Genomic DNA, 114,911 nt, shown 5'->3' with positions numbered 1-114,911 from the left:
GGAGGCGCTGGCCAACGCCCAGGTGCACGGTCAGGCCGGCGGCGGTCTGGTGCAGGTCACCATGAGGGGCAGCGGCGAGGTGGTGGCCGTGTCGATCGACCCGAAGGTCGTCGATCCCGAGGACATCGAGACCCTGCAGGATCTCGTGGTCGGCGCCATCTCCGACGCCGCCAAACAGGTCACCATCCTCGCCCACGACCGGCTCGGGCCGCTCGCGGGCGGCATGGGCAATCTCGGTATCCCGGGAATGTAATTGTTCGAGGGACCCGTCCAGGATCTGATCGACGAGCTCGGCAAGCTGCCCGGCATCGGGCCGAAGAGCGCGCAGCGGATCGCCTTTCACCTGTTGTCGGTGGAGCCGCCCGACATCGACCGGTTGACCGCCGTGCTGAACAAGGTGCGCGACGGGGTGAAGTTCTGCGCGGTGTGCGGCAACGTCTCCGACGACGACCGCTGCCGCATCTGCAGCGATCCCCGGCGCGACGCCGCACTGGTCTGCGTGGTCGAGGAGCCGAAAGACGTGCAGGCCGTCGAGCGCACGCGCGAGTTCCGCGGGCGCTACCACGTGCTGGGCGGGGCCCTGGATCCGCTCTCCGGGGTGGGCCCCGAACAGCTGCGAATCCGCGAGCTGCTCAACAGGATCGGCGAGCGGGTGGACGGGGTGGACGTCACCGAGGTGATCATCGCGACCGACCCCAACACCGAAGGCGAGGCGACGGCGACCTACCTCGTGCGCATGCTGCGCGACATCCCGGGCCTGACGGTCACGCGGATCGCGTCCGGTCTGCCGATGGGTGGTGACCTGGAGTTCGCCGATGAGCTGACGCTCGGCCGCGCACTGGCCGGCCGACGCGCGATGGCATAGCCGAGAAAGGACATCCATGCCCGACGAGTTCAAGGTCGAGGTCGAGCTCGGCAGCGAGCAGCATCTCTCGTTCTGGGAGAAGCTGCGCACCCTTGACCTGGACAACGACGCGCGCGAGCGGCTCGGATCGCGGGTGACGGTGACCCGCGACGGCGACCGCATCCAGCTGTACACGGCCACCTTGGCCGACGCGCAGGAGGCCGAGCGCACGGTGCGCACGTTGGTGGCCGACGACGGCGTCGACGCGCAGTACACGGTCAGCCGGTGGGACGCCGCGAGCCAGGAGTGGGTGGACCCGGTCAGCGGTGTAGAGGTAGCCGACGATGCGCCGGAGGTGCCGACTCCGGATCCGCGCTACGTGATCCTCGAGGCGTACAAGCCGGAGTTCCTGCGCGACCTCGGCCTGTAACTTTCGCGGAAGTTGTCTCAGACCCGTCGGGGCGCGGCCAGGCGTTCGCGTCGCAACTGCTCCACCTCGTCGAGGTGCAGTGGCGGCAGGTCACCGACCACCCGGCTCAACAGGTGGTCGGCCAGCTCCGGATTGCGGGCCAGGCACGGTCCGTGCAGATAGGTGGCGATGACGCCGCCCTGCACCGCCCCGTCGAAACCGTCGCCGTCGCGATTCCCCGCACCCTTGATCACCTTGGCGAGGGGCCGCGCGTCTGCGCCGAGAACGGTCCCGCCGCGGTGGTTTTCGAATCCCGTCAGCCGCTGCGATAGGCCGGTCAGCAGCGGCTGGGACACCACCTCGCCGATCGTGCGCTTGTCCTGCGGTGAGGTCGTGACATCGAGTAGGCCCACGCCGTCCACGCGTTCGCCCGACGAGGTTTCATACCAGTGCCCCAGCACCTGGATGGCCGCGCAGATCGCCAGCACGGGCGCTCCCCGCGCCGCCGCCTGCTGCAAGCCGGGATACCGCAGCAGGTGCTTGGTGGCCAGGCGCTGGGCATAGTCCTCGGCGCCCCCGAGCGTGTACAGGTCCAGCTCGGAAGGCACCGGGTCGTCCAACGTGATCTCCACGATCTCGGCGTCGAAACCCCGCAGCCGCAGGCGTTGTCGCAGCACGACGGAATTGCCGCCGTCACCGTAGGTTCCCATCACGTCGGGCAGCACCAACCCGATGCGTACCGCCGACTCAGGCATCGGGAAGCCGCCTGTTCAGCTGCAGGAACGCGGTGTAGTTGGCGATCACCTCGACGTGCCCGGGCGGACACGACGCGATCGCGGCGAGCGTGTCGTGCACGAGCGTGTGCTCCACGCCCGCGTAACCCAACCGCACCGCGAGATCGGTGCCGCGCTCACCGGCGGCCACGACGTGGGTGTCCTCGAAGTGCTCGAACCGGACGTCCCACAACCAGGACAGGTCTTCACCGTCGGGTACCTGGCCGTTGACCGAGATCACCACGCCCGCACCGTGTTTGTCGACCATCGACAACGCTTCCTGCCAGCCCGCCGGGTTCTTCGCCAGCAGCACCCGCGCGGTGTGCTCGCCGAGGCGCACGGTGCGGTAGCGCCCGGCGACCTCGTCGACACCCGACACCGCGGCCACCGCCGCCGCCGGGTCGGCGCCCATCGCGACCGCCGCCGCCACGGCCTGCGCGGCGTTGCCGCGGTTGACGGCACCGGGCAGCGACAGTGTCATCGGCAGCGAAAACCCGTCCGGCCCATAGATATTGGTGTCGTCGAACCACCAGTGCGGGCTGGGCCGCTTGAAATCGGTTCCGGTGGAACGCCAGTCGCGGCTGTTACCGCCGTCACGCAGGATGATCTCCCCGGATCGCGGACAGCTCACCGAGTCGTTGGCCCAACTGCCGCCCGCGGCCACCCACACCACATTGGGGCTGTCGTATGCGGCCGAGGTCATCAGCACGTCGTCACAGTTGGCGACCACGACGGCCGACGGGTGACGAGCCAGTCCGGCGCGCAGGGTGCGCTCGATGTGGTTGATCTCGCCGACGCGGTCCAGTTGATCGCGGGACAGGTTCAGCAGCACGATCACCGTCGGTTCTACCGCTTCGGCCACATGTGGGACGTGCATCTCGTCGACCTCGAGGGCGGCCAGGGGCGCCTGCCGCGCACCGGCCAGCGCGGCCACCAGCCCGGCGTCCATGTTCGCGCCGGTGTCGTTGGTGGCGACCGGTCCGATCGTGCGCAGCGCCGCCGCGATCATCCTGGTCGTCGTCGACTTGCCGTTGGTCCCGGTGACCACCACGGTGTCACGGCCCGCGCCGAGCTGGCGCAGCAGGGACTTGTCGAGCGCCAGCGCGACCAGCCCGCCGATCATCGCCCCCGCACCGCGCCCGGTGACCCGCGACGCCCATCGGGCGCCCGCACCGGCCGCGAGGGCGAGCCGTCCACGTGTCGTGACCACCCCGGCAGTTTAGGTAGCCGACACGCTGGCAGGCGATTCGGCGAGGTCCCGGCTTTGTCACAGCACCGTGCGATCCTGACGAAGTGGGCCCAATGGACGCCGGAGGTCACCGGCCGAGCGGCTCTGACGCCGAGAATCGGCCCCGCTGGGGCCGGCCTGCAGAGCATGCCGGAGAAGGCTGGGCGGTCGTCGACGTGGAGACCTCGGGCTTCCGGCCGGGTCAGGCCCGCATCGTCAGCATCGCCGCGCTTGCCCTCGGCGACGACGGCAACGTCGAACAGAGCCTGTACACGCTGCTGAACCCCGGTGTCGATCCCGGCCCGACGCATGTGCACGGTCTGACCGCCGACATGTTGGAGGGCCAACCCACCTTCGGCGACATCGTCGACCACCTCGTCGAGTTGCTCGACGGCCGCACGCTGGTCGCGCACAACGTCGGCTTCGATTACTCGTTTTTGGCCGCCGAAACCGAATTGGTCAACCGCGAGCTGCCCACCGACACCGTGATGTGCACCGTCGAACTGGCGCGCAGGCTGGACCTGGGCACCGAAAACCTGCGGCTCGAAACGCTCGCCGCGAACTGGGGCATCAGCCAGATCCGGCCGCACGACGCCCTCGACGACGCGCTGGTGCTCGCCCAGATCCTCAAGCCGGCGCTCGTACGCGCGCGGGAGCGCCGGGTCTGGCTACCGGTGCACCCGGTATCGCGAAGACGCTGGCCCAACGGTGTCGTCACCCACGACGAGCTGCGTCCGCTCAAAGCCGTCGCGTCCCGTCTGCCGTGTCCTTACCTCAATCCCGGCCGATACATCAGCGGGCGACCGCTGGTGCAGGGCATGCGGATCGCGCTGTCCGCCGAGGTCGAATGCACCCACGAAGAGCTCATCGAGCGGATCCTGCACGCCGGGCTGGCCTACACCGACACCGTCGACGCCGAGACCTCGCTGGTGCTCTGCAACGACGCCCAGCCGGCCCAGGGCAAGGGCTATCACGCCGGGGAGCTGGGTGTCCCGCTGGTCAGCGACGCGGAGTTCATGCGCGCGATCGACAGCGTCGTCGGCGGTACCGGCGTCGAAGAGTTCACCGACACCACGCTCGCCGGCGACCAGTTCGCACTGTTCTGAATGGCAGACCATCGCATTGTCCTGGTGGACGTCGCCACTGCGTCGGCGCTCGCGCAGGTGCTGCCGGTGCTGCTGCTCACGCTCACCGTCGAGCTGAGGCGGACCCAGCTGCACCGGACCCAGCCGCGACTGCTGCTCGGCGGCTTGTTCGTGATATTCGGTGTCGTCGAGACGGTCCTTGTGATTTCGATCGACGGTTCGCTGATCCCGTTCCAGTGGTTCGATCTGGTGTCCGCGCTGGCGATCCTGGGTCTTCTCGCGGTCATCTTCTGGATGTCGCTCGTCGACTCACCCCGACGCGAGTGAGGGTCAGCGCGACGCCCGGTTGACCGCCGAGACCACCGCGCGCAGTGATGCGGTGGTGATCGACGGTGCGATGCCGACACCCCACACGGTGTTGCCGCCGACCGAGGCCTCGACGTAGGCCGCGGCTTGCGCCTCCTCACCGGCCGACAGCGCGTGCTCGGAGTAGTCGAGAACCGATACGTCAATCCCTATGGCGCCCAACGCATCGACGAACGCGGCGAGCGGGCCGTTGCCGGCGCCGACGATCTCGCGCTCGACACCGTCGACCATCACCACGGCCTCGATGGTGTCGGTGCCGCCGTCCACCTCCGCGGCCGTCACCTTCTGGCGGATGCGTTCAAGGGGACGGATCGGCGCCAGATACTCCTCGGCGAAGACGTCCCACATCTCCTTCGGGGACACCTCGCCGCCCTCGCCGTCGGTGATCTTCTGAATCGCCTGGCTGAACTCGATCTGCAGCCGTCGCGGAAGTGCCAGACCGTGATCGGCCTTCATGATGTAGGCGACGCCGCCCTTGCCGGACTGCGAGTTCACCCGGATGACGGCCTCGTAGGTGCGACCGACATCCTTCGGGTCGATCGGCAGATACGGCACCTGCCAGAGGATGTCGTCGACATCTTGGTCGGCGGCGTCCGCATCGACCTTCATCTGGTCCAGGCCCTTGTTGATGGCGTCCTGGTGGCTGCCCGAGAAGGCGGTGTAGACCAGATCGCCGCCGTACGGGTGTCGTTCGTGCACCGGCAGCTGATTGCAGTACTCGACGGTGCGACGGATCTCGTCGATGTTCGAGAAGTCGATCTGCGGGTCGACGCCGCGCGAGAACAGGTTCAGTCCCAGCGTCACCAGGCAGACGTTCCCGGTGCGCTCACCATTGCCGAACAGGCAGCCCTCGATCCGGTCGGCACCGGCCTGATAGCCCAATTCGGCTGCGGCGACGGCGGTTCCGCGATCGTTGTGCGGATGCAGGCTCAAGATGATGCTGTCGCGAGGGCTCAGATGCCGATGCATCCACTCGATCGAGTCGGCGTAGACGTTCGGGGTCGCCATCTCGACGGTCGCGGGCAGGTTGACGATCAGCGGCGCGTCGGGCGTCGGCGCGATGATCTCGGCGACGGCGTTGCACACGTCGACCGCGTACTCAAGTTCGGTGCCCGTGTAGGACTCCGGCGAGTACTCGAACCGCCACTGGGTGCCGGGATACTTCTTGGCCTCCTCCACGCACATCCGCGCGCCGTCGGTGGCGATCGCCTTGACCGCGTCGCGGTCGGCGCGGAACACCACCCGCCGCTGCAGGATCGACGTGGAGTTGTAGAAGTGCACGATCGCGCGCGGCGCGCCTTCACAGGCCTCAAACGTCCGCTCGATCAGTTCCGGGCGGCACTGCGTCAGCACCTGGATGGTGACGTCGTCCGGGATGACGCCTTCGGTGATGATCTCGCGGACGAAGTCGAAGTCGGTCTGGCTGGCCGACGGGAAGCCGACCTCGATCTCCTTGTAGCCCATCCGCACCAGCAGGTCGAACATGCGGCGCTTGCGCTGCGGGCTCATCGGGTCGATCAGCGCCTGGTTGCCGTCGCGCAGGTCGACCGCGCACCACATCGGCGCGGATTCGATGACCCTGTCCGGCCAGGTGCGGTCGGCCAACGTGATGTTCTCGACCTCGTCGGCGAAGCTGCGGTACCGATTGACCGGCATCGTCGAACCGCGCTGGGTGTTCCACGCCGGCTGGCCGGGATGGGGCGGACCCGACGGCTTGGTGATCTGACGGACCGACGAGAACGCGTCGGGGGAATCGGGTGATGGTTTCGAGAACGTGGTCACGGTATTGCTCCGGGAGTTTGAAGGGGGACTCGACCGGCGCATCGCGAACACCCGCGACGGGAAGCCGGTCTGATCAGACCCCGTCGCGGCTGCCGAGAAGGAGCACCCGCTGCACGTCGCACACTGTACTCCCGGCCCGGGCACCTCACAAAATGCAGCTCGCGGGCGCTAGACCTGCGAGTCGGGGAACGCGATCACCGACAGGAACCGGATCGGCAACTCGATCAGGTCCACCGGCCCGTGTGCGCCCTCCCCGTCGAACTGCAGCGAGTCACCGGGATGGAGCCGGTACACCGACCGGCTGTGGCTGTAGTCCATGACCCCTTCGAGGACGTAGATGAACTCGGTGCCGGGGTGCTGGAACAGGGGGTAGGTCTGGCTCTTCTCCGACAGCGTGACCTGCAGGCATTCCAGTCGCTTGTGTTCGCCGCGCAGCGAGCCGAGCAGCTGGTACTCGTGACCCTCGCGGGTGCCCTCGCGCACGATGCGCGCACCGGTGCCCGCCTTGACGAAGGCGGCGGGCCGCTCGACGTCGGCGCCGCGGAACAGGCTGGTGACCGGGACGTCGAAGCCCGTCGCCAGCAGCGCGAGGGTGCTCAGGCTGCAGGACGTCTGGGCGTTCTCGATCTTGCTCATCATCGCCTTGGAGATGCCGACCCGCGCGGCCATCTCGGCGACCGTCAAACCCTGCTGCAGGCGGAGCCGCCGGACGTTGCGCCCGATGGCCGCCTCGATCTCGAGCTCGGAGACAGGCGCCTGCGGATCGCGGTCGCGGGCGGTGCCGGATCTGTTGCGGAGCAGCGGTACGTCAGACATGTCTACTGGCAGGAATCATCGCATCTGGCCCGCGCCCACATACGGATGCGGGCTCGTCAGCAGGTCGCCGTCGACAAAGCGCGACAGCCGGAAGTCGGTCTCGGGGATGCGCGGGTCGCTGCTGCGCCCGTCGATGACCAGGTCGGCGATGAGCCGGCCGACGGCGGGCGCGATCTTGAAGCCGTGTCCGCTGAAGCCCGCCGCCACCAGCACGCCGTCGATTGCGGTGGTGCTGATCACCGGGTTCCAGTCCGGGGTGGCGTCATAACAACCTGCGTAGCTGCCCGTGATCGCCGCATCGGTGAACCCGGGGAACCGGGTGCCGACCCGTTCGACGGTCAGGTCGACGAACGACTCGGTTGCGCGGTTGGAGTACGCGTCGGGGTCGGCGTTCTCGGGTTCGGACAGGTCGCTGTTGCCGAACAGGATCTCGCCGCCCAGTTCCGGGCGTACGTACTGCAGCGAGACCAGGTCGGAGAACACGGGCACCGGTCCGACATCCACGCCGGGGGAGATCAGCACGATCTGCTCGCGCACCACCCTGATGGGTACGTCGATGCCGTACGGCGCGAGGAACGGTTGCGTCCACACGCCGGTGGCGACGACGACGGTGCGCGCCCAGACCGTGTCGCCGTCGGCGGTGCGGACACCGGTGACGCGGCGGCCGTCGAGCACGAGTTCGGTTGCGGCCGTGCCCTGCCGGATGCGCACACCCGCGGCGCGCGCCGAAAACGCGAACGCCTGTGCGGTCTGGTACGCGTCGCCGTAGCCGCCGCGCGGCTCCCATCCGAAGGCGGCGAACGGTGACAGGTCGGCCCACGGCCACATCCGCGCGACCTCGTCGACGTCGATCTCCTCGGTCTGCACGCCGACGGACCGTTGTGCGGCAAGGCTTTTACGCAGTGCGTCGACGTCCTGTGGGCCGACGCCGACGACGTAGCCGGTCTGGCGGAAGCCGATGTCGAGCGCCTGGTCCCCCAGAAACTGCTGAGGCTTCTCGAACACCTCCAGCCCGACGGCGGCCATCGCCGCCAGCGAGCTCACCCCGTAATGGCAGCGGACGATGCCGCTCGACTTGCCGGTCATGCCGGATGCGACGGTGTTACGTTCCAGCACAACGACATCGGTGACTCCGCGTTGACTCAGCGCCCATGCCGCGGCGGCGCCCTCGATGCCGCCGCCGATGATCACGACGTCCGCAGTGGTCACGTGCCGGGGATCCAATTCGTGCCGGCGAGTGGGACGCGCGCCATCGCGGCCGCCTCGATCGTGACCGCAACCAGGTCTTCCGGCTCGAGATGACACACGTGGGACTTGCCGCAGGCCCGGGCGATGGTCTGGGCCTCCATCGTCAGCACCCGCAGGTAATTGGCCAATCGGCGACCGCCTTCGACCGGATCGAATCGCGCCGCCAACTCCGGGTCCTGCGTGCTGATGCCCGCGGGATCGGTACCGTCCTGGAAGTCGTCGAAGAAACCCGCTGCGCTACCGAGCTTCTCGTACTCGGCGGCGTAACGAGGATGGTTGTCGCCCAACGCGATCAGCGCCGCCGTGCCGACGGCGACGGCGTCGGCGCCCAGCGCCAGGGCCTTGGCGACGTCGGCGCCCGTGCGGATGCCGCCCGAGACGATCAGCTGCACCCGCCGATGCACGCCGAGTTCCTGCAGCGCGTGCACCGCCTCCGGTACGGCGGCCAGCGTCGGGATGCCGACGTGTTCGATGAACACCTCCTGGGTGGCGGCCGTGCCGCCCTGCATACCGTCGACGACGACCACGTCGGCGCCGGCGTGCACCGCGAGTTTGACGTCGTAGTAGGTGCGAGTGGCGCCGATCTTGACGTAGATCGGCTTCTCCCAGTCGGTGATCTCGCGCAACTCGTTGATCTTGATGGTCAGGTCGTCCGGGCCGGTCCAGTCCGGGTGCCTGCACGCCGAACGCTGGTCGATACCCTCGGGCAGCGTGCGCATCGCCGCGACGCGCGGCGAGATCTTCTGCCCCAACAACATTCCGCCACCGCCGGGTTTGGCCCCCTGGCCGAGCACCACCTCGATCGCGTCGGCCTTACGCAGGTCGTCGGGATTCATCCCGTATCGCGACGGAAGATACTGATAGACCAGGTACTTGCTCTGGCCGCGTTCCTCGGGGGTCATGCCGCCGTCACCGGTGGTCGTCGAGGTGCCGACCTCGCTGGCGCCACGTCCGAGGGCCTCCTTGGCCGGCCCGCTCAACGCACCGAACGACATTCCTGCGATCGTGACCGGAATATCGAGGTGCAACGGATGTTTGGCGTGACGGTCGCCGAGAACCACGTCGGTGGCGCACCTCTCGCGATATCCCTCCAGTGGATAACGCGACATCGACGCCCCGAGGAAGAGGAGGTCGTCGAAGTGCGGCAGCGGCCGCTTGGCGCCCCAGCCGCGGATGTCGTAGATGCCGGTTTCGGCCGCGCGTTGGATGGCGGCGATGGTGGTGCGGTCGAAGGTTGCGGATTCGCGGAGGGCCCAGGGGTTCATCAGTAGCTCGATGCGTTGTCGATGTGGAAGTGGTAAAGGGACCGCGCCGACCCGTAGCGGGTGTACGCATGCGTGTCATCGTCGAATCCCGCGGCCGCCAACAGCTCCCGCAGCTCCCGATGGTGTTCGGGCTGCATCGGTTCGGCGATGCAGTCGGCACCCAGCGACGCGACCTCGCCGCGCACGTAGATCCGGGCCTCGTAGATCGAGTCCCCGAGCGCTTCGCCGGTGTTCCCGCGCACGACGAGGCGACCCGCCTGCGCCATGAACGCGCTCATGTGGCCGATGTCCCCGCCCACGACGATGTCCACTCCTTTCATCGAGATGCCGCACCGTGCCGCGGCGTTGCCGTCGATGACCAGCAGGCCGCCGTGGGCCGTCGCACCCGCCGACTGTGAGGCGCTGCCCTTGACGCGGACGAGACCGCTCATCATGTTCTCGGCGACGCCCGTGCCCGCATTGCCGTTGATGGTCACTTCGGCCCGCTGGTTCATGCCCGCGGCGTAGTAGCCGACGTGGCCGTCGACGGTCACCCGTACGGGTGCGTCGAGGCCGACCGCGACGTTGTGTGCGCCCGCGGGATTGGCGATCACGAAGTCACCGGACAGCCCCGGCGCATGCAAAGCCGCGTTGACCTCGCGGAGGGGAGTGGTGGCCAGGTCGTACGCGATGGCCGATGAGGGCTTGCCCGAAGAGCATGTCAGCGTGTCCATGCGTAGACCACTTCCGGTTCGGGTTCGAAGATCTTGGCGGCGCCGACACCGGGAAGGCCGGCCAGTGCGCGGTATTCGCTCGCCATCGCCACCCAGTCGGCGGTCTCGGCGATCACGGCGGGCTTGCACGCGATCGCATCGCGCACCACCGCAAACGAATCGCGGTTGGACACCAGCAGCGTGTAGAAGCCGTCGAATTTCGCGCACAGTTCCTTCAGCGCGGTCTTCACGTCGCAACCCGCCGCGAGTCGGTGCGCGACGAACCGGGCTCCGACCTCGGTGTCGTTCTCGCTGTCGAAACGCACTCCGGCAGCGCGCAGTTCGCGGCGGATGGTGGCGTAGTTGGCGAACGACCCGTTGTGTACCAGGCACTGCTCGGGCCCGACCGCGTACGGGTGGCATCCAGCGGGTGTCACGGCCGATTCGGTCGCCATCCGGGTGTGGCCGACGCCCTGCCAGCCCTGCGCCTTGGCCAGGTTCCAGTTCTCGGTCAGCGTTCGTGGGTGACCCACCCCCTTGAGCACCGCGAGGTCGGTGCCGAACCCGGCGACCAACGCATCGGGGTAGGCGGTCCGTACGGCGTCGTGCAGCGTCTCGGTCGGCGCCTTCGCAGTGACCAGGTACGTCGCGTCATACCGCGTCACCGTGACATCGAAACCGATGGCCTCCGCGGTCGGTTCGGTCCCCAGAACGGAGACACAACTCGTGTCGGGCGGCGCCAACGCCGGATCGCCGTAGACCGCGATTCCCGCGGAGTCCGAACCGCGGTCGCCCATTTCGCACAGCATGTCGGTGAGCAGTTCCCCCAGGCGGGGATACAGGTCGGGGTTTCGCAGATGCAGGCCCACGATTCCGCACATCGTCAGGCTCCTCCTCAGAAGGCGGTCAGGTAGTTGTCGATCTCCCATGTGGTGACCGCGCTGTGGTAGGCGAAGAACTCGTCGCGCTTGAGCTTCGCGAAGTAGGAGGCCACGCCGTCACCGGTGGCGTCCAGCACACCGGCGATGACGGGATCGCTTTCGAGCTCGTCGACCGCGTGCAGAAGCGTGGCGGGCAGCGGCGAGCGATGCTGAGCGCCAACGGGTCCGGGGTCGGTGCTGCGCTTGATCCCGTCCAGCCCGGCGCCCAGAGCGGCCGCGATCGCCAGGTACGGGTTGGCCGAGCCGTCGCTGCCCCGCAACTCGATGCGCTGGGCGTCGGGCACCCGGATGTAGTGCGTGCGGTCGTTGCCGCCGTAGCTCGGGGTGTTCGGCGACCAGGAAGCACCCGACGCCGTCGTGGTGGCCCTGGTTCGCTTGTAGGAGTTGACGGTTGGCGCGACAACCGCCTGAAGCGCGCACGCGTGCTCGAGTATCCCGCCGAGGAACGCGTAGGCCGTTTCGGACAGGCCGAGGCCGTGTTCATCGGGTTCGTCGGGTCCGGCCGGAAACACCGGCCGGCCCGCGCTGGTCAGCGACACATGCAGATGCAGGCCGCTGCCCGTGCGGTCGGCGAACGGTTTGGGCATGAAGGTGGCCACCATTCCGCGCTCGGCGGCGATCGTCGAGAGCAGATAGCGCAGCGTCACCACCCGGTCGGCGGTGGTGAGCGCGTCGGCGAACTCGAAGTTCTGCTCGAATTGACCGTTGCCGTCCTCGTGGTCGTTGGCGTAGTTGGACCAGCCCAGCTGGTTCATCGCCCGGGAGATGGTGGTGAGGTGGTCGTACATCCGGGTGACGCCGCGCGCGTCGTAACAGGGCTGGGCGGCCGTGTCGGCGGCGTCGGCGGTGCACAGCCCGCCGTCGGCGGTGCGGCGCAACAGGAAGTACTCGACTTCGGCGCCCACCCACGGCTCGAAGCCGGCGTCGGCGGCCTGCTCGATCAGCGCCTTGAGGATGACGCGCGGCGCGTACGGCCACGGCGCGCCCTCGACGTGCGGGTCGCAGTGCACGATCGCCAGCCCGTCCTTGATGAACGGGATCGGGGTGAACGACTCGACGTCCGGGATCGCCATCATGTCAGGGTCTTTGGGCTCCTGGCCCATCGCTCCGACGGCGTATCCGGCGAACCCGACGCCGTCGGTCGCGAGCAGCTCGACCGCCTCGACGGGAACCAACTTGGCGCACGGCTTGCCGCGCAGGTCGACGAACAGGGCGAGGATGAACGTCGTCCCGGACTCCTCGGCCAGGGTGGCCAGATCTTTGGACATTGCTTTCGAACCTGTCTTCTGTAATGAATCTCTGTGTCGTGGAAGGAAACTCGAAAGGGCCGAAATGGCCGGCGCGGCAACGTACGCCGCGCCGGCCGGGTCCGGGTCAGGCGGGTTGCAGTGCGTACGCCGAGTCGCGGTGGAACTTGGCGTCGATGCCGGTCGCTTCCTCATCGGGCGAGATGCGGATGCCCATCGTCTTCTTGATCGCGAAGGCGATGATGAACGCCACGACGAACGAGTACGCCATGACCGCACCCGCGGCAACCGCCTGCTTCCACAGCTGCTCGATGCCGCCGCCGTAGAACAGGCCATTGGTGGCGCCGGGCATCGCCTCGCTGGCGAAGAAGCCGATCAGCAGCGTTCCGATCAGGCCACCGACGAGGTGCACCCCGACGACGTCGAGGCTGTCGTCGTAGCCGAACCGGTCCTTGAGGCCGACGGCATACACGCAGATCGCGCCCGCGATCGCGCCGACGCAGATGGCCCCGACCGGTGTCACCGAACCGCAGGCGGGGGTGATCGCCACAAGCCCGGTGATCGCACCCGAGGCCGCGCCGACACCGGTGACGTGGCCGGTCTTGATCTTCTCGAACGTCAGCCAGGCCAGCGTCGCCGCGCACGTCGCGACGAACGTGGTCACCATGACGATCGCCGCCGACGTGCCCGCCGACAGGGCCGAACCGCCGTTGAAGGCATACCAGCCCGCCCACAGCAGGCCCGCGCCGAGCAGGGTCAGCGGCACGTTGTGCGGCTTGCGGCTGCCGAACAGCGCCGACCGGCCGAGCACGATCGCGATGGCCAGCGCCGCAGCGCCGGCGTTGATGTGCACCGCGGTGCCACCGGCGAAGTCCAGCGCACCGAGCTTGTTGGCGATCCAGCCGCCGACCGAACCCTCGGTCACCACGCCGTCGAACGCGAACACCCAGTGCGCGGCGGGGAAGTACACGAGCACGGCCCACAGGCCGGCGAAGACCATCCAGGCGCTGAACTTCATCCGATCCGCGGCCGCGCCGGAGATGAGCGCGACGGTGATCGCGGCGAACAGGGCCTGGAACAACGCGAACAAACTGATCGGCAGGCCGTCGACGGTCGTCATCGCCTCGGTCAGGTCGGTCAACCCGTCGAATTCGGTGAAGCTGCCGATGAATCCGCCGTAGGACGTGCCGAACACCATCGAGAAGCCGAACAGTACCCAGAGGACGCCGACGAGCGCCGCGGCGCCGAAGGTCATCATCATCATGTTGGTCGAGCTCTTCACCGACACCATGCCGCCGTAGAAGAGCGCGAGACCCGGGATCATCAGCGTGAGCGCGATGATGCAACACAGCATGAACGCCGTGGTTCCTGTATCCATTAACCATCTCCTGAAAGTGATGCGGCCCGATTCGGGGCCGTTCACTGTCAGTAATCAACGTTTCTGTTACGTGGACCGGCTCGCGAGGTTGCGCGTACGTTACGAATCCGGCGCCTGGCTAGAGTTGCGGCGGTGATGAGTCTTGACCGGCGATGGTGGGTGGCGATCGCCGTCGTGGTGATCGCGATCGTGGCACTGGTCTACAGCCAACTGCAGCAACCGCCCGAAGAATGCCGCCCGGTCCTCGACTTCCTCGAATACAACCAGCAGCAGAACGACTTGATCAGCTCGAAGAGCGAGGGCGCCGAGGGCCCGCCGACCGCGGCCGAGGAGATCGCGTACCGGGAATGGGCCGACGGCCTCTCCGAGCGCGCGCGCAAGATCGACACCCCCGAGCTGCGGTTCACCGCGGTCGAGGTCGCCGACCTCGCCGGGCTGTTCGTCCAGAAGTTGCCCCAGGCGCGCGCGGAGACGCAGAACAGGGCTCCGGGCGCCCCGGCGCCGGAGATCTACTACGAGATGTCGGCGCTCGACAACCAACTACGGCGCAAGCTCGCCGAGCTGTCCGAGGCCTGCACGAACTGAGCGCCTCATACGATGCGTGTCGTGTGCACCCGCGTCGTCTACCTCGGAACCGATAACCGCAACATCACCGGCCGCTCCATGGACTGGAAGTCGGAGATCCAAACGAATCTGTGGGCGCTGCCGCGCGGCGTCCACCGAACCGGTCAGGCCGGCACCGGCTCCGCGGAGTGGACGTCGAAGTACGGCAGCGTGGTCGCGACCGGCTACGACATCAGCACAACCGATGGCGTGAACGAGGCCGGACTCGTTGTCAACCTGCTGTGGCTGGCCGAATCGGTGTATCCCGCCGAAACCGCCGGGGGTCCCGCGGTTTCGCTGGCGCTGTGGGGCCAGTACGTGCTCGACAACTTCGCGACGGTTGGCGAGGCGGTGGCGGCGCTGACTGCCACCCCGCTGCGGGTGGCCACCGCCCAGGTCCCCGGCGAGGAGCGGATGGCGACGCTGCACCTGGCGATGTCGGATGCCGGCGGCGACAGCGCGATCGTCGAGTACATCGACGGTGAGCAGGTCGTTCACCACGGCAGCCAGTACCGGGTGATGACGAACTCGCCGACCTTCGACAAGCAGCTGGCGATCAGCGAGTACTGGAAGCAGATCGGTGGCACCGTGATGCTGCCGGGGACCAATCGTGCCGCGGACCGGTTCGTGCGGGCGTCGTTCTACATCGACGCGGTCCCCAAGACCGACGACCCGCTGCTGGCCGCCGCGACGGTGTTCAGCGTCGTGCGCAACGCGTCGGTGCCGTACGGGATCTCCACGCCCGACGAGCCGAACATCTCGACCACTCGCTGGCGCACGGTCGTCGACCACAAGGCGTTGCGCTACTTCTTCGAGTCGGCGCTGTCGCCGAACACGTTCTGGGTCGAGCTGAGCAACCTCGACTTCTCGCCGGGCGCCCCGACGCTGCGGCTGCCGCTCGGCGAGGGCGAGAAGACGATCTACGCCGGTGATGCCAGCGCAAGCTTCGAGGAAGCCGACCCGTTCCCGTTCCTCGGAGTTGCCTGATCGTCGCGGGTTCCCGCCGGCCCACCACGGGGGAAAGAAATCGGATGCGCGCAGCCCTTATCCTTGTTGGGATCCTTCCCAGCACTTGAAAGGCTTGATCAGTGGCGCTCGTCGTGCAGAAGTACGGCGGATCCTCGGTTGCCGACGCCGAGCGGATCCGACGCGTGGCCGAGCGGATCGTCGAGACGCGCAAGCAGGGCAACGACGTGGTCGTGGTCGTCTCGGCGATGGGCGACACCACCGACGAGCTCCTCGACCTGGCCAACCAGGTGTGCCCGGCGCCGCCGCCGCGCGAGATGGACATGCTGCTGACCGCCGGTGAGCGCATCTCCAACGCGCTGGTCGCGATGGCCATCCACTCGCTCGGCGCGCAGGCCCGCTCGTTCACCGGTTCGCAGGCCGGCGTGATCACCACCGGCATCCACGGCAACGCGAAGATCATCGACGTCACCCCCGGCCGGTTGCGGGACGCGCTCGACGAGGGCGTCATCGTCCTGGTCGCCGGGTTCCAGGGGGTCAGCCAGGACAGCAAGGACGTCACCACGCTGGGGCGCGGCGGGTCGGACACCACGGCCGTGGCGTTGGCCGCGGCGCTGAAAGCTGACGTCTGCGAGATCTACACCGACGTCGACGGCATCTTCACCGCGGACCCGCGGATCGTGCCCAACGCGCACCACCTCGACCAGGTCAGCTTCGAGGAGATGCTGGAGATGGCCGCCTGCGGCGCCAAGGTGCTGATGCTGCGCTGCGTGGAGTACGCCCGGCGCTACAACGTGCCGATACGCGTCCGCTCGTCATACTCGGACAACCCGGGCACCCTGGTGACCGGATCGATGGAGGACATTCCCGTGGAAGACGCCATTCTGACCGGAGTCGCACACGACCGCAGTGAGGCCAAGGTCACCGTGGTCGGTATCCCGGACGTGCCGGGCTATGCCGCCAAGGTGTTCCGCGCCGTCGCGGACGCCGACATCAACATCGACATGGTGTTGCAGAACATCTCCAAGGTCGAGGACGGCAAGACCGACATCACGTTCACCTGTCCGCGGGACAACGGCCCGGCCGCGGTGCAGAAGCTGAGCTCGCTACAGAGCGAGATCGGTTTCACCGGTGTGCTCTACGACGACCTCATCGGCAAGGTCTCGCTGGTGGGCGCAGGCATGAAGAGCCATCCCGGGGTGACCGCCAAGTTCTGCGAGACGTTGGCCGAGGTCGGGGTCAACATCGACCTGATCTCCACGTCGGAGATCCGGATCTCGGTGCTGGTCAAGGACACCGATCTGGACAAGGCGGTCGCCGCGCTGCACGAAGCGTTCGGCCTGGGCGGCGACGAGCAGGCCATGGTGTACGCGGGGACGGGCCGTTAAATGGTCAACATCGGTGTGGTTGGCGCGACCGGTCAGGTCGGCCAGGTGATGCGAACGCTGTTGGAGGAACGCGACTTTCCGGCCACCAGTGTGCGGTTCTTCGCCTCGGCGCGGTCGCAGGGCAAGAAGCTCCCCTTCCGGGGGCAGGAGATCGAGGTCGAGGACGCCGCGACCGCCGATCCCTCGGGCCTGGACATCGCGTTGTTCTCCGCGGGGGCGACGATGTCGCGTGTGCAGGCGCCGCGGTTCGCCGAAGCCGGCGCCATCGTGGTCGACAACTCCTCGGCCTGGCGCAAGGACCCCGACGTGCCGCTGGTGGTCAGCGAGGTGAACTTCGCGCGTGACGTGCGGGGCGTCACCCTCAAGAAGGGCATCATCGCGAACCCGAACTGCACGACGATGGCCGCGATGCCGGTGCTCAAGCCGCTGCACGACGAAGCGGGCCTGGTGCGCATGATCGCCTCGACCTATCAGGCGGTGTCGGGCAGCGGTGTCGCCGGGGTGGAGGAGTTGTTCGGCCAGGCCAGCGCGGTCGTGAACAACAGCCGTGATCTGGTGGCCGACGGTTCGGCGGTCGACTTCCCGGCGCCCTCGAAGTACGTCGCGCCGATCGCGTTCAACGTCGTCCCGCTGGCCGGGTCCTACGTCGACGACGACTCCGGTGAAACCGACGAGGATCAGAAGCTGCGCAACGAGACCCGAAAGATCCTGGACATCCCGGACCTGGCGGTGAGCGGTACGTGCGTGCGGGTGCCGGTGTACACGGGGCATTCGCTGTCGCTGAACGTCGAATTCTCCCAACCGCTTTCGGTGCAGCGGGCTACGGAGTTGTTGGGTGCGGCGCCGGGCGTGACGCTCGTCGATGTGCCGACACCGTTGGCCGCGGCGGGGGTGGACGATTCGCTGGTCGGCCGGATCCGGCAGGATCCCGGCGTGCCCGACGGGCGCGGGCTGGCGCTGTTCGTGTCCGGCGACAACCTTCGCAAGGGCGCGGCACTCAACACGATTCAGATCGCCGAGCTGCTGGCCCGGGGCTGATTTGCGTCGGGACCGACGTTTCGGCGGGAAATCGCGACTGCTTTCAGCCATTTCGTCGGTCTCGGCGCTGGGTCTCGTCGCGGCGCCATGGGCTTTCGCCCAGCCCGCGCCGATCCCCGATCCCGTGTTGCCGCCGCTGGCGCCCGGGCAGGTGATCAGGATCGGTCCGACGGCCGGAACCGGAACTCCGACACGTGATTACGGTATCGGGGCCACGGATCTGTGCGAGTTCATGGAGTTTCCCAGCGGCATCCTGCAGGTGTGCGGCGACAGTTTCGCCGGGCAGGGGGTCGGCTACGGGGGATGGTTCTCGCCGATCGCATTGCACGTCGAGACGGAGTCGATCGGCGACCCGGGCGGCGTGCGCTACGACGGTGTGACCGGAACCGACCGCCCGCTGTTGGCCGATCCGACGCCACCGGGCATGTCGCAACTGCCGGCGGGCGTCGTCCAGATCAACCGGCAGAACTACCTGATGGTCACCACCGTGCGGGAGCTTGATCCGCAAAGCTCACGGCTGGTGAAAGCCGACCCGGCGCAAGGTAATTGGCCCACGCTGCCGGACTCTGAGCGTCCCGCCTCCTATGCCGACGGCAGGCAGTCGCAGATCAGCGGCTACTACGACCCGATCCCGCGCGCCGACTCCGAAACCGGGTGGGTCTACATCGTGGCCAACAATTTCGACCGCAGCGCGCCGCTGGAGCTGTACCGGGCCACGCCGCAGGAGTTCGAGGACCGGTCGAGTTGGCAAGGCTGGTCGGCAGATTCCGGGTGGGGCAGTCCGCCGACACCGCTGTGGCCGGACGCGGTCGGCGAGATGAGCATCCGCCAGATCGACGGGAAAACCGTGCTGTCGTATTTCAACGCCACCACCGGGAACATGGAGATGCGGGTGGCCAACGACCCCACCGGGCTGGGCACCGCGCCGGTGACGACCGTCGTCGTGGCCTCCGAATGGCCCGACCCGGCAGACCATCTCGGGCCACCGGAGAGCAACCGCCTGGCCCAACCGTACGGCGGCTACATCTCACCGGGATCGACGCTCGACGAGGTGCGGGTGTTCGTCAGTCAGTGGAACACCGGACCGCGCGGCGGGTCGCCGTACCGGGTGATCCAGTTCGCGGTCAACCCGTTCAAGCCGTAGTCATAACACCGGGTCAGGCGACGGTGCTGCCGTGCTCGGCTGACTCGCCGATGGTGGCGCCGTCGTCGCCGATGATCGTGCGCATCAACACCTGGTGCTCGCGGTCGCCGCGCGCGGTTGCCCTCGCGATACCGCCGGGCAGGGCGACCGCGGCCACACTGCGGGTCAGGTTCACCGGTAGCCGCAGCACCGGATACCACGGCAGATGGGGGCGCAGGCCCAGTGCGCGCATCGTCCGCGGCCCCAGAAAGCCGCTGGTGACCGAAAGATGTTGGGCCCGTGCGATACGACGCCGGATCGCGGGCATCGTGTCGTAGTGCCAGATCATCGGGTCGTCGGCCATCGGAACCGCCAGCTGCCTCGACGACTCGTCGGGTTCGGCGAGCGCGCCCAGGGTGTGATAGAGCACCCGGATGCTGTCGCGGAACCCGCGCGGCAGCCACTCGTCCTCCACGCCCATCAACCATCCGACATAGCGGGTCAAGTGTGCGACGGCGTCATAGTCCTTCGGCCGCAACACGATTCCCATCCCCACGACGCCGACGGCAGGTGCGACCAGCGCGCCGATCAGCGTCGCCGCCATATCGGTCTGGTTGATCGGGACGCCCCAGTCGTCGGCGCGCCAGTCGGGCATCGCGGACACATGGCGGCGCACCAGTCCGTGGATGAGCCGAACCCGAAGGGTGGACCGGTAACCGGCGCCCAGGTGCTCGAGACCACCGTCGGAGATGACGTCCATCGCCCACTGCATCGTCTCGGCGAAGCGCTTGTTCGAACCCTTCTCCAGGGCGCCGGTGCGCAACAGCGTCTTGTTGAAACCCGAGAACTGGTAGCCGCCGAGCAGTGACACGTCACGTGCGACGTACATGCCGTCGGCGCCGCCACGACGCAGCGCCTGCGCACCGCGGCGCAGTTTCACCGGGTCGACCCAGTCGGGCAGCTTCTCCACGGCCGTGAAGAATTCGCGCAACGGTTCCGGGGCGTCGGGAACCGCGTCGATTCCGTAGGTGAGCGCCCGGTCGAACAACGGGCGGGTCTGCTTCACGCCGACGCCTGACATCCACTCGACGAGGCGGTCCATCGGTTCGTCCCCGACGGTCAGCCGCTCACCCAGCCTGCGCCACTGCGCCGGTGTGGGCTCGCCGATGGCCAGCGCCTTGGCGATGACGCGGATGCCGGCCGGGACGGGGCGAGGCCGCTCCGGGTGACGCGTCGGGATCGGGCGCTGCATGGTCTCTGGCTTCCCTTCCGGCAACTGACAACGCGTGTAGTCGAAGCTATTCCGCGGCCTGAGCGGTGTCAATCGGCGGACCGGCGACCGCTTTCACAGCCGACTCATAGGTGCCACATGACGGGCTCATCGAAACGGCTCGCATGATGGCAGCCATGACCGAAACACCATCCGAACCGGCCACCACCCCCGTGGTCGCGGGACCCCACCCTGATCACCTGACCCCGCGCCGCTCCAAGCTCGGCGCCGCTGCCGCATGGGTCGGCATTGCCGCCGGTGTCGTGTTCATCGTCGCGGTGATCTTCTTCTCCGGTTTCATCCTCGGTGCGCACTCGGGAGGCGGCCACCACCGCGGCGGCCATCACGGCGGCCACGATCGCGACGTCGCGATCTTCCATCGTGGACCGCCGCCGGGAGGCCCGATGATGCCGGGCGGACCGGGTCAGCGACCGCCGTTCGGGCCGGGCGCCGACGGCCCGCGGTTCCAGCCGCCGCAGTCCCCCGAGGCTCCGACCACGACGGCGCCGTCGCGTCCGTAAAGCCATCCCCCCTTCTGGTGTGCACTCAGATCGACAATGGGCCGTGAATCGGCCGAACCGGCGATCTGAGTGCACACCAGCGCCGATACCCGGTGCGGGACGGGCGTCTTGCCGTCTACGCGTGGGCTGGCATGATCGAGCCCATGAGCATTGAGGTCAAGTACACCGCAGAGTCCACCGCGTCCGGAGGCGGCCGTGACGGCCACGTCCGTTCCTCCGACGGCAAGATCGATCTCGACACCCGCCCGCCCAAGGAGCTCGGCGGCAGCGGCGAGGGCGTCAACCCCGAACTGCTGTTCTCGTCGGGTTACGCGGCATGCTTCCTCGGCGCACTGCGGCTGCAGGCCCGCAACAACAAGATCGACATCGACGAAGCCACCTCGATCACCGCGCAGGTCGGCTTCGGACCGGACTCCGAGGGCGGGTTCGGGCTCACGGCTCACCTGATCGGCTACCTGCCCGGCCTCGAGCAGAGCGTGGCCGACGACCTGATGGCCAAAGCGCACGACTTCTGCCCGTACTCGAAGGCCACCCGCGGCAACATCGAAGTCAAGTTGTCCGCGAAGGTCTGACCGGTGCGGACGGTCGCCGCGGCGGGCGTCGGCGTGGCCATCGGGCTGTCGGTCATGGCACCCGCCGGCCCCGCCGCAGCGCGCCCATCCGATCCGGGCGTGGTCAACTACGCCGTGCTCCCGAAGGGCTCGGTGGGCAATATCGTCGGCGCGACAATGCGATTCGAGTCGTTGTTCGCAGAGCCGGTGCAGACCTTCTCGGTCGACCTTCCTGCGTGCAACAACTGGGCGGACATCGGCCTGCCCGACGTCTACGCCGACCCCGATCTCGCATCGTTCAACGGCGCGGTGACCCAGGAGTCGCCGACGGATGCGACGCATCTGGTCAAACAAGCGGTCGGGGTGTTCGCGACGACCGACGCCGCCGATCGGGCCTTCCGTCGTGTCGTCGACCGCACGGCCGGCTGCAACGGGCAGACCACCGCGATGCACCTGGACAACTTCACGACCCAGGTGTGGACCTTCACCGGCGGGCCCACCACGGCCACCGATGCCGACTGGGTCAAACAGGAGGCGGGCACCGACCGGCGCTGCTTCACCACCACTCGCAAGCGCGAGAACGTCCTGCTGCAGGCGAAGGTCTGTCAGTCCGGCAACGGTGGCCCGGCGGTGAATGCGCTGGCCGGGGCGATGCAGAACACCCTCGGCCAGTAACCCGGGGCGGGGTTGGAGATCCTCGTAACGAAGGCGTCATCCAAAAAACGCTGGATTTGTCGGTCCCGTCTGGATGATGGTTGAAGGGGCAGCGGTCCACTCCCGGAAGGGGATGGTTGGGATGACCTTCACCATCGCGTCCGAGGTGGCGGACGCGCACCCGCCGCGGAGTCCTTGCGCCGAGCTGACCAGCGCTGATGCCGCCGCTCGCCAGGTCGGCGCCGGGTGCCTGCGGGACGGCCCGGTGGGCCGGGTGGGCCTCGAGATCGAGGCGCACTGCTTCGATCTGACCGATCCCGCGCGCAGGCCCCGCTGGGATGAGCTCACCGCCGCCATCGCCGGCCTGCCACCCCTACCGGGCGGCAGCAGGGTCACCGTCGAACCGGGCGGCGCCGTCGAACTGTCCGGTCCGCCGCTCGCGGGCCCGCTCTCAGCGATCGAGGCGATGGTCGCTGACCGCGCCGTGCTCTGCGCTGCGTTCGCGGGCGCCGGGTTCGGGTTGGTGTTATTGGGCGCAGATCCGCTGCGGCCGGCGCAGCGCGTCAACCCGGGCGCGCGCTATCGCGCGATGGAGGCCTTCTTCGCGGCCAGCGGCACTCCCGCCGCGGGTGCGGCGATGATGACCTCGACGGCTTCGGTGCAGGTCAACCTCGATGCGGGCCCACACGAGGGGTGGGCGGACCGCGTCCGGCTCGCGCATGCGCTCGGCCCCACGATGATCGCGATCACCGCGAATTCGCCGGTGCTGAGCGGCGACGACCCCGGCTGGCAGTCGACGCGGCAACGCGTGTGGAGCCAGCTGGATTCGGCCCGCTGCGGCCCGATCCTCGGCGAGAACGGCGAGGACCCGGCCAGTGATTGGGCCCGGTACGCGCTCAACGCTCCGGTGATGCTCGTCAACCACGCCGACGCCGACGCCGAACCGGTCACCGACTGGGTGCCGTTCGCCGACTGGGCCGACGGGCGGGTCGCGCTGGGCGGCCGCCGTCCCACCGCTGCCGACCTCGACTACCACCTGACCACGCTGTTTCCTCCGGTCCGCCCGCGGCAGTGGCTGGAGATCCGCTATCTCGACAGCGTGCCGGACGCGGTGTGGCCGGCGGTCGCGTTCACGTTGGTCACCCTCCTGGATGACCCGACGGCGGCCGAAATCGCCGCCGAAGCCACCGAACCCGTTGCCACCGCCTGGGATCAGGCCGCTCACGTCGGCCTGGCCGACCCCCGGTTGCGCGCCGCCGCGCAACGATGTGTGCGGGCGGCCGCGGAACGCGCGCCCGCAGAGCTCGCGGAATCGATGCAACGGCTCGTGCGTTCGGTCGAACAGGGACGCTGTCCGGCCGACGATTTCCGGGACCGCGCCGCACAACACGGGATCGCGCCCGCGGTCACGCAACTGGCACGAGGGGAACTGTGACACCTCGCGAAACCATCGCGCGCGAACTCACCCGGGCACGCCGGCGCACGCTGCGCCTCGTCGACTTCGACGACGCGGAGCTGGGCCGCCAGTACAGCCCGCTGATGAGCCCGTTGGTGTGGGACCTCGCGCACATCGGGCAGCAGGAGGAGCTGTGGCTGCTGCGCGAGGGAAACCCGGACCGGCCCGGCATGCTGCGCCCCGACGTCGAACGTCTCTACGACGCGTTCGTCAACTCCCGCGCCAGCCGCGTGAACTTGCCGCTGCTCCCGCCGTCGGATGCCAGGGCGTATTGCGCGACGGTGCGGGACAAGGTGCTCGACACGCTGGACGTCCTACCCGACGATGAGCCCGGTTTCGCGTTCGGCCTGGTGATCAGCCACGAGAACCAGCACGACGAGACCATGCTGCAGGCGCTGAACCTGCGAAGCGGGCCTCCGTTGCTCGACACCGGAACTGCGCTTCCCGAAGGCCGCCCCGACGTCGCGGGCACATCGGTGTTGGTGCCCGGCGGCGAGTTCGTCCTCGGCGTCGACGCGGCCACCGAACCGTACTCGCTGGACAACGAACGGCCCGCACACGTCGTCGACGTGCCCGCCTTCCGTATCGGACGCGTCCCGGTCACCAATGGCGAATGGCGCCAGTTCATCGAGGACGGTGGCTACGACGAGCCCCGGTGGTGGTCGGAGCGCGGTTGGGCACACCGAACCGAAGCAGGTCTGACCGCGCCACAGTTCTGGAATCCGGACGCCACCCGCACCCGGTTCGGCCACGTCGAGGAGATCCCCGACGACGAGCCGGTCCAGCACGTCACGTTCTTCGAAGCCGAGGCATACGCCGCGTGGTCGGGCGCCCGGCTGCCCACCGAGGTGGAATGGGAGAAGGCTTGTGCGTGGGACCCGGCGGTCGGAGCACGTCGCCGATACCCCTGGGGCGCAACCGAACCCACGGCTGCCCTGGCCAATCTCGGCGGCGACGCGCTGCGTCCCGCGCCCGTCGGCGCCTACCCGGGCGGGGCCTCCGCCTACGGCGCCGAGCAGATGCTGGGCGACGTGTGGGAGTGGACGACGTCGCCGCTGCGCCCGTGGCCGGGATTCACGCCGATGATCTACGAACGCTACTCACAGCCCTTCTTCGAGGGTGCTTACAAGGTGCTCCGCGGCGGATCGTGGGCGGTCGCGGCCAGTATCCTGCGGCCCAGTTTCCGCAATTGGGACCACCCGATCCGGCGCCAGATCTTCTCCGGCGTGCGACTGGCCTGGGATGCCGGCGATGAGCCGCTTGCGCGAAGAGAGAATGCCGGCGATGAGCCGCTTGCGCGAAGAGAGAACCGTTGATGTGCCGGCATCTCGGGTGGCTCGGTGAACCGGCCTCGGCGGCGTCGCTGATCCTCGAGCCCGCCAACGGTCTTCTCGTGCAATCGTATTCACCCCGCAGGCAGAAGCACGGGTTGATGAACGCCGACGGGTGGGGTGTGGGCTTCTTCGACGGTCAGACGCCGCGGCGCTGGCGCAGTGCGACGCCGATGTGGGGGGATGCCTCGCTCGCCTCGGTCGCACCCGCGTTGCGCAGCGGTTGTATCGTCGCCGCGGTGCGGTCTGCGAGCGTCGGCATGCCGATCGAGGCGAGCGCGGTGGCGCCGTTCACCGACGGGCGCTGGCTGCTCTCCCACAACGGGCTGGTCGACCGCCGGGCGCTGCCGCTGTCGCCCGCCGCCGAGTCGACCAACGACAGCGCCCTGCTCGCCGCGCTCATCTTCGACCGGGGACTGGACTCGCTGGGCGAGACCATCGTCGACGTCGCCGCGGCAGATCCGAACGCCCGGCTGAACATCCTGGCGGGCAACGGGTCACGACTGATCGCCACGACATGGGGCGACACACTGTCGGTGCTGCGACGCCGCGACGGCGTCGTGTTGGCCAGTGAACCCTACGACGACGATCCCGCCTGGGAGGAGATCCCTGACCGGCACCTCGTCGAGGTCACGTCGTCAGGAGTGCAACTGGCCGCATTGAAGGGAGCCTGATGGCGCGGGGATCCGATCACGCGGGCACGCTGTCGTTGTCGAACCACCTTTCGCCCGACTCGGCAGCGAACGCGCTGCGCCGGGACGTGTTCGACGGTTTGACATCGAGCCCGAAGTCGTTGCCGCCCAAATGGTTCTACGATTCGGTCGGCAGCGACCTGTTCGACCAGATCACGCGGCTGCCGGAGTACTACCCGACGCGCGCGGAGGCCGAGATCCTCAGAAACCGATCGGCCGACATCGCGGCGGCTTGCCGCGCCGACACCCTGGTGGAATTGGGCAGCGGCACATCGGAGAAGACCCGCATGCTGCTCGACGCGCTACGTGACCGCGGCTCGTTGCGCCGGTTCATCCCGTTCGACGTGGACGCGGGTGTGCTGGTCGCCGCGGGCGCGGCGCTTGCAGACGAGTATCCCGGCCTCGAGATCGAGGCCGTCTGCGGGGATTTCGAGAAGCACCTGGACAAGATCCCCCGCGTCGGGCGCCGCCTGGTCGCATTCCTCGGCTCGACGATCGGCAACCTCACCGCAGGCCCGCGCGCCGAATTCCTCTCCGCCCTCTCCGACACCCTGCAACCCGGTGACAGCCTGCTGCTCGGCACCGATCTGGTGAAGGACGCCGACCGTCTGCTGCGCGCCTACGACGACAGCGCGGGCGTGACCGCGCGCTTCAACCGCAACGTGCTCGCCGTCGTCAACCGTGAACTGGACGCCGATTTCGACCTCGAGAAGTTCGAACACGTCGCGGTGTGGAACGCCGCCGATGAACGCATCGAGATGTGGCTGCGCGCCACCGAAGCGCAGCGGGTGCACGTGCGCGATCTCGGGCTGACCGTCGAGTTCGCCGCCGGTGAGGCGATGCTCACCGAGGTGTCCTGCAAGTTCCGGCGCGCGGGCGTCGAAGCCGAGCTCGCCGCCGCCGGGCTTCGGATGACCCACTGGTGGACCGACGCCGCCGGTGACTTCGGCCTGTCGCTGGCCACGAAATGAGCCTTGCAGATCGGTGGCGGGCGGCCCGCCCGGCGGTGGCCGGAGTGCACCTTGACAGCGGCGCCTGTTCGCGTCAGAGCGTCGCAGCGATCGACGCCGCCGGCCAGCACGCGCGCCACGAAGCCGAAGTCGGCGGTTACGTCGCGGCCGAGGCCGCCGCACCGGTGCTCGACGCCGGGCGCGCCGCACTCGCCGCGCTGACCGGTTTGGCCAGCACCGACTTTGTGTTCACCACCGGCGCGAACAATGCGCTCGACCTGCTGCTCGGCGCGTGGCCCGGAGACCGGACCGCGGCGTGTCTGCCCGGCGAATACGGGCCGAACCTGGCGATCATGGCCGCCAACGGTTTTGCCGTCCGCGCCCTGCCCGCCGACGGCTACGGGCGGCTCGACGTCGCGGCGGCCGCGCGCCAGTTGGCCGCCGACCCGCCGGCGCTGGTGCATTTGACGGCGCTTGCCAGCCACCGCGGTCTGGCGCAGCCGCTGTCGGCGCTGGCCGCCACATGCGCAGAACTCGGTGTGCCGCTGGTCGTCGACGCCGCCCAGGCGCTGGGACACCTGGACTGCGCGGTCACGCCCGCGGCGATCTACGGTTCCTCCCGTAAGTGGATCGCCGGGCCGCGCGGCGTGGGATTCCTCGGTATCCACCGGGAGCTCGCTCAGCGGCTGCAACCACGGCTACCGCCCCCGGAGTGGAACCTGCCTTCGTCCGTTTTGCAGCGCTTGGAGCACGGGGAGGCCAATGTCGCTGCCCGCGTGGGCTTTTCGGTAGCACTCGGCGAACATCTGGCCGACGGGCCCGCCGCGGTGCGGACCCGGCTGGCGGAGGTGGGCCGGATGACCCGCGACGCGGTGGCCGGCCTCGACCGATGGCGGGTCGTCGAGCCGCACGATGAACCGACCGCGATCACCACGTTGGCCCCCACCGATGGCGCCGACCCGCAGAAGATCCGCAACTGGCTGATCGCCGAACACCGCATCGTCACCACGTTTGCCGATGTGCAGCGCGCTCCGTTCGAGATGACGGCGCCGGTGCTGCGGGCCTCCCCGCACGTCGACGTCACCGACGAGGAACTCGCCCGGTTCGCCGAGGCCCTGGCCGCCGCCGGGTGAGCCGTCAGCCGGTCCGGTGCACCAGCAGCGTCGCCCGGTACTCCGAAAGCGGCGGAACGTCCTCGGGTGTACGGGGATACGGGTCGAGCGCCTGCAACGTGAGCGCGTAATCGCCGGTCTGCACCGTCTGACGGTTCTGCCCGGGCGCCGGGTTGGTGTTGAACTCGACGGTCTGCTCGCCGGACCGCTCGTCGTCGACCACGACGACGACTCGCGCCTGGCCGGTCCAGAAGCACTCGACCTCGGTGGGGCACCGCGAATCCTCCGGTATCTCGGTGAACCGCAGCCGCAGCGGCTCACCGGTGATCTCGGCTTGCTGCCCGCCGGCGAGCACGAACGGGCGATCCAGCCCGGCCTCGACCGTGTCCGCGCGCGCCTGCTGACCGCCGTGGCACCCGGCCGCCAACGCGACAAGCACCAGCAATGGCAGCCAGACCGCTCTCACTCGTCGAATCCCTCGTCCCAGGTGTGTACCGGTTCGTTGCTGTGCATCCGTTCGCAGTATCGGCGCAGCATCTCCGCGAGCGCGGCGGGCCGCGCCATACCGCGCTCCTGCAGCGCGCGCACCGTCGCGACCTGCCAGGTGGCGCCGTTGCGGCCGGTCTTGGCGCGTCCCTCGATGACCCCGAGATACCGGTCGCGCACCTCGGCTGCGACCTCCCAACGGCGCAGGCCCTCGTCGGCCATGGGTAGCAGTTCGCGCAGTACCAACTCGTCGGCCGTCACCTCGCCGAAGCCGGTCCAGTACAACCGGGAATCCATGCCGTGCTGGGCGGCCTCGACGAAATTGTGTTGTGCGGCAGCAAAACTCATCTTCGTCCACAGCGGCCGGTCGTCCTCGGACAGGGTGCGCAGCGTGCCGTAGTAGAAGGCGGCGTTGGCCATCATGTCGACGACGGTCGGGCCGGCCGGCAGCACGCGGTTCTCCACGCGCAGATGCGGACGGCCGTTGACGACGTCGTACACCGGCCGGTTCCACCGGTAGATGGTGCCGTTGTGCAGCCGGAGCTCAGACAGCCTGGGGGTGCGACCCTCGGCGAGCTCACGAACCGGGTCCTCCTCGGACAGCTCGGGCAGCAGCGACGGGAAGTAGCGCACGTTCTCCTCGAACAAATCGAAGATCGACGTGATCCAGCGTTCGCCGAACCACACCCGCGGGCGGACGCCCTGCGCCTTGAGTTCGTCCGGTCGGGTGTCGGTGGCCTGGGCGAACAGCTCGATGCGAGTCTCGGCCCACAGTTCGTGGCCGAAGAAGTACGGCGAGTTGGCGCCCAGCGCCACCTGCGGACCGGCCAGTACCTGAGCGGCATTCCAGTTCTGCGCGAAGTCGGCCGGCGACACCTGAAGGTGCAGCTGCATGCTCGTACACGCCGACTCCGGCGCGATGGAGGCGGTTTGCAGGCTCAGCCGCTCCGGTCCGACGATGTCGATCAGGATGTCCTCGCCGCGGGCGGTGAAGATCGAGTCGTTGAGCGCCTGATACCGCGTCGACTCGCTCATCCAGCGTCCCGCGAGGTGTTCGGGCAGCAGCGTGGGCAGGATGCCGATCATCACGATGTGCGCGTCGTGGCGGCCGGCCTTCGTCTCGGCCGCGTTGAGGCTCGCCCGGACATCGTTCTCCAGGTCGAGCGCGGCACGCCCGGGTAATCGGCGCGGCGGCACGTTGAATTCGATGTTGTAGGCGCCCAGTTCGGTCTGGTACGCCGGATCGGCGATCGCGCGCAGGACCTCGGCGTTGCTCATCGCGGGCTGGTAGGCCGAGTCGACGAGATTGCACTCGATCTCCATGCCGGTCAGCGGCCGCTCGAAGTCGAAGCTCGACTGGGTGAGCATGGTCTCGAAGACGTCGAGGCACTGCTGCACCTTGCGGCGGTACTCCCGGCGGTGCGCGCCGCTGTAGCCGGTGCCCTTCACTTCCTCGCCCACCCCGCCATTGTCCATCGTCGGCGAGCGTCCGCGTCTGCACCTGGACACGCCGCGATTCGCGAACATTGAGCGGTCGCTCGCCGGAGACGAGCGCGCATAAACGCGGTCGCGACGGGTAGCCAGGGGCGATGGACGTCACCGTCACCTTCATCGGCAACGCCACCACGCTGATCTCGGGCGGTGGCATAACCCTCTTGACCGACCCGAACTTCCTGCACCGGGGCCAGCACGCGTACCTCGGATACGGGCTCCTGTCCAAGCGGCTCAAAGGACCGGCACTCGACATCGACCAGTTGCCCGCCCTTGACGCGGTGGTGCTGTCACATATGCACGGCGATCACTGGGACCGGGTGACACAGAGCCGCCTCGACCACGGTCTTCCGATTCTGACCACACCGCACGCCGCCAAACGGCTGGCCCACCGGGGCTTCGGCAGGTCGTTGGCGCTCGAGACCTGGCAGCACCACACGATCACCAAGGGAACGGTGAGCGTCACCGTCACGAGCCTGCCCGGCCGTCACGCGCCCACGCCGGTCGACCGCTTCCTGCCGCCGGTGATGGGCAGCATGATCGAATTCTCCGACGGCACTGCCCGCCGCAGCCTCTACGTCTCCGGCGACACCCTGTTTGTCGACGAATTGCGGGAAATACCAGTGCGATTCGAATCGATCGACGTCGGCGTGCTGCATCTGGGCGGTACCCGGCTGCCGTTCGGCAGGCACCTTCCGTTCGGGCTGACCGTGACGATGGACGGCCAACAGGGCGCCGACGTCGTCGAACTGCTGACCCTTCCCAGGATGATCCCGGTGCATTTCGACGACTACGGGGTGTTCGCGTCCCCGCTGTCCGACTTCGTCGACGAGATGAAGCGCCGTGGCCTGTCCGACCGGATCGTCGAATTGGAACGCGGTTCCTCGGTCACCGTTTAATCGCGGCACCGGTGGGTAGGCGGCCAGGCTAGCGACAAACCGGAAGGACCTCTGATGACCGACGTCTCCTCGATGCCCCCTGACCCCGACGACACCCGCGAGATCCTCACCGACCGCCAAGGTCACCCGATCTACGACAACCAGAACCAGCGCACCATCGGCGCCCGCGGGCCGGCGACGCTGGAGAACTACCACTTCCTGGAGAAGATGAGCCACTTCGACCGGGAACGCATCCCCGAACGGGTGGTCCACGCCCGCGGCGCGGTGGCATTCGGGTACTTCGAGGCGACCGGCAAGTGGGGTGACGAGCCGATCGAGCGCTACACCCGAGCCAAGCTGTTCAACACCGCCGGCAAGCGCACCGACCTCGCGATCCGGTTCTCGACCGTCATCGGTGGCCGGGACTCCTCGGAGGTGGCCCGCGATCCGCGCGGCTTCGCGGTGAAGTTCTACACCGAGGACGGCAACTGGGACCTGGTCGGCAACAACCTTGCCGTCTTCTTCATCCGCGACGCGATCAAGTTTCCCGACGTCATTCACGCACTCAAGCCGGATCCTGTCACCCACCATCAGGAGCCGGCGCGCATCTTCGACTTCATGTCGCAGACCCCCGAGTGCATGCACATGATCGTGAACCTGTTCTCACCCCGCGGTATCCCCGCCAACTACCGGAGCATGCAGGGTTTCGGGGTCAACACGTACCGCTGGGTCAACGCCGAGGGGCAAAGTCACCTCGTCAAGTACCACTGGATGCCCAAGCAGGGGGTCAAGAGCCTGACCGAGGCGGACGCGGCCGCCGTGCAAGCCACCGAACTGGGCAGCGCCACCAAGGATCTCTACGAGTCGATCGAACGCGGCGACTACCCAGAGTGGGAACTGCTGGTCCAGATCATGAGCGACGACGACCATCCCGAGCTCGACTGGGATCCGCTCGACGACACCAAGGTGTGGCCGGAGAACGACTTCCCGCCGCAGCTCGTCGGCCGCATGGTCCTGAATCGCAACGTGGACAACTTCTTCAACGACAACGAGCAGTTGGCGCTCGGCACCGGTGTGCTGGTGGACGGGCTGGAATTCTCCGATGACAAGATGCTGGTCGGTCGAACCTTCTCCTACTCGGACACCCAGCGTTACCGCGTCGGACCCAACTACCTGCAGTTGCCCGTCAACCGGCCGAAGAACGCGAAGGTCGCAACCAACCAGCAGGGCGGCCCGATGCAGTACGGCGTCGACAACGTCGGGACCAATCCCCATGTGAACTACGAGCCGTCGATCACCGGGGGCCTGCGTGAAGCCTCCGCACCCATTCCCGACGACGTGGGCCCGGAGATCTCGGGACGTCTGACGCGTAAACGCATACCGCGCACCAACGACTACGAGCAGGCCGGGCAGCGCTATCAGTTGATGGACCAATGGGAAAAGGACGACCTGGTCAACAATTTCGTCACCAACATCTCCGAGGCCACCCGCGAGGTGCAGGAGCGGATGGTGTGGCACTTCTTCATGTGCGACGACGAACTCGGCTTGCGGGTCGGCGAAGGCCTCGGCATTTCGGTCGACGATGTGCGCGACCTGGAACCGCTGAAATCTCAGACGCTTTCAGAGGACGAGGAACGGCGTCGCCAGCACCTCGGCAAGAACGGCCCGCGTGACGTCGAGGGGTTGCAGATGACGCATTGTGTCCCGAACGAACGCGTGGTGATGGCCACGTAACGGGGCTTTGTACCGGCATACTGGCCGGGTGAGTTCGTCACCGGGCGACCTCGACCAGGGTGGTCTGGAACAGGTCTCGAGGGTCGACCGCGTCGCGTCGCTGACGGGCATCCGGGCCGTCGCAGCGCTGTTGGTGATGGCCACCCACGCCGCATACGGCACCGGCGCCTACAACCGGGGATACGTCGGACTGGTGTTCGCGCGTATGGAGATCGGCGTGGCGATCTTCTTCGTGCTGTCGGGCTTCCTGCTGTTCAATGGATGGGTGCGGGCCGCGGCGAGCGGCGCCGCCCCGCCACGGACGCGTCGGTATGCGCGAAACCGCTTGCGGCGCATCATGCCGGCCTACGTGGTGACGGTGCTGCTGGCGTTTGCGCTGTACGAGTTCCGCACCATCGAACCCAATCCCGGCCACACCTGGCACGGCCTGGTGCGCAACCTCACGCTCACCCAGATCTACAGTCCCAACTACATCACGGCCTACATGCATCAAGGGCTGACCCAGATGTGGAGTCTCGCGGTCGAAGTGGCGTTCTACGCCGTGCTGCCGGTGCTGGCCTACCTGCTGCTGGTCGTGCTGTGCCGGCGCCGGTGGCGCCCCGGTGTGCTGTTGGCCGCACTGGCGGTGCTCGGTGCGCTGAGCCCCCTGTGGCTCATCATCATCCACACGACGGATTGGCTGCCCAACGGCGCAGGGTTGTGGCTGCCGCACTATTTGGTGTGGTTCGTCGGCGGGATGACCCTCAGTGTGCTGGCGCGCACGGGCTTTCGGTGTTACGCACTGATCGCGCTGCCGCTCGCGGTGGCGATGTATCTGGTGGTGTCGACGCCGATCGCCGGACGCGTCGACGCGCCCGCGCTCGACCTCGGACAGGACGTCGCCAAGGTGATGTTCTATGCGGCGATCGCGACGCTGGTTGTCGCGCCGTTGGCCCTCGGTGACAAAGGCTGGTACGCAGGGCTACTCAGCAGCAGACCGATGGTGTGGCTCGGCGAGATCTCCTACGAGATCTTCCTGTTGCACGTGATCGTGATGGAGATCGCGATGGTGTCGGTGCTGCAGTGGCGCGTGTACACCGGTTCGGTGGCGGTGCTGTTCGTCGTGACCCTGGCCTTGACGATTCCGGTTGCGTGGCTTCTACATCGGCTCACCCGCCCGCGGAGCTGACCCGCAGCGACCGACGTTTGGCATACGAGAAGTGGGGTATCACCCTCCGCGTGAGGATGATTGGGTCTCTGTTGGCGCGGCATCCGGGTCTGTACGACGTGCTCGACGCCTTCATCGAGCTCGGCTATCAGCGTTGGCCGTTCGGTCGCAACGGATCCGGGGTGCGGCGCTGAGCCACCACGACCTGAGGGCTCAACAGTCCGCCACGTAGTTCGACCTCGATCGTGGGGTCGGCGTACGCGGCCAGTGCGCGCAGCGCCGACGGACTGTAGGAGCGCAGCGAGCTGATGAAGCCGTCGTGTACGAACGGCAGCAACGGCACGAGCGGCAGCAGCGTCGCCAGGCGCACGAGATGCAGCGGCGACGGTGGGCGGGGGAGATCGATGATGACCAGCTTGCCGGCGACCCGGGTGCCTTCCGACATCGCCTGCGCGGCCGCGGCCGGCGGCAGGTGGTGAAACGACAGAGCGAAGACCGCGAGGTCGAACGAGGCGTCGGGGGCGTCGATCGCCGTGGCGTCCATTGCGCGAACCGTTGCGCGTGGATGCGCACCGAGGTCGCCGGCGGCCATCGCCGCAACGGCCGCCGGATCCACATCGGTGACGGTCGCCTCCGCAGAGGGGTGCCAGTCGAGCAGCGTGCGGGACAACCCGCCTTGGCCCGCGCCGAGCTCGAGAATCCTCGGGTCCGCGACCTCTTCGACCTCGGCGAGCGCGATTTCTGCGAACCGCTCGGTGTTGCCGAACCATCCGCCGGTCATCTCGAGCGCGCGGATCACGCTGCGCTTGCGCTCGGCATCGGAGGGCGAGTCGGAGTCGCGGTCCAGGTACTCGAGCCGATCGGTCTGCAACAGGCGGTCCAGGCATGACGCGTCGGGCCCGCCGCGCGGCATGCGGTCGATCGCGGATGCGCTCGGCGTTCCGGATTCAATCCCGGCGGGCTTTTCGGCCATGTAGTCCATGATGGACGACGGACCGCAGCAAAGAGGGGAGTGCGCGTTGGCTCAGAATGCCGAGTTCGTCGCCGCGATCGACCAGGGCACCACGAGCACCAGATGCATCATCTTCGACCACGGCGGCGCCGAGATCGGCCGCCATCAGCTCGAGCACGAGCAGATCCTGCCCAAGGCGGGGTGGGTCGAGCACAATCCCGTCGAGATCTGGGAGCGCACCGCGGCGGTCATCATGTCCGCGCTCAACAAGACGAACCTGTCGGCAACCGACCTCGCCGCGCTCGGCATCACGAACCAGCGCGAGACGGCGCTGGTGTGGAACAAGCGGACCGGCAGACCGTATTACAACGCGATCGTCTGGCAGGACACCCGCACCGACCGCATCGCCTCGGCCCTGGACCGCGACGGTCGCGGCGACGTCATCCGCCGCAAGGCCGGCCTGCCGCCCGCGACTTACTTCTCCGGTGGCAAGGTGCAATGGATCCTGGAGAACGTCGACGGGGTACGCCGCGACGCCGAGAACGGTGACGCGCTGTTCGGTACGCCGGACTCCTGGGTGCTGTGGAACCTGACCGGGGGAACCCGCGGCGGGATGCACGTCACCGACGTCACCAACGCCAGCCGCACCATGCTGATGAACCTGGAAACGCTCGACTGGGACGACGAGCTGTTGTCGTTCTTCGGCATTCCGCGTCAGATGCTGCCCGAGATCAAGCCGTCGTCATGCCCCGAGTCCTACGGCATCACCCGCGACGACGGGCCCGTTGCCGGTCAGGTGCCGCTGACCGGTGCGCTCGGTGACCAGCAGGCGGCGATGGTCGGGCAGGTGTGTCTGAGCGCCGGGGAGGCCAAGAACACCTACGGCACAGGCAATTTCCTGCTTCTCAACACCGGCGAGAAGATCGTCCGGTCGGAGAACGGCCTGTTGACCACGGTCTGTTACCAGTTCGGTGACGCGAAACCCGTTTACGCTCTGGAGGGTTCGATCGCGGTCACCGGTTCAGCGGTGCAATGGCTGCGTGATCAGCTGGGCATCATCAGCGGCGCGTCGCAGAGCGAGGCCCTTGCGCGTCAGGTCGAGGACAACGGTGGGGTCTACTTCGTGCCCGCGTTCTCGGGACTCTTTGCACCGTACTGGCGTTCGGATGCGCGCGGGGCGATCGTCGGGCTGTCGCGGTACAACACGAACGCGCACCTGGCCCGCGCGACGTTGGAGGCGATCTGCTACCAGAGCCGCGACGTCGTCGACGCGATGGAGGCCGACTCCGGTGTGCACATGGAGGTACTCAAGGTCGACGGCGGCATCACCGCCAACAATCTGTGCATGCAGATCCAGGCCGACGTGCTCGGTGTCGACGTGGTCAAGCCGGTCGTCGCCGAGACCACGGCCCTGGGTGCGGCGTATGCCGCCGGCCTGGCGGTCGGGTTCTGGGAGGATGCGGACGACCTGCGCTCCAACTGGCAGGAAGGTCAACGCTGGACGCCGGCGTGGAGCGAGGAGCAGCGCGAATCAGGTTATGCCGGTTGGCAGAAGGCGGTGCAGCGGACGCTGGACTGGGTCGACGTCGAATAGCTATTTGTGTGAGTTCAGGAGCGGCGAGCGCACCTCGAGGTGCACAAACCGCTCAGGATGCGGCGGCGTCGAGGTCGCATATGGTTTCGTCGTCGAGTTCGATGTCGGCGACGGCCGTGTTCTCCTCGAGATGGGCCACCGACGACGTGCCCGGGATCAGCAGCACGTTCGGTGCGACGTTCAGCGTCCACGCGAGCACGATCTGCGCCGGTGTGCGGCCGAGCTTCTCGGCCTCCCGCCTGACCGCCGGATGCCCGAGCACCGGGTTGTCCGGTGAGAACGCCGAGCCCAGCGGGAAGAACGGCACGAACGCGATGCCGTGCTCGATGCACGCGTCGAGGACCGGCTGCGAACTGCGGTCGATGAGGTTGTAGGCGTTCTGTACGCAGACGATCCCGGTGCGGTCCAGCGCGACCTGCAGATGCTCGGCACTGATGCTGCTCAGCCCGATGCCGCCGATCAACCCCTCGTCGCGAGCCTTCATCATCGCCGTGAGTTGACGATCGAACAGTTCCCGGTTCTCCACGCGGGTGGGCGTGCTGATGCCGTCGTCGGCGAAGACGCGCAGGTTCACCGCGGCCAGGCGGTCGGTGCCGAGCGTGGCGAGGTTCTCGTCGAGTTGCCTGCGCAGATCGTCGGGGTCCTGGGCGGGCAGCCACTCGCCGTTGGGTCCGCGTACGCCGCCGACCTTGCTGACCAGTGCCAGGTCCGCGGGGTACAGATGCAGCGCCTCGCGTATCAGTTCGTTCGCGACATTCGGACCGTAGATCTGCGCGGTGTCGATGTGGTTGATGCCGAGTTCGACCACCCGCCGAAGCACGGCCAGCGCCTGCTCACGATCGCGCGGAGGGCCGAACACACCCGGACCCGGCAATTGCATGGCGCCGAAGCCGACGCGGCCGACACGGAACGGGCCCAGCGGGAAGGTTTGCATACTCAATCTGTACACCCTCAGCCCGGTGGCGCGAAGCCGCCGGGATCAGATGGGGTCGAACGTTGCTGCGGCGGTGCGGGATACCCGCTCGCGGACGGCGGGGGACTGGGCCATGGCGGCGGTGCGGGCGCCACCTGCAGCCGCGCGAGTTCACGGCGGTGGCGCTCGGCCAGCACCGCTGCGAGCACCAGATGCGGCGGTGTCCCGGGAGGCGGGGGCGGTGAGATCTGCGCGACGACGTCGGCGGTGATGCGATACGCCATCTGATCTCGCACCGCCGGATTCAATTGGGCTGCGCGGCCGAGGAACTGGCGTGCCAGCTCGGCCTGCTCCGGGTGCAGCCCGGAGAGCTGTAACGATGACGCCCACCAGGCCAGCTGCGGCGGCATCGGCGGTGGAGGCGACATCCGCGGTGTGCGCTCGCTGATCACGATGGTCCCCGCGAAGATGTCCCCGAGCCGCTTTCCTTTGGCCGACAACAGGCTGCTGATCACCGCAGGACCGCCGGCCAGCATCCAGATTTCGATCACACCGGACAACGCGCGGAAGAACGCTTGCCGAAACCGTTCTGGGCCACCGTCTTCGGATACCACCCGAAGGCCCATCGCCATCTTGCCCAGGGAACGCCCCCGGGTCGCGGTCTCGAACACGAGCGGATATCCCAGCAGGGCGAGCACGGTGAAGATGATCAGCACGGCCGCCGACAACGCCGGGTCCAACTGGGTCAGCGTCAGGCTGAAGAGCAGGATGCCGATCAGGTAGAGCAGGAACACGACCGTGATGTCGATCAGAGCGGCGACGGCGCGCACCGGAAGCTGCGCGATCTGGACGTCGAGGACCACCGCGTCACCGGTTACGACGGGTTCCTGCTGCCAGACCATAACCGTCAACGCTACTAGGATTGCGCGCGTGGATGTCGACGCGTTCGTGCTCGCGCACCGTGCGACGTGGGACCGGCTCGAGCACCTGATCAAGCGGCGTCGACAGCTCACCGGCCCCGAAGTCGACGAGCTGGTGGACCTCTACCAGCGTGTGTCGACGCATCTGTCGATCGTGCGCACCGCGAACGCGGACCCGGTGGTCATCGGCCGGCTTTCGGGGCTGGTCGCGCAGGCGCGAGCCGCGGTGACGGGCGCCCACGCCCCGCTGTGGCGTGAGTTTCTGCGGTTCTGGACGGTGTCGTTCCCGGTCGTCGCCTACCGGTCGCGGTGGTGGTGGCTGAGCACCGCCTTTGCGTTCTTCGTGCTGGCCGCCCTGATCGCGGTGTGGGTTTCGGGCAGCCCGGAAGTGCGAGCGATGATCGGAACGGCCGACGAGATCGACCAGATGGTCAACAACGACTTCGCGGCGTACTACAGCGAGCACCCGGCAGGCTCGTTCGCATTGCAGGTTTGGGTGAACAATGCCTGGATTGCGTTGCAGTGTCTCGGTTTTGCGATTCTGCTCGGCATCCCGATTCCCTACGTGATTCTCCAGAACGCCGCCAACCTCGGGGTGGCGGCGGGTTTGATGTTCGGTGCGGGCAAAGGCGACATCTTCCTCGGCCTGATCACGCCGCACGGGCTGCTCGAACTGACCGCGGTGTTCCTGGCGGCCGGGGCGGGGATGCGGCTGGGCTGGAACGTGATCTCACCGGGTGACCGGCCCCGCGGACAGGTGCTCGCCGAGCAGGGCCGTGCGATCGGCGCGGTGGCCGGCGGGCTGGTGGCGATCCTGTTGATCTCCGGTCTCATCGAGGCGCTCGTGACGCCCTCGCCGTTACCGACGGCGGCGCGCATCGCCATCGGTGTGGCCGCCGAGATCGCGTTCCTCGGCTACATCTTCTACTACGGGCGTAAGGCCGAACGGGCCGGTGAGACCGGAGACGTCGAGGACGCGCCCGACGTCGTACCGATCGGCTAGAGCCGGCCGGTGGCCTTCAACGCCAGGTAATGGTCGGCCAAGGCGGGTGCCAACTCCTCGGGTGCGGCGTCGACCACGTCGACGCCGCGGCGCCGCAGCCGAGACCCGATGGCACGCCGCTCGTTGCGCGCCCGTTCGGCTGCCGCCGCGTCATAGACCTGCGCGGCGTCGGCGCGGCCGGTGGCAAGCGCCTCGACCCGGGGGTCGGCCACCGCGGCCACGAGCACCGCGTGCTTGGCCGTCAGCTGCGCAAGCACGGTCATCAGGCCCTCGTCCAGCGCCGACGCGTTCAGGTCGGTGAGCAACACCACCAGCGCGTGCCTGCGGACGCGGCGCAGCACCGCGGCAACCATCGCGCCCGCGTCCGATTCGATCAGCGCCGGCTCGATCGGCGCCATCGCCGCGACCAGCTGAGCCAGAAGGTCGGTACGCGAGGCGTTGAACACCGCGGCCCTGGTGACGCGGTCGTGAGCCAGGAAGTCGACGTGGTCACCCGCGCGCGAGGCCAGCGCGGCCAGCAGCAGCGCGGCGTCCATCGACCAGTCCAGCCGCGGCCACCCCGACGGGTCGTTGGAGGTGGGATCGACACCGACGCGGCCCGCCGAGGTGCGACCGGTGTCGAGCACGATCACCACACGCTGGTCCCGTTCCGGGCGCCACGTCCTGACCACCACGTCGGCGCGGCGGGCAGAGGCGCGCCAGTCGATCGACCTGACGTCGTCGCCGATCACGTATTCACGCAGCGAGTCGAACTCCGTGCCCTGTCCCCGAATCAGGACCGGTGTATTGCCTTCCAGTTCGCGGAGTTTGGCCAGCCGCGAGGGAAGGTGCTTGCGCGACAGGAACGGCGGCAGAATCCGGACCCGCCACGGCACCCGGTGCGAGCTCTGCCGTCCGGCCAACCCGAGCGGCCCGGTCGCACGAACCGTCACCAACGATGATTCCTGGTCGCCGCGTCGCACCGGCCGCAATGTCGTCTCGACTCGACGTCGTTGACCCGCAGCCAGGTTCACCGGATGAACACGCGGATGGGCCCGCGTGCTCGGCGGCCACGCGTCGCGCACGACGCCCTTGACCCGGCGTCTGCCGGCGTTCTCGATCAGCAGCGCCACTGTGACGTCCTGGCCCAGCCGGGCGGTGGTGTCACCGGACCGGGTGAACCGCACGCTTCGGGTGTTGCCGGCCAGCGCGGCGTCGAGCGCGATCAGGACGACGAGCGCAGCGAGCAGGACGGCGAACGTGGACGCCGGTCGTTCAGAGACCGCGATCGGCAGGACGCAGACCAGTGCGACCAGCGCGGAGCGTCCGGTGAGGATCACTAGCGCGGCACCGGTACTGCCGCGAGGATCCCGTCGAGCACGCCGTCGGGTGTGACGCCTTCCAACTCGGCCTCCGGCCGCAGTTGGATGCGGTGACGCAGCGTCGAACGGGCCATCGCCTTCACGTCGTCGGGGGTGACATAGTTGCGCCCCGACAGCCACGCCCACGACCTGGCCGTCGCCAACAGAGCGGTCGCCCCGCGCGGTGAAACTCCCAGCTGCAGCGACGGCGAATGCCTTGTCGCGGCGCAGATGTCGACGATGTAGCCGAGCACCTCGTCGGCGACCAGGACCTGGCGCACGGCGGCCCGGCCAGCGGCCAACTCCGCCGCTCCCGCGACGGGCCGCACGTCGGACAGATCTCTGGGGTCGAAGCCGTGCGCATGCCGATTCAGGATCGCGACCTCCTGCTCGCGTGTCGGCAGCGGCACGGTGAGTTTGAGCAGGAAACGGTCCAGCTGCGCCTCCGGCAGTTGGTAGGTGCCCTCGTACTCGATCGGGTTCTGGGTGGCCGCAACGATGAACGGATCCGGAAGGGGACGCGCTTGGCCCTCCACGCTGACCTGACGTTCTTCCATGGCCTCCAGCAGGGCGGCCTGCGTCTTGGGTGGCGTGCGGTTGATCTCGTCTGCGAGCAGCAGGTTGGTGAAGACGGGTCCGGACCGGAACTCGAATTCGGCGGTGCGTGCGTCGTAGATCAGTGAGCCGGTGACATCACCGGGCATCAGATCGGGCGTGAACTGCAGGCGTTTGAAGTCCAGCTGCAGCGCCGAGGCCAGCGTGCGCACCAGCAGCGTCTTGGCGACGCCGGGAACTCCCTCGAGGAGAACATGACCGCGGCACAGCAGCGCGATCACCAGTCCGCTGACGACGGCGTCCTGTCCGACGACCGCCTTGGCTATCTCGGCGCGAAGCGCCAGCAATGCGGTTCGCGCGGAATCGTTTCCGCCTGCCTGAGTCACGAGTGTGCGACCTGCCTTTCGATGTTGTCGAGTGCGCGTCCGAGATTGACCAGTTCGGCGTCGTCGCCGGGCGGCGGACCGAACAAGATGTGCGCGACCGTCTGGGGATGGACACCGCTGTGCGCGGCGACGGCCTGGACCAGCGCGGCCGGGTCGGGGTTGACGCCCAGACCGAGGCGGGGCTGCATGCGCTGCAGCGCCGCGGTGCGCAGCGCGTCTGCCGCACTGTCGCGGGCACGACGCGAGCGGTAGAGCCGGCCGCGTCCCTCCACGGTTTCGGAGGCTCGCACGACGACGGGCAGGCGTTCGGCGACCAGTGGACCGATGCGGCGGCCCTTCCAGAGCGCCAGCAGCACGACCACCGCGACCAGCTGCCACATCACCCAGCTCACGTGGTCGGGTGCGAGGTCGAACAGGCTTGCCGCACCGTCGGATTCGCCCTCGGTGAACTGCGGCGCGTACCAGATCATTCGCGGGTTCGTGCCTGCGAGGTTCATCGCGAGTGCCGCGTTACCCGCCTTGGGCAATCCGCGGTTCGTCATGAACCCGGAATCGCCGACCAGCGTGATATTCCGGCCATCGGCGGCGTAGCGGACCAATGCGCCCTCGTAGCAGCGGGTCAGGTCGATGTCCTCACCGGAGGCCTCGTAGGCGTCGCTCACGCTGAACTGCACGGCCCCGGCGCGGGTGGCCTCCCGAAGATCACAGTCCGGGCGCTCGCCACCGCCGAACGTGGTGGCCCCAATCAGCTTCACCTCAGGCGCCAGGGCCTCGCGGGTGCGTGAGTTGGGTTGTACCAGCAGGCGATCACCCGGTACACGTGCGAGGCGCTGGAGCACGGCGTCGTCGACGAGGTGGTAGGTCTGCACCACGACCAGCAGGGTGTCGGGACGGGCGGCCGCCTCCACCGCGGCCACGTCAGGTGCTTCGACGACATCGACACCGTTCTCCCGCAGCAACGTCATCAAGGCGCGTGCCCCGTCCGGTCCGGTGGAGTTCGGGTCCATCCACCCCCCGGGACGTGGCGCGGTCAGATAGGCGCTGAGCACGGCGATCGCGACGATGACGGTCAGTGCCAACACGATCCAGCGCGCCCCCCGCCATCGTGTGCGCAGCGTGGGCTCCACGGCGGTGTCGGTTGTCATCGGACCTCGGCCCACCCGTCCGTCGCGGCAGGCGCAGCAGCGGTGGCGGCGGCCACCGGAGTGCGTGACCTCACGTGGTCGTCGAGATCGGCGACCAGCCGGTAGGCCTGCTCGGTACCCGGCATCTCGCCATAAGTGACGTCGTTGAATGCGGTTGCCGCAGAGGACAGTTCATCTATCAGATGGGGGAGTTCGCGGCCGGCGTCACGCGCGAGCTCGGTTGCGGTGCGGCCGGGGACCGGGTCGAGCACACCGCTCTCCTCCAGCTGTCGGGCGACGGCGCGCAGTCGGTGCCGGATGGCCGCGGCCCAATCCGCGGTCGTCGCGCACTGTTCGGCCGCCGCGCGATGCTGCGCGGCGGTCATATCGTGCTCGCCGAACAACGCCTCGGCGTGGCCGCGGGCCGTTCGCATGGTCCGGCGCCCGATGCGGATCGCCGCGACCACTCCGATGGCCACGAGGATCAGCAGGACCGTGATCGTCACCCAGCCGCCCGGTATCGACGCGCCCTCCGCGGCCAGCCGGTAGATCAGATCGTCGATCCATTCGCTGAAGCGGTCGGTCAGGGAAGGCTTGGGGTATATCGGCTTTGCGAGCTCGCGCTGCGCAGCGTCGTGCGCGGCATCCCTGTCGATATCTATTGTCGGCACGTCAGTTCTGGCGGGTCAGCCACAGATGATCGGTGGAGTCGGAGGGAGCGGTGGGACCATAGCCGGCGCCGGTCTGCAGCACCAGGTCGAAGGCCTCCCTGCGGATGCGGGCGTCGGTGTACTGCAGCGCGACCACACCCGCGCTGAAGGGGGCGGTGATGATCTGGCCGATCGCGCCCCCGACGGACAGCAGGACCAAGGCGAACAGTGCGGCCGTCGTGGTCGTGGCCGCCATCAGGATGATCTGCCCGCCGAGACTGAACGGGAACGCGACGGCACCGGCGACGAGTTGCGCGACGATCACCGCGAGCAGGCGAATGCCCAGCACCCGCCAGAAGTCTCGCTTGATCAAGGCGAAGGACCGCTTGACCGCCTCGACGATGCCGAGTCGCTCGAGGACGATGATGACCGGGGTGAACGTCAGCATCGTCCCCAGGTACACCAGCGCGGCAATCAGCGCCAGTACCAAGGGGATACCGATGAGAACAGCGGCCGCGCCGCCCGCGGCGGCCCCGACCGCGAAGATGAAGCCGACGACCGCGGCGATCAGCAGCATCGCGCCGAGGACCTCCAAAGCGGAGAATCCGACCAGCGCCCAGAGCCGGCCCCGAAGCCGTTGCCACGCTTGGCCGATGGTGATTCCGGAGCCGAACACGGCCCTGCCTACGACGACTGTGAGCAGACCGCTCAGCAGGATCGCGGACAGCCCGGTCGCGACCGATCCGGCGAGGCTCGACAGCATGGTGCTCGCCAGCACGCCCGCCGACACCTCCTCCTCACCGCTGAGCGTGGGGATCAACTGCCCGCCGACGGCCAGCGGGCCGACGGACAGGATCAGCGCGATCAGCTGAGTGGCGACCACCACGATGGTCGTCAACCCGAGCGTCGCTTTGGGATTCGCCCGGATGTATCCGACCGCACCGTTGAAGATGTCCGACAGGGTCAGTGGGCGCAGAGGAATGACACCGGGCTTGAGTGCAGGCGGCCCGTAACCCGGTGGGCCGTACCCCGGTGGAGGTCCGTAACCCGGTGGGCCGTAGCCCGGAGGCGGGCCGTAGCCCGGAGGCGGCGCGTAGCCCGGCGGCGGCGCGTAGCCCGGCGGCGGATACCCCGGGGAGTAGCCCGGCGGATACCCCGGCGGCGGATATCCAGGAGACGGTGCGTAGCCCGGCGGCGGTGGGCCTGCAAAACCGGACCCGCCGGCGTCGGTGCTCATGGCCACCATCCTGTCGATGACAGTGCGAATTGACAACGCCGTCGGACGGTTGTGACGGTCGAGCGCGGGTAGCTTTGGCTCATGGGCGAACTCAAGGAACGGTTGCGGGCCGACCTCACGACGGCCATGAAATCGCAGGACAAGCTGCGCACCGCGACACTGCGGATGCTGCTCGCCGCGATCACCACCGAGGAGGTGGCCGGTAAAGAGTCGCGTGAACTGTCCGACGCCGAGGTGCTCAAGGTACTGGCCAAGGAATCCAAGAAGCGCGGCGAATCCGCGGTGATCTACACGCAGAACGGTCGCGGCGACCTGGCCGCCAATGAGCACGCCGAAGCCCAGGTCATCGACGAGTACCTGCCGACGCCACTGACCGAAGCCGAACTGGCCGACGTCGCCGACACCGCGATCGCACAGGTCGCCGAGGAGATCGGTGAGCGGCCCGGCACAAAGCAGATGGGGCTGGTGATGAAGGCCGCGACCGCCATTGCGGCCGGCAAGGCCGACGGCGCGCGGCTCTCCGCGGCGGTGAAGGCCAGGCTGTAGCGAGCGCGGCAATCGTTTTCGCCGGCTGAGGCTCGGGTACCCGGGACCCATGACGCGGTTCGGATACACCCTGATGACAGAGCAGAGCGGGCCAAAAGAACTTGTCCGCTATGCGGTTTCGGCCGAACAGGCCGGATTCGACTTCGAGGTGTCCTCCGACCACTACTTCCCGTGGCTGTCGGCACAGGGACATGCGCCATACGCGTGGTCGGTGCTGGGCGCGGTCGCCCATGCCACCGAGCGTGTCGAGTTGTTCACCTACGTCACCTGCCCCACGATGCGATACCACCCCGCGGTCGTCGCGCAGAAGGCCGCGACACTGCAGATCCTCGCCGACGGCCGTTTCACGCTCGGCCTGGGCAGCGGGGAGAACCTCAACGAGCACGTCGTCGGCAAGCGCTGGCCGACGGTGGCGCGCCGCCAGGAGATGCTGCGCGAAGCGATACAGATCATCCGCGAGCTGTTCACCGGCGACCTCGTCGACTGGAAGGGCGAGTACTTCGAGGTCGACTCGGCGCGGCTGTGGGACCTGCCGGAAACGCCGGTCGCCATCGCCACCGCGGTCTCGGGTGAGCGGTCGGTCGAGACGTTCGCGCCGCTGTCCGACCACCTGATCGCGGTCGAGCCGAACAAGGATCTCGTCGATGCGTGGCACGATGCCAGGCGCGCCACCGGCCTGCCCGGTGACGTGCGCGTCGTCGGGCAGATCCCGATCTGCTGGGACACCGACAAGGACGCCGCGGTGCGCCGCGCGCACGACCAGTTCAGGTGGTTCAGCGGCGGGTGGGCCGTCAACTCCGACCTTCCGACGACCGCCGGCTTCGACGGCGCGACGCAATACGTGCGCCCGGAGGACGTCGCCGAGTCCATCCCCTGCGGACCCGATCTCGATGCGATCGTCGAAGCGGTCAGCAAGTACTGGGAAGCCGGCTTCACCGACATCGCGCTCGTGCAGATCGGCGACGAGGGTCAAGAGCAGTTCCTCAAGGAAGCGGCAACGCCGCTGCTGGACAAGCTGCGGACCGCAGCCAACTAGAAGGGACCGATATGCCGACCGGAAAAGGCATCTACGACGACGACGATGCCGACGAGCGCGACAAGCGCAAGGCGCAACGCACGGGACCGAAGGACGAGGGCGGCGACGGCGGCATGGCGACCCGGGAGAACGCCCCGGACGTCGCGGAGTCCGGCGGGGAGCCTACGGCCTGATCACTCGGCGTCGCGGCCCTGCCTGCTGCGTTTGTAGGCCGAGCGCCGGAAGTCGCCGAGCCAGCGCGGCGCCAACTCGACCTCGGGGTCGCTGTGCAGGGCCGGGTCGAACGCGATGTCGTCACAGCTCGGGTCGACGTGGCGAAGCGTCAACCGGGCCAGCGGGCGGAATCCTCCCCTGACCGGCGCCTGGTCGATGTTGAATGTCAGCCCGGTCGCGTCGATCTGCTTTTCTACGGCGTCGAGCGACAGCCCCGGCGCCTCGACCCGGGTGGCCAACCGGGCCCGCACCCACCACAGGGCGTCGTGATACCGCAGCGGCATCAAGCTGGAGAAGGTCGCTCCGGACCACGACATGACGGGGGCGAGCCCGACGCGCGTCCCCGAGATCGTCGACGCCAACAACACGTCCCACGGGCTGCAGGCCCGAAGATCCGGCGGCGGCGGGATCCGAAACGCCAGGCCGGCGACATCCGGAGCGGTGCCGGGCAGGCCGACACCCTTGGAGACGCGCGCGATGACGTCGCAGGAGTTCATCGGCAGACCTTCACCCTCGGGGGCGATCCGTTCGAGGACCCCCTCGGCCATCACCCCTGAGGGATGAAACAGCCGCCGCTCACGAATGGCGGCGCCCAAGCGGATGGGAAGCGAGGCGATATCGGAGGCTTGCACGGTAGACGAGTGCCCACGCGGGGCCGCAGCAAAACGAGTGCTCACGTTTCAACAGCCCCGATACCGGGCATTAATTTCGCGCAGTGCTGCAATGCGCAGCAGAAGAACCTGTCGAAAGGCCGTCGTGACAACCGCATACACCGATGTCCGTGGACCGCTGGTCGCGGATGAGGGCGTCTACGCGCCGCAGGAAGACTCGCAGCTGCTCATCGAGGTCATGGACAAGATGGCGCTCGCACGCGGCCGGCATGTGGTCGACTTGTGCACCGGCAGCGGCGTCGTCGCCATCGGGGCCGCCGAGCAGGGCGCCGCATCGGTGACCGCCTTCGACATCTGCCAGCGTGCGGTGCGGTGTGCGAGGGCAAACGCGATGGCGTCTGGAGTCGATGTCGATGTGCACCTCGGATCATGGGCGCGCGCAGTCGAATTCGGCCCGTTCGATCTGATCGTCTGCAACCCGCCGTATGTGCCGCACGATCCGAGCGCCGAATGCGAGCCGCTCCCGGAATATGTGGGGCCGCCGCGGGCGTGGGATGCCGGATGTGACGGCAGGCTCGTACTCGACCCGTTGTGCGCCACAGTGCCCGACCTTCTCGACCACGGAGGCAGCCTGCTGCTGGTGCAGTCGGAGTTCGCCGATCCGCGACAGACGCTCGGTGCGCTCGCCAGCGCCGGTCTCGACACTGAAATCGTTGCACGGCAATGGATTCCGTTCGGTCCCGTGCTGTCGTCGAGGGCGGTGTGGCTCGAGGAATGCGGCCGCCTCGAACCGGGCCGCCGCGAAGAGGAGCTGCTCGTGATCCGGGCGGACAAGCCATGAGCGATGCCGAACCGCGCACCGTGCGGGTGGTGCCCAACGGCCCGCTGATGGTGCAGGGGCCGGTGCGCATCGAGATGCCCGACGGCCAGGTCGTCGAGTCGGACCGGTTCATGGTCGCGGTGTGCACATGCCGGCGCAGCAAGGACTATCCGTTGTGCGACACCAGTCACCGGTGCCGCAAGCGTGTCGACGCGCCCGCTAAGCGCGACGCGCCGGCCGACAAAGTCGCATCAGCTGAGCGGCCGGCGTAGCGACGAGCGGTTCTCGGTCCAGCAGTTCATCAGGTGTGTGGCCAGGCGTCCCTCGACCACGTCCAGCGCCCGCATACCGAATACCACGTCGCGGTCCAGATGCGGTTCCCTGGCGACGAGGTCACCGACGACGTCGGTCCGGACCACCTGCTCGTGGACGGCGTCGGCCACCACATGCTCGTGGTAGAACGCCACGCAGGCGTCGGGTGCGCCCATGCGGCGCAACGCCTCAACCAACCGCCGCGATCCGGGCGAGGAGGTGATCTCCGTCGACGCGAAATGTCCGATCGACGCGCCGCGCAGGTCGCGGTGCAACCCGAACAGCGACATCAGGTTCACCGACGCCAATGCGTCGGCGGAGACGTTGTCGAGGTAGCCGAGGTAGGACGAGTCGAGCCCCGCCGCGTCCATCAACCGCGCGTACAGGTGCTGGTGTACGTGTTCGCCACGGCCACCGCCGAATTCGTCGAACTCGACCGCGACGAACGCCGCCTTCGAGTGTCCGGCGAGTCGGGGGATGGTCCACGCATGTGGGTCGCCCTCTTTGAGGTGATACACCGAGCGGTGCACGAAGTATTCGAGCATCTGCTCCCAGGTGCCCTTGTCGCGCAGGAAGTATGACGGACCTTCGCCGTCGACCGGTTCGATCGACAGCTTCTCCATCTCGGCCTCGGCGGTCTCACCCTCGGCGATCTCGCCGACGTCCTGGCGCACCGCGTCCAGGAAGGCCTCCTCGAACCGGCCGCGAAGGTGCAGCAGGGCGGGGTTCCACTCCCAGCGCGGGCTCACCCCGGCGAAGCCGCGGTAGTGCAGCTCGTAGCAGATGTAGAGCGCGAGCTGAAGGTCGAGGCCGTAGGGGTCCGCGTCGAACATCGGAACGTCGATGGGACGCAGAGGCAACGACGGACGGCCGCGCTGCAGCAGTTCGATGACGGCGGCCGACAGCGGTCCCACGGCTTTCGGGAGGGCAGGTTCGACTAGCGTCGACGGTAAAGTCACGCCCTCTTCAATACCCGCATACGCACCGGTCAAACGCATGTTCGGCCGTAAGTCGTTCGGCTCACAGTGAATCTGGAGCCGATGCCTTCTTGTCGGGGTGGCGGGATTCGAACCCACGACCTCTTCGTCCCGAACGAAGCGCGCTACCAAGCTGCGCCACACCCCGCGTGAAGCCACGACAGCGTATCGCACCGGCGGGTCGCTAAGCCAAACGCCTACGGGCGACGGCGCTCTGCACGGTCACTCGCTTTCGCCGTTCGCGAGACGTACACCAGGGCGGTATCTCACGCACTACCGCGACCGTGTTGTACGCCTCGCGAACGCGACAAGAAAGCGGCAGCGATGAGGAACCGAGCCGACGCCGGCGAGCCGTGATCTGCGACACGCCGCGGGAAGCAACCGGATGTCGGTGGCGTTCTCCATCATGTAAGCAATCGACGAAGCGAGGACGAGATGACTGGTCTTGGCGCATCCATCTACCTGGGTTTCTTCGTGCTCGCCGCGGTGTGGCTGTTCCTCACCTCCGACGGTCCGCTGATCGGCGGAGACGACGATCAGGGCCAGCGCCCCGAGCGTTCGAACTCGGCCAACACCGACGCGAACTCCGAGGGCTCGAGCCCCTGGCTGGTCAGCCACTCGTCGCAGAAGTAGGTGTCCGCATAGCGGTCGCCGCTGTCGGCGAGCAGTGTCACCACCGATCCGCTGCGACCTTCGTCCCTCATCTCGGCCAGCAGGCCGAACGCCCCCCACAGGTTCGTCCCGGTCGATGGGCCCACCCGCCGGCCCAGCACCGTGCTGGCATGCCGGGCCGCGGCAACCGAAGCGGCGTCCGGCACGACGACCATCCGATCGACCACACCGGGCAGAAACGACGGCTCCACGCGAGGCCGGCCGATTCCCTCGATCCGCGACGACATACCGGTCACCACATCGCCGCGACCCTGCGCGTAGGACGGGAAGAAAGCCGAGTTCTCCGGGTCGACCACACACAGTCGGGTGGCGTAGCGGCGGTAGCGGATGTAGCGGCCGATCGTGGCGCTCGTCCCGCCGGTACCCGCACCCACCACGATCCAGTCGGGCACCGGGTGCGACTCGTCTCGCATCTGCTCGAAGATCGACTCGGCGATGTTGTTGTTACCGCGCCAGTCGGTGGCCCGCTCGGCGTTGGTGAACTGATCGATGTAGTGCCCGCCGGTCGCTTCGGCCAGCCGCTCGGCCTCGGCGTACACCTGACTGGATTCGGCAACGAAATGGCAACGGCCGCCCTGAGATTCGATCAGCGCGATCTTGCTGGCACTCGTCGATGACGGCATCACCGCGATGAACGGCAGGCCGAGCAGCGCCGCGAAGTACGCCTCGGACACCGCCGTCGACCCCGACGACGCCTCGATGATCGTGGTGCCCTCGGCGATCCACCCGTTGCACAGCGCGTAGAGGAACAGCGACCGCGCCAGCCGATGCTTGAGGCTGCCCGTGATATGCGTCGTCTCGTCCTTGAGGTACAGCTGCAGATCGCACCCGTCGCACCAGGCCGACGGCAACGGATAGCGCAACAGGTGGGTGTCTGCGCTGCGGCGTGCGTCGGCCTCGATCAACCGGACGGCGTCGTCTACCCACCCGCGTGGGCTGCTACGGCTTGCGGTGAGGGCCCTGTCGTTCACCGCACCGTCGGTCACCGCACCGCGACGCTCGGATGGGACGTGCCCGCCCGAGCGTCCGCGTCCTGACCGCCGGTCGGCGCCGCGACCAGTGTCAGCAGCGTGGCCTCGGGACGGCAGCAGAACCGCAGCGGCGCGTAGGGCGAGGTGCCGATGCCCGCCGAGACGTGCAGCTGGGTGTGCGCACCCCAGCGCGACGGACCCTTGGCCCGCGAACGGTCCAGGCCGCAGTTGGTGACGACGGCGCCGTAGAACGGCAGGCACAACTGGCCGCCGTGGGTGTGGCCGGCCATCACCAGCTGATAGCCGTCGGCCGCGAACCGGTCGAGGACCCGCGGCTCCGGCGAATGGGTCAGCCCCAGCGTGAGGTTCGCGGCGGGACTGGCCGCACCGGCGACGGTCTCATAGCGGTCCCGCGACAGATGCGGGTCGTCCACACCTGCGGCGGCGATGAGCTGACCCCGCACCTCCACCTCGCGGCGGGTGTGGGTCATGTCCAGCCAGCCGCGCTCGGTGAACGCCGCCCGTAGGTCCTGCCACGGCAGCGGTTCGCCGTGGATGCGATGGCCGGGCCGGGTGATGTAGTTGAGCGGGTTCTTCGGCGTCGGACCGAAATAGTCGTTGCTGCCGAACACGAACAATCCCGGCACCGAGAGCAGATCCGACAGCGACTGCACCGGGGCGGGCACGGCCCGGGGGTGAGCGAGGTTGTCGCCGGTGTTGACCACCAGATCGGGTTCCAGGGCGATCAGCTCGCGCAGCCAGGCCTGCTTGCGCCGCTGTCCGGGCCGCATGTGGATGTCGCTGATGTGCAGCACCTTCAGCGGTGACGACCCGGGCGCCAGCACCGGCATCGTCACTTCTCGCACCACGAAGGCGTTGCGCTCGATCACCGCTGCGTAGCCGATGCCGGCGACCAGCGCACCGGCGGACGCCGCGGCGGAGTTCTTCAGGATCGTCGTCGAACGGGCGGACATGCTGCAGAGCCTACTGCCAGAGGTCCCGACGCAGCGCTCTCGACCGCTCGGTCGTAACCAACTGCACATCGATCACGGTGGGGGTGGCGGCGCAGGCGGAGGGGGTCCGAGCACGGGCACGGTGATCGGCGGCAGGCCGGGAATCTCGACCACCGTCTGGCCGACCGGGGCGGGAAGGCCCGGTATTGCGCCCGGCGGAGGCGGCGGAGGCGCCGGCGGAATGCCGTTGGAGACCTGGATCGTGATGATCGACCCCGGCACCGTCTGGCCCCCGGGCGACGTGCCGACCACGGACCCGCGCGGCGCATTGCTGTTCACCGACGATGCCTGGTCGGCGACCTGGAAGCCCGAGTCGCGCAACCGCTGGCGGGCGGCGCTCTCGGTCAGGCCCGACACGCTGGGCACCCGCGAGCCGGGGCCGCCCTCGACATAGCGCGGATCCGTCGGGGGCAGCCGGACCTCGCCGAAGTTGTTGGCGATCGGCTTCATCGCGGCGAACCACGTCCTGGCCGGTTCGTTACCGCCGTACAGATCGCCGTACCCGCACTTGCGGAGCGGGAACGAGCACAGTTCGCCGGGTGCGGTGGAGTCGTCGTAGATGTAGTTCCCGGCGGCGAGCGTGTTGGTGAAGCCCAGGAAGGCCGACGAGCGGTGGGCCTCGGTGGTGCCGGTCTTGCCCGACATCGGCAGGTCCCAGCCGACCGAACCGGCCGCCCCCGCCGCGGTGCCCGCCCCTTCGTCGTCCTTGCTCATGGCGTTGGCCAGGGTGTTCGCCAGGCCCTCGGGCACTGCCTGCTCGCAGGTCTCCGTGGTGACCGAGACCTCCTCGCCGTGTCGGTCGATGACCTGGGCGATCGGGTTCGGCGGGCACCACACGCCGCCGGAGGCCAGCGTCGCTCCGACGTTGGAGAACTCGAGCGCGTTGACCTCGATCGGCCCCAGCACGAACGAGCCGAGGTTCTGCCGTTTGATGAAGTCGGCCAGGCTCTCGTTGCTGCCCGGGTCGTAGTCGCGGGCGGTGCCCGGCAGCGCGTAGGAGCGCAGCCCCAACCGGACCGCCATGTCGACGCTGCGCTGCACACCGACCTGCGAGATCAGCTTGGCGAACGCCGTGTTGGGTGACGTGGCCAATGCGTCGGTGATGTTCATGGCGCCGCGGTAACCGCCTGCGTTCTTCACACACCACGTCGCGGCCGGACAACCGGGGGTGTCGCTGCTGCCCAGTCCCTTGGCCTGGAACTGTGCGGGCACGTCGAGCTGGGCGTTGATGCCCATCCCCATCTCCATGGCCGCCGCGGTGGTGAACAGCTTGAACGTCGAACCAGCACCGTCGCCGACCAGGGAGAACGGCTGGGGCTGCATGGTCTCGCCCGCGTCGAGGTTCAGCCCGTAGGTCCGGCTGCTGGCCATCGCCAGCACCGGATGGGATTCCTTACCGGGCTTGATGACGCTCATGACGCTGGCGACGCCGTTGAGGTCCGGCGGGGCGAACTGGTTGACCGCCGCCTTCACCGGACCCTGGACATCGGGGTCGAGGGTGGTTCTGATCAGGTACCCGCCCCTGGCGACCTGCTCCTTGCTGATGCCCGCGCGCGCCAGGTACTCCAGCGCGTAGTCGCAGAAGAATGCGCGGTCGCCGGCGGCGATGCAGCCGCGCGGCAGCTCTTTGGGCTGCGGAAGGACGCCCAGCGGCTCCTCCTTGGCGGCGCGCAACGCGGCCGCTTCCTCGGGGATGTTCTGGATCATGGTGTCCAGCACCAGGTTTCGACGTGCCAGCGCACCCTCGGGGTTGGTGTAGGGGTTCAGCGTGCTGGTCGACTGCACCATGCCCGCCAGCAGAGCGGCCTGCTGCCAGTTCAACTCCGAGGCGTTGATCCCGAAGTACGTCTGCGCGGCGTCCTGCACGCCGAAGGCGCCGTTGCCGAAAGACACCAGGTTCAGATAGCGGGTCAGGATCTCGGGTTTGGTGAACGTCTTGTCCAGCGTCAGCGCCATCCGGATCTCGCGCAGCTTGCGAGCCGGGGTGGTCTCGATGGCGGCCCGCTTCTCGGCGTCGGTCTGGGCGATCACCAGCAGCTGATAGTTCTTGACGTACTGCTGCTCGATCGTCGAACCGCCGCGGGTGTCGAGATTTCCGGACAGGTAACCGGACAGACCGGTCAGCGTGCCCTGCCAGTCCACGCCGTTGTGTTCGGCGAAACGCTTGTCCTCGATCGAGACGATCGCCAGCTTCATCGTGTTGGCGATCTGGTCGGTGGGCACCTCGAAGCGGCGCTGGTTGTACAGCCAGGCGATGACGTTGCCCTTGGCGTCGACCATTGTCGACACCTGCGGCACCTCACCTTCGACCAGTTGCGCCGAACCGTTGGCCACCACGTCGGAGGCCCGGTTGGACACCAGGCCGAAGCCGCCGACGACCGGAAACAGCAACGCCGCGGTGATCACGCTGGCCAGCAGAACGCACCAGGCGAGTTTGATCACCGTCACCGCCCGCGGAGGCGGCGTCGGCGGTGCACTCGGTGGGCTGTCCGGCATGACGTACAGACTAACGACGTCGCAAAATGTCGGCTCCTCACGGGCGATCGCCGGACCGCAAAAACGCGTCGAGCGGCGCGGACGTCAATTTTGCCGACTGACGGCACGGTCGTCCCAAAAAAGTGGAGGCGTACGTATTGCGCAAGACGGCTTTGACCATCTAATTTGGTCGGACAGTGCGATACAGGTCACACTGACCCCTCGCAATGTGACGTAGATCGCATGAGCGCTCTACTACCAGGGATCGCGCCGTACCGGTGTTGACCGGGGGGCGGTTGGAACGGAGGGAACTCTGGTGTCAGCTACGAGGCCCGCGGCGCGCAGGACCGCGATGACATCGTCGGCTCACAGCGTCGTCCACGGTGCCGAGGCCGAAGCCCGAATCGCCTGGGTGTCGCAAGCTCGATGCCGCCAGACCGATCCTGATGAGCTGTTCGTCCGGGGGGCCGCACAGCGCAAAGCCGCAGTCATCTGCCGGCATTGTCCGGTGATTCTCGAGTGCGGCGCCGACGCGCTCGACAACCGGGTGGAGTTCGGGGTCTGGGGTGGAATGACCGAACGGCAACGCCGCGCCCTGCTCAAGCAGCATCCCGAGGTCGTCTCCTGGGCGGAGTTCTTCAGCGCCCAGCGCAAACACCGCAACGCGGTCTGATCCGCGTCGGAGTCTTCGTCGCCTACGCGGCGCTCTCGCCGGTGATCTGATCGGCGATCGCCCGCAGCGCCTCCAGGTCTGAGACGTCGAACGGCAGCGAAGGCACACCCACGATCGACACGTGCGGGTTGGCCCCGGTGAAACGCGACAGCAGTCGGATCTCGCGTTTGGCGGTCATGGCCCGGTCGGCGTGAATCCGCAGCACCGCCGCCGGCACCGACTCCGGATCGCTCTTCTCGAGGGTCTCGGCGGCCTCCTCGGCCTTCTCGGCGTGCAGATCGCACAGCATCGGGTGGGTGCGGTTGAGGATCAAACCGGCCAGCGGCATGTGCTCCTCGGAGAGTCGGTCGACGAAGAACGACGCCTCGCGGAGCGCATCGGGTTCGGCCGCCGAGACCACCACGAACTGCGTCCCGCGCCGCTTGAGCAATTCATAAGTGCGGTCGGCCTTCTCACGGAAGCCGCCGAACGTCGAGTCCAGGGACTGCACGAAAGACGCTGCGTCCGAGAGCATCTGCGAACCGAGGACCGTGGACAGCGCTTTCATCGCCAGCCCCATCGCGCCCGTGACCAACCGGCCGATACCCCGTCCGGGGCCCAGCAGCAGCTTCCAGAGTCTGCTGTCCATGAAGCCGCCCAACCGTTTTGGCGCGTCCAGGAAATCCAACGCGTTGCGTGACGGCGGTGTGTCGACGACCACCAGATCCCACCGGTCCTCGGCCAGGAGCTGGCCGAGCTTCTCCATGGCCATGTACTCCTGAGTGCCGGCCAGCGAGGTGGCCACCGTCTGATAGAACTGGTTGTCCAGGATCTCTTGCGCCCGTTGGGTTCCCGAGTACTGGATGACCATCTCGTCGAACGTGCGGCGCATGTCGAGCATCATCGCGTGCAGTTCGCCCGACACCTCGGGGGCCAGCGGAACCCGCTGCGGGGTGTTGCCGAGCGTCTTGATGCCCAGCGCCTGGGCGAGCCGCTTGGCCGGGTCGATGGTCAGCACCACGACGGTCCTGCCGTACTCCGCCGCGCGCAGTGCCATCGCCGCCGCGGTGGTGGTCTTGCCGACGCCTCCCGCCCCGCAGCACACCACGACGCGGTTCGACGTGTCCTTGAGAATCGAGCCCATGTCGAGGGCCGGTGGAGTCGCACTCATCATCGCACCCCCTGGCGTTCGAGTTCTTCTGCGAGTTCGTACAGGCTGCCGAGGTCGACACCGTCGACGATCTGCGGCAACTGCAGGCGCGCCACGTCCAGCGCGTCGAGCTGCTCCGCGCTTTCGGCGCGCGCCTTGATCCGGGTCGCGTGCTGGATCGTCTCGGTCAACAGGCCGGCGAAATCGGAGTCCGACAACGTGATTCCAGCCTCGGCCAGCCCGGCACGCACGGTGTCGGCGTCGATGTCTCCTTCGGCCGCCTTGGTCAACGCATCGGCAGGCAGGTAAGCGGGGATGTTGCGGTTGACGATGACGCTGCCGATGGGCAGGCCGAGTTCCTTGAGCTCGTCGATGGCCTCCAGTGTCTCCTGGATGGGCAGCGCCTCGAGCAGCGTGACGAGGTGGATGGCGGTCATATCGGAGTGCAGCACCTTGACCACGCTTTCGGCCTGGCCGTGCACCGGGCCGCCCTTGGCCAGATCCGACACCGCCTTGGTGACATCGAGGAACCGAGCGATGCGACCCGTCGGCGGGGAATCGACCACGACGGCGTCGTAGACGGGCTGTTTGCCTTTCTCCGCGCGGGTCACGATCTCGCGGATCTTGCCGGTCAACAGCACGTCGCGCAGACCCGGCGCGATCGTGGTCGCGAACTCGACGGCCCCGATCCGGCGCATCGCGCGTCCGGCCAGACCCAGGTTGTAGAACATCTCGAGGTACTCCAGGAACGCGGCCTCGGTGTCGATGGCCAGCGCGTTGACCTGACCGCCGCCCTCGGCGGTCGCGATCTTGACCTCCTGGTAGGGCAGTGGCGGCACGTCGAACAACTGCGCAATGCCTTGGCGCCCTTCGACTTCCACCAACAGCACCTTGCGACCGCCGGCGGCCAGCGCCAACGCCAGCGATGCAGCGATCGTCGATTTGCCGGTGCCACCCTTGCCGGTGACGAAGTGCAGGCGAGCCTTGCTCAGCCGGGAGGGCCAGCCGACGGATCTACCGCCATTGGTAGTGGGAGCCACCCGTGCATGCTAGCCAACGAACTTTCGCGCTCCGCAGGTCCGCGGCTCGTAGCCCTCCGGAGATAAGCTCGGGCGCATGACCGAATCGACCCGGTGGGAGTACTCCACCGTTCCGCTGCTGACCCACGCCACCAAGCAGATCCTCGATCAGTGGGGCGAGGACGGTTGGGAGTTGGTGTCTGTGCTGCCGGGGCCCACGGGTGAACAGCACGTCGCCTACCTCAAGCGTCCCAAGTGACACCGTCCGCGCGGCTGGCGGAGTTGGGCATCGAACTGCCTCCACTGGTCGCGCCGTTGGCGGCCTACGTGCCCGCGGTACGCACCGGCAACCTCGTCTACACCGCGGGCCAGCTGCCTATCCGAGACGGCGAGCTGGTGCTCACCGGGAAGGTCGGCGGCGCGGTGGCACCCGAGCAGGCCCATGACCTGGCTCGGGTGTGCGCGCTCAACGCGCTGGCCGCGGTGCACTCGCTTGTCGGCATCGACGCGGTGACCCGGGTGGTCAAGGTGGTCGGGTTCGTCGCCTCGGCTCCTGGATTCCACGGTCAGCCGGGTGTGATCAACGGCGCGTCGGAACTGTTCGGTGAGGTGTTCGGGGAGGCCGGCGCGCATGCGCGTTCCGCGGTCGGGGTGTCCGAGCTGCCCAGGGACGCCCCGGTCGAGGTGGAAGTGATCGTGGAGGTCGCGTGACGGCGGAGCATCCGGCTTACGGACGGCTGCGTCCGGTCACGGACACCGCCTCCGTGCTGCTGTGCGACAACCCCGGTTTGTTGACGCTGGAAGGCACCAACACGTGGGTGTTGCGCGGCCCCGGCAGCGACGAGATGGTCGTCGTCGACCCCGGACCCGATGACGACGAGCACATCGGGCGGCTCGCGGAACTCGGCACGATTCCGCTGGTGCTGATCAGCCACAAACACGAGGACCACACCGGCGCCATCGACAAGATCGTCGACCGCACGGGTGCGGTGGTGCGATCCGTGGGCAGCGGATTCCTGCGAGGCCTCGGCGGCCCGCTCACCGACGGGGAGGTCATCGAGGCCGCCGGGCTGCGGATCACCGTGATGGCGACACCGGGGCACACCGTGGACTCGGTGTCGTTCCTGCTCGACGATGCGGTGCTGACGGCCGACACCGTGCTGGGCCGCGGGACGACCGTCATCGACAAAGAGGACGGCAGTCTCGCCGAATACCTCGAGTCACTGCAGCGGCTGCGGGGCCTCGGGGCGCGCACCGTGCTGCCCGGACACGGGCCCGATCTCAAGGACCTCGAAGCCGTCACCGACATGTACCTGAGACACCGCGAAGAGCGGCTCGACCAGGTGCGCGCGGCGTTGCGAGAACTCGGCGTCGACGCCACCGTGCGACAGGTCGTCGAGCACGTCTATACCGACGTCGACGAGAAGCTGTGGGACGTGGCCGAATGGAGCGTCCAAGCGCAGCTCGACTATCTGCGCGCCTGAGTTGTGGAGTCTTACCGGCGCTCATCGCCGGTGCGGCTCCACAAATCGCTACCGGGCTCGGTGCCAGATGCTCGCTCGTTACCTCGCTCGGCGGGCCAGCCGTTCCGAGTCGGAGATCAGAACGCTCTTGCCCTCCAAGCGAATCCAGCCGCGATGGGCGAAGTCGGCGAGCGCCTTGTTGACGGTCTCCCTCGACGCGCCGACGAGCTGGGCGATCTCCTCCTGGGTGAGGTCGTGGGTCACCCGGAGCGCGCCGCCCTCCTGGGTGCCGAACCGCTGCGCCAGCTGAAGCAGCTGCTTGGCCACCCGGCCGGGAACGTCGGTGAAGATCAGGTCGGCGAGGTTGTTGTTGGTGCGACGCAGCCGGCGGGCGAGCACCCGCAGTAGCTGCTCGGCGATCTCGGGCCGGTCGGCGATCCACGCCCGCAGCGCGTCGCGGTCCATCGACACCGCGCGAACCTCGGTGATGGTGGTCGCGCTCGACGTCCGCGGACCGGGGTCGAAGATCGAGAGTTCACCGAACATGTCCGACGGACCCATGATCGTGAGCAGGTTCTCGCGGCCGTCCGGCGAGCGGCGCCCGATCTTGACCTTGCCGGAAATGATGATGTAGAGCCGGTCGCCGGGCTCACCCTCGGCGAACACGGTGTGTCCACGGGGGAAGTCGACTGGCTGCAGTTGCTTGGTCAGCGCGGTGACGGCGCTGGGTTCGACCCCCTGGAAGATTCCGGCCCGCGCCAGGATCTCGTCCACGTTGCCCCTCTTAAGCTGTTAGGTGAAGCCGACCTCTATCGGTAAGCGAGATAAGTCTAGAGGTACCCGGTTTCGTGACCAGCCCACGCTACACACGATCGGCATGTCGGGTCTGCTGAAATTCGGGATTCATCGTCTGCTGCGGATATGGCCGTACCGGCAGATCCTCGTCCCGAAAAACCGCCGTTGACCCGCTGGTGGCCGCGTGCGCGACGTGTTGGCGAAGACGCAGCCCGTCCAATGCCCGGCTCATTCCGTCGCGCGCCAGCGTGTCGACGTCCAGCGGCTCGGCGTGCTCGAAGAACTGCGCCACATCGGTGGCGGAGACCGTGTCGCGGTGCAGGCCGGCCTCCAGGCGCTGCAGCCCGAGCGTCGCAGCCATCAGCAACCCGGGAATCAGGCCAACGAGCAACCACGACACAAGGCAGAAGTAAACACGCCGAAAGTCTCAGCGGGATCACGAATCGTCACCGGTCCGCAGTAGGTCGACGGCGCGATCCGCGGTGGCTTTGTCTCAGCCTCTCAGTACGCTGGCATTCGTGACCGTAAGCGAGGCGTCGGCAAAGAAGGCGGGTACGCGTAAGCGCGCCCGGAATCGGGACGGCGAGACGCGGATTGGCCTCGTCCGTCGCGCGCGGCGCATGAATCGCACGCTGGCGCAGGCGTTTCCGCACGTGTACTGCGAGCTGGACTTCACCAACCCCCTCGAGCTCACCGTCGCAACGATCCTGTCGGCCCAGAGCACCGACAAGCGGGTCAACCTCACGACACCGGCGCTGTTCGAGAAATATCGCACCGCCCTGGACTACGCGCAGGCCGACCGCACCGAACTGGAAGAGCTCATCCGGCCCACCGGGTTCTTTCGCAACAAGGCGAACTCGCTCATCAGGCTGGGCCAGGAACTCGTCGAGCGGTTCGACGGGGAGGTTCCGGCGACCATGGAGGAGCTGGTCAGCCTGCCGGGGGTCGGGCGCAAGACCGCCAACGTCATCCTCGGCAACGCATTCGGCGTCCCCGGCATCACGGTCGACACCCACTTCGGCAGGCTCGTCCGCCGCTGGGGGTGGACCACCGAAGAGGATCCGGTCAAGGTCGAGCACGCGGTCGGCGAGTTGATCGAGCGCAGTGAGTGGACCGATCTGAGCCACCGGGTGATCTTTCACGGCCGCCGCGTCTGCCACGCGCGCAAGCCGGCGTGCGGCGTCTGCGTGCTGGCCGACGACTGCCCCTCGTTCGGCATCGGCCCCACCGACCCCCTGATCGCCGCGCCGCTGGTCAAGGGGCCCGAAACCGAGCATCTGCTGGCCATGGCCGGCCTGTAGCCGCAACCGCCGCGACCGACCGTGCGTACCTCGACCCGCTGGACCGTCGTGGTGCTCGTTGTTCTCGTGGCGCTGGGGTGGGCACTGTGGTCGCAGCTGGACCGCGACACCGATTCCCCCGGGGCGCCGACGCAGGACAGTGCGCGCGACCGCCGTGCCGCTGACACCGCCGAAGCGCTGGCGGGCCCGCGGGCCGAGGCCGACCTGCCGCCGTGCCCCGCGCCCGGAGCCGGACCGGGACCCGAGGCATTGCGCGGCATCACGCTGGAGTGCGCGGGGGACGGGGTGATGGTCGACGTGGCCAAGGCGCTGGCCGGCCGCGTCGTCGTGCTCAACCTGTGGGCGTACTGGTGCGCGCCGTGCGCCGCCGAACTCCCCGCGATGGCCGAATACCAGCGACGCATGGGACCGGACGTGACCGTGCTGACGGTGCACCAGGACGAGAACGAGACCGCGGCGCTGCTGCGGCTGGCCGAACTCGGCGTGCGGCTGCCCACATTGCAGGACGGCAGGCGGCTGATCGCCGCCGCGCTGCGGGTACCCAACGTCATGCCCGCAACCGTGGTCTTGCGCGCGGACGGTAGCGTTGCTGAGGTCCTGCCGCGCTCTTTCACCAGCGCCGATGAGATCGCCGCAGCGGTGGGGCCGCAGGTCGGCGCGAGGACGGGAGAGCCGGGGTGAGCTGGGTCAGCGAGGGCAGCGGTCTGACGCCCGATGCCGCTCCGGCCTGGCTCAAACCGTTGCTGGACAACGCCGGCGACATCAAGCGGGCGTACCGCAGGCGCGTACCGCCCGAGCTGCTCGCGATGGTCACCAGCGAAGGCAAACCGGCGCAGGCCGACGCCCGCGAGGCTGCGGTGCTGGTGTTGTTCTCCGGACCATCCGACTCCCCGACCGGCGGTGTGCCCGACGACGCCGACCTGCTGGTCACGGTGCGCGCGGGGACCCTGCGACACCACGCAGGTCAGGCCGCGTTTCCCGGTGGTGCCGTCGAGCCCGGCGACCACAGCCCGGTGCAGACGGCGCTGCGGGAGGCCAACGAGGAAACCGGGATCGACGCCGAGCGGTTGCATCCGCTCACCACGATGGAGCGGTTGTTCATACCCCCGTCGGGGTTTCACGTCGTGCCGGTGCTCGCGTACTCGCCGGACCCCGGACCGGTGGGCGTCGTCGACGAGGCCGAGACCGCGCACGTCGCCCGGGTCCCGGTCCGCGCGTTCATCAACCCCGAGAACCGAATCATGGTGTACCGCAAGGCCAACACCCGGCGGTACGCGGGTCCGGCGTTCCTGCTCAACGAGATGCTGGTGTGGGGTTTCACCGGTCAGGTGATCTCGGCGATGCTCGACGTCGCCGGATGGGCCCAGCCGTGGAATACCGGCGACGTGCGCGAACTGGAGGACGCAATGGCGCTCGTCGGCCGCGGGTCCGGTTACGGTGATGCACAACCATGACATCGTCACAGTGGGTGGACCTCGTCGTCCTCGGCATCGCCTTCGTGGCGGGTATTTCGGGCTGGCGCTCGGGCGCGCTGGGCTCGATGCTGTCGTTTCTCGGGGTGGTGCTCGGCGCCGTCGCCGGGGTGCTGTTGGCGCCCCATCTGGTCGCCAACATCGAGGGCCCCCGCACCAAGCTGTTCGTGACGCTGTTCTTGATCCTGGCGCTGGTCGTCGTCGGCGAGATCGCCGGCGTCGTGCTCGGCCGGGCGGTGCGCAGCGCCATCCGCAACCGCTCGCTGCGGGCGGTCGACTCGCTGATCGGGGTGGCAATCCAGATCGTGGCCGTCCTGGTGGCCGCGTGGATGCTGACGTACCCACTGCAGTCGTCCGACCAACCGAACCTCGCCGCGGCCGTGCGTGGCTCGCAGGTGCTCAAGGAGGTCAACGACCTGGCGCCGGGATGGCTGCGCGAGGTGCCGAAGCGGCTCTCGGCGTTGTTGGACACGTCCGGGCTGCCCGACGTGTTGCAGCCCTTCGGGCGCACCCCGATCGTGGCAGTCGACGCGCCCGACGCCGCACTGGCCGCTGACCCGGTCGTGGCGTCGGCGCGGCCCAGCGTCGTCAAGATCCGCGGGGTCGCCCCGGGTTGCCAGAAGGTCCTGGAAGGAACCGGCTTCGTCGCCGCCAGCAACCGCGTGATCTCGAACGCGCACGTGGTCGCCGGATCGGAAAGCGTCACCGTCGAGGCCGACGGGCAGACCTACGACGCCTTCGTCGTGTCCTACGACCCGCAAGCCGACATCTCGATCCTCGACGTGCCGGACCTGCCGTCGGCCCCGTTGTCGTTCGCCGACACACCGGCCACCACCGGCACCGACGCCGTCGTGATGGGCTATCCCGGCGGCGGGAACTTCGTCGCCACGCCGGCGCGTGTCCGCGAGATCATCGAGCTGAGCGGTCCCGACATCTATCGCACCACCACCGTCGAGCGCGAGGTCTACACCATCAGAGGAACTGTGCGCCAAGGCAATTCGGGTGGTCCGATGATCGACCGTGAGGGACGCGTACTGGGCGTGGTGTTCGGTGCCGCGGTCGACGACGCCGACACCGGTTTCGTGCTGACCGCCAACGAGGTGTCGGCGCAACTGGCCAAGTTGGGCAACAGCGAACGCGTGCCCACCGGCGCCTGCATCGCCTAGCCGTACACCTGCGCCACGAAACGGGACAACTGGTCGTTGACCGTGTCCGGTGCCTCCTCGTGACCGAAATGCCCTGCGCCGTCGATGGATACGTACCTGCCATGCGGTGCGTAACGCTGTGTCCGGTACACCGGGTCGGCCAGTACGTACGGGTCGGCGACACCCCGCATGTGCAGCACCGGCACGCTGATGGGGCGCTTCATCGTGCGCATGAAACGGCGACCCTCGCCGCGGAGTTGGCTGCGCACTGCCCACCGCTGATACTCGAGCGCCGAGTGCGCGGCCCCGGGTATCTGAATGGCGCGGCGCATGTGCGCGATGGTCTCGGAGAAGTCCTCGGTCCCAAGCCATTTGTCACCCGCACGGCTGCGCACAAGGCGTTCGAGTTCGGCGCCGTCGTTGCGGGTCAACGCCCGCTCGGGCCACATCGGCACCTGGTAGCGCAGCATCCAGGGCAGCAGCGCGCGACCCTGGTCGCGGCGGCGCAGCGCCGAGGCGCGCAGTGCCGCCGGATGCGGTGAGCTAACAACCGCGATCGCCCGGACCGCACGCGGATGCAGCACCGCGGTGGCCCAGCACACCAGTCCGCCGTCGGCATGCCCGACCAGCGTTGCGCTCTTGTGTCCCAGCGCCCGCACCAGGCCCGCGGTGTCGCCGGCCAGCGTCCAGCCGTCATAACCCCGCGGGGGTTTGTCGCTGGCGCCGTAACCGCGCAGGTCGACGGCGACCACGCGGGCACCGGTCAAGCCGCGCAGTTGATGGCGCCAGGACCACCAGAACGACCCGAATCCGTGCAGCAGGATGACCAGCGGCCGCTCGGCGCCCGCGGACGCCTCGCTCTGCGCTTCGACCACATGGAAGCGAATACCGTTGGCGTGCACCTTCAGATGCCGCCATGGCCCGTCGATACGGACGACCGACGGAGCGGGTGGGGGCACTTACCAGCCCGACGGGTCGGCGGTCGACACCGGCTTTCCGTCGCCCGAGGCGATCTCCTTGGTCCTGTCATGGCCCGGCGTCAGCGCCTCGGGGATCTCCTTGACCGATTCGATCGTCTTCTGCGGCCCGCGGATTCGTCGCACCTTCAGATAGCCGAGGAAGGCGAATATGGCGGTGACGACGACCATCAGGCCGAACACGATGAGGTACGCCGCCCACTTCACCAGCCACAGGTCGAGCAGCTCACCGAGGAAGAAGAAGAAAAAGAACGTCGAGTAGAACAGCACGACCAGCGCGAGGATGAAGAAGACGCTGCCGGTCAGGCCCTTCTTGACGTCGCGGGTGATCTCGGCCTTGGCCAGCTCGACCTCGGCGCGCACCAGCGTGGACACCTGTGCGGTCGCGTTCTTGACGAGGTCACCGATCGACGGGTCGGCCTTTGGCGCATGCGGATCGACCAGCGGTATCGACGTGACGGTGGTCGGCGCGCCATTCCTGCGATCGCTCACGACGGTTCCTCCCGCATTGGCCGGATCGCCGGATGTCCCGGCGTTGGTCCCATTGCCGGCGCCGCCGGCGATGGTGTCGGTCGCGACTCATGTTGCCATGTGGCGTGCGCTCAAACGATCCCGGCCGACGATAGACTGGCCGGATCAGTGGCAGGGCAGGTCGGGGCGCGTCGATAGGGGAAACGTTCACGTGAAGACCAGCGGCCTCCAGCTGTGCCGTCTCGCCACGACCATCGTCGTCGCCGCGGCAGCTCTGCTCTGCATGCCCGCCGCCGCGCACGCCCAGGGGTTGGTCGCGCTGGGCGGCGGCTCGGGCCTGGTCGTCAACGGCGAGACGCTGTGCACGCTCACCGCGATCGGCAACGACAACCGGGGGCGACTGGTGGGCTTCACCTCCGCACACTGCGGCGGGCCCGGCGCCACAGTCAGTGCCGAAGGCGTCGATGCCGCCGGCGTGGTGGGCACGATGGTCGCGGGCAACGACGCCCTGGACTACGCCGTCATCGAGTTCGATCCGCAGAAGGTGCGTCCGGTCAACAACGTCGACGGGTTCCAGATCGACGGCCTGGGACCCGATCCGGTCGCCGGTGACATCGCCTGCAAACTCGGGCGCACGACCGGGTACTCGTGCGGCGTGACGTGGGGCCCGGGTGAGGAGCCGGGCACCATCGTCAACCAGGTGTGCGGTCAGCCAGGGGATTCCGGCGCGCCGGTCACCGTCAACAACCGACTGGTCGGCATGATCCACGGCGCCTTCTCCGAGGCCCTGCCCACGTGCGTCATCAAGTACATCCCGCTGCACACCCCCGCGGTGACCATGTCGTTCAACACGCAGCTGGCCGACATCACGGCCAAGAACCGGCCGGGGACGGGCTTCGTCCCCGTCGGCGCCGCCTGATCCCGCGGGTGCTCACCTAGCTTTCGGTCTTGCTGGCGCGGATCGCCTCGAACACGTCCGGATCGACCAGTGTCGACGTGTCGCCGAGTTCGCGGCCTTCGGCCACGTCCCGCAGAAGCCGGCGCATGATCTTGCCGCTGCGCGTCTTGGGCAGTTCGGGTACGACGTGAATCTCCCTGGGCCGGGCGATCTTTCCAATCTCCTTGGCGACCTGTGCGGAAAGTTCCTGCACCATGTCGTCGCTGTCTTTGGCGTGTGACTCGAGGATGACGAATGCGCAGATGCCCTGGCCGGTGGTCTCGTCGCTGGCGCCGACGACCGCGGCCTCGGCGACATGGGAGTGCCCGACCAACGCCGACTCGACCTCTGCGGTCGAAATGCGGTGTCCCGATACGTTCATCACGTCATCGATGCGGCCGAGCACCCAGATGTCGCCGTCGGCGTCGACCCTGGCCCCGTCGCCGGCGAAGTACCAACCCTGCTTCTCGAACCGCTTCCAGTAGGTCTCCTTGTATCGCTGGGCGTCCTTCCAGATACCGCGCAGCATCGCCGGCCACGGTTGATCGAGGACGAGGTAGCCGGTGACATGCTCGGCGCCTTCGGCCTCGGGCGACAGATCGTTGCCCTCGTCGTCGACGATCCTGGCCGTGATGCCCGGCAGTGGTGCCATCGCCGCACCCGGCTTGGCCGCCGTCACACCGGGCAACGGGGAGATCATGATCGCCCCGGTCTCGGTCTGCCACCAGGTGTCGACCACCGGAGTCCGGTCGCCGCCGATGACCTTGCGATACCACCGCCAGGCCTCCGGGTTGATCGGCTCGCCGACCGACCCCAGCAGGCGCAAGCTGGACAGGTCGTGGGCGTCGGGGATCTCACGACCCCACTTCATGAACGTGCGGATCAAGGTCGGGGCGGTGTAATAGATTGTCACACCGTACTTTTCGATGATCTCGAAGTGACGGTGCTCGCTCGGGGAGTTGGGAGTGCCCTCGTAGACCACTTGTGTGCACCCGTTGGACAGTGGGCCGAACACGATGTAGCTGTGCCCGGTGACCCAGCCGATGTCGGCGGTGCACCAGTACACGTCGGTTTCCGGCTTGGCGTCGAACACGTAGTAGTGGGTGTAGGACGACTGGGTGAGAAAGCCGCCGGAGGTGTGCACGATGCCCTTGGGTTTGCCGGTGGTGCCCGAGGTGTACAGCAAGAACAGCGGATGTTCGGAGTCGAACGCCTCGGGAGTGTGTTCGGTGGAGGCGGCGTCGACGATGTCGTGCCACCAGACATCGCGGCCCTCAGTCCACGGCACGTCGATGCCGGTGCGCTCCACCACCAGCACGTGCTCGACGGATGCCTGGCCCTGCACCGCTTCGTCGACGCCGGTTTTCAACGGCACCGCCTGACCGCGTCGGTACTGCCCGTCGGTGGTGATGACCAACTTGGCCTCGGCGTCCTCGATGCGCGCGGCCAGCGCCGAGGATGAGAACCCGGCGAAGACCACGCTGTGCAGCACCCCGAGACGCGCGCACGCCAGCATCGCGATGATCGCCTCCGGGATCATCGGCATGTAGATGGCGGCCCGGTCCCCCGCGCGGAGTCCCAGTTCGGTCAGCGCGTTGGCGGCCTTGCAGACCTCGTCTTTGAGTTGGGCGTAGGTCAGCGCGTGCGAGTCACCGACCGGTTCGCCCTCCCAGTACAGGGCCACCCGGTCGCCGTGGCCGGCTTCGACGTGGCGGTCCACGCAGTTGTAGGCCACGTTGAGTTTTCCGCCGACGAACCATTTGGCGAACGGGGCGTCCGACCAATCGAGCACCTCGCCGAACGGTGTCTCCCACTCGAGCCGATTGGCCTGCTCCGCCCAGAAGGCCAATCGGTCCTTCTCGGCCTGACGGTAAAGGTCCTCGGTCGCATTCGCCTGCTCGGCGAACTCCGGAGACGGGGGATAGACGGACGGACCGTGAGCGTGCTGCGCCGATGACTCTGCCATATCTGTGAGGGTAGTCACCTTGTCGCGCTCACACATTGGCATGCCACAGTCCGCTGGGCCGGCGGGTACGTCCGGTGCGTCCGGTGCGGACAGCGTCGTGGCTTGCGGGGTCAGCGGTCGGCTAGCGTGTGCTGCCGTGACCGGTGGCTTCGCGAAGGACCCGTTGGCGCCGCTGGCCGAACTGCCCGGCGTGGCCGAGGCAGCCGAGGAGGCCCGCGAAGCGCTGGGCCGCGCACACCGCCACCGAACCAACCTGCGGGGCTGGCCGAAGAGTGCCGCCGAAGCCGCGCTGCGGGCCGCCCGAGCGTCGTCGGTGCTCGACGGCGGTGCGCTTCAACTGTCCGACGACGGCACCCCCGATCCGGTGCTGGCCGGGGCGCTACGGGTGTCTGAAGCGGTGGAAGGCGGGGCGACGACACTGGTCGGCGTGTGGCAGCGCGCCCCGCTGCAGGCCATCGCCCGGTTGCACGCGCTGGCGGCCGCCGACATCGCAACCGACGACCGGTTGGGTCGCCCGCGCCAGGACGCCGATGTCAGCACCCGGCTGACCCTGCTGGCCGACATCTTGACTGGAGGCACCCGGGTCCCGGCGCCCGTGCTCGCCGCCGTCGTGCACGGTGAGCTGCTCACGCTCGCCCCGTTCGGTGCCGCCGACGGTGTGGTGGCGCGGGCGGCGTCGCGGTTGGTGACGATCACCACCGGACTGGACCCGCACGGGCTCGGCGTGCCGGAGGTTCACTGGATGCGCCGGTCCGGCGACTACGACGCCGCGGCGCGGGGTTTCTCATCCGGAACTCCCGACGGCCTGACCGCGTGGATCCTGTTGAGCTGTCACGCATTGCACGCGGGAGCCCGCGAGGCGCTGTCGATCGCGCAGGCGGCCTCGTCGTCCTGAGGGGTTGCTGGAAGGGACGGCCGGCACCGGCCGTCGACCGGCCTTCCAATGCGAAGCGGGCGACGCTCCGAACGTGGTTCGGCTCGTCGCCCGCTAGCACGGAGACCGGTTACCAAGCGTGCTCTGATGGGCTGCGTGGGTGACCTCGGCGTCTTGTCGATGCGCTTCGACTGCAACCCCACCCAAAGGGTCGCTATAGCCGTCCGCTCTTCGCAAATACGCAGGCCCGCAACACTTTTGCCTATTCCGCGGCATGTGCTCCGCGTGGGTGCCGGGTTCCGTGCTGGGGAGCCTGAAGCGGGAGATTCGAGCCTTCTCTTCCGACTCGATCTTGGCCTCTCCAAGCTTCCGTGACTCCTTTGTACCCCGTGACCGCGATCACATCAAGGGCCAAATCGGCGCTAGTCCGGATCGTTACGTGGAGCCGTGCCGGCGGGCGAAGAGTTGGCTAGAACGCGAAGCGCCGCAACAGCGAATAGGTCAGTGCGCCGGCGGCCAGAGCGCTGATGCCCACCGCCGCAGTGGTGGCCACGGCCGCGCCCGAGGGGGCCGGGATCCGGTCCCGCAGCGACACCGGTTTGGAGAAGTCGAGCACGGGCCAACCCCGGGCCGCGGCTTCTCTTCGCAACGCGCGGTCGGGATTGACCACGTTCGGATGCCCGACGGTCTCGAGCATCGGTAGGTCGGTGATCGAGTCGGAATAGGCATAACAATGCTCGAGCGCATAGCCCTCGCGCGCGGCCAGTTCCCGGATCGCGGCGACCTTGCCTTCGCCGTAGCAGTAGAACGCGATCTCCCCGGTGTATTTGCCGTCCTCGACGACCATACGAGTGGCCATCGCGTGTGTGGCGCCCAGCGCCCTGGCGATCGGCGCGACGATCTCCTCGCCGGACGCCGACACCATCACCACGTCGCGGCCGCACAGTTTGTGGTCGGCGATCAGCTCGGCCGCCTCGGCGAAAACCAACGGGGTGACGACGTCATGCAGGGTTTCGCCGACGATCGACTTCACCTGCTCGACGTCCCAGCCGGCGCACATGTTCGTGACGTAGGCGCGCATGCGGTCCATCTGGTCGTGGTCGGCGCCGGACATCAGAAACACGAATTGGGCGTACGTCGACTTCAGGACCGCCCGCCGATTCAATAGTCCTTGCTCAAAAAAAGGTTTGCTGAAAGCCAGAGTGCTGCTTTTTGCGATGACCGTCTTATCGAGGTCGAAGAAGGCGGCAGTTCGGACCGGACCGTCCGTCGGGGCGGCCGCCGCCGAAGCGTCCGGCGCCTCGTCCGGCGGACCAGATGCGCTCACAGCGCCAGCATAGGGGCCCGCGCGTGACAATAGCCGGGTTGATGTACAAAGTGGCAGGTTATGACAGGTGTCGGAGATACGACACTTCCGTAAATTGGGTGTCTTTTCTCAGCGCGCAGCACTTGCGCCCAAGCCGACTGGCGTGTGTATAGTGAGCCTTACCCGGCTTATGTCGGGTGTGCATCAGCCCGACCCCCCGGGGCTGATACACGACGACCTCCGCCTCCTCCCCCCCTGGCGGGGGTCGTCCCTTTTTCGGGACTTTTCGCAATCCGGATATGTGCTGCCATTCACGGTGGTTGCGGAACGCCGTTTTCGTTTGCGGTCTCTCGCCTGGTCCATTCACAAGATCGAGGTAATCCACAGATCACGCGTCCCCGGTAGCGTCACCGCGCGCTTGCCCCACAGGGTGAGGAGGTGGCTTCGTCAAGTGGATACCTCGCGCTGATCGCCGACCCTGCGCTTCGGGAGGACGTGGATCGCGTGTGTGCGGCGACCGGTACACCGGTCGTCCATGCGTCGGAGCCCTCCAGCCGCAAGGTCTGGACCGAGGCGACCGCCGTCGTGCTCGACCTCACGGGCGCTCGCCGATGCGTGGCCCGCGCGATGCCGAGGCGTACCCGTGTCGTTCTGGTGGGCCGCGCCGAACCCTGCGGAGCCGACTGGCAGGTGGCCATCGAAGTCGGCGCCCAGCGAGTCCTCACCCTGCCCGAACAGGACGACGAGCTGATGGCCGAGTTGGCCGGGGCCGCCGAGGAGCTGCAGGAGGAGGGCAGTCGCGGTGCGGTCGCGGCCGTCGTCGCCGGCCGGGGCGGCGCAGGCGCATCGGTGTTCGCGACCGCACTGGCGCTGAGCGCACCCGAGGCGTTGTTGATCGACGTCGACCCGTGGAGCGGGGGTATCGATCTGGTGGTCGGCGGGGAAGCCGAATCCGGGCTGCGCTGGCCGGATCTGAGGCTCCACGGCGGGCGGCTGAGCTACGGGTCGTTGCGTGACGCGTTACCGCGCGTACGGGGCGTCACCGTCCTGTCCGGCAGCCGCACCGGTTGCGACGTCGACCCCGTACCGCTCGGTGCCGTGATCGACGCGGGCAGTCGCGGTGGTGCAACGGTTGTATGTGACGTCCCGAGGCGGTCGACCGCGGCGGCCGAGACCGCCCTGGCCGCCGCCGATCTCGCCGTCGTCCTGACACCCGCCGACGTGCGGTCCTGCGCGGCGGCCGACACGGTCGCCCGGTGGGTGTCGACGCTCAACCCGAACTCGGGTGTGGTGGTGCGCGGTCCCGCACCGGGCGGGCTGCGGTCGGCGGAGGTTGCCGAGATCGTCGGCCTGCCGCTGCTTGCGGGGATGCGTCCGCAACCCGGTGTGGCGGTCACCCTCGAGCGGGGCGGATTGCGGATCGGCCGTCGGTCACCGCTGGGCCGCGCGGCGCGCAGGGTGTTGACGATTCTGCAGCAGCATCCGGCGGTCGCCGCATGAGCGACTCGTTGATCGACCGGGTCCGCGAGCGGCTCGCGGCCGAATCGGCACCGCTTCGGCCGACGGTGGTGGCCGCGGCGATCCGCGCCGAGTCCGGCGGTGTGCTCGGCGATACCGAAGTGCTCAGCGGTCTGCGCCTGTTGGAGACCGAGTTGACCGGCGCGGGTGTGCTCGAACCGCTGCTGTCGGCCGACGACACCACCGATGTCCTGGTCACAGCGCCCGACGCGGTGTGGGTGGATGACGGTAACGGGTTGCGCCGCACCGGGATCCGATTTCCGGATGAGGGCTCCGTGCGCAGGCTCGCGCAACGGTTGGCCCTCGCGGCCGGACGCCGTCTTGATGAGGCGCAACCATGGGTTGACGGCCAGTTGACCGGGCTCGGCACCGGCCAGTTCACGGTGCGCCTGCATGCGGTGCTGCCACCGATCGCTTCCGCTGGAACGTGTCTGTCGCTGAGGGTTCTGCGCCCCGCCTCTCAGGACCTGGCGTCGCTGACCGCCGCCGGCGCGATCGACCCGGCCGCCGCCACCCTCCTCGACGGCATCGTGCGCACACGGCTGGCGTTTCTGGTCTCGGGAGGCACCGGAGCGGGCAAGACAACCCTGTTGGCGGCCCTGCTCGGCGCGGTTCCGGCAACCGAACGCATCGTCTGCGTCGAGGACGCCTCGGAACTCGCCCCGCCCCATCCGCATCTGGTGAAGCTGGTGGCGCGGTGCGCCAATGTCGAAGGCGCCGGTGAGGTGGCGGTGCGCGACCTGGTCAGGCAGGCGCTACGGATGAGGCCCGACCGCATCGTCGTCGGTGAGGTTCGCGGCGCCGAGGTGGTCGACCTGCTCGGCGCGCTCAACACCGGTCACGATGGCGGCGCCGGAACCGTGCACGCCAACAGCCCGGGGGAGGTACCCGCTCGCCTCGAGGCGTTGGCCGCGCTCGGTGGACTCGACCGGGCCGCCTTGCACAGCCAGCTTGCCGCCGCCGTGCAAGTGGTGATTCACGTCGACCGTGACCGGGCGGGCATGCGCCGACTCAGCGAGATCGCGGTGCTGTCGGCCGGAGCCGACGGGCGGGTCCGCGCCTCCACAGCCTGGCGTCTGGGGCACGGCTTCGGCTGCGGCGCACAGCGACTCAATGAGCTGACCGGTGAACGGGGCTGCGCGTGAGCCGCGCCGCGCTCGCCCTGGCGCTGGCGCTGCTGATCGCACCCGGTCCGCGGCGGCGGTGCACGTCCGCGCCGCGCCAACGCCGCCTCACGTTCCGGATCCCGCTGGCGTTATGGCTGGTCGCCATCGTTGTCGCCCTGCTGGTCGTTGCGCCGGTCGGGGTCGTGGTGGCGGCGGTGATCGCTGCTGCCACCGTCCAAGCCCGCAGCAGGCGTCGGCGCGCAGATCGGGTGCGGGCGAAGGAGGCCGCGGCCCTGGAGGGTGCGCTCGACGTCCTCGTCGGGGAGTTGCGCATCGGCGCCCATCCGGTAACCGCGTTCGACACGGCGGCCGACGAGGCCGACGGTGCGGTCTCGACAGCGCTGCGCACGGTGTCGGCCAGGGCGCGGATGGGAGGCGACGTGGCGGCCGGGATGGCCAGCGTCGCACGACGATCGGCGCTGCCGACGTATTGGCGCCGACTCGCGGTCTGCTGGGATCTGGCTCAGTCACACGGCCTCGCCATCGCGACGCTGATGCACACCGCGCACCGGGACGTCGTTGCGCGGGAACGCTTCTCGGCTCAGCTCAGCGCGGGGATGGCCGGTGCGCGGACCACCGCCACCGTCCTTGCGGCGCTGCCGTTGCTGGGTGTCGCGCTCGGTGAGTTGATCGGCGCCCATCCGCTGCGCTTTCTGTTCTCGACCGGGCAGTGGCTGCTGGTCATCGGTGCGGCGCTGACGTGTCTGGGGTTGGCCTGGTCGGACCGGATCACCGGCGGGGTGACCAGATGACACTCGCCGCCCTGCTACTCGCGATCGCTGCGCTGATCGGAGGCACCGATGGCCGCGCCCGTGTCCGGGGCACTCACAGCCCGAATCCCAAGGAGCACCACAAAGTCCGGGTCGATGATCCATTGGCGTTGGCCTCGGCGCTCGACGTGCTGGCCGCCTGTCTTCAATCGGGAATGGCGGTGGCCGGGGCCGCCGCAGCCGCCGCGCCCTGCGCACCGCCGACGATGGCTCGGGTATTGACCCGCGCGGCGGATCTGCTTGCGCTGGGCGCCGACCCGGCGACCGCGTGGGCCGATGCACCCGACGGCGACCGCAGCCTCGACGCATTGTTGCGGCTGGCGCGACGGTCGGCTTCCTCGGGCACCGCCCTCGCGCAAGAGGTCAGCGCGCTGGCAACCCGGTCGCGCGACGACGCGGCCGACACCGCGCGCGCCGCCGCCGAACGTGCCTCCGTCTTGATCGCCGCCCCGCTGGGGGCGTGCTACCTGCCGGCGTTCTTCTGCCTGGGCATCGTCCCGGTCGTCGCGGGGTTGGCCGGAGACGTGCTGCAGTCGGGGATTTTGTGAAGGACAACGAGTGGGGAGAAAAGGTGAGGATGGGCAACAGGATTCGAGCGCTCAATACGCGGCTGACGATGCTGGTGGCCGCCGACGACGGAATGTCGACGGTCGAGTATGCGATCGGCACGATCGCGGCCGCGGCGTTCGGCGCGATCCTCTACACGGTCGTCACCGGCGACTCGATCGTCAGCGCGCTGACCAACATCATCAGCCGCGCGCTCAACACGAACGTCTAACCGGTGAGCGCGGCGGCGCCACGGTCGAAGCGGCGTTCGCGGTGGCGGCACTGGTCGCGGTCCTCGTTGTGTGTCTGGGCGGGCTCACGGCGGTATCGATGCACATCCGGTGCGTCGACGCCGCGCGCGAGGCCGCACGCCTTGCCGCCCGCGGCCACGACGGTGGCGCTACCGCACGCGACCTGGCACCCGAGGGAGCCACCGTCGTCACCCGGCGCGACGGACAGTTCATCGTCTCCACCGTCAGCGCGCGGTCGCCGATACTGCCCGGGTTCAGAATCGAGGCGCGGGCGGTGGCGGCGGTGGAACCGGGTTCGGGCTGAACAGGGTTCGGCCACCCCGATCGCCGCCGCGATGATCGCGATCGTGGTGGCAGTCACCGTCGGCGCCGCTTACCTGGGTGTGGTGGTGACCGCGCGACATCGCGCACAGGCGGCCGCAGATCTGGGCGCGTTGGCCGCCGCCCACCGGGTCGCCGCCGGCGGTGGCCAAGCATGCACGTGGGCGGCCGCGGTCGCCGAGGCCATGCGGGCCGAGATGGCGGCGTGCGAAGTCGACGATCTGGATATCGTTGTCGCCGTTGAAGTTCCGGTCACACTGGGTCGCTTCGGTGTGGGCGCCGCGCGTGCAGTCGCCCGCGCGGGCCCAGCCGATGTCAACACCTAGGGAGTGGGTCGGCCGGCCTCGGCGATCTCGGTGGCGTTGGGGCGGCGCAGCGTTGCGAGCGCGGCATACACGTCGTCGTCGAGTTCAACGCGGTTGACCGTCACATGCACCGGCTCCCACTCCTGGCCGCCGACGCCGGTCATGCGCAGCACACCGGACGCGATGCCGGTGCTGAAATCGACGGCCATCCGCTCCATCTCGGCCCGGTCGTCGGGATGCACCGCGTGTTCGCCGGCCAGGCTCACCCGCCAGTCGAAGAACGGGGCGGGATCGTCGAGCCACTTCAACAGGGTCCAGTTCGTCGGGTCCACCAGGGCGCGGTGCACACCAGGTTGGGCCAGCCCGTTGAGGATTCGCTGGGCGAGGCGATCCTGTTGCTGTGCCTCTTGCTCCCGTTCGCTGCGCCAGTTCATCGCTCGGCACAGCAGCCGGTCCGGGCCGTCGTCGTCGGATTCCAGTAGCGTCCGCGTCACGAAGCCGACGCTGATCGCTTCGCCACGGTGGTCGGTGACGTCCCAGGTGCTGCAGAAGGCGGTGCCCGGCTCGCGTTTGATCGCCATGGTCAACACCTTGGCTTCGCTGGGGTTGAGCTCACGCATCGGCAGATCGTCGGCGAACGTGCGGTTCTGGGTCGGTTCCTGAGGCGCTTCCCACCCGCTGTTGGCCAGCGATTCCGGGGTCGCCGTGGCGATGCCGGTCTCGAGGTCCCAAACCAGCGGTCCGGGCACCGGCCGCTCCGGCGGTTCCATGTCGGGCGGCCCGATCCAGACGTGTACGCCGTGGATCCGGCCGTCGGTCATCTGCACGACCTCGGTGCGGATGACACGGTCGTTCTTCGGGGTGATGCTGCTCAAGCCCTGACGCGCGCGCACCGTCTCGCCGATCGCGGTCTGGACCGCCATCAGATGCGGATTCCGCCGCAGGAATGCACCGATCGGGATCAAATTCTGTGTTCGACGGCCCTGCGCGACCACCGCGGGCTCGCTGCCCAGCGTCTCCACGAGCAGCCAGTCGTGGGTCATGGGGCTACCCTACCGGCGCGCGTAGCCGCGATCGCGCGTGCTGGGGACAACGGTTGCAACGGCCTCACCGGAGGCGGTAGCTTTCCTCAGCATCGGGCCCGAGGGTCCGGTCGCAGAAGACCGCCAGGCGATCGTCGAGGGGTCGATCGTCCGGGTCCACGACCCTCACCCGGAGCGTTCGGATATCTCGCGCAGCACCAGCCGAAGCACCCGCACCGCACCCTCCTTGTCCAGCGGGTCGTTCCCGTTGCCGCACTTGGGCGACTGCACGCACGACGGGCAGCCCGCGGGACATTCGCACGCCTCGATCGCGTCTGCGGTAGCGGCCCACCACGTGGTGAGACGGTGAAAGCCGCGGTCGGCGAAACCCGCCCCGCCGGGGTAACCGTCATAGACGAAGATCGTCGGTAGCCCCTGCACGGGTCCGACCGCCGTCGACACACCGCCGATATCGCCACGATCGCAGCTGGCGACCAACGGCAGCAGCCCGATCGCGGCGTGTTCTGCGGCATGAAGCGCACCGGGGACCCGCAGCAAATCGATGCCGTTGTGCTGTAACGCCTCTGGCGTGACCGTGCACATCACGGCCATCGTCTCCAGTGTGCGGGTGGGCATCTCGAGTTCGACGAAGTCGATCACCTCGCCCGTCAGGCGCCTGCGCAGATAACCGGTCACCGTATTGCTCACCGATACCGGGACGAGCCCAACGGTGACCGGGCCGAACATCTTTCGCTCACCGTGTCCGGTGACCGAGATGTCGGTGATCTCGCGGGCCGAGGTGGTGTAACCAGGATCGTCGGCGTGCACGAAAGCCACGCCGTCTTCGAAGTCGAGTGAGTCGACGACATAGGTCTCGCCCTGGTGCAGATACACCGCTCCCGGGTGGACCGAAGCCGGCGCCTGGCCCGCCCCGGTGCTGCCGAGCATCCGTCCCGTGCCGGCCTCCAGGATCGCGATCTGACCGCCGGACGATCCCCGGATGTCCACAGCCGGATGCGGATCCATGCCGGGGGTGGGGAAGTACCCGTTGGCCCGTCGCCGCAACAGTCCGTCGTCGACGAGCGCGCCGGCAACGTCCTCGGCGTTCCACATCCTCACCTCGGCATCGGTGAGCGGAAGCTCGGCGGCCGCGCAAAGCAGTTGGGGGCCAAGCACATACGGGTTGGTCGGATCTATGACGACGCGCTCGATCGGCTTGTCCAGCAGCGCCGACGGATGGTGCACCAGGTAGGTGTCGAGCGGATCGTCACGGGCGATCAACACGATCAACGCGCCTTGGCCCCGCCGCCCCGATCGGCCCGCCTGTTGCCAGAACGACGTCACGGTGCCCGGAAACCCGGCGAGCACAACGGCGTCCAGACCGGCGATGTCGACACCCAATTCCAACGCGTTCGTCGTCGCCAACCCCCGCAGGTCGCCGTCGGCGAGCGCGCGTTCGAGCGCGCGGCGGTCTTCGGACAGATAACCGGCGCGGTACGAAGCCACCCGATCGGCGAGATCGGGTGCCTTTTCGGCCAATCGGGCACGTGCCCCCAATGCGGTCAACTCGGCACCTCGCCGTGACCGCACGAACGTCAGCATCCGAGCACCCTCGGCGACCAGATCGGCCATCACGCTGGCCGCTTCGGCTCCCGCCGAACGCCTTACCGGAGCCCCGTTTTCACCCACCAGGTCGTCGAGCAGCGGAGGCTCCCACAGCGCCACGGTGCGGGCGCCCTGCGGCGACCCGTCCTCGGTGACCTCGGCGACCGTTTGGCCGATCAACTCCGAGGCGGTCTGCGCCGGCGAGGCCGTCGTGGCGCTGGCGAAAATCACGGTGGGCACGCCACCGCCGGGCGAGTATCGGGCGCACAGCCGCAACAACCGGCGCAACACCAGAGCCACGTTCGAGCCAAAAATGCCGCGATAGTAATGGCATTCGTCGACGACGATGTAGCTCAGGTTGCGCAGGAACACGGCCCAGCGGGCGTGGTTGCGCAGCAGTGACAGATGGATCATGTCGGGGTTCGAGAAGATCCAGCGCGACCGTTCCCGCGCGAACCGTCGCACGTCGCTGTGACTGTCGCCGTCGTAGGCGCACGGCGCGACGTCGGAGAGCCCCACCGCCTCGGTCAACGCCACCGCCGATCGCAGTTGGTCATGGCCGAGAGCCTTGGTCGGTGACAGATACAGCGCCCGCGACCGCGGATTCGCCTTCAGGTCTGTCAATATCGGCAACTGGTAGGCAAGCGACTTGCCTGACGCCGTGCCGGTGCACAGCACGACATGGCGCCCACCGTGGGCGAGGTCGGCGGCGGCGAGTTGATGTGACCACGGGGCCTCGATGCCCCGATCAACGAACGCTCGCACCACATCTGGATCGGCCCAGCACGGCCATCGCATCGGGCGGCCCCGCCGCGGTGGAATATCGGCCACGTGGCGCAGCGGATTCGGGCCGCCGGCGACCGTGCCTTCGACCGCGCACGCGAGCAGCTCGCGGCCGAAATCAGCCATCGATCATCCTTCCCGGTACACCCCGTCAGGCGAATTGTTCCCCATTTGAAACGCCGAGACTGTCGCCGCAGCCATGAACGTGATTGACTTATCGCGGTCGCAGCTTCTGTGTTCGTGTATCAGCACTCGCAGGAACGACGTTGCGATCGCGGTTCCTGCGAGGGTTGTAGGTCGGGTTGAGTTCCGAGCTTCCACGAAGGAGAGCGGTCGGAACGGGCCCGGTGTACCGAAACACGGTGGACCGCACCCGGTGAAAAAGAGAAGGAAACAACAGGAAATGCCACAGGGAACTGTGAAGTGGTTCAACGCGGAGAAGGGCTTCGGCTTCATCGCCCCGGAGGACGGCTCCGCTGACGTTTTTGTCCACTACACGGAGATTCAGGGCAGCGGCTTCCGCACCCTGGAGGAGAACCAGAAGGTCGAGTTCGAGGTTGGCCAGAGCCCCAAGGGGCCGCAGGCCACCGGTGTTCGGGCCGTCTAGCGCGACCAGCACGATCGAAAGGCAACACCCCGCGAGCGTCGAGAACCGGCCGCCGCGGGGTGTTCGCTATTCCGGCGCGCTACGGCACGGCCGCCACGGCTGAGGCCGATATCTGGCCTACTGTCGATTTGTGAGCCAGCTGTCGTTCTTCTCGGCGGAGTCGGTGCCCCCCGCGGTGGCCGACCTCACCGGGCTGCTCGCCGGACCTGGCCAGGTGGTCCTGGTGGGTTCGGGCGCCGAGCAGGGTGCGCGGCTGTCGGTCGTCGTCGACCGTCAGTGGCGGGCCGAGGGGCTCGCCGAGATGATCGTCGAGGCCGGTCTGGAACCGGAGATCGCCCGCACCGACGAGAACACCCCGCTGGTACGCACGGCGGTCGACGTCCGACTGGTCGAGATCGCGGCGGGTTGGACCCGGGGCGCTGTGAAGACCGTCCCGCCGAACTGGCTGCCCGGGCCGCGCGAGCTTCGGGCCTGGACGCTGGCCGCGGGCACACCCGAAGCCGACCGCTATCTGCTCGGGCTGGACCCGCACGCGCCGGACACGCATTCGCCGCTGGCGTCGGCGATGATGCGGGTGGGAATCGCCCCGACGTTGATCGGTACCCGCGGGTCGCGGCCGGCTCTGCGGATCAGCGGCCGACGCCGGCTATCGCGCCTGGTAGAGAACGTGGGGGAACCTCCGGGAAGTGTGGAGGCGTTCCAGGATTGGCCGAGGGTCTGAGGGCCGCAGCGAGGGGGGTCAGTTTGCGTCGGTTCGCGCGGGGTGCGAAATTGTCAGTTGCCGACAGGGTTGATTCGCCGCCGGATGCGGAATTCTGCGCTGTAGGCGACCGAAGAAGTGGAGCGTAAGTAAAAGGTGGCAGATGGGGACCGCGGCAGCGGCCGTAACGGAAGCGTCCGGCGGCTCGTCATAGTCGAGTCGCCTACCAAGGCGCGCAAGATAGCGGGCTACCTCGGCTCCAACTACATCGTCGAGTCGTCCCGGGGGCACATCCGCGACCTGCCCCGCAACGCCGCAGACGTGCCTGCGAAGTACAAATCCGAGCCGTGGGCCCGCCTCGGGGTGGACGTCGACCACAACTTCGAGCCGCTCTACATCATCAGCCCCGAGAAGAAGAGCACGGTCGCCGAACTGAAAGACCTGCTCAAGAACGTCGACGAGCTGTACCTGGCGACGGACGGCGACCGCGAGGGCGAGGCGATCGCCTGGCATCTGCTCGAGACGCTCAAGCCGCGCATCCCCGTCAAGCGGATGGTGTTCCACGAGATCACCGAACCGGCGATCCGCGCCGCCGCCGAGGACCCGCGCGACCTGGACAACGATCTGGTCGACGCGCAGGAGACCCGCCGCATCCTGGACCGGCTGTACGGCTACGAGGTCAGCCCGGTGCTGTGGAAGAAGGTCGCGCCGAAGTTGTCCGCGGGCCGGGTGCAATCGGTCGCGACGCGCATCATCGTCCAGCGCGAACGCGAACGGATGGCGTTCCGCAGCGCGGGGTACTGGGACGTCACCGCCGAACTCGACGCCAGTGTCTCCGACCCGCAGGCGTCACCCCCGACGTTCACCGCCAAGCTCAACACGGTCGACGGGCGCCGCGTGGCCACCGGCCGCGACTTCGACTCGCTGGGCCAGGTCAAAAAGCCCGACGAGGTGCTGGTTCTCGACCAGGCCGCCGCGACCGCGCTGGCGGGCGGTCTGCGCGGAGCGCAGCTGGCGGTCAGCTCGGTCGAGCAGAAGCCCTACACCCGCAGGCCGTACGCGCCGTTCATGACGTCGACGCTGCAGCAGGAGGCGGGCCGCAAGCTGCGGTTCTCGTCGGAGCGCACGATGAGCATCGCGCAGCGGCTCTACGAGAACGGCTACATCACCTATATGCGCACCGACTCGACGACTTTGTCGGCCAGCGCCGTTGATGCCGCCCGCAACCAGGCCCGCCAGCTCTACGGCGAGGAGTATCTGCATCCGACGCCGCGCCAGTACACCCGCAAGGTGAAGAACGCCCAGGAGGCGCACGAGGCCATCCGGCCCGCCGGCGACGTCTTTTCGACCCCGGGACAGCTGCACAGCCAGCTCGACACCGACGAGTTCCGGCTCTACGAGCTGATCTGGCAGCGCACCGTGGCCTCCCAGATGGCCGATGCGCGCGGCACGACGCTGTCGTTGCGGATCTCGGGGACGGCGAGCTCGGGCGAGCAGGTGGTGTTCAACGCCAGTGGCCGCACGATCACCTTCGCGGGCTTCCTGAAGGCCTACGTCGAGAGCATCGACGAACAGGCCGGCGGTGAGGCCGACGACGCCGAGAGCCGGCTGCCGAATCTTCAGCAGGGCCAGCGCGTCGACGCCAAGGAACTCACCGCCGACGGGCACAACACGGCGCCGCCGGCCCGCTACACCGAGGCTTCGTTGATCAAGGCCCTCGAGGACCTCGGCATCGGCAGGCCGTCGACGTACTCGTCGATCATCAAGACCATCCAGGACCGCGGTTACGTCGTGAAGCGGGGCAGCGCGCTGGTCCCCTCATGGGTGGCGTTCGCCGTGATCGGGCTGCTCGAACAACACTTCGGCCGCCTGGTCGACTACGGGTTCACCGCGGCGATGGAAGACGAACTCGACGAGATCGCCGCAGGCAACGAGCGACGGACCAACTGGCTCAACAACTTCTACTTCGGCGGCGATCACGGGGTCGAGGACTCGATCGCCCGGTCGGGTGGGCTGAAGAAGCTCGTCGGGGTGAACCTCGAGGAGATCGACGCCCGACAGATCAACTCCATCAAGCTTTTCGACGACGATCAGGGCCGCCCGATCTATGTGCGGGTGGGCAAGAACGGTGCGTACCTGGAGCGGATGGTTCCTGCCGAAGACGGTGAGCCCGGGGAGCTCAAACCGCAGCGGGCCAACCTGAAGGACGAGCTCACACCCGACGAGCTGACCCTGGAGCTCGCCGAAAAGCTTTTCGCCACACCGCAAGAGGGCCGCTCCCTCGGTGTCGATCCCGAAACCGGGCACGAGATCGTCGCCAAGGACGGTCGTTACGGTCCCTACGTCACCGAGGTTCTGCCCGAACCGCCCGACGACGGCGAGGCCGGGTCGACGGCGAAGAAGGGCAAGAAGCCGACCGGCCCCAAGCCGCGCACCGGTTCGCTGTTGCGCTCGATGGATCTGGAGACGGTGACGCTGGAGGATGCGCTGCGGCTGTTGTCGTTGCCGCGCGTCGTCGGCGTCGACCCGAACACCGGTGAGGAGATCACCGCGCAGAACGGCCGCTACGGCCCATACCTCAAGCGCGGCACGGACTCTCGGTCGTTGGCCACCGAGGAGCAGATGTTCGACATCACGCTCGAGGAGGCCTTGAAGATCTACGCCGAGCCCAAGCGCCGCGGCGGTCAGCGGGCCGCGGCCCCGCCGTTGCGTGAACTCGGCGAGGATCCGGCGACCGGCAAGCCGATGGTGATCAAGGACGGCCGGTTCGGCCCGTATGTCACCGACGGGGAGACCAACGCCAGCCTGCGCAAGGGTGACGACGTCCTGTCGATCACCGACGAACGCGCCGCCGAACTGCTCGCCGACCGCCGTGCGCGCGGCCCGGTGAAGCGGACGAAGAAGGCCGGCGCGAAGAAGACCGCGAAGAAGGCAGGCGCCAAGAAAGCCGCCAAGAAGAGCTGAGGCGTGCCGGACGGATCCGCTCAGCGTGATTCTTCGGACATCACCTGAGGCTGGCTGTCGGCCCGCTCGGGTGAGGCCAGCAGGTTCAGCGGCCGCGCCAACTGCGTCGGGGCGACGCGGCCCCGCAGTTCGACGATCTCGCCGACGTCCCAGCACAGCGCTTCGGCGTCCAGAGCCCCGCTGACCGCGATCGCCGAGGCCAGGACGTGGCCCTCCTCCAGCTTGGCCAGCTCGGTCAGTCGTGCCGCTTCGTTGACCGGGTCGCCGATCACGGTGTACTCGAAGCGGGCCTGGGCGCCGATGTGCCCGGCGATCGCCCGGCCGGCCGACACCCCGATACCGAACTCCGTCTGGCCCAGCACCTCGATCAGCTCGTCGTGCAGTTCCCGCGAGGCCGCCAGCGCACCGCCACACGCGTCGGGGTGCTCGATCGGTGCGCCGAAGATGGCCAGCGCCGCATCACCCTGGAACTTGTTGACGAAGCCGCCGTGCCGATTGACCGTGTCGACCACCACACGGAAGAAGTCGTTGAGCAGGTTGACGACCTCGGCGGCCGGGATGGTCGCGGCCAGTTGTGTCGAGCCCACCAGGTCGACGAACAGCACCGCGACGTCGCGTTCCTGCCCGCCGAGTTCGGTGCCGCGTTCCAGCGCGCGCCGGGCCACGTCCTCGCCGACGTAGCGGCCGAACAGGTCGCGCAGGCGCTGCCGTTCGGCCAGGTCGCGCACCATGTCGTTGAAGCCGGCCTGCAGCAGGCCCAGCTCGCTGGCGTCGTAGATCTGCATGTGGGCGTTGTAGTTGCCCCGCTGCACCTCGCCGAGCGCCCAGCGCAGCTGGCGCAGGGGGTCGGCGATCGACATCGCCACCAGCACGGTGCCCGCCAGGCCCACCACCAGCGCGGAGATCGACAGGATAAGGATCGGGGTGGTCAGCCGGTCGGCGGGAGCGGTGAGGATCTCGAACTTGCTGGCGACCACGGCCAGCACGATCGCGATGATCGGGACCGCGGTGGACAGCACCCACGTCATCACCTGACGCGCGATGACCCCCGGCGCGCGGAAGTTCTCCGGCACGCCGCCGCGCAGGGCCGCGACCGCGACGGGCCGCAGCACCCGTTCGGACTGCAGGTAGCCGATGATCGCGGTCGCGGTGGCGCCCAACCCCGTGGCGACGGCCACCACCGGCGCCGACTTGCTGGCCACCGGCCAGCTCGCGACTATGAACACCACCGAACCCAGGATCCAGTTCGCGACGTTGATCACCGACCGGTAGAACGGCATCTTCAGCGCGCGGGTGCGTGCCACCTCGGTGTCGGCCGGGTCCCGGTCGCCCAACAGCATGTCGCGGCGCTGCCAGCGCATGACCGGGATCAGCAGCCGCAGGCTCCAGTACGCCGCAATCGTGAACGACACGAACAAGAAGCCGAGGAAGACCGCCAGGTTGAAGGCGGGCAGATCCTGCAGTTGAATGCGGTCCTCGGGCGGCAGGCCGAATCTCAGGAAGCTCAGGACCAACAGCGCGCCGATGATGTCGGCCTGCACCATGCCCAGCGTGAACACCGGCCACGGAGTGCGCGCGGCCCATCGGACGAATGCGCTGATTCGCCCGATCGGTCGTTCTGCCATGGCCACGCGTCAACCGTATCGGGCATCGGCGACGGGTACGGGTGCTGTGAGACGGACGTGTCGGTTCGCAGCACTACTGTTATCTCCGATGGGCGGTGTTTTCTCGCGTCTGGTGGGCCAGCACGCTGTTGAGGCCGAGTTGGTCGCCGCGGCGCGCGCCGCACGTGGTGACGCGGCTCATAACGGTGCGGTCATCGGATCCATGACACATGCGTGGCTGATCACGGGCCCTCCGGGCTCGGGCCGGTCGGTGGCGGCGCTGTGCTTCGCCGCGGCGTTGCAGTGCACCTCCGACGGTGTGCCCGGGTGCGGTGAATGCCGGGCCTGCACGACGACGATGGCCGGAACCCACGCCGACGTGCGGCGGATCATCCCCGAGGGGCTGTCGATCGGCGTCGACGATATGCGCGCGATCGTGCAGATCGCCTCGCGGCGGCCGGGCACCGGGCGCTGGCAGGTGGTGTTGATCGAGGATGCCGACCGGCTGACGGAGGGAGCAGCGAACGCCCTGCTCAAGGTGGTCGAGGAGCCTCCGCCGTCGACGGTTTTCCTGCTGTGCGCGCCCTCGGTGGATCCCGAGGACATCGCCATCACGCTGCGCTCGCGCTGCCGGCACGTGGCGTTGGTGACCCCGAGCGTTGATGCGATCGCGGAGGTCCTGATGGACAGCGACGGGCTCCCAGAGGCCGATGCGCGGTGGGCGGCTTCGGTCAGCGGCGGCCACGTCGGGCGGGCCCGGCGGCTGGCCACCGACGAGTCGGCACGCGAGCGTCGGAAGCGGGCGTTGGGTCTGGCGCGGGACGCTGCGACGCCGTCACGCGCCTACGCCGCCGCCGAGGAGTTGGTGAAGACGGCCGAAGACGAGGCTCTGGCGCTGACGGTGGATCGCAGCGAGGCCGAGACCGAGGAACTGCGCACCGCGCTCGGTGCCGGTGGCACCGGAAAAGGGACGGCCGGTTCGCTGCGCGGAGCGGCAGGCGCCTTGAGTGCCCTTGAGCGACGGCAGAAGTCGCGCAAGACCCGCGCGTCGCGTGATTCTTTGGACCGCGCGTTGATCGATCTGGCGACGTACTTCCGCGACGCGCTCCTGGTGGCGTCCGACGCGGGCGACGTTGCGCACAACCACCCCGATATGGCCGAGGAGATCGCCAGGCTCGCCGCGCATGCGCCGCCGGACAAGCTGTTGCGCTGCATCGAAGCCGTGCTGGAGTGCCGCGAGGCGCTGACCGTCAACGTCAAGCCGAAGTTCGCGGTCGACGCGATGGTCGCGACGGTCGGACGGGCGCTGCGCGACTGAGTTGGGTCGTCGGCGAGCCCTGCCGTAGACTCGTCCCGCCTGTCGCTGTCGTCTGCTCTTCGCGCAAGCGCTCATCGCGGGCACGCCACCTTAGCTCAGTCGGCAGAGCGGCTCACTCGTAATGAGCAGGTCAGGAGTTCGATTCTCCTAGGTGGCTCCATATCGCCGATGCTCACGTCGGCTGCAACACCTCCGTGGCGACTTTCATTGCCGAGTTGGCGGCGGGGAAGCCGGTGTAACCGGTGCAGTGGTAGATGACCTCGGCGATCTCGTCGTCGGTGAGGCCGTTGGTGCGCGCGATCTGGACGTGAATGCGCAACTCGTCTTCGGCGCGCAGCGCGATCAGGATGCCGAGCGTCAGCAGGCTGCGGTCGCGACGGCTCAGGCCCTCTCGGGTCCACAGCCGCCCGAACACGTTGTCCATGGCCAGGCCGAGCATTTCGCCGCCGAAGGAGTCGGTGGGCAGTTCGACGTCCCCGTCGGGAAGGACACCGGGAAGCAGTTCGCGGAAGACTTGGAGGCCTTGTTCACGGATGTCTGTCATCCCGACAGCCTGGCACGCCGACCGCTACTTCGGTGCCAGGAATCCGACGGGGCCCGACGCGATGCACACCGACAACGCGGCCGTGTTCGCGCGGACGTTGATTGCGTCGCCCGCACCGGGTAGCCGGACGAACACCTGGTTCAGGCCCGGTCGCACCGGCACCTTGACCTCCTGCCCCTCCGACAGCGACATCGTCATCGAACCGTCGCTGTTGGCCAGGTAGTTGATCTCCGCCGTCCAGTCCGCGGGCAGCAGCGGACCGTCCAACGGCATCCGGGCCGGAGCTTCCGGCTGCACCAGGTATCCGCAGTCCGGGTGCGGGCCGGGCGCGATGGTTCGCACCCAGGTGACCTTCGCGTCGACCACGCGACCGGCGTGGTCGAGCATGCGTAATTCGGGTGTGGCGACGGAGAATTCGGGACGCTCGTGCACCAGCGCGAACATGTGGCTGGCCCGGTTCTCGGGTCCGACCACCCGTTGCAGAACCATCGGGTCGACCTCCTGGTCGAGCATCGGCGCATCCGATTTCCGGCTCGCGTCGGCCAAGCCCGACAACGCGTTCTGCAGATAGGCCTGTGCCGGGTTGTCACGCCACACCGTCAGGAACGTGGCCGTCGAGTACACGCTGCTCGCCACGAATGCCGCTGTGAGCGAACAGATCACCACTGTTCGGGGCCGCGACGCATCCAACCACCGCGTCCCCTCGCGGTTCGGGGCGCACAGCCCGACGGCAGCCAACAGCGCCAGCACGATGGTGAGGTCGGGCAGGTAACGCAGCGTCTGCGCCAACTCCAGGGCCGTGAACTGTGATGAGCGCATGAGGTAGATCGGGATCTGGCAGGCTATCGCATACCCCGCTGCCACCAACCACACCGCGGCGATCCGCCGCTTGCGCACCACCGTCACCGCGACCGCCGCGGCCAGGCCCACCCAGCCCAGCACCATCACCGTCATGGGCGGGGTGGCCCACGGTGACGCCGGCGCCCACCGTTGCCAGTCCCACGGACCGCCCACCAACCCCGGCACTATCCCGTGCGTCACCGACCTCGTGAGCAGGTCCCACGTCATCGCCAGGTCGAGACTCCACCGCTTCTGATCGACCACGATCAGGTACACGCCAACCCATCCCACCGTGACCGCCAGCGACGGCACCCACAAACGGACTCCGTTACGCCACACCGCTTTCACCGACCCCGCACCGGTCACATAGAACAGCAGAGCGGTCACCGCGAACGCGACGAACGGAATGACGGCCGCCTTCTCGAAGAACAGCAGACCACCGATGTAGACCAGCAGAGCCGTCACCGCGTAGCGCCTGTCACCGGTGCGCACCAGAAGGATCGCGTCGCCGCAGACCCACGCCAGCGCCGCCAGCATCGGCAACGAGTTCAGCGCCGCCGCCCACCAGGCGAAGCCCGGCACGGCCAGCGGTGTGGACAACGCGAATATCAACGGCAGCAACAGGACTGGCCGCCACCCTAGGATGATGTGTAGCGTCCGCAGCAGCGCAAGCGACACCAGCAGCTGCAATACGACCAGGCTGATCGCCGGCCCGATCCAGTTCAGCGGCGCCAACAACGTGATGCCGCCGGCGACGAGGAACGCGGCCGGCATGACGTGGCCGTCGTGGTCGTCGAACAGGTATGCCGGCGAGAGCAGCGGTTGGGTACCCGCGCGGCCGATCAGGATCAGGTCGTCCCAGTAGAAGTAGCCGCCGAATGCCAGCACCGCCCGGATCGCCAACTGCACGACGATCAGGATGGCGGCGGTGCGCGCGACCCAGTTGCCCGGCGCGAAGTTACCGCGGATAGGCATCCCCTGCTTGCCGGCGAGCGATCCACGCCGAACGCACCATCTCCTCCAGCGAATGTCGCATCCGCCAGTCGAGGTCGCGCGCGGCCAAGTCACCCGATGCGACGATGCGGGCGGGGTCACCGGGCCGGCGGGGACCGACAACCGGCTCGAAATCGAAACCGGTCACATCGCGGATCGTCGTCATGATCTCCCGCACCGAGGTGCCACTACCGCTGCCGAGGTTGTAGACGGGCTCGATCGGGTCACCGGCTTGAAGCCGTCGCGCGGCCGCGACATGCGCCAGCGCGAGGTCCGTTACGTGGACGTAGTCGCGCACGCAGGTGCCGTCGGCAGTGGGGTAATCGGCGCCGTTGATCCGCGGCGTCTCGTCGCGGCACAGCGTGTCGAAGACCAGCGGGAAGAGATTGTGGGGGCTGACGTCGAACAGGTCCGCTGAACCCGATCCGACGACATTGAAGTAGCGCAGGCTGGTATGCCGCAACCCGGATGCGCGTGCGGCATCGCGAATCATCCACTCGCCCACCAATTTACTGACACCGTACGGGGATTCCGGCGAAGTGGGCGTCTGCTCCGTGACGGTGTCGACGTCGGGGGTGCCGTACGTGGCTGCGCTGGAGGAGAACACCATCTTGTCGGCGCCTGCGGCCTCCATCGCCTTGAGCAGCGTGACCATCGCCGAGACGTTCTGCTCGTAGGTGTGAAGCGGACGTTGCACCGAGACACCGGCGTACTTGAACCCTGCGATGTGGATGACGCCGCTTACGCGATGTTCCTCGAGCGTGCGGGAGACGAGTTCACCGTCGAGCAGGGTGCCGCGCACCAACGGAACCGTCGGCGGGACGAACCGCTCGAGACCGGTCGAGAGGTCGTCGATCACCACCACCGGCATGTCGGCGTCCGACAGTGCGCGCACCACATGTGACCCGATGTATCCCGCGCCGCCGGTCACCAGCCAAGTCATTCGCTTTTCCTCACCGTAGAACGGGGCCAGCATACGGATCGGCGGGCCGGGCTCCGAACCGGTGTCACGTCGCATGCTTGCGCGACAGCGCCAACAGGTGCACGGCGATACCCACCACCGGACCGCACACCAACGCGACCACGGTGCGCGTCTCCAAATCGAGCGGTAACAGCAGCAGCAACGTCGACGCGACGGTCGCCGAAACCCAGCCCAGCGAATACGCGCGGTGAAGCGCCGCAGCCACCGCCGCGGCACCGGTGAGCGTGAGCAGTGACACCGCGATCGCACCGGCCGTCAACCAGGCCAGCAGTGCGCCGTCGGCACGGTATTCGGCGCCGAATGCGCTGCGCAGCAGCCACGGTCCGGCCGTCCACGCCGCGAGCACACCGAGCAGTCCCACACCGGTGACGATCACCGCGGGGCCGACGAGAGCACGCAACCGGTGCGTGCGCTGGTCGACGAAGTGGGCCACCAGGTTGCCCTGCATCGCCGTCAGCGGAACCAGTAGTGGGGCCCGCGTCAGCGTGACGGCCAGGATCACGATGCCGCCCACCGCGCCGAGATCGTCGGAGGTCGCCTGCAGCAGTACCGGAAACCCCATGACCAGGACGGCGGACGCACCCGCCGCGGTGATCGAATGCGATGCGCCCCGCAGGAACTCCGCGGTGCTCACGGGGGTGGACAGACCCGCGGACCGCCGGGTGGCGGGCGAGACGATCAGCATGATCAGCCACGCCACCGCACCGGCCACCGTGGCCCACAGATAGCCGGCCAGGCCCCAGCCGACGAGGAACGTCACGGTGGCCACCAGCAGCCGCAGGCCTGCATCGGTCACCATCTGCGAGCCGTACGCCGTCCACCTGTCCAGTCCGGCCGAGATACCGAGCAGCGTTGAGTGCAAGCAGAATCCGGCGAGCCCGGCGGCCAACAGAGCCACCGAAAGCCATCGGGACTCCACGAACACGTGCTCGGACCACAGCGGAGAACTGAGCGCGATCGCGGCGGCCGAGACCACCCCCACGAGAGCGCCCACCCACATCGGACGGCTACGCGGGCCCTCCGGTACTTCGAGGTGCACCGTCACCCCGAGGTGCGCCGCGGACCGCACCTCCCTGGTGGCCTCCTGCAACAGCCCGCCGGTCGCCCCCGACACGAGGCCGAACGCTCCCCAGAACACCGCGAACAACGAGAACCCGGCGGGCTCGAGGTCGCGGGCGGCCAGGTAGAGCACCGCGTAACCGCACACCGCGATCGCGGCGGTGGCCACACCGACCCGGCCGACGCTGCTGCGCGCGGCAGGACCGGCCGGTGCTGCGGCGCTCGCGGTGACCGGATCGAAGGGGGCGCCCGCGTCGGTCACGGCGCGTCCAACTCGGGTAACTGGGGGGAGTACAGCCAGGCGTCCCACAGCGGGCGCAGCGACTCGTCGGCGTAATGCGATGCCAGGCCGGTGAAATCGTCGGTCACGACGGTGCCGTGCCGGTAGCGCGCGGTCCAGTCCCGTAGCAGCGCAAAGAAGTTGTCGTCCCCCAGGCGCCGGCGCAGCACGTGCAACGTCATCGCCCCGCGCTTGTACACCCGGTCGTCGAACATGTCGCGTGGGCCGGGGTCGGCCAGTACGAGGTCTCGTGGCGAGTTCGCGAGCCGCTGGTAGTAGTGCCGCGCCCACTGTTCGGCGCTGCGGCCGCCGGAGTTCTCCGACCACAGCCACTCGGCGTAGCAGGCGAACCCCTCGTGCAGCCAGATGTGGCGCCACCGCTTGGCGGTCACCGAGTTACCGAACCACTGGTGCGCGAGTTCGTGCGCGATCAACCGCTCGGACCCGCCCTTGCCGTCGCAGTGGTTGGCGCCGAAAATCGAAATGCCCTGTGCCTCCAGCGGTATCTCGAGATCATCGTCGGTGACCAGGACGGTGTACCCCTCGCTGAGCGGATAGTCGCCGAACAACCTGACGAACAGCTTCATCATCTGCGGTTGATGAGCGAAGTCGTGTTCGAAGTTCTCCCGCAACCGGTCCGGAAGCACCGCGTGGATCGCCACCCCGTTCTTGGCCAGCCGATGACGTTCGTAAATTCCGATCTGTAGCGTGACCAGATAGGTCGAGGTCGGCTCGGGCAACTCGTAAGTCCATGTCGTCATCCCGGCCCGCGCTCGCCGAGACACCAACTCGCCGTTCGCGATCACCCGGTACGGGCTCTCGGCGGTGATCTGCAGACGGAAGCTCGCCTTCGCGCTCGGGTGATCGTCGCAGGGAAACCAGGACTGCGCACCGTTCGGCTGGCCCGCGACCAGAGCGCCGTCGCTGAGCTCCTCGAAACCGACATCGCCCCACAGCGTGCGGATCGGCTTGGGGGCGCCGCCGTAGCGCACGACGATCGTCATCGCCGCACCGGGGGCCAGCGCATCGCGCAACGCGATGTGAAGCTTGCCTCCAGACGTGCGGAACTGTTGTGGCCGTGCGCCGTTGACGGACACCTTCGTCACCGACAGCGTGTCGGCGAGGTCGAGGGTGAAGGTGCGTAGCGTCGCCAGCGTCACCGCGGTGATGGTCGCCGTCCCCGTGAGCCGATTGATCGCGACCTTGTACTCGACGTCGAGTTCGTAGCGCGACACCCGGTAACCGAAGTTGCCGCTCGACGGCAGATACGGGTCGATGACCGGTGTCGACTTCTTCTTGCTTCTCGTCACGCGGCGGTTTCTCTGGTCGAGGGTGCCGACGTGCCTGCGCGCTTCTTGCGCGGCGCGTGCCACGGCGCGATCGGGTTGCCCTGCCACCGGGTCGATGCGGGCACCTCGTCGCCGCGCATGACCAGCGAGGCCGGGCCGACGGTCGCTCCCGCGCCGATGCGGGCCGCGGGCAGCGCGACGCTGTGCGCACCCAACGTCGAACCGCGCTCCAGCACAACGGTGTCCATCCGCATGATCCTGTCGTGGAACAGATGCGTCTGCACCACACACCCGCGGTTGACGGTGGCACCCTCGCCGAGGGTCACCAGGTCGGCCTCGGGCAACCAGTACGTCTCGCACCAGACGCCGCGCCCGATCTCGGCGCCCAACGCCCGCAACCACAGGTTCATCACCGGCGTGCCGCCGGCCGCACGGGCGAACCACGGGGCGGCGACGGTCTCGACGAAGGTGTCGTAGACCTCGTTGCGCCAGACGAACGGTGACCAGAGCGGATGCTCACCGGGCTCGATACGGCCGACCACAAGCCATTTCGCGATCACAGCGGCTGCACCGGCAACGACTCCGGCTACCAACAGCACCGCTCCGGCGCTCAGCGCGGCCCACCCCCAGCCGGCTTGCACGGCCAACCATTGCAGGGTGAGCAGCACCGCCACCCCGATACCGAACGTCACGATCAGCGGTACGATCCGACACGTCTCGACCAGAGCGCGCAGCAGCTTCAACCGCGCAGACGGGTGGAAGGTGCGCAGCGCGTCCGCGGCGGTCGGCTTGCGGCGCAACCGGACCGGCGGGCTGCCCAGCCACGACGAACCGGCCTTGGCCTTGTGCGGCGCCGCCGACAGCACCGCCACCAGGCCGTCGTCGGGAACCTTGCGGCCCGGCTGGGTGATACCGGAGTTGCCGAGGAACGCCCTCTTGCCGATCGTCGCCTTCGCGACATGGATCCAGCCGCCGCCCAATTCGTAGGACGCCACCATCGTGTCGTCGGCCAGGAAGGCACCGTCCTCGACGACGGTGAACTTGGGTGTGAACAGTGCTGTCGAGATCTCGGTTCCGCGACCGACTTTGGCGCCCAGCGCTCGCAGCCACACCGGTGTGAGCAGGCTCGCATACACCGGGAACAGATAGGTGCGCGCGGCGTCCATCAGCCGTTCGGTGGCCCAGATCTGCCATCCTGTACGGCTGCGCACCGGGTGATACCCCTCGCGTAACCCCAGCGAGAGCAGGCGCACCCCGACCACCGTCAGCGCCGCGTACATCAGCGCGGCGACCAATGTCGCCGCCGGAGTCCACAACGCCGCGGGCGCGACTACGGCCGTCACCGAATCCGTATGGCGCACAACGTAACCGACCACGGCGAGCCCGGCCGCGATCGCGAGCAACGGCAACCCTGCCAGGACGATCGAGGTGACGCCGTAGACCGCTACCCACAGCGGCGCCCGGGGCGGGCGGTGCTCGGGCCAGGGGTGACGGGCCTTGCCGGACTTCACCGCGGGCGAGCCCTTCCAGAACTGACCGTTCTTCACCTTGCCGACGACACCGGAACCGGGTGCCACATCGGCGTTCTTGCCGACGACGGCGCCGGGCAGCAGGGTGGTCCGGGCGCCGATTGTGGCGTCGTTGCCGACGGTGATCGGCCCGACGTGGAAGAGGTCGCCGTCGACCCAGTGGCCGGACAGGTCGACCTCGGGTTCGACCGAGCTGCGGTGGCCGAGCTTGAGCATGCCGGTCACCGGTGGGGTCGAGTGCAGATCCACGCCCTTGCCGACCTTGTTGCCCAGTGCGCGGGCGTAGTACACCAACCACGGTGCGCCCGCGAGGTTTTCGGCGCCACCTGCCTCGGCGAGACGTTCTGCGAGCCACACCCTCAGGTGCTCCGGCCCGCCTCGCCGGTAGGTGCCCGGCTCCAACCCGTCCAGGAGAAGCCGGGCGCACAGCGCCGCGATACCCATCCGGCCCAGCGGGGTGACGAACAGGACGAAGCCCACGCCGACCCACCACCAGTTCAGCGGTGCGGTCCACGGGACGAACCCGGCCAGCACGTTGTTGGCCAACGCCAGCCAGACCACCCACTGCAGCCCGGTCAACGTGGCCAGCGGCAGCGACAACGCCACCTGCGTGGCCTGCGCCAGGCGCGACGTCGGCCTCACCGTGCGCCGACGTACCTGCGGCGGCGGATCGAGCTCGTCGAGGAAACCCGCGAGCGACCCGAGCCGTGGGTGGTCGTACAGGTCGGCGACGGTCACCTGCGGGTGGCGCCGCCGCAGGGCGGCGACCAGTTGCGCCGCCGACAACGAGCCCCCGCCGAGTGCGAAGAAGTCGGCTTCGGGCCCGTCCACCGGCGCGGCCAGCACATCGCGCCACAGACCGGCGAGCCAGCCCATCGTCCCGGAGAGCCCGGCTCCGTCGCCGTCACCGACGTCCACCGGCCACGGCAGCGCGTCGCGGTCGACCTTGCCGGAGGTGCGGGTCGGGAGCTCGTCGACCAGGACCAGCCGCGGCACCAGCGCCGCGGGCAACGTCTCGGCCAGCGACACCCGCGCCTTGGCCAGATCGAACGTCGGGTCAGCACTCGCGATGTAGCCGACCAGAAGGGGCGTACCCCCGGCGGTGCGGCGGACCGCGGCCGCGCCGCCGCTCACCCCGGGAAGATTGACCAGCGCGGTGTCGACCTCGCCGAGTTCGATGCGCCGCCCGCCGACCTTGACCTGATCGTCGGCGCGGCCCACGAAGTAGAGTCCGTCGGGCTCCAGCCGCACCAGATCCCCGCTGCGGTAGGCGCGCTTCCAGCCGAGCGTCGGCATCGCCGCGTACTTCTCGGAATCCTTGTCGGGGTCGAGGTAGCGGGCCAGTCCCACGCCGCCGATCACCAGCTCGCCCACCGCGCCGTACGGCACCGGTTCGCCCTCGGCGTCGACGACGGCCAGGTCCCACCCGGCCAGCGGCAGCCCGATGCTCACCGGGTCACCTCCGGACAACCGGGCGGCGCACGCCACCACCGTCGCCTCGGTGGGCCCGTAGGTGTTCCACACCTCCCGGCCGTCGACCGCGAGCCGGTCGGCCAACTCCGGTGGGCACGCCTCGCCCCCGAAGATCAGCAGCCGCACCGCCTCGAGCGCCTCGGCGGGCCACAACGCGGCCAGCGTCGGCACGGTCGAGACCACCGTGATGTCGCGTGCCACCAGCCACGGCCCCAGGTCCATACCGCTGCGCACCATCGACCGCGGAGCAGGTACCAGGCAGGCGCCGTGGCGCCAGGCCAGCCACATCTCTTCACACGACGCGTCGAACGCCACCGACAGCCCTGCCAGCACCCGGTCACCGGGCCCGATCGGGTTGTCCTGCAGGAACAACTGTGCCTCCGCGTCGACGAACGCGGCCGCGCTGCGGTGGGTGACCGCGACGCCCTTGGGTGTGCCGGTGGAGCCGGACGTGAAGATGATCCACGCGTCGTCGCGGCCCAGCGGCGCCGCGGCCCGCCACCCCCGGGAGGACCCCGGCCCGCGCGACAGCCCGGCTCCGGTGATGACCGCCACGACGTTGGCTTCGGCGAACACCAGCTCGGCCCGCTCCTCGGGATCGTCGGCGTCCACGGGAACATAGGCGGCGCCGGTGGCCAAAACGGCGAGGATCGCGACGTAGAGCGCGTAGCTCCCCGACGGCATCCGGATGCCGATCCGGTCGCCGCGGCCGATGCCACGCGCGGCCAGCCACTGCACGCTGTCCTCGATGTCGGTGATCAGTTCGGCATACGTCAGCTGGACGTCGCCGTCATCGATCGCGGGCGCCTCCGGGTAGCGCCCGGCGGTCTCGTAGAGGATGTCGATGAGCGTGCGCGGCTCCGGCGCGAGCGGGGACAACAGATATTCAGGTGGGATCTCCTGCCGCAACTCCCCAGTCACGGCTACAAAGCTACTCAGCCGAACCCCGGTGCCGCCCGAGCCGCACGCGGCGTCGCGATCACGATTTTGAACACCGCGCGCCGAGCTTCGAAAAGGCCGCGGCGGGAGGTTTGAATTCCCCCGCTTCCGGTCATTCGCCAGTACCTGGCAGAATCGCCTGCGGAGGGGAGTATTCCTTCGCCGCGGTGTCGTCATCACGTCGGCCGTCATCGGACGACCGGTGCTGCGGGCCGACACGAGCAATCGTGGCGGTGGAAGAGACCTCCGGCGTTTTGACGACCGGAGGTTCAGTGAACGTTTCCACCCTCGAATGGGTCATCACGCTCAGCGTGACGATCGCCATCCTGCTGTTCGACGTCGTCGTGATCGGCCGGCGGCCGCACGAACCGTCGAAGCGGGAGACCGGGACCGCGCTGACCATCTACGTGAGCCTGGCCATCGCATTCGGGATCTGGACCTGGTTCTTCCACGGCAGCCAGTACGGCGTCGAGTTCTTCGCGGGCTGGCTGACCGAGTACAGCCTGTCGGTGGACAACCTGTTCGTCTTCCTGATCATCATGGCCAGCTTCAACGTGCCCAGGAAGTACCAGCAGCAGGCGCTTCTCGTCGGCATCATCCTGGCGCTGATCTTCCGCGGCATCTTCATCGCGCTCGGCGCCGTGGCCATCAACCAGTTCTCGTGGGTGTTCTACATCTTCGCCGCGTTCCTCATCTACACGGCGATCAACCTCGCCCGCGACACCGACCACGAGGACGACGGCGACAACATCGTGGTCAGATTCGCCCGCAACCACCTGAGCATGACCGACACGTGGGACGGCCTGAAACTGTGGGTGAAGGAAAACGGCAAGCGGTTGATGACGCCGATGTTCCTCGTCATCGTCGCGCTCGGCACCACGGACCTGATCTTCGCGCTGGATTCGATTCCCGCCATCTACGGACTCACCCAGGAGCCGTATCTGGTGTTCACCGCCAACGTGTTCGCGTTGATGGGCTTGCGTCAGCTCTACTTCCTGCTGGGTGATCTGCTCAAACGGCTGGTGTACCTGTCGCAGGGCCTGGCGTTCATCCTGGGCTTCATCGGCGTCAAGCTGCTGCTGCACGCGTTGCACGAGAACGAGTTGCCGTTCATCAACGGCGGTGAGCACGTGCCGGTGCCCGAGATCCCGACCCTGTTGTCGTTGGGCGTGATCATCGTGACGCTGCTCATCACCACCGCGGCCAGCCTGTACAAGACTCGGGTGCACGACGTGAAGAACGCGGCCGGCGAGAACTCGAAATCGTTGGATTCGCGTTGAGCGCAACGCTCGATCACCCCGCGAGCCATCTCCTAGCCTTGCCGGGTGCGCCTCTTCGTGACCGATGCCCCCGGCGGTGGCTGGGATGAACTGACCGACGGCGGCCCACCGCCCGTGCGCGTCGCGGCCAAGGACCTGCAGCATGCGCGGCGGGTTCGCGCGCGGGTGCGCTCCGATCGTGAGGTCGCGGTCATCCTGGACGTCGCGGTGGCTGTCGCGGCCGACTTCCGGTCCGTACGCGACGCGCTGGAACCGGGCGACGGCGTGCGCTACGCCGGCACCGTCGACGGTCTCGCCGGCCTGATCGCCGACATCTCATCGGCCGAGGTGGCCGACGGCGTCACGCTCGTGCCCGTGTCGCCGCGCGAGGATGTGCACGCGTTGGGGCGCGCGGTGCTGCGAAGCCTCGAATTGCGCAGTCAGGCCAAGGCCTCGTAGATCAGCTGGGCGTATCGGTTGGTGCGTTCGGTTCCCGTGGTTCCCGGCCCCATCCGGTTCATCACGTAGGCGAACGTCGTGCGGCGCTCCAGATCCATCGCGATCGCCGAACCGCCCCAGCCGCCCCACCAGCAGATCCTGCCCTCCGGGATGGCGGGAACGCTTTCGGGACACGGCAGCCCGAATCCGACGCCGAAGCGCAGCGGGATCATGAGCACCTGGTCGAGGCCGTGGGACTGTTCGTCGAAGATCAGATCGATGGTTGCCGGACTGAGGAGTTGCACGCCGTTGGCCTTGCCGCCCAGCGCAATCGGCGACAGGGCACGGGCCAGCCCGCGGGCGTTGCCGTGGCCGTTCGCGCCACCGATGTCGGCGCGCCGCCACGCGATCGTCTCGGCGATCGAGGCGACGTCCTGGTCGGGCCGGATGGTGCCGAACGTCTTGATCATCGGATGGTCTTGTGGCAGTAGGTCGTAAGGCAGGGCCAGTGGCGGGGGTGCGATGAGTTCGGCTATGCGATCGTCGTCCTCGGGCCGCGCACCGATCTGGACGTCGGCGTCCAGGGGAGCGGCGATCTCGTCACGGACGAACTCCTTGAGCGACTTGCCGGCGACGCGGCGGATCACCTCGCCGATGAGGTGGCCGTAGTTGAGCGCGTGGTACCCCGACGCCGTGCCGGGGGGCCACCACGGCGCCTGGCCCGCCAGGTAGCCGGTCGAACGCTCCCAGTCGTACATGACCTCGAGGTCGAACGGCGCCTCCCAGCCGGACACTCCGGATGTGTGGGCAAGCAGATGCCGAATCTCGATGTCGTGCTTGCCATTCGCCGCGAACTCCGGCCAATAGTCGGCGACGGCGGCTTTGAGGTCGAGCAGTTCGCGGTCGACGAGGATCAGAGCCGCCAACGCGGTGAGGGTCTTGGTGCAGGACCAGAAGTTCACGATGGTGTCTTGGTGCCATGGCGTCGTCTTGGCGCGGTCGGCATGGCCGCCCCAGATGTCGACGACGCACTGGCCGTCGATGTCCACGGCGATGGAGGCACCCAACTCCTCACCCTTGGCGATCTCGTCGGCTAGTGCGTCGGCGAGCTTGTCGAATCGACTGTCGCAGTGGCCGTGGACGCTGTCGCGCATGGGCTCATCATGCCTCTGCCCAGCGGATTTATGGAGAAAACCACGCTGATCCGAGCGTTCGTCCCGGTACCGTGACCGACAGAATTGCCGAATCAGGAGGTATGCGATGCACAGGTTCGCGACGGCGGTCGCCGTAGGCACGTTGATCCTGGGTCCGCTTGTGACGGCACAGTCCGCCGGTGCCGCCCAGGTGACCCCCGACCCGATCGCCCCTGTCCCGGCGGTGCCCCTCGAACCGAGGGTTCAGGCGTTGGACTGCCAGGGCACGACCGGGAACATGGGATGCGGTCCCGGTTGGTTCTGGCGCGATGGCTGGCGGGGATGGGGGTGCTACCCATGCTGATGTCGACGACGTTCAAGGTGTCCTGTGCGATCGCGGTGACGATGTTCGCCGCAGCGCTCGGGATCGGTTCGGCCACAGCCCAATCCAACGACTACAGCAGGCTACCGGTCGATCCGAACACGATCACCGACTCGTTGGCCTACGCGGCGGCGCCGCTCGCCATCGATCCCGACGGGCAGCCCGGGGTGAGGGCCGAGTACACCCACCGCGAGGGCGGCACACGCCAGATCACGACCACCATCCTGGTGCTTGCCGATCCCGGGGCCGCTACGGCTGCGCTGAACGGCGCGGCCGCCGACGTCGCCAACCAGCACTCACAACCCGTCGACGTGGGAACCGGCGGAACGATGGTCACCGGTACTTCGCTCGACGGCACCGAGTCCGTGGCCGTGTTGACCTTCACCGAGGGCAACACCGCGACGACGATCGAATTCGAGGGCCCTGCAAACGATCCCGCACCGGCCGACCTGGTGACCGAGCTGGGTCAGAAGCAGGCCGCGGCGATCACGAACTGGCAGGGTGCATAGCGCGACGGCCGCGTCACCAATTGTCGTAGCCGCCTTCGGGTCCCAGCATGCGTTCCAGCCGGGTCCGATTGATGCGGGCCAACTCGTTGCGGACGATCTTTCGCTCGGTCTCGATGTCGTTGTGCATCCGGTCGAGCATCGATGCCAGCACCCGCTCGGCGTCGTAGCCGTTGACGAACATCACGAACCCGAAGCCGAAGTGTTCGAGGTATTGCTTCGACGCCTGACTCAGACGCTCCATCATCTCGGGCTGGTCACACCAGATCGCGCATTGTTCAGCGGCCGACTTCTCGCTGCCCGGCCGCCGCCCGATGTCCGGGTAGGCCTGCAGGATGGTGTCGATGGAGTCCTCGCCGAGGCTGAACAGCAGCGCATCGGCTTCACGGAACAGCGTGTCGTGGTCGGGGTACGGTCGCCCGCGCGCCAGATCCGCGGCCAAGGGCACGCTGTAGCAACATTCGTAGACGGCGTGGACGGCCCTGCGCATCGGCATCGCGTTGAACGCTTCGAGACCGATTCCCTGATGCATCAACACGACAGCAATGATCAGTCGTGGGGAGAACGTCCGGGTTACGTCGTGTTACGGGGAGGAAAAATCAGCGCCCGCGTAAATCCGTTCAGTGGGCCTTGTTGAACCGCTCGACCGACGCCTGAACCTCAGCCTCGGCCTCCGAGCGGCCGACCCAGTCGGCGGCCTTCACGTACTTGCCCGGTTCGAGATCCTTGTAGTGCACGAAGAAGTGCTTGATCGCCTCGAGCTCGTAGGCAGGCACGTCGCCGAGGTCTGCGATGTGCTCCCAGCGCGGATCCTCGGCGGGCACGCACAGGACCTTGTCGTCGCCGCCGGCCTCGTCGGTCATCCGGAACATGGCCACCGGGCGGACCTCCACAATGCAACCGGGGAACACCGATTCGGGCAGCAACACCAGGGCGTCGAGCGGGTCGCCGTCCTCACCGAGGGTGTTCTCGAAGAACCCGTAATCGGTCGGATAGGCCATCGACGTGTACAGGTAGCGGTCCAACTTCACCCGGCCGCTCTCGTGGTCCACCTCGTACTTGTTGCGGGAACCCTTGGGGATCTCGATCACTACCTCGAACTGCACGGCCGCGGCTCCTTGCCCTGTGCTCTTGTCTGGGTCGTCCGGTGATAACGCGGGTCAACCTTAAACGAGGGATACGCTGCTGTACGGGGGCGGTCTGGTTTGAGCAGGAGGATTATGCGGCCCGGTCAGTGGCGCCGATCCACGCACGTGGCCATCGGCGCGGCGGTATTGCTGCTGGTTGCCGTGGTCGTGCTGGTCGCTGCCCTGGTGACTGCGGGGCCGTCGACCGAAGCTTCTGCGGGTAAGCCGACGCCCCCGGCCGCAACCGCGAACCCCGGTGTCGTACCGGTGGCCGACTCGGCGCCCAGGCCTGTCCCGGACCTGCTGGCGGCCAAGCTGGCCCCCGTGCTGGCCGACCCGAACCTCGGTGACCTCACCGGCCGCGTCACCGATGCGCTGACCGACACGGTGCTGTGGGAGCAGCGCGCCGACGTGCCGATGCAGCCCGCGTCGACGAACAAGTCGCTCACCGCCGCCGCGGCTCTGCTGACGCTGGACCGTGATGCCCGGCTCACGACGCGGGTGTTCAGTGGTTCCAGGCCCGGGGTGGTGGTGCTCAAGGGGGGCGGCGACCCGACGCTTTCGGCGGCGCCGGCCGGCGATGACACCTGGTACCGGGACGCCGCGCGCATCAACGACCTGGCCGAACAGGTCCGGGGTAGCGGCATCGAGGTGACCTCCGTGCAGGTGGACACCAGCGCCTACAGCGGGCCGACGATGGCGCCGGGGTGGGATCCGCTCGACATCGACGGCGGCGACATCGCGCCGATGGAGTCGGTCATGCTCGACGGCGGCCGCACCCAACCGGTCAGCGTCGACTCGGCGCGGTCCCGCACACCCGCGTTGGACGCCGGCCGCGCGCTCGCGGCGGCGCTGAAGATCGACCCGGCGAAGGTCACCGTGGCACCCGGCAGCGCGAGCGGCGGCAGGGAACTCGGTGCGGTCCAGTCGCCGCCGCTGATATCGCGTCTGCGCGACATGATGAACGCTTCGGACAATGTGATGGCCGAGGCGATGGGGCGCGAGGTCGCCGCGGCACAAAACCGTCCGCAGAGCTTCGACGGCGCCGCGCGCGCGGTCCTCGACGCCCTGGGCGACGCCGGTATCGACATCACCGGCGCGAGGATCTTCGACTCCAGCGGGTTGTCCGTCGATGACCGGCTCACCGCCGAGACGCTGGACGAGGTGGTGCAGGCGGCGGCCGGAGACGACCACCCCAAGCTGCGGCCCCTGGTCGACCTGCTGCCCATCGCGGGGGGAAGCGGCACACTGTCGAACCGCTATCTGGACACCCCCATCGTCAAGCCCGCCGCCGGTTTCCTACGGGCCAAGACCGGCTCGCTGACCGGAACCAACTCGCTGGCGGGCATCGTCACCGACTCGAGCGGGCGGGTGCTCACGTTCGCGCTGATCTCCAACAATGCGGGCCCGACCGGACGTATCGCGCTCGACAACCTGGCCGCCACACTGCGAGCGTGCGGATGCAGCGCGTGAGCCCCTCGGCCAAATCCTCGCTGTCGGTCGGTCGCGCCGTCGACTGGGACTTCGCCGCCACCGTCGGTGAGAAGCTGGCCCGACCCGGTCCGGCCTCCACCGACTACACGCGCAGGCAGGTGATCGAACAGCTGGCCGAGGCGTCGCGCTCGGCCGAGCTTCCGGTGCGCGAGGTCACCGGTATGACCGAAGGCGGTGAGATCCCCGAGGCGCGAATTGTGGACCGTCCGCAGTGGATTCGCGCGGCCACCCGGTCGATGCGCGTGATGACGGGGGGCTCGGACAAGCCGGCGGGCGCGATCAGTGGACGCATCACGGGCGCGCAGACCGGAGCCGTGCTCGCATTCATCTCCTCGGGCATCCTCGGCCAGTACGATCCGTTCGGTCCCGGCGGTGGCGAATTGCTGCTGATCTACCCGAACGTGATCGCCGTGGAGCGCCAGCTGCAGGTGCAGCCCTACGACTTTCGGCTGTGGGTGTGCCTGCACGAGGTCACTCACCGGGTGCAGTTCCGCGCCAACCCGTGGCTTGCCGAGCACATGTCCGGCGCCCTGGCCGTGCTCACCGAAGAAGGCACCGAGGACATCGCCGAGATGGTCTCCCGGCTGGCCTCGTTCGTGCGCAGCCGCCGCGACGAATCGAACGGCGCTGTGGCAGATGCCAATTCGAGCGGCATGATCGGGCTGTTGCGGGCGGTGCAGTCCGAACCTCAGCGTGAGGCCCTCGACAAACTGCTCGTGCTCGGCACGCTGCTCGAAGGCCACGCGGACCACGTGATGGACGCCGTCGGCCCCGCGGTGGTGCCTTCGGTCGCCACGATTCGCAAGCGGTTCGACGAGCGGCGTCAGCGCAAACAGTCGCCGCTGCAACGGGTGGTGCGGATGCTTCTCGGCATCGACGCCAAGCTCAGCCAGTACACCCGCGGCAAGGCGTTCGTCGACCATGTGGTGTCCGCTGTGGGCATGGACCGATTCAACGCCGTGTGGACGGGACCCGAAACATTGCCTCTGCCAACCGAAATCGACGAGCCGCACCGATGGATCGACAGGGTGCTGTAGCCGGGCTTCGAACGGCGGTCGGGGCGTTCGACCGCGACTTCGGCGTCGGTGACCGCTGGTGCGTCGCACTGTCCGGGGGTCCGGACTCGCTGGCGTTGACCGCGGTCGCGGCGGGCCTCAAACCGACCACCGCGCTGATCGTCGACCACCGGTTGCAGCCGGACTCCGCCACCGTGGCCGAAAACGCGCGCAGGCAGGCCGTGTCTGTGGGATGCGTTGCCGCGCAGGTGATCACCGTCGACGTCGGGAGGGCGGGCGGCCCCGAGGCCGCGGCGCGCACCGCGCGGTACCGCGCGCTGAACGAGGCACGTCGCGAAATGCCGGTGCTGCTGGGGCATACGCTGGACGACCAGGCCGAGACGGTGCTGCTGGGTTTGGGCCGCGGCTCCGGGCCGCGGTCCATCGCCGCCATGAGGCCGTGGGACCCGCCGTGGGGCCGGCCCCTGCTCGGCGTGCGGCGGGCGGTGACGGAGGCGGCGTGCGCCGAGCTGGGCCTCACCCCGTGGCAGGACCCGCACAACTCGGACCGTAGGTTCACCAGGGTTCGCCTGCGTGAGGAGGTGCTGCCGCTTCTCGAAGACGTTCTCGGTGGTGGGGTCGCCGAGGCCTTGGCGCGCACGGCGGACGCATTGCGCGCCGACACCGACACCCTCGACGAGCTGGCCGATCGCGCCTTGACGGGGCTGCGCCACGACGAAGCGCTCGACGGGACAGAACTCGCCGTCTTACCACAAGCGCTGCGGCGCAGGGTGATTCGCCGTTGGTTGCTCGATGGCGGTGCCACCGGGCTGACCGACAAGCAGATTCGCGCCGTCGACGCCCTCGTCACGGCGTGGCGGGGCCAGGGCGGAGTCGCGGTCGGCTCGCCCCTGCGCGAACGACGGCTGATCGCGGGCCGCCGGGGCGGCATGCTGACCCTGCACACGGAGCCGGTGCGCACCATGAAAAACTGTGCCCGTGCCTGAGCGATCCGCCGATATGTACACCGGTGACATCAAGTCGGTACTGCTGTCGTCCGATGAGATCCAGGCGAAGATCGCCGAGCTCGGCGCCATGATCGGCGAGGAGTACCGCGACACCGTCGCCGCCAACGGCCAAGATCTCCTGCTGGTGACCGTACTCAAGGGCGCGGTCTTCTTCGTCACGGACCTGGCGCGCGCGATCCCGCTGCCGACCCAGCTGGAGTTCATGGCGGTCAGCTCCTACGGGTCGTCGACGTCGTCGTCGGGCGTGGTGCGCATCCTCAAAGACCTCGACCGCGACATCAACGGTCGTGACGTGCTCATCGTCGAGGACATCGTCGACTCCGGGCTGACGCTGTCGTGGTTGCTGCGCAACCTCGCGACTCGCCATCCCCGCTCGCTGCGGGTGTGCGCGCTGTTGCGCAAGCCCGACGCGGTACGCGCCGACGTCGACATCGCACACGTCGGATTCGACATCCCCAACGAGTTCGTCGTCGGCTACGGCCTGGACTACGCCGAGCGTTACCGCGACCTCGACTACATCGGCACGCTGGACCCGAAGGTGTACGAGCAGCACTGACCGGCGCAAGATAGGGGCATGCGCGAAACAGCCCTTCGCATCTGCCCGCTGTGCGAGGCCACCTGCGGCCTGGTGCTCACCATTGACGACGGTCGCGTCACCGGTGCCCGCGGCGACAAAGACGACGTGTTCAGCCACGGGTTCATCTGCCCGAAGGGTGCCAGCTTCGGCGAACTCGACAACGATCCCGACCGGTTGGCCCGGCCGATGGTCCGTCGTGACGGCGTGCTGACCGAGACGACCTGGGCACAGGCGTTCGCCGCGGCCGCCGACGGGCTCGGCGGGGTCATCGCCGAGCACGGCGGTGCGGCGGTCGGGGTGTACCTGGGCAACCCGAACGCGCACACCATCGCGGGCGGGCTGTACACCCCGCTGGTCGTCAAGGCGCTGGGCACCCGGCAGGTGTACTCGGCGAGCACCCTCGATCAGATGCCCAAGCACGTCGCGCTGGGCCTGATGTTCGGCAGCCCCGTCGCGTTCACCGTCCCCGATCTCGACCGCACCGACTATCTCGTGGTCATCGGTGCGAACCCCCTTGTCTCCAACGGCAGCCTCGCGACCGCCGCCGACTTCCCCGGCAAGCTGCGCGCGCTGCGCAAACGCGGCGGACGCCTCGTGGTCATCGACCCCGCCCGCACCCGCACCGCCGAACTCGCCGACCGCCACCTCGCGCCGCGGCCCGGCACCGACGCGGCGCTGCTCCTGGGAATCGTCCACGTGCTGTTCGACGAGGACCTCGCCGACCTGAAGGACCTCGACGGGCATGTCGACGGTGTCGATTTGGTGCGTGCACTCGCCGCCGACTTCTCACCGGACACCGTCGCGACGCACTGCGGGGTGCCCGCCGACGACATCCGCACGCTCGCACGCGAACTCGCCGCGGCGCCATCGGCCGCCGTGTACGGCCGGATCGGCACCTCCACCGTCGAATTCGGCACCTTGGGCAGCTGGCTCGTCGACGTCGTCAACGTCCTCACCGGCAACCTGGACCGCTCCGGAGGCGCGATGTTCCCGCAGTCGCCGATCGCCTCCGCTGCGCGGCCGCCGAAGCCGGGTCGCGGCTTTCTCACCGGGCGCTGGCACAGCCGCGTGTCGGGTTATCCCGAAGCCCTGTCGGAGTTTCCGGCCGCGGCGTTGGCCGAGGAGATCGACACCCCCGGCGACGGGCAGATCAAGGCCGTCGTCACGATCGCGGGCAATCCGGTGCTGTCGGCGCCCGACGGGGAACGCCTCGACAAGGCCCTGGACAGCGTCGAATTCATGCTGAGCATCGACCCGTACCTGAACGAGACCACCCGGCACGCCGACGTCATCCTGCCGCCCCCTCCGCCGTCGCGCAGCGCACACTTCGACATCGCGCTCAACAGCCTGGCGGTGCGCAACAACGCGCGATACTCGCCGCCGGCCCTCCCGCTGACCGACCGGCCGGACGAAGCCGAGATCCTCGCGCGCATCGCCCTGATCCTCTACGGCCTGGGCCCCGATGCCGATCCGATGCTGGTCGACGATCAGGTGATCGCGGCGACGCTGGCCAAGGAGACCGCCGACCCGGATTCGCCGGTCGCGGGGCGTTCCGTCGACGACCTGACCGCGATGCTGCCGACGGCTCCGGGCTACGAACGGCGCCTCGACATGATGCTGCGCCTGGGCGCCTACGGCGATGCGTTCGGCGCCAACCCCGACGGACTCACGCTGGCCAAGCTCAAGGCCGCACCGCACGGCATCGACCTGGGTCCGTTGCGACCGCGCCTAACCGAGGTGTTGCGAACGCCGTCCGGCCGGATCGAACTCGCACCGCCTGAGTTGACCGCCGAGGTCGCGCGGCTGCGGGACGCGCTCGGCGTGCGCCCCGACGGGTTCGTGCTCATCGGACGACGGCACCTGCGTTCCAACAACAGCTGGATGCACAACCTGCCCGCGTTGTCGGGCGGGTCCAACCAGTGCACGCTGCGGATCCACCCCGACGACGCCGCGGAGCTCGGGCTGACCGACACCGCCGTCGTCAAAGGACCGGGAGGTGAGCTGCTGGCCCCGGTCGAGATCACGCCGGAGATGCGCCGGGGCGTGGTGTCGTTACCGCACGGCTGGGGCCACGACCGCGACGGCACGGGTCAACGGGTCGCGGCCGCCGCGCCGGGCGTGAACGTCAACCAGCTCAACGACGGCAACCATCTGGATCCGCTGTCGGGCACCGCGGTGCTCAACGGCATCCCGGTGGACATCGCGCCCGCCGGCTGAGCCGGCTACGTCAGCTCGTAGACCACGGTGACGTTGAAGCCGACGGCCTGCTGACCGGGCTCGATCGGCACCGCCGCCATCTCGGCGGCCGGGCCGCGCGGAGTCGGATACGGCGTCGGCGGCGACGACGCGGGCACCTCCGATATCGAGATGACCTTGCCGAGGTCCAACTCGGCCAGCAGCGCGTACTGTTCGGCGCGGCTCTTGGCGTCGTTGAAGGCGCGGGCGCGCGCTTCGCGCACCAGTTGGGAATCGTCCTCGATGGCGAGGGTGACGTTGTTGATCCTCGTCGCGTTACCGCCCCGGCCCGCGATGATCCCGAACACCTGGGGCGCCGTGTTGAGCGCGCGGACCTTGATGTCGATCGTGTTCGTCGCCCGGTAGCCGTCGATGGTGTTGTCGCCGCCGCCGTACTGCGGCTGCACGCTCACCTCGGAGGTGTTGATGTCCTTGCGGTCGATGCCCGAGTCGACCAGTGCGTCGATGACGCCGCGCTGCAGTTGGCTGGTCTGGTTGAGCGCGGCCGCTGCGTCGGCGGCCACGACCTCCATGCCCGCGTTGATCGTCAGCGTGTCGGGCGCGCCGAGCACCTCACCGCTGCCCACGACCGTCACCTGGCGCTGTGTGTGGTCGTCGTCGTTGGTGAGGACGGGGGCGGCCGTCGCGTCACAGCCCGAGAGCAGGGCGACGAACCCCACCGCCGCGGCCACAAGGATTCGGGTGGGCGTCTTCGCCCGGGCAGCGATTGGCATGGCTGGCACCCTACCGTCAGGGAGTCACCATGATCTTGCAGTGCATGTCGGGGTCGGCGAGTTCGTCGAATGCGGCGCCGACGCCTTCGAGTCCCACTTCGCCGGTGATCAGCGGCGAGACGTCGATGCGCCCGTCGGCGATGGCGCGCAACGTCTCCGCGAACTCGTTGTAGTCGTAGGAGTTGACGAACTGGACGTTGATCTCCTTGGCGATGCCGAACAACGGCGTGACGGTGTCGGGCTGCATGCACACCCCGGCCACCACCAGGCGGCTGCCCAACGGAGCCCTGCGCATCACGTCGTCGATGATCCCGGGGACACCGACGGCTTCGAAGATCACCGCGGGTGTCGCGCTGTCAAACGGAGAACCCTGCGCAGGATCGAGCGTGACGTGCGCGCCCATCGTCGCTGCGAGTTCCCGCCGGCGCACCGAGAAGTCTGCCGCCGCAATGTATTCAACACCCTTGAGCCGCAACGCGGCGATGATCGCCATCCCGATCGGACCGCAACCGATCACCAGCGCGGCCTCGCCGGGGGCGACGCCGGATTTGTTGACGGCGTGCAGCCCGACGGCCATCGGTTCGGTCAGCGCGGCGTGCCGCGGATCGACGCCCTCTGGCACGCTCAGCAGCAACGGCACCGACAGCAGCATCCTCTCGGTGTACCCGCCGAGCACCGTGTTGCTGGACATGATCGGTTCGAACCCTTTGGGCGACAACAACACCGGCAGTGACGTGACAAGAGTTCCCGGAGCGGGCGCCTCGGTGCCCGGACCGGCCTCGAGGACTTCGGCGCTGAATTCGTGGCCCATGAACACGTCGCTGCCCAGGTCGACGGGCAGTCCGCCCTGCACCGGCATACCGGTGATCTCGCGGGTGAGCCGCACCATCTGGTCGCCGTGCTTGGCGAAGTGCAGATCGGAGCCGCAGATACCGCAGGCACTGACCGCGACCAGAACCTGACCCTCCTGCGGAACCGGCTCGGGCACGTCGTCGCGGACCACCATCTGTCCGTCTCGCAGCACGGCAGCGCGCATTCACCAATCCAATCGGTTCAAGAACTCCAGCAGCGCGGCGTTGACCGCGGCGGGCCGCTCCTGCGGCAGCCAGTGCCCGCCGTCGATCATCACCTCGCGATAGTCGCCGGCGACGAGTTCACGGGCGCGGTGGCTGGGGGTGTAGGCCATTGTGGGATCCTCGGTGCCGCCGATGAACAACGCCGGCACGTCGATCGTCGCGGACGGCGGGCTCTCGGTCAGTTCCCAGTTGCGATCAAAGCAGCGGTACCAGTTGAGCGCCGGGGTGAAGCCCGTGCGGCTGAACTCTTCGATGTAGTAGTCGATTTCCTCTTGGCTGATCCAATCGGGTAGGTCGCCGGACTCGGGTATGCGGGCCAGGAAACCCTCCGGTCCCGGCGCGGTCATCCGCTGAGCCATGAGCCCGTCCCTGGAAGCGGTGGTCGAGCCGATGAGCTTGCGGATGGTGACCGCGGGGTCGCGGTTCAACTCCGCGTCGGCCGGCCCGGGCTCCTGGTAGTAGAGGACGTAGAAGAACTTCTCGCCGAAGATGCGGCGGAACGCCTGCGTCGTGGGCACCCGCGAGCGCGGTACCGGCGGCGCGCATATGCCCACCGCGCCGGCGAAGCGGTCCGGGTGAAGCAGCGGTGCGCCCCACGCCACGGCGCCGCCGAAGTCGTGGCCGACGATAACCGCCCGGTCGGCGCCGACGTCGTCGAGCAGGCCGACGATGTCGGCGCTCAGATCAACGACGGTGTAGGCATCGACGGCCTCGGGTTTGGACGACCGCCCGTAGCCGCGCTGATCGGGAGCCAGCACGTGATAGCCGGCCTCGGCCAAAGCGGGCAGCTGATGGCGCCAGGAGAACCCCAGTTCGGGAAAGCCGTGGGCCAGCACCACCAGCGGGGCGCCGGGCTCGCCGGCCTCGAGCACTCGCAGGCGGACGCCGTTGGTGTCGACGAACCGCTCGGTGAAGGTCAGCACGATCAACACCCAAGCACTTCCGCAGCGCGAGTGTGGGCATAAAGCACGTCGCCATGGCCGGCAGCGTGCGGGTAACCCACGTTCGGCGGGATGGCGTGGAAGAACCGTCGGGAACCTTGGTTCGTTGGTCTAGCGGTAGCCTGAACTATTCCAACTGCGCACTTGTTGGAAGCGGCTTAGAAGGCAGGAGTGGTCGCTGACGGCCGGGGACAACGGCCCACCACGCGGCCGAACGACGACGGATAGTTGATGAATCGGAAAAATGTCATCCGCACGCTGACCGTGATAGCGGTCGTGCTGTTGCTGGGCTGGTCCTTCTACTACTTCAGCGATGACACGCGGGGTTACAAGCCCATCGACACGTCGGTGGCGGTCGCGCAGATCGACGGCGACAACGTCAAGACCGCGCAGATCGACGACCGCGAACAACAGCTGCGGCTCGACCTCAAGAGCGGCAACGGCGACACCGAGAACAGCGACAAGATCATCACCAAGTACCCGACGGGGTACGGGGTCACGCTGTTCGAGGCGCTTCAGGACAAGAACGTCAAGACCAACACCGTGGTCAACCAGGGCAGCATGCTCGGCTCGCTGCTGATCTACCTGCTGCCGCTGCTGCTACTGGTCGGGCTGTTCATCATGTTCTCCCGCATGCAGACCGGCGGGCGGATGGGCTTCGGGTTCGGCAAGTCCAAGGCCAAGATGCTCAACAAGGACATGCCGAAGACCACGTTCGCCGATGTCGCCGGGGTCGACGAGGCCGTCGAAGAGCTCTACGAGATCAAGGACTTCCTGCAGAACCCGTCGCGGTATCAGGCGCTGGGCGCCAAGATCCCCAAGGGCGTGTTGCTGTTCGGCCCGCCCGGCACCGGTAAGACGCTGCTGGCGCGCGCGGTCGCCGGCGAGGCCGGGGTGCCCTTCTTCACGATCTCGGGCTCTGACTTCGTCGAGATGTTCGTCGGCGTGGGCGCCTCGCGCGTGCGCGACCTGTTCGAGCAGGCCAAGCAGAACAGCCCGTGCATCATCTTCGTCGACGAGATCGACGCCGTCGGCCGGCAGCGCGGCGCCGGGCTGGGCGGCGGCCACGACGAACGCGAGCAGACACTCAACCAGCTGCTCGTCGAGATGGACGGCTTCGGTGACCGCCAGGGCGTCATCCTGATCGCGGCCACGAACCGGCCCGACATCCTCGACCCTGCGCTGCTGCGGCCCGGCCGCTTCGACCGCCAGATCCCGGTTTCCAACCCCGACCTGGCCGGCCGCCGCGCGGTGCTCAAGGTGCATTCGGCGGGCAAGCCGATCGCTCCCGACGCCGACCTGGACGGGCTGGCCAAGCGCACCGTCGGCATGTCCGGCGCCGACCTGGCCAACGTCATCAACGAGGCGGCGCTGCTGACCGCCCGCGAGAACGGCACGGTGATCACCGGCCCGGCGCTGGAGGAGGCCGTCGACCGTGTCGTCGGCGGTCCGCGCCGCAAGAGCCGCATCATCAGCGAGCAGGAGAAGAAGATCACCGCCTACCACGAGGGCGGGCACACGCTCGCCGCGTGGGCGATGCCGGACATCGATCCGATCTACAAGGTGACGATCCTGGCCCGCGGCCGCACCGGCGGGCACGCGATGGCGGTCCCCGAGGACGACAAGGGCCTGATGACCCGCTCGGAGATGATCGCGCGGCTCGTGTTCGCGATGGGCGGACGCGCCGCCGAGGAACTGGTGTTCCGGGAGCCGACCACCGGCGCGGTGTCCGATATCGAGCAGGCAACCAAGATCGCCCGCGCGATGGTGACCGAATACGGCATGAGCTCCAAGCTGGGTGCGGTGCGCTACGGCACCGAGCACGGCGACCCGTTCCTGGGTCGCACCATGGGCACGCAGGCCGACTACAGCCACGAGGTCGCCCAGACCATCGACGACGAGATCCGCAAGCTCATCGAGGCCGCTCACACCGAGGCCTGGGAGATTCTCACCGAGTACCGCGACGTGCTCGACACCCTCGCCGGCGAGCTGCTCGAGAAGGAGACGCTGCACCGGCGTGAGCTCGAGGAGATCTTCGGCGACGTGAAGAAGCGCCCGCGGCTGACCATGTTCGACGACTTCGGCGGCCGCGTTCCGTCCGACAAGCCGCCGATCAAAACCCCCGGCGAGCTGGCGATCGAGCGCGGCGAGGAATGGCCCAAACCGGTGCCCGAACCCGCCTTCAAGGCCGCGATCGCCGCGGCCACCAAGGCCGCCGAAGCCACCAAGGTCGCCGAGGGCGGCCCGAACGGCGCCCACGGCAGCGGCAACGGTTCCTCGGGTCCGACGCAGCCCGACTACGGCGCCCCCGCCGGGTGGCACGCACCGGGCTGGCCGCCGTCGCAGCAGCCCCCGGGCCAGCAACAGCCGCCGGTCCAGCAGCCGCACGGCTACTGGTATCCGCCGCCGCACCAGGGTTGGCAGCAGCAGCCCTACCCGCCGTATCAGCCGTATCCGCAGCAGGGGCCGCCGCAGCAACAGGGTGCACCACCCCAACCGAACGAGGACAAGGGTCAGGACAACAGCCGGCGTAACGGCTGACAGGCCGACCGGCTCACAGGAGGCTCCATTGGCGCAGTCGCAGCACAACTCCGTCACGTTCAGGCCCGCGAACTTCGACCAGCCGCGCGCTGAGGCTGCGGTCCGCGAACTGCTGCTCGCGGTCGGCGAGGACCCGGACCGCCATGGGCTCGAGTCCACTCCCGCGCGGGTGGCGCGAGCGTACAAGGAGCTGTTCGCCGGCCTATACATCGATCCGGATTCGGTGCTGGACACCACATTTGACGAGCAGCACGACGAGCTGGTGCTGGTCAAGCAGATCCCGATGTACTCGACCTGCGAGCACCACCTGGTTTCTTTCCACGGCGTCGCGCACGTCGGTTACATCCCCGGCCAGGACGGGCGCGTCACCGGGTTGTCCAAGATCGCGCGGCTGGTCGATCTCTACGCCAAGCGACCGCAGGTGCAGGAACGGCTCACCGGTCAGATCGCGGACGCGATGATGCGCAAACTCGATCCGCGGGGTGTGATCGTCGTGGTCGAGGCCGAACACCTGTGCATGGCGATGCGCGGAGTGCGCAAGCCGGGCGCGGTGACGACCACATCGGCCGTACGCGGGCAGTTCAAGGTCGATGCCGCATCGAGGGCCGAGGCGCTGGACCTGATACTGCGCAAGTGAACTCGACACGGGTGCGGGTCATGGGGGTCGTGAACGTCACCGACGACTCCTTCTCCGACGGAGGGCTGTTCCTCGACCGCGACCGCGCCGTCGAGCACGGGCTCGAACTGGTCGCCGAAGGCGCGGCGATCGTCGACGTGGGCGGTGAGTCCACTCGCCCCGGGGCCACCCGCATCGACCCCGAAGTCGAGAAATCGCGGGTGTGCCCGGTCATCTCCGAGCTTGCCGCCGAAGGCGTCACGGTCAGCATCGACACGATGCACGCCGACGTCGCGCGGGCGGCGCTGGAGAACGGCGCCCAGATCGTCAACGACGTCTCCGGCGGGCGCGCGGACCCGGGTATGGCCCCGTTGCTCGCCGACGCGAAAGTGCCCTGGGTGCTGATGCATTGGCGGTCGGTGGGCGCTGACCGTCCGCACGCGGTGCCCGCCTATCGGAACGTGGTCGACGAGGTCCGCACCGAACTGCTCGCCAGTGTGGACGCCGCGGTGGCTGCCGGGGTCGACGCGACCAACCTCATCATCGATCCGGGGTTGGGCTTCGCCAAGACCGGCGACCACAACTGGGCGCTGTTGCGTGCGCTGCCCGAATTCGTCGCCACCGGCATCCCGGTGTTGGTGGGCGCGTCGCGCAAACGCTTCCTCGGGACGCTGCTCGCCGACGCCGACGGACAACCGCGACCGCCGGACGGCCGGGAGACCGCGACCGCGGTGATCTCGGCGCTGGCCGGCCTACACGGCGCCTGGGGTGTGCGGGTGCACGATGTGCGCGCGTCGGTCGATGCGATCAAGGTGTTGGAGGCGTGGTCGCATGGCTGACCGAATCGAGTTGCGCGGCTTGCGCGTTCGCGGGCATCACGGTGTCTTCGAGCACGAGCGTCGCGACGGCCAGGAATTCATCGTCGACATCACTGTCTGGATCGACCTCGCCGCCGCGGCGGCGAGTGACGACCTCGCCGACACCCTGGACTACGGCGCGTTGGCGCAGCGGGCGGCCGACATCGTCGCCGGACCGCCGCGGAACCTGATCGAGACGGTGGCCGCAGAGATCGCCGACGGCGTCATGGACGACGGGCGCGTGCACGCCGTCGAGGTGGTCGTGCACAAGCCCGCGGCACCGATCCCGCTGACGTTCTCCGACGTCGCGGTGGTGGCGCGTCGATCGCGGCGCGCTCGGGGTGGCCCTTGACCACCGCGGTTCTGTCGATCGGGTCGAATCTCGGGGACCGGCTGGCGATGCTTCGGTCGGTCGTCGACGGGCTCGGTGGTGCGCTGCGTGCGGCGTCGCCGGTGTACGAGACCGCGCCGTGGGGCGGTGTCGAACAGGGGCCGTTCCTCAACGCCGTCCTCGTCGCCGACGATCCCGCGCTCGACGGCCACGGTTGGCTACGGCGCGCCCACGAGTTCGAACGATCCGCCGAGCGGGTGCGCGCACAACGATGGGGGCCGCGCACGCTAGACGTCGACATCGTCACCTGCCGAAACGCGGGGCGCGAGGTGATCTCGCAGGACGCCGACCTGGTCCTGCCGCATCCGCGTGCCCATCAACGTGCGTTCGTGCTCGTGCCCTGGCTGGCGGTGGAACCGGACGCGGTCCTGACGGTGGCGGGCGAACCGCGCCGGGTCGACGAACTGCTCGCCGCGCTCGAACCGGCCGAACGCGACGGTGTGCACCGCACCGAGTTGGTGTTGCGCTGATGGGACCGACGAGACGGCGAGACCTCGCGGCCGCTGCGGTGCTGACCGCTGTCGTGGGCTATTTGCTCGTGCTCGCGTCGTACCGGTGGTTCCCGCCGATCACACTGTGGACGGGCGTGTCGCTGCTGGGGGTCGCGATCGCCGAAGCGGGTTGGGCGTTCCACGTCCGCGCCAAGATCAACGACGGTGAGATCGGCGTGGGATCCGGCCGGCTGAACCCCCTCGCGGTGGCGAGGTCCGTGGTGATCGCCAAGGCCTCGGCGTGGGTCGGCGCGCTGGTGTTCGGTTGGTGGGCGGCCGTCCTGGCCTACCTGTTGCCGCGCCGTTCCACTCTGCGCGTCGCCGCCGAGGACACCGCGGGCGCCGCGGTGGCCGCCGGGTGCGCACTGGCTCTGGTGGTTGCCGCGCTGTGGTTGCAGCATTGCTGCAAATCTCCGGGCGAGCCGCCGGAGAACCCCAATGGGGCAACGGATTAACGAAGTTCGGCCGACGCGGTAACGAATCGCCGACGAGGCGACACGCGGAGTGACCTGTGACAGGTACAGTCGCCCCCATGACCGATCCGACCCGCAGCGCACGCTATCGGCGTGCCGCCCGCAGGCCGGGTTGGATGCTGTTGACCGCGTTGCTGGTGCTGGCGATCGCGGCCAGCTCCGCCCTGGTGTTCACCGATCGGGTGGAGCTGCTCAAGCTGGCGGTCATCTTGGCGTTGTGGGCCGCGGTGGTCGCGGCGTTCGTCTCGGTCATCTACCGACGGCAGAGCGATGTCGACCAGGCCAAGGTGCGCGACCTCAAGCTCGTCTACGACCTGCAACTGGACCGGGAGATCTCGGCGCGGCGCGAATACGAGCTGTCGTTGGAGACGCAACTGCGCCGCGAACTGGAAGCCGAGGTGCGCGCACAGGCCGCCGACGAGATGGCGAGCCTAAGGGCCGAACTGTCCGCGCTGCGCGCCAACCTGGAGATCCTCTTCGACGCGGACCTGTCGCACCGGCCCGCGATCGAACCCGAGCGCACGACGGTGCGCGCTTACAGCGACTGGGCGAGGGATTCGGAGACCACGGGCCGCGTCAGCAGCAGCCGCATCGACGAGTACCGGCCCGACATCGAGCAGCGGACCGAGGAAAGCGCGATCATCGACGTGCCCGCCGAACCCCAACCGCCCGAGGTCGATTGGCAGCCGACTCCCGAGCGCGGCGGGGCGCACCGCAGAGCCTCCGACGCCGACTGGGGGCACCAACCGGCACAGGAGCCTGCCGCGTGGTCGCCGCCGCCTGCCCAGCCCGTTCCGCCACCACCGCCGCCGGTCGAACCCGTGGCGCCACCACCGCCGGTCGAACCCGTGGCGCCACCACCGCCGCGGGCCGAGCCCGTCCCGCCGCCGCCACCC

113 protein-coding genes and 2 tRNA genes (1 of these 115 running past the window's edge) are annotated in these 114,911 nt (G+C 68.4%); 65 read left to right on the top strand and 50 right to left on the bottom strand.

Features of this window, described 5'->3' with window-relative positions:
* The 3 genes in view from AU072_RS23810 to AU072_RS23800 are tightly spaced (at most 16 nt apart) and all read left to right on the top strand, a layout consistent with a single transcriptional unit that may run on beyond the window.
* Positions 1–253 carry the 3' portion of a YbaB/EbfC family nucleoid-associated protein gene (locus tag AU072_RS23810; RefSeq protein ID WP_064347748.1) on the top strand. It extends 80 nt beyond the left edge of the window, so the window shows 253 of its 333 coding nt (coding positions 81–333); its start codon lies beyond the left edge, outside the window; its stop codon occupies positions 251–253.
* On the top strand, positions 254–865 hold the full coding sequence (gene recR / locus AU072_RS23805) for a recombination mediator RecR (RefSeq protein WP_064416028.1): 612 nt from the start codon (positions 254–256) through the stop codon (positions 863–865).
* Between the two features lie 16 nt (positions 866–881).
* Positions 882–1,274 (top strand): hypothetical protein, encoded by a 393-nt coding sequence (locus tag AU072_RS23800; protein WP_064416027.1) that lies wholly within the window; start codon positions 882–884, stop codon positions 1,272–1,274.
* 17 nt (positions 1,275–1,291) lie between these two features.
* Here AU072_RS23800 and AU072_RS23795 read toward each other — a convergent pair whose 3' ends face one another.
* Both AU072_RS23795 and AU072_RS23790 read right to left on the bottom strand, forming a co-directional pair.
* Positions 1,292–2,008, bottom strand: coding sequence for a type 1 glutamine amidotransferase (locus AU072_RS23795; protein ID WP_064416026.1), 717 nt, complete (start codon positions 2,006–2,008; stop codon positions 1,292–1,294).
* Positions 2,001–3,236: a Mur ligase family protein gene (locus tag AU072_RS23790; protein WP_064416025.1), complete on the bottom strand. Its 1,236-nt coding sequence runs from the start codon at positions 3,234–3,236 to the stop codon at positions 2,001–2,003. The genes AU072_RS23795 and AU072_RS23790 overlap by 8 nt, the downstream gene beginning before the upstream one ends.
* 92 nt (positions 3,237–3,328) lie before the next feature.
* Between AU072_RS23790 and AU072_RS23785 the strand changes: the two genes are divergently transcribed.
* Together AU072_RS23785 and AU072_RS23780 are read left to right on the top strand one after the other, a co-directional pair.
* Complete coding sequence (locus AU072_RS23785; RefSeq protein WP_064416024.1) at positions 3,329–4,360, top strand: DEDDh family exonuclease; 1,032 nt, start codon at positions 3,329–3,331, stop codon at positions 4,358–4,360.
* Positions 4,361–4,666: a hypothetical protein gene (locus AU072_RS23780; RefSeq protein WP_064416023.1), complete on the top strand. Its 306-nt coding sequence runs from the start codon at positions 4,361–4,363 to the stop codon at positions 4,664–4,666.
* Positions 4,667–4,669: 3 nt separating this feature from the next.
* On the opposite strand, the gene leuA is transcribed toward AU072_RS23780, so the two are convergent.
* The 8 genes from leuA to AU072_RS23740 all read right to left on the bottom strand — a co-directional run bounded on the left by leuA (position 4,670) and on the right by AU072_RS23740 (position 14,074).
* Positions 4,670–6,529, bottom strand: a complete 1,860-nt coding sequence (gene leuA, locus AU072_RS23775) for a 2-isopropylmalate synthase (RefSeq protein ID WP_235629949.1) — start codon at positions 6,527–6,529, stop codon at positions 4,670–4,672.
* A gap of 126 nt (positions 6,530–6,655) precedes the next feature.
* Positions 6,656–7,303 carry a helix-turn-helix domain-containing protein gene (locus AU072_RS23770; RefSeq protein ID WP_064416021.1) on the bottom strand — a complete coding sequence of 216 codons (648 nt, stop codon included), beginning with the start codon at positions 7,301–7,303 and terminating at the stop codon, positions 6,656–6,658.
* A gap of 15 nt (positions 7,304–7,318) precedes the next feature.
* On the bottom strand, positions 7,319–8,512 hold the full coding sequence (locus tag AU072_RS23765) for an NAD(P)/FAD-dependent oxidoreductase (RefSeq protein WP_064416020.1): 1,194 nt from the start codon (positions 8,510–8,512) through the stop codon (positions 7,319–7,321).
* Positions 8,509–9,816, bottom strand: a complete 1,308-nt coding sequence (locus tag AU072_RS23760; protein WP_064416019.1) for an FMN-binding glutamate synthase family protein — start codon at positions 9,814–9,816, stop codon at positions 8,509–8,511. Before AU072_RS23760 ends, AU072_RS23765 begins: the two co-directional genes overlap by 4 nt.
* Complete coding sequence (locus AU072_RS23755) at positions 9,816–10,529, bottom strand: GltB/FmdC/FwdC-like GXGXG domain-containing protein (RefSeq protein ID WP_064416018.1); 714 nt, start codon at positions 10,527–10,529, stop codon at positions 9,816–9,818. The genes AU072_RS23760 and AU072_RS23755 overlap by 1 nt, the downstream gene beginning before the upstream one ends.
* Entirely contained in the window at positions 10,517–11,389 is an 873-nt protein-coding gene (locus AU072_RS23750; protein WP_064416017.1) for a class II glutamine amidotransferase domain-containing protein, read from the bottom strand. Before AU072_RS23750 ends, AU072_RS23755 begins: the two co-directional genes overlap by 13 nt.
* A gap of 14 nt (positions 11,390–11,403) precedes the next feature.
* Positions 11,404–12,717: a type III glutamate--ammonia ligase gene (gene glnT, locus AU072_RS23745; RefSeq protein ID WP_064416016.1), complete on the bottom strand. Its 1,314-nt coding sequence runs from the start codon at positions 12,715–12,717 to the stop codon at positions 11,404–11,406.
* A gap of 106 nt (positions 12,718–12,823) precedes the next feature.
* A complete protein-coding gene (locus AU072_RS23740) occupies positions 12,824–14,074 on the bottom strand; it encodes an ammonium transporter (protein ID WP_064403551.1) in 1,251 nt (416 codons plus the stop codon).
* 135 nt (positions 14,075–14,209) lie between these two features.
* Here AU072_RS23740 and AU072_RS23735 point away from each other — a divergent pair, with 135 nt between their 5' ends.
* The 5 genes from AU072_RS23735 (at position 14,210) to AU072_RS23715 (ending at position 19,213) form a co-directional block, all read left to right on the top strand.
* Positions 14,210–14,659, top strand: a complete 450-nt coding sequence (locus tag AU072_RS23735; protein WP_064416015.1) for a hypothetical protein — start codon at positions 14,210–14,212, stop codon at positions 14,657–14,659.
* Positions 14,660–14,680: 21 nt separating this feature from the next.
* Positions 14,681–15,664, top strand: coding sequence for a bile salt hydrolase (locus AU072_RS23730; protein ID WP_064416135.1), 984 nt, complete (start codon positions 14,681–14,683; stop codon positions 15,662–15,664).
* Positions 15,665–15,765: 101 nt separating this feature from the next.
* On the top strand, positions 15,766–17,031 hold the full coding sequence (locus tag AU072_RS23725; protein WP_064416014.1) for an aspartate kinase: 1,266 nt from the start codon (positions 15,766–15,768) through the stop codon (positions 17,029–17,031).
* On the top strand, positions 17,032–18,069 hold the full coding sequence (locus AU072_RS23720) for an aspartate-semialdehyde dehydrogenase (protein WP_064416013.1): 1,038 nt from the start codon (positions 17,032–17,034) through the stop codon (positions 18,067–18,069).
* Positions 18,070–18,118: 49 nt separating this feature from the next.
* Positions 18,119–19,213, top strand: coding sequence for a DUF4185 domain-containing protein (locus AU072_RS23715; protein WP_235629953.1), 1,095 nt, complete (start codon positions 18,119–18,121; stop codon positions 19,211–19,213).
* Positions 19,214–19,226: 13 nt separating this feature from the next.
* Here AU072_RS23715 and AU072_RS23710 read toward each other — a convergent pair whose 3' ends face one another.
* The gene (locus AU072_RS23710; protein ID WP_064416011.1) at positions 19,227–20,444 is read right to left on the bottom strand and encodes an oxygenase MpaB family protein; all 1,218 of its coding nucleotides are present in this window, start codon (positions 20,442–20,444) and stop codon (positions 19,227–19,229) included.
* Positions 20,445–20,599: 155 nt separating this feature from the next.
* Here AU072_RS23710 and AU072_RS23705 point away from each other — a divergent pair, with 155 nt between their 5' ends.
* The 8 genes from AU072_RS23705 to egtE all read left to right on the top strand — a co-directional run bounded on the left by AU072_RS23705 (position 20,600) and on the right by egtE (position 27,750).
* Entirely contained in the window at positions 20,600–20,983 is a 384-nt protein-coding gene (locus tag AU072_RS23705; protein ID WP_082681004.1) for a hypothetical protein, read from the top strand.
* Positions 20,984–21,126: 143 nt separating this feature from the next.
* Positions 21,127–21,555: an organic hydroperoxide resistance protein gene (locus tag AU072_RS23700; RefSeq protein WP_174523802.1), complete on the top strand. Its 429-nt coding sequence runs from the start codon at positions 21,127–21,129 to the stop codon at positions 21,553–21,555.
* Positions 21,556–21,609: 54 nt separating this feature from the next.
* Positions 21,610–22,209, top strand: coding sequence for a sensor domain-containing protein (locus tag AU072_RS23695; protein ID WP_064416134.1), 600 nt, complete (start codon positions 21,610–21,612; stop codon positions 22,207–22,209).
* 121 nt (positions 22,210–22,330) lie between these two features.
* Positions 22,331–23,623, top strand: a complete 1,293-nt coding sequence (gene egtA / locus AU072_RS23690; RefSeq protein WP_064416133.1) for an ergothioneine biosynthesis glutamate--cysteine ligase EgtA — start codon at positions 22,331–22,333, stop codon at positions 23,621–23,623.
* Positions 23,620–24,960, top strand: a complete 1,341-nt coding sequence (egtB, locus tag AU072_RS23685; RefSeq protein WP_082680992.1) for an ergothioneine biosynthesis protein EgtB — start codon at positions 23,620–23,622, stop codon at positions 24,958–24,960. The genes egtA and egtB overlap by 4 nt, the downstream gene beginning before the upstream one ends.
* Positions 24,960–25,649 carry an ergothioneine biosynthesis protein EgtC gene (gene egtC / locus AU072_RS23680; RefSeq protein ID WP_064416009.1) on the top strand — a complete coding sequence of 230 codons (690 nt, stop codon included), beginning with the start codon at positions 24,960–24,962 and terminating at the stop codon, positions 25,647–25,649. Before egtB ends, egtC begins: the two co-directional genes overlap by 1 nt.
* A complete protein-coding gene (gene egtD, locus AU072_RS23675) occupies positions 25,649–26,638 on the top strand; it encodes an L-histidine N(alpha)-methyltransferase (protein WP_064416008.1) in 990 nt (329 codons plus the stop codon). The genes egtC and egtD overlap by 1 nt, the downstream gene beginning before the upstream one ends.
* A complete protein-coding gene (gene egtE, locus AU072_RS23670) occupies positions 26,635–27,750 on the top strand; it encodes an ergothioneine biosynthesis PLP-dependent enzyme EgtE (protein WP_064416007.1) in 1,116 nt (371 codons plus the stop codon). The genes egtD and egtE overlap by 4 nt, the downstream gene beginning before the upstream one ends.
* Positions 27,751–27,754: 4 nt before the next feature.
* On the opposite strand, the gene AU072_RS23665 is transcribed toward egtE, so the two are convergent.
* Positions 27,755–28,195, bottom strand: a complete 441-nt coding sequence (locus AU072_RS23665) for a hypothetical protein (protein WP_064416006.1) — start codon at positions 28,193–28,195, stop codon at positions 27,755–27,757.
* Complete coding sequence (locus AU072_RS23660) at positions 28,192–29,676, bottom strand: glutamate-cysteine ligase family protein (protein ID WP_064416132.1); 1,485 nt, start codon at positions 29,674–29,676, stop codon at positions 28,192–28,194. Before AU072_RS23660 ends, AU072_RS23665 begins: the two co-directional genes overlap by 4 nt.
* 128 nt (positions 29,677–29,804) lie before the next feature.
* Here AU072_RS23660 and AU072_RS23655 point away from each other — a divergent pair, with 128 nt between their 5' ends.
* The 3 genes from AU072_RS23655 to AU072_RS23645 are packed head-to-tail and all read left to right on the top strand — an operon-like array spanning position 29,805 to position 33,486.
* A complete protein-coding gene (locus AU072_RS23655) occupies positions 29,805–30,605 on the top strand; it encodes an MBL fold metallo-hydrolase (RefSeq protein WP_064416005.1) in 801 nt (266 codons plus the stop codon).
* 54 nt (positions 30,606–30,659) lie between these two features.
* On the top strand, positions 30,660–32,318 hold the full coding sequence (locus AU072_RS23650; RefSeq protein ID WP_064416004.1) for a catalase: 1,659 nt from the start codon (positions 30,660–30,662) through the stop codon (positions 32,316–32,318).
* Positions 32,319–32,346: 28 nt separating this feature from the next.
* Entirely contained in the window at positions 32,347–33,486 is a 1,140-nt protein-coding gene (locus AU072_RS23645; RefSeq protein ID WP_064416003.1) for an acyltransferase family protein, read from the top strand.
* Between the two features lie 127 nt (positions 33,487–33,613).
* On the opposite strand, the gene AU072_RS23640 is transcribed toward AU072_RS23645, so the two are convergent.
* On the bottom strand, positions 33,614–34,438 hold the full coding sequence (locus AU072_RS23640; RefSeq protein ID WP_235629948.1) for a class I SAM-dependent methyltransferase: 825 nt from the start codon (positions 34,436–34,438) through the stop codon (positions 33,614–33,616).
* A gap of 46 nt (positions 34,439–34,484) precedes the next feature.
* Between AU072_RS23640 and glpK the strand changes: the two genes are divergently transcribed.
* Positions 34,485–36,011: a glycerol kinase GlpK gene (gene glpK, locus AU072_RS23635; RefSeq protein WP_234787757.1), complete on the top strand. Its 1,527-nt coding sequence runs from the start codon at positions 34,485–34,487 to the stop codon at positions 36,009–36,011.
* 52 nt (positions 36,012–36,063) lie between these two features.
* On the opposite strand, the gene AU072_RS23630 is transcribed toward glpK, so the two are convergent.
* Together AU072_RS23630 and AU072_RS23625 are read right to left on the bottom strand one after the other, a co-directional pair.
* The gene (locus AU072_RS23630; protein ID WP_064416001.1) at positions 36,064–36,945 is read right to left on the bottom strand and encodes an oxidoreductase; all 882 of its coding nucleotides are present in this window, start codon (positions 36,943–36,945) and stop codon (positions 36,064–36,066) included.
* Positions 36,946–36,962: 17 nt separating this feature from the next.
* Positions 36,963–37,826, bottom strand: a complete 864-nt coding sequence (locus tag AU072_RS23625) for an RDD family protein (RefSeq protein ID WP_064416000.1) — start codon at positions 37,824–37,826, stop codon at positions 36,963–36,965.
* Positions 37,827–37,854: 28 nt separating this feature from the next.
* Between AU072_RS23625 and AU072_RS23620 the strand changes: the two genes are divergently transcribed.
* On the top strand, positions 37,855–38,847 hold the full coding sequence (locus tag AU072_RS23620; RefSeq protein ID WP_064415999.1) for a stage II sporulation protein M: 993 nt from the start codon (positions 37,855–37,857) through the stop codon (positions 38,845–38,847).
* Here AU072_RS23620 and AU072_RS23615 read toward each other — a convergent pair.
* The 5 genes from AU072_RS23615 to AU072_RS23595 are packed head-to-tail and all read right to left on the bottom strand — an operon-like array spanning position 38,844 to position 44,139.
* Positions 38,844–40,166, bottom strand: a complete 1,323-nt coding sequence (locus tag AU072_RS23615; RefSeq protein ID WP_064415998.1) for a DUF58 domain-containing protein — start codon at positions 40,164–40,166, stop codon at positions 38,844–38,846. The genes AU072_RS23620 and AU072_RS23615 overlap by 4 nt on opposite strands.
* Positions 40,166–41,128, bottom strand: coding sequence for an AAA family ATPase (locus tag AU072_RS23610; RefSeq protein WP_064415997.1), 963 nt, complete (start codon positions 41,126–41,128; stop codon positions 40,166–40,168). The genes AU072_RS23615 and AU072_RS23610 overlap by 1 nt, the downstream gene beginning before the upstream one ends.
* Positions 41,125–42,273 carry a DUF4350 domain-containing protein gene (locus AU072_RS23605; RefSeq protein ID WP_064415996.1) on the bottom strand — a complete coding sequence of 383 codons (1,149 nt, stop codon included), beginning with the start codon at positions 42,271–42,273 and terminating at the stop codon, positions 41,125–41,127. The genes AU072_RS23610 and AU072_RS23605 overlap by 4 nt, the downstream gene beginning before the upstream one ends.
* Positions 42,270–42,923, bottom strand: a complete 654-nt coding sequence (locus tag AU072_RS23600) for a DUF4129 domain-containing protein (RefSeq protein ID WP_064415995.1) — start codon at positions 42,921–42,923, stop codon at positions 42,270–42,272. Before AU072_RS23600 ends, AU072_RS23605 begins: the two co-directional genes overlap by 4 nt.
* 1 nt (position 42,924) lies before the next feature.
* Positions 42,925–44,139 carry a glycerophosphoryl diester phosphodiesterase membrane domain-containing protein gene (locus AU072_RS23595; protein WP_174523801.1) on the bottom strand — a complete coding sequence of 405 codons (1,215 nt, stop codon included), beginning with the start codon at positions 44,137–44,139 and terminating at the stop codon, positions 42,925–42,927.
* A gap of 81 nt (positions 44,140–44,220) precedes the next feature.
* On the opposite strand from AU072_RS23595, the gene AU072_RS23590 reads away from it, so the two are divergent.
* Genes AU072_RS23590 through AU072_RS28370 form a run of 3 tightly spaced genes read left to right on the top strand, consistent with a single transcriptional unit; the run spans position 44,221 to position 45,894 of the window.
* Complete coding sequence (locus tag AU072_RS23590; RefSeq protein ID WP_064415993.1) at positions 44,221–44,685, top strand: GatB/YqeY domain-containing protein; 465 nt, start codon at positions 44,221–44,223, stop codon at positions 44,683–44,685.
* A gap of 49 nt (positions 44,686–44,734) precedes the next feature.
* Entirely contained in the window at positions 44,735–45,721 is a 987-nt protein-coding gene (locus tag AU072_RS23585) for an LLM class F420-dependent oxidoreductase (protein WP_064415992.1), read from the top strand.
* A gap of 11 nt (positions 45,722–45,732) precedes the next feature.
* A complete protein-coding gene (locus AU072_RS28370) occupies positions 45,733–45,894 on the top strand; it encodes a hypothetical protein (RefSeq protein ID WP_164674022.1) in 162 nt (53 codons plus the stop codon).
* Here the strand turns inward: AU072_RS28370 and AU072_RS23580 are convergent, their stop codons facing one another.
* Entirely contained in the window at positions 45,895–46,566 is a 672-nt protein-coding gene (locus tag AU072_RS23580) for a hypothetical protein (protein WP_064415991.1), read from the bottom strand.
* Positions 46,567–46,690: 124 nt separating this feature from the next.
* On the opposite strand from AU072_RS23580, the gene AU072_RS23575 reads away from it, so the two are divergent.
* Both AU072_RS23575 and AU072_RS23570 read left to right on the top strand, forming a co-directional pair.
* Entirely contained in the window at positions 46,691–47,386 is a 696-nt protein-coding gene (locus tag AU072_RS23575) for a HemK2/MTQ2 family protein methyltransferase (RefSeq protein ID WP_064415990.1), read from the top strand.
* Positions 47,383–47,637, top strand: a complete 255-nt coding sequence (locus AU072_RS23570) for a CDGSH iron-sulfur domain-containing protein (protein WP_064415989.1) — start codon at positions 47,383–47,385, stop codon at positions 47,635–47,637. Before AU072_RS23575 ends, AU072_RS23570 begins: the two co-directional genes overlap by 4 nt.
* Here AU072_RS23570 and AU072_RS23565 read toward each other — a convergent pair.
* From AU072_RS23565 to ponA2, 5 genes are all read right to left on the bottom strand, one after another.
* On the bottom strand, positions 47,617–48,591 hold the full coding sequence (locus AU072_RS23565; protein ID WP_165595599.1) for an iron-containing redox enzyme family protein: 975 nt from the start codon (positions 48,589–48,591) through the stop codon (positions 47,617–47,619). The two genes, AU072_RS23570 and AU072_RS23565, sit on opposite strands and share 21 nt — an antisense overlap.
* Positions 48,592–48,728: 137 nt before the next feature.
* A tRNA-Pro gene (locus AU072_RS23560) sits at positions 48,729–48,802 on the bottom strand.
* Between the two features lie 388 nt (positions 48,803–49,190).
* On the bottom strand, positions 49,191–50,297 hold the full coding sequence (gene cds1 / locus AU072_RS23555) for an L-cysteine desulfhydrase Cds1 (protein WP_064416130.1): 1,107 nt from the start codon (positions 50,295–50,297) through the stop codon (positions 49,191–49,193).
* Between the two features lie 11 nt (positions 50,298–50,308).
* Positions 50,309–51,271, bottom strand: a complete 963-nt coding sequence (locus AU072_RS23550) for a metallophosphoesterase (protein ID WP_064415987.1) — start codon at positions 51,269–51,271, stop codon at positions 50,309–50,311.
* A 72-nt stretch (positions 51,272–51,343) separates the two neighbouring features.
* Positions 51,344–53,806 carry a transglycosylase/D,D-transpeptidase PonA2 gene (ponA2, locus tag AU072_RS23545; protein WP_064415986.1) on the bottom strand — a complete coding sequence of 821 codons (2,463 nt, stop codon included), beginning with the start codon at positions 53,804–53,806 and terminating at the stop codon, positions 51,344–51,346.
* 295 nt (positions 53,807–54,101) lie between these two features.
* Here ponA2 and AU072_RS23540 point away from each other — a divergent pair, with 295 nt between their 5' ends.
* The gene (locus AU072_RS23540) at positions 54,102–54,458 is read left to right on the top strand and encodes a WhiB family transcriptional regulator (RefSeq protein ID WP_064415985.1); all 357 of its coding nucleotides are present in this window, start codon (positions 54,102–54,104) and stop codon (positions 54,456–54,458) included.
* 22 nt (positions 54,459–54,480) lie between these two features.
* Here AU072_RS23540 and AU072_RS23535 read toward each other — a convergent pair whose 3' ends face one another.
* Together AU072_RS23535 and AU072_RS23530 are read right to left on the bottom strand one after the other, a co-directional pair.
* Entirely contained in the window at positions 54,481–55,608 is a 1,128-nt protein-coding gene (locus AU072_RS23535; protein ID WP_064415984.1) for an ATPase BagB, read from the bottom strand.
* Positions 55,608–56,627: an ATPase BagA gene (locus AU072_RS23530; RefSeq protein WP_064415983.1), complete on the bottom strand. Its 1,020-nt coding sequence runs from the start codon at positions 56,625–56,627 to the stop codon at positions 55,608–55,610. Before AU072_RS23530 ends, AU072_RS23535 begins: the two co-directional genes overlap by 1 nt.
* A 76-nt stretch (positions 56,628–56,703) precedes the next feature.
* Here AU072_RS23530 and AU072_RS28090 point away from each other — a divergent pair, with 76 nt between their 5' ends.
* From AU072_RS28090 to AU072_RS23520, 3 genes are read left to right on the top strand one after another with little or no spacing between them, the layout of a single operon-like run.
* Positions 56,704–56,865, top strand: a complete 162-nt coding sequence (locus AU072_RS28090) for a Sp36 family protein (protein WP_110765918.1) — start codon at positions 56,704–56,706, stop codon at positions 56,863–56,865.
* The gene (locus AU072_RS23525) at positions 56,862–57,317 is read left to right on the top strand and encodes a RidA family protein (RefSeq protein WP_064415982.1); all 456 of its coding nucleotides are present in this window, start codon (positions 56,862–56,864) and stop codon (positions 57,315–57,317) included. Before AU072_RS28090 ends, AU072_RS23525 begins: the two co-directional genes overlap by 4 nt.
* Positions 57,314–58,090 (top strand): MBL fold metallo-hydrolase, encoded by a 777-nt coding sequence (locus AU072_RS23520; protein ID WP_064415981.1) that lies wholly within the window; start codon positions 57,314–57,316, stop codon positions 58,088–58,090. The genes AU072_RS23525 and AU072_RS23520 overlap by 4 nt, the downstream gene beginning before the upstream one ends.
* Before the next feature lie 78 nt (positions 58,091–58,168).
* Here AU072_RS23520 and crp read toward each other — a convergent pair whose 3' ends face one another.
* Both crp and AU072_RS23510 read right to left on the bottom strand, forming a co-directional pair.
* Positions 58,169–58,843: a cAMP-activated global transcriptional regulator CRP gene (gene crp / locus AU072_RS23515; RefSeq protein ID WP_064347819.1), complete on the bottom strand. Its 675-nt coding sequence runs from the start codon at positions 58,841–58,843 to the stop codon at positions 58,169–58,171.
* A gap of 88 nt (positions 58,844–58,931) precedes the next feature.
* Positions 58,932–59,225, bottom strand: a complete 294-nt coding sequence (locus tag AU072_RS23510) for a hypothetical protein (protein ID WP_064416129.1) — start codon at positions 59,223–59,225, stop codon at positions 58,932–58,934.
* A gap of 157 nt (positions 59,226–59,382) precedes the next feature.
* Between AU072_RS23510 and nth the strand changes: the two genes are divergently transcribed.
* The 4 genes from nth to marP are packed head-to-tail and all read left to right on the top strand — an operon-like array spanning position 59,383 to position 62,803.
* Positions 59,383–60,165: an endonuclease III gene (nth, locus tag AU072_RS23505; protein WP_082680989.1), complete on the top strand. Its 783-nt coding sequence runs from the start codon at positions 59,383–59,385 to the stop codon at positions 60,163–60,165.
* A 21-nt stretch (positions 60,166–60,186) separates the two neighbouring features.
* Positions 60,187–60,846 (top strand): TlpA family protein disulfide reductase, encoded by a 660-nt coding sequence (locus AU072_RS23500; RefSeq protein WP_064415979.1) that lies wholly within the window; start codon positions 60,187–60,189, stop codon positions 60,844–60,846.
* Positions 60,843–61,619, top strand: coding sequence for an NUDIX hydrolase (locus AU072_RS23495; protein WP_064415978.1), 777 nt, complete (start codon positions 60,843–60,845; stop codon positions 61,617–61,619). Before AU072_RS23500 ends, AU072_RS23495 begins: the two co-directional genes overlap by 4 nt.
* Positions 61,616–62,803 carry an acid resistance serine protease MarP gene (marP, locus tag AU072_RS23490; RefSeq protein WP_064415977.1) on the top strand — a complete coding sequence of 396 codons (1,188 nt, stop codon included), beginning with the start codon at positions 61,616–61,618 and terminating at the stop codon, positions 62,801–62,803. Before AU072_RS23495 ends, marP begins: the two co-directional genes overlap by 4 nt.
* Here the strand turns inward: marP and AU072_RS23485 are convergent.
* Entirely contained in the window at positions 62,800–63,741 is a 942-nt protein-coding gene (locus AU072_RS23485; protein WP_064415976.1) for an alpha/beta fold hydrolase, read from the bottom strand. The two genes, marP and AU072_RS23485, sit on opposite strands and share 4 nt — an antisense overlap.
* Positions 63,742–64,251 carry a phage holin family protein gene (locus tag AU072_RS23480; protein ID WP_064415975.1) on the bottom strand — a complete coding sequence of 170 codons (510 nt, stop codon included), beginning with the start codon at positions 64,249–64,251 and terminating at the stop codon, positions 63,742–63,744. It lies immediately after the preceding gene.
* A 232-nt stretch (positions 64,252–64,483) separates the two neighbouring features.
* Between AU072_RS23480 and AU072_RS23475 the strand changes: the two genes are divergently transcribed.
* Positions 64,484–65,149 carry a S1 family peptidase gene (locus AU072_RS23475; protein ID WP_064416128.1) on the top strand — a complete coding sequence of 222 codons (666 nt, stop codon included), beginning with the start codon at positions 64,484–64,486 and terminating at the stop codon, positions 65,147–65,149.
* 16 nt (positions 65,150–65,165) lie between these two features.
* Here AU072_RS23475 and acs read toward each other — a convergent pair whose 3' ends face one another.
* Complete coding sequence (gene acs / locus AU072_RS23470; RefSeq protein ID WP_064415974.1) at positions 65,166–67,133, bottom strand: acetate--CoA ligase; 1,968 nt, start codon at positions 67,131–67,133, stop codon at positions 65,166–65,168.
* A gap of 136 nt (positions 67,134–67,269) precedes the next feature.
* Here acs and AU072_RS23465 point away from each other — a divergent pair, with 136 nt between their 5' ends.
* Complete coding sequence (locus tag AU072_RS23465; protein ID WP_064415973.1) at positions 67,270–68,028, top strand: Fic family protein; 759 nt, start codon at positions 67,270–67,272, stop codon at positions 68,026–68,028.
* A 448-nt stretch (positions 68,029–68,476) separates the two neighbouring features.
* Here the strand turns inward: AU072_RS23465 and AU072_RS23460 are convergent, their stop codons facing one another.
* Positions 68,477–69,334 (bottom strand): HAD-IB family hydrolase, encoded by an 858-nt coding sequence (locus AU072_RS23460; protein ID WP_064415972.1) that lies wholly within the window; start codon positions 69,332–69,334, stop codon positions 68,477–68,479.
* A gap of 417 nt (positions 69,335–69,751) precedes the next feature.
* Here AU072_RS23460 and ssd point away from each other — a divergent pair, with 417 nt between their 5' ends.
* The 7 genes from ssd to AU072_RS23425 are packed head-to-tail and all read left to right on the top strand — an operon-like array spanning position 69,752 to position 74,211.
* Entirely contained in the window at positions 69,752–70,813 is a 1,062-nt protein-coding gene (gene ssd / locus AU072_RS23455) for a septum site-determining protein Ssd (protein WP_064415971.1), read from the top strand.
* Positions 70,810–71,976 carry a TadA family conjugal transfer-associated ATPase gene (locus AU072_RS23450; RefSeq protein WP_064415970.1) on the top strand — a complete coding sequence of 389 codons (1,167 nt, stop codon included), beginning with the start codon at positions 70,810–70,812 and terminating at the stop codon, positions 71,974–71,976. The genes ssd and AU072_RS23450 overlap by 4 nt, the downstream gene beginning before the upstream one ends.
* Entirely contained in the window at positions 71,973–72,749 is a 777-nt protein-coding gene (locus AU072_RS23445; RefSeq protein WP_064415969.1) for a type II secretion system F family protein, read from the top strand. The genes AU072_RS23450 and AU072_RS23445 overlap by 4 nt, the downstream gene beginning before the upstream one ends.
* A complete protein-coding gene (locus tag AU072_RS23440) occupies positions 72,746–73,315 on the top strand; it encodes a type II secretion system F family protein (protein WP_064415968.1) in 570 nt (189 codons plus the stop codon). The genes AU072_RS23445 and AU072_RS23440 overlap by 4 nt, the downstream gene beginning before the upstream one ends.
* A 29-nt stretch (positions 73,316–73,344) precedes the next feature.
* The gene (locus AU072_RS23435; protein ID WP_064416127.1) at positions 73,345–73,545 is read left to right on the top strand and encodes a DUF4244 domain-containing protein; all 201 of its coding nucleotides are present in this window, start codon (positions 73,345–73,347) and stop codon (positions 73,543–73,545) included.
* 41 nt (positions 73,546–73,586) lie between these two features.
* Positions 73,587–73,868, top strand: a complete 282-nt coding sequence (locus tag AU072_RS23430; protein ID WP_082680987.1) for a TadE family type IV pilus minor pilin — start codon at positions 73,587–73,589, stop codon at positions 73,866–73,868.
* A gap of 43 nt (positions 73,869–73,911) precedes the next feature.
* Positions 73,912–74,211 (top strand): Rv3654c family TadE-like protein, encoded by a 300-nt coding sequence (locus tag AU072_RS23425; protein ID WP_407937623.1) that lies wholly within the window; start codon positions 73,912–73,914, stop codon positions 74,209–74,211.
* Here the strand turns inward: AU072_RS23425 and AU072_RS23420 are convergent.
* On the bottom strand, positions 74,208–75,233 hold the full coding sequence (locus tag AU072_RS23420; protein WP_064415966.1) for a PAS domain-containing protein: 1,026 nt from the start codon (positions 75,231–75,233) through the stop codon (positions 74,208–74,210). The genes AU072_RS23425 and AU072_RS23420 overlap by 4 nt on opposite strands.
* 165 nt (positions 75,234–75,398) lie before the next feature.
* Positions 75,399–77,726, bottom strand: a complete 2,328-nt coding sequence (locus AU072_RS23415) for a DNA 3'-5' helicase SftH (protein ID WP_064415965.1) — start codon at positions 77,724–77,726, stop codon at positions 75,399–75,401.
* A gap of 277 nt (positions 77,727–78,003) precedes the next feature.
* On the opposite strand from AU072_RS23415, the gene AU072_RS23410 reads away from it, so the two are divergent.
* The 3 genes from AU072_RS23410 (at position 78,004) to topA (ending at position 81,871) form a co-directional block, all read left to right on the top strand.
* Positions 78,004–78,207 carry a cold-shock protein gene (locus AU072_RS23410; protein WP_006243848.1) on the top strand — a complete coding sequence of 68 codons (204 nt, stop codon included), beginning with the start codon at positions 78,004–78,006 and terminating at the stop codon, positions 78,205–78,207.
* Positions 78,208–78,337: 130 nt separating this feature from the next.
* On the top strand, positions 78,338–78,928 hold the full coding sequence (locus AU072_RS23405; protein ID WP_064415964.1) for a hypothetical protein: 591 nt from the start codon (positions 78,338–78,340) through the stop codon (positions 78,926–78,928).
* Positions 78,929–79,063: 135 nt separating this feature from the next.
* A complete protein-coding gene (gene topA / locus AU072_RS23400) occupies positions 79,064–81,871 on the top strand; it encodes a type I DNA topoisomerase (protein WP_064415963.1) in 2,808 nt (935 codons plus the stop codon).
* Between the two features lie 20 nt (positions 81,872–81,891).
* Here topA and AU072_RS23395 read toward each other — a convergent pair whose 3' ends face one another.
* Positions 81,892–83,496, bottom strand: coding sequence for an adenylate/guanylate cyclase domain-containing protein (locus tag AU072_RS23395; RefSeq protein ID WP_064416125.1), 1,605 nt, complete (start codon positions 83,494–83,496; stop codon positions 81,892–81,894).
* An 88-nt stretch (positions 83,497–83,584) separates the two neighbouring features.
* On the opposite strand from AU072_RS23395, the gene AU072_RS23390 reads away from it, so the two are divergent.
* Positions 83,585–84,793 carry a DNA polymerase III subunit delta' gene (locus AU072_RS23390; protein ID WP_064415962.1) on the top strand — a complete coding sequence of 403 codons (1,209 nt, stop codon included), beginning with the start codon at positions 83,585–83,587 and terminating at the stop codon, positions 84,791–84,793.
* An 84-nt stretch (positions 84,794–84,877) separates the two neighbouring features.
* A tRNA-Thr gene (locus tag AU072_RS23385) sits at positions 84,878–84,953 on the top strand.
* Between the two features lie 12 nt (positions 84,954–84,965).
* Here the strand turns inward: AU072_RS23385 and AU072_RS23380 are convergent.
* From AU072_RS23380 to AU072_RS23355, 6 genes are all read right to left on the bottom strand, one after another.
* Positions 84,966–85,337: a carboxymuconolactone decarboxylase family protein gene (locus AU072_RS23380; RefSeq protein WP_064415961.1), complete on the bottom strand. Its 372-nt coding sequence runs from the start codon at positions 85,335–85,337 to the stop codon at positions 84,966–84,968.
* 24 nt (positions 85,338–85,361) lie between these two features.
* Complete coding sequence (locus AU072_RS23375) at positions 85,362–87,152, bottom strand: hypothetical protein (protein ID WP_082680986.1); 1,791 nt, start codon at positions 87,150–87,152, stop codon at positions 85,362–85,364.
* Positions 87,136–88,113: a UDP-glucose 4-epimerase GalE gene (gene galE, locus AU072_RS23370; protein ID WP_064416123.1), complete on the bottom strand. Its 978-nt coding sequence runs from the start codon at positions 88,111–88,113 to the stop codon at positions 87,136–87,138. Before galE ends, AU072_RS23375 begins: the two co-directional genes overlap by 17 nt.
* 64 nt (positions 88,114–88,177) lie before the next feature.
* Positions 88,178–89,473: a polysaccharide biosynthesis protein gene (locus AU072_RS23365; RefSeq protein ID WP_064415960.1), complete on the bottom strand. Its 1,296-nt coding sequence runs from the start codon at positions 89,471–89,473 to the stop codon at positions 88,178–88,180.
* Positions 89,470–90,801: a M1 family metallopeptidase gene (locus AU072_RS23360; protein ID WP_064416122.1), complete on the bottom strand. Its 1,332-nt coding sequence runs from the start codon at positions 90,799–90,801 to the stop codon at positions 89,470–89,472. Before AU072_RS23360 ends, AU072_RS23365 begins: the two co-directional genes overlap by 4 nt.
* Positions 90,798–94,703 carry a Pls/PosA family non-ribosomal peptide synthetase gene (locus AU072_RS23355; protein WP_064415959.1) on the bottom strand — a complete coding sequence of 1,302 codons (3,906 nt, stop codon included), beginning with the start codon at positions 94,701–94,703 and terminating at the stop codon, positions 90,798–90,800. The genes AU072_RS23360 and AU072_RS23355 overlap by 4 nt, the downstream gene beginning before the upstream one ends.
* A gap of 290 nt (positions 94,704–94,993) precedes the next feature.
* On the opposite strand from AU072_RS23355, the gene AU072_RS23350 reads away from it, so the two are divergent.
* Positions 94,994–96,001 carry a TerC family protein gene (locus AU072_RS23350; protein ID WP_064415958.1) on the top strand — a complete coding sequence of 336 codons (1,008 nt, stop codon included), beginning with the start codon at positions 94,994–94,996 and terminating at the stop codon, positions 95,999–96,001.
* Between the two features lie 45 nt (positions 96,002–96,046).
* Positions 96,047–96,439, top strand: coding sequence for a hypothetical protein (locus AU072_RS23345; RefSeq protein WP_064415957.1), 393 nt, complete (start codon positions 96,047–96,049; stop codon positions 96,437–96,439).
* Here AU072_RS23345 and AU072_RS23340 read toward each other — a convergent pair.
* Positions 96,421–97,572 (bottom strand): serine hydrolase domain-containing protein, encoded by a 1,152-nt coding sequence (locus tag AU072_RS23340; RefSeq protein ID WP_064415956.1) that lies wholly within the window; start codon positions 97,570–97,572, stop codon positions 96,421–96,423. The two genes, AU072_RS23345 and AU072_RS23340, sit on opposite strands and share 19 nt — an antisense overlap.
* 282 nt (positions 97,573–97,854) lie before the next feature.
* Between AU072_RS23340 and AU072_RS23335 the strand changes: the two genes are divergently transcribed.
* Entirely contained in the window at positions 97,855–98,442 is a 588-nt protein-coding gene (locus AU072_RS23335; protein WP_235629947.1) for a hypothetical protein, read from the top strand.
* A 13-nt stretch (positions 98,443–98,455) separates the two neighbouring features.
* Here the strand turns inward: AU072_RS23335 and AU072_RS23330 are convergent, their stop codons facing one another.
* Positions 98,456–98,977 (bottom strand): 2-oxo-4-hydroxy-4-carboxy-5-ureidoimidazoline decarboxylase, encoded by a 522-nt coding sequence (locus AU072_RS23330; protein WP_407937622.1) that lies wholly within the window; start codon positions 98,975–98,977, stop codon positions 98,456–98,458.
* Positions 98,978–99,059: 82 nt separating this feature from the next.
* A complete protein-coding gene (locus AU072_RS23325) occupies positions 99,060–99,545 on the bottom strand; it encodes an inorganic diphosphatase (RefSeq protein ID WP_064415955.1) in 486 nt (161 codons plus the stop codon).
* 114 nt (positions 99,546–99,659) lie between these two features.
* Here AU072_RS23325 and dacB point away from each other — a divergent pair, with 114 nt between their 5' ends.
* From dacB to AU072_RS23300, 5 genes are read left to right on the top strand one after another with little or no spacing between them, the layout of a single operon-like run.
* The gene (gene dacB / locus AU072_RS23320) at positions 99,660–101,039 is read left to right on the top strand and encodes a D-alanyl-D-alanine carboxypeptidase/D-alanyl-D-alanine endopeptidase (RefSeq protein WP_064415954.1); all 1,380 of its coding nucleotides are present in this window, start codon (positions 99,660–99,662) and stop codon (positions 101,037–101,039) included.
* Positions 101,027–102,097, top strand: a complete 1,071-nt coding sequence (locus AU072_RS23315; protein WP_064415953.1) for an Rv3626c family coenzyme F420 biosynthesis-associated protein — start codon at positions 101,027–101,029, stop codon at positions 102,095–102,097. Before dacB ends, AU072_RS23315 begins: the two co-directional genes overlap by 13 nt.
* Entirely contained in the window at positions 102,076–103,062 is a 987-nt protein-coding gene (gene tilS, locus AU072_RS23310; RefSeq protein ID WP_064415952.1) for a tRNA lysidine(34) synthetase TilS, read from the top strand. Before AU072_RS23315 ends, tilS begins: the two co-directional genes overlap by 22 nt.
* Positions 103,063–103,075: 13 nt before the next feature.
* Positions 103,076–103,639 carry a hypoxanthine phosphoribosyltransferase gene (hpt, locus tag AU072_RS23305; protein ID WP_064415951.1) on the top strand — a complete coding sequence of 188 codons (564 nt, stop codon included), beginning with the start codon at positions 103,076–103,078 and terminating at the stop codon, positions 103,637–103,639.
* 18 nt (positions 103,640–103,657) lie between these two features.
* A complete protein-coding gene (locus tag AU072_RS23300) occupies positions 103,658–105,877 on the top strand; it encodes a molybdopterin-dependent oxidoreductase (protein ID WP_064415950.1) in 2,220 nt (739 codons plus the stop codon).
* A 5-nt stretch (positions 105,878–105,882) separates the two neighbouring features.
* Here AU072_RS23300 and AU072_RS23295 read toward each other — a convergent pair whose 3' ends face one another.
* The 3 genes from AU072_RS23295 to AU072_RS23285 are packed head-to-tail and all read right to left on the bottom strand — an operon-like array spanning position 105,883 to position 108,631.
* On the bottom strand, positions 105,883–106,629 hold the full coding sequence (locus AU072_RS23295) for an SIMPL domain-containing protein (RefSeq protein WP_064415949.1): 747 nt from the start codon (positions 106,627–106,629) through the stop codon (positions 105,883–105,885).
* A gap of 16 nt (positions 106,630–106,645) precedes the next feature.
* Entirely contained in the window at positions 106,646–107,665 is a 1,020-nt protein-coding gene (locus AU072_RS23290; RefSeq protein WP_064415948.1) for a zinc-binding dehydrogenase, read from the bottom strand.
* On the bottom strand, positions 107,666–108,631 hold the full coding sequence (locus AU072_RS23285) for an alpha/beta fold hydrolase (protein ID WP_407937624.1): 966 nt from the start codon (positions 108,629–108,631) through the stop codon (positions 107,666–107,668).
* A 246-nt stretch (positions 108,632–108,877) separates the two neighbouring features.
* Between AU072_RS23285 and ftsH the strand changes: the two genes are divergently transcribed.
* The 7 genes from ftsH to AU072_RS23250 all read left to right on the top strand — a co-directional run.
* Positions 108,878–111,187 carry an ATP-dependent zinc metalloprotease FtsH gene (gene ftsH / locus AU072_RS23280; protein ID WP_064415947.1) on the top strand — a complete coding sequence of 770 codons (2,310 nt, stop codon included), beginning with the start codon at positions 108,878–108,880 and terminating at the stop codon, positions 111,185–111,187.
* Between the two features lie 28 nt (positions 111,188–111,215).
* Positions 111,216–111,824, top strand: coding sequence for a GTP cyclohydrolase I FolE (folE, locus tag AU072_RS23275; RefSeq protein WP_064415946.1), 609 nt, complete (start codon positions 111,216–111,218; stop codon positions 111,822–111,824).
* Between the two features lie 20 nt (positions 111,825–111,844).
* Entirely contained in the window at positions 111,845–112,642 is a 798-nt protein-coding gene (gene folP, locus AU072_RS23270; RefSeq protein WP_064416118.1) for a dihydropteroate synthase, read from the top strand.
* Positions 112,635–113,012 (top strand): dihydroneopterin aldolase, encoded by a 378-nt coding sequence (gene folB / locus AU072_RS23265; RefSeq protein ID WP_064415945.1) that lies wholly within the window; start codon positions 112,635–112,637, stop codon positions 113,010–113,012. Before folP ends, folB begins: the two co-directional genes overlap by 8 nt.
* Positions 113,009–113,521, top strand: a complete 513-nt coding sequence (folK, locus tag AU072_RS23260) for a 2-amino-4-hydroxy-6-hydroxymethyldihydropteridine diphosphokinase (protein ID WP_064415944.1) — start codon at positions 113,009–113,011, stop codon at positions 113,519–113,521. Before folB ends, folK begins: the two co-directional genes overlap by 4 nt.
* The gene (locus AU072_RS23255; RefSeq protein ID WP_064347872.1) at positions 113,521–113,997 is read left to right on the top strand and encodes a DUF3180 domain-containing protein; all 477 of its coding nucleotides are present in this window, start codon (positions 113,521–113,523) and stop codon (positions 113,995–113,997) included. The genes folK and AU072_RS23255 overlap by 1 nt, the downstream gene beginning before the upstream one ends.
* 77 nt (positions 113,998–114,074) lie before the next feature.
* Positions 114,075–114,911: DUF6779 domain-containing protein (locus AU072_RS23250; RefSeq protein WP_328587090.1), on the top strand; the 837-nt coding region annotated here is incomplete at its 3' end.

It is taken from the genome of Mycolicibacterium novocastrense (genome assembly GCF_001499835.1).
GTDB classification, from domain to species: domain Bacteria; phylum Actinomycetota; class Actinomycetes; order Mycobacteriales; family Mycobacteriaceae; genus Mycobacterium; species Mycobacterium novocastrense.
The sequence above is the reverse complement of the archived record's forward strand: the minus strand, read 5'-3'. Positions and strand labels throughout refer to the sequence as shown.

Excerpts from the sequence above, each read along its gene's own strand:
- AU072_RS23410 (WP_006243848.1), top strand. The coding sequence starts at position 78,004 with ATGCCACAGGGAACTGTGAAGTGGTTCAACGCGGAGAAGGGCTTCGGC.
- egtA (WP_064416133.1), top strand. The coding sequence starts at position 22,331 with ATGACCTTCACCATCGCGTCCGAGGTGGCGGACGCGCACCCGCCGCGG.
- AU072_RS23755 (WP_064416018.1), bottom strand. The coding sequence starts at position 10,529 with ATGGACACGCTGACATGCTCTTCGGGCAAGCCCTCATCGGCCATCGCG.
- egtD (WP_064416008.1), top strand. The coding sequence starts at position 25,649 with ATGGCGCGGGGATCCGATCACGCGGGCACGCTGTCGTTGTCGAACCAC.
- glnT (WP_064416016.1), bottom strand. The coding sequence starts at position 12,717 with ATGTCCAAAGATCTGGCCACCCTGGCCGAGGAGTCCGGGACGACGTTC.
- AU072_RS23640 (WP_235629948.1), bottom strand. The coding sequence starts at position 34,438 with ATGGCCGAAAAGCCCGCCGGGATTGAATCCGGAACGCCGAGCGCATCC.
- AU072_RS23340 (WP_064415956.1), bottom strand. The coding sequence starts at position 97,572 with ATGCGCGACAGCGTCCACGGCCACTGCGACAGTCGATTCGACAAGCTC.
- AU072_RS23395 (WP_064416125.1), bottom strand. The coding sequence starts at position 83,496 with ATGGCAGAACGACCGATCGGGCGAATCAGCGCATTCGTCCGATGGGCC.
- AU072_RS23630 (WP_064416001.1), bottom strand. The coding sequence starts at position 36,945 with ATGCAAACCTTCCCGCTGGGCCCGTTCCGTGTCGGCCGCGTCGGCTTC.
- AU072_RS23740 (WP_064403551.1), bottom strand. The coding sequence starts at position 14,074 with ATGGATACAGGAACCACGGCGTTCATGCTGTGTTGCATCATCGCGCTC.
- AU072_RS23750 (WP_064416017.1), bottom strand. The coding sequence starts at position 11,389 with ATGTGCGGAATCGTGGGCCTGCATCTGCGAAACCCCGACCTGTATCCC.
- AU072_RS23290 (WP_064415948.1), bottom strand. The coding sequence starts at position 107,665 with ATGCGCGCTGCCGTGCTGCGAGACGGACAGATGGTGGTCCGCGACGAC.
- AU072_RS23440 (WP_064415968.1), top strand. The coding sequence starts at position 72,746 with ATGACACTCGCCGCCCTGCTACTCGCGATCGCTGCGCTGATCGGAGGC.
- folB (WP_064415945.1), top strand. The coding sequence starts at position 112,635 with ATGGCTGACCGAATCGAGTTGCGCGGCTTGCGCGTTCGCGGGCATCAC.
- AU072_RS23625 (WP_064416000.1), bottom strand. The coding sequence starts at position 37,826 with ATGGTCTGGCAGCAGGAACCCGTCGTAACCGGTGACGCGGTGGTCCTC.
- AU072_RS23420 (WP_064415966.1), bottom strand. The coding sequence starts at position 75,233 with ATGACCCACGACTGGCTGCTCGTGGAGACGCTGGGCAGCGAGCCCGCG.
- AU072_RS23255 (WP_064347872.1), top strand. The coding sequence starts at position 113,521 with ATGGGACCGACGAGACGGCGAGACCTCGCGGCCGCTGCGGTGCTGACC.
- dacB (WP_064415954.1), top strand. The coding sequence starts at position 99,660 with ATGCGGCCCGGTCAGTGGCGCCGATCCACGCACGTGGCCATCGGCGCG.
- AU072_RS23435 (WP_064416127.1), top strand. The coding sequence starts at position 73,345 with ATGGGCAACAGGATTCGAGCGCTCAATACGCGGCTGACGATGCTGGTG.
- AU072_RS23710 (WP_064416011.1), bottom strand. The coding sequence starts at position 20,444 with ATGCAGCGCCCGATCCCGACGCGTCACCCGGAGCGGCCTCGCCCCGTC.
- AU072_RS23535 (WP_064415984.1), bottom strand. The coding sequence starts at position 55,608 with ATGAGTGCGACTCCACCGGCCCTCGACATGGGCTCGATTCTCAAGGAC.
- AU072_RS23735 (WP_064416015.1), top strand. The coding sequence starts at position 14,210 with ATGAGTCTTGACCGGCGATGGTGGGTGGCGATCGCCGTCGTGGTGATC.
- AU072_RS23590 (WP_064415993.1), top strand. The coding sequence starts at position 44,221 with ATGGGCGAACTCAAGGAACGGTTGCGGGCCGACCTCACGACGGCCATG.
- AU072_RS28370 (WP_164674022.1), top strand. The coding sequence starts at position 45,733 with ATGCCGACCGGAAAAGGCATCTACGACGACGACGATGCCGACGAGCGC.
- AU072_RS23760 (WP_064416019.1), bottom strand. The coding sequence starts at position 9,816 with ATGAACCCCTGGGCCCTCCGCGAATCCGCAACCTTCGACCGCACCACC.
- AU072_RS23375 (WP_082680986.1), bottom strand. The coding sequence starts at position 87,152 with ATGCCTATCCGCGGTAACTTCGCGCCGGGCAACTGGGTCGCGCGCACC.
- AU072_RS28090 (WP_110765918.1), top strand. The coding sequence starts at position 56,704 with ATGACCGAATCGACCCGGTGGGAGTACTCCACCGTTCCGCTGCTGACC.
- galE (WP_064416123.1), bottom strand. The coding sequence starts at position 88,113 with ATGACTTGGCTGGTGACCGGCGGCGCGGGATACATCGGGTCACATGTG.
- AU072_RS23380 (WP_064415961.1), bottom strand. The coding sequence starts at position 85,337 with ATGACAGACATCCGTGAACAAGGCCTCCAAGTCTTCCGCGAACTGCTT.
- AU072_RS23315 (WP_064415953.1), top strand. The coding sequence starts at position 101,027 with ATGCAGCGCGTGAGCCCCTCGGCCAAATCCTCGCTGTCGGTCGGTCGC.
- leuA (WP_235629949.1), bottom strand. The coding sequence starts at position 6,529 with ATGCGCCGGTCGAGTCCCCCTTCAAACTCCCGGAGCAATACCGTGACC.
- AU072_RS23770 (WP_064416021.1), bottom strand. The coding sequence starts at position 7,303 with ATGTCTGACGTACCGCTGCTCCGCAACAGATCCGGCACCGCCCGCGAC.
- marP (WP_064415977.1), top strand. The coding sequence starts at position 61,616 with ATGACATCGTCACAGTGGGTGGACCTCGTCGTCCTCGGCATCGCCTTC.
- egtE (WP_064416007.1), top strand. The coding sequence starts at position 26,635 with ATGAGCCTTGCAGATCGGTGGCGGGCGGCCCGCCCGGCGGTGGCCGGA.
- AU072_RS23300 (WP_064415950.1), top strand. The coding sequence starts at position 103,658 with ATGCGCGAAACAGCCCTTCGCATCTGCCCGCTGTGCGAGGCCACCTGC.
- AU072_RS23335 (WP_235629947.1), top strand. The coding sequence starts at position 97,855 with ATGCGGTCCCGGTTGGTTCTGGCGCGATGGCTGGCGGGGATGGGGGTG.
- AU072_RS23650 (WP_064416004.1), top strand. The coding sequence starts at position 30,660 with ATGACCGACGTCTCCTCGATGCCCCCTGACCCCGACGACACCCGCGAG.
- AU072_RS23695 (WP_064416134.1), top strand. The coding sequence starts at position 21,610 with ATGGCACCCGCCGGCCCCGCCGCAGCGCGCCCATCCGATCCGGGCGTG.
- ponA2 (WP_064415986.1), bottom strand. The coding sequence starts at position 53,806 with ATGCCGGACAGCCCACCGAGTGCACCGCCGACGCCGCCTCCGCGGGCG.
- AU072_RS23595 (WP_174523801.1), bottom strand. The coding sequence starts at position 44,139 with ATGAGCACCGACGCCGGCGGGTCCGGTTTTGCAGGCCCACCGCCGCCG.
- AU072_RS23800 (WP_064416027.1), top strand. The coding sequence starts at position 882 with ATGCCCGACGAGTTCAAGGTCGAGGTCGAGCTCGGCAGCGAGCAGCAT.
- folP (WP_064416118.1), top strand. The coding sequence starts at position 111,845 with ATGGGGGTCGTGAACGTCACCGACGACTCCTTCTCCGACGGAGGGCTG.
- AU072_RS23570 (WP_064415989.1), top strand. The coding sequence starts at position 47,383 with ATGAGCGATGCCGAACCGCGCACCGTGCGGGTGGTGCCCAACGGCCCG.
- AU072_RS23295 (WP_064415949.1), bottom strand. The coding sequence starts at position 106,629 with ATGCCAATCGCTGCCCGGGCGAAGACGCCCACCCGAATCCTTGTGGCC.
- AU072_RS23605 (WP_064415996.1), bottom strand. The coding sequence starts at position 42,273 with ATGACAACCGACACCGCCGTGGAGCCCACGCTGCGCACACGATGGCGG.
- acs (WP_064415974.1), bottom strand. The coding sequence starts at position 67,133 with ATGGCAGAGTCATCGGCGCAGCACGCTCACGGTCCGTCCGTCTATCCC.
- AU072_RS23655 (WP_064416005.1), top strand. The coding sequence starts at position 29,805 with ATGGACGTCACCGTCACCTTCATCGGCAACGCCACCACGCTGATCTCG.
- tilS (WP_064415952.1), top strand. The coding sequence starts at position 102,076 with ATGGATCGACAGGGTGCTGTAGCCGGGCTTCGAACGGCGGTCGGGGCG.
- AU072_RS23585 (WP_064415992.1), top strand. The coding sequence starts at position 44,735 with ATGACGCGGTTCGGATACACCCTGATGACAGAGCAGAGCGGGCCAAAA.
- AU072_RS23415 (WP_064415965.1), bottom strand. The coding sequence starts at position 77,726 with ATGGCTGATTTCGGCCGCGAGCTGCTCGCGTGCGCGGTCGAAGGCACG.
- AU072_RS23720 (WP_064416013.1), top strand. The coding sequence starts at position 17,032 with ATGGTCAACATCGGTGTGGTTGGCGCGACCGGTCAGGTCGGCCAGGTG.
- AU072_RS23780 (WP_064416023.1), top strand. The coding sequence starts at position 4,361 with ATGGCAGACCATCGCATTGTCCTGGTGGACGTCGCCACTGCGTCGGCG.
- AU072_RS23550 (WP_064415987.1), bottom strand. The coding sequence starts at position 51,271 with ATGTCCGCCCGTTCGACGACGATCCTGAAGAACTCCGCCGCGGCGTCC.
- AU072_RS23795 (WP_064416026.1), bottom strand. The coding sequence starts at position 2,008 with ATGCCTGAGTCGGCGGTACGCATCGGGTTGGTGCTGCCCGACGTGATG.
- AU072_RS23510 (WP_064416129.1), bottom strand. The coding sequence starts at position 59,225 with ATGGCTGCGACGCTCGGGCTGCAGCGCCTGGAGGCCGGCCTGCACCGC.
- AU072_RS23390 (WP_064415962.1), top strand. The coding sequence starts at position 83,585 with ATGGGCGGTGTTTTCTCGCGTCTGGTGGGCCAGCACGCTGTTGAGGCC.
- AU072_RS23785 (WP_064416024.1), top strand. The coding sequence starts at position 3,329 with ATGGACGCCGGAGGTCACCGGCCGAGCGGCTCTGACGCCGAGAATCGG.
- ftsH (WP_064415947.1), top strand. The coding sequence starts at position 108,878 with ATGAATCGGAAAAATGTCATCCGCACGCTGACCGTGATAGCGGTCGTG.
- AU072_RS23450 (WP_064415970.1), top strand. The coding sequence starts at position 70,810 with ATGAGCGACTCGTTGATCGACCGGGTCCGCGAGCGGCTCGCGGCCGAA.
- hpt (WP_064415951.1), top strand. The coding sequence starts at position 103,076 with ATGTACACCGGTGACATCAAGTCGGTACTGCTGTCGTCCGATGAGATC.
- AU072_RS23700 (WP_174523802.1), top strand. The coding sequence starts at position 21,127 with ATGAGCATTGAGGTCAAGTACACCGCAGAGTCCACCGCGTCCGGAGGC.
- egtC (WP_064416009.1), top strand. The coding sequence starts at position 24,960 with ATGTGCCGGCATCTCGGGTGGCTCGGTGAACCGGCCTCGGCGGCGTCG.
- AU072_RS23705 (WP_082681004.1), top strand. The coding sequence starts at position 20,600 with ATGACCGAAACACCATCCGAACCGGCCACCACCCCCGTGGTCGCGGGA.